This window comes from Pseudolactococcus insecticola (assembly GCF_011170065.1).
GTDB classification, from domain to species: Bacteria; Bacillota; Bacilli; order Lactobacillales; family Streptococcaceae; genus Pseudolactococcus; species Pseudolactococcus insecticola.
In genome coordinates, this window is sequence record NZ_BLLH01000003.1 from 57,672 (window position 1) to 173,014 (window position 115,343).

Below are 115,343 nucleotides of genomic sequence, written 5' to 3' on the forward strand. Positions count from 1 at the left end.
GACTTTTATTGAATATTAGGAGACAAGATGGCTGACGAAAACACAGTAGAATTAAACGACCAGATGCTCGTGCGTCGCGAAAAATTGGAAGCAATCCGCGAAGCAGGATTGGACCCTTTTGGCAAACGCTTTGAGCGTACAGCAAATTCCGCATCTTTGAATGCCAAATACGCTGACAAATCAAAAGAAGAACTCCATGAGTTAGAGGAACGTGCGACCATTGCTGGCCGTATCATGACAAAACGCGGCAAAGGTAAAGTTTCTTTTGCCCACATCCAAGACCGTGAAGGTCAAATCCAGATCTACGTCAGAAAAGACAATGTTGGCGATGAGGCTTACGACATTTTCAAACATGCTGACCTTGGTGACTTTTATGGCGTTGAAGGCGAAGTCATGCGCACTGACATGGGTGAGCTGTCGATTAAAGCTGATAAGATTACTTTCTTGTCAAAATCTCTGCGCCCATTGCCTGAAAAATACCACGGCCTGACAGATACTGAGACCAAATACCGCAAACGTTACTTGGACTTGATCTCTAACCGCGAGAGTTTTGAGCGTTTTGTGACCCGTAGCAAGATCATCTCTGAAGTCCGTCGTTACCTTGATAGCAACGATTACCTCGAAGTTGAAACGCCCGTGCTCCATAACGAAGCAGGTGGTGCTGCGGCAAAACCGTTCATTACGCATCATAATGCTCAGGACATCGACATGGTCCTGCGCATTGCGCTCGAGCTCCATTTGAAACGCCTGATTGTTGGTGGCATGGAGAAAGTCTATGAGATTGGTCGTGTTTTCCGTAACGAAGGCATGGACACGACGCACAACCCTGAGTTTACCATGCTCGAAGTCTACACGGCTTATACCGACTACAACGACGTCATGGACTTGACCGAAGGCCTGATCCAACACGTCGCAAAAACCGCCGTTGGTAAAGACATCGTGGACTATGACGGTCAAGCCATCAACCTCGCCGACAAGTTCAAACGTGTCCATATGGTGGATGCCATCAATGAAAAAACTGGCGTCAACTTCTTTGACATCACTGATTTCGAGGCTGCTAAGGCCGTTGCAAAAGAACACGACATTCACGTCGAACCGCATTTTCGTTGGGGGCATATCGTCAATGAATTCTTTGAAAAATACGTCGAAGAAACGCTAGTACAGCCAACATTTATCTACGGACATCCCGTTGATATTTCACCGCTTGCTAAGAAAAACCCTGACGATGCGCGCTTTACTGACCGCTTTGAGCTCTTTATCGTAGGCCGTGAATTTGGTAATGCCTTTACAGAGTTAAATGACCCGATTGACCAACTTGAACGCTTTGAAAAACAGGCGAGCGATGCGGCAAACGGGGACGACGAAGCGACTGGCGTTGACTATGACTTTGTCGAAGCCCTAGAATACGGCATGCCGCCAACTGGTGGTTTGGGTATCGGTATTGACCGCCTAGTCATGTTGCTGACAAATGCCAGCTCCATTCGTGATGTGCTGCTATTCCCAACTATGAAATAATAAATGACCACATAAAAAAACGTTATCCTCTACGGATAACGTTTTTTTCTTACAGATACGGCAGCAGATTATCAAGGACAATCTCATAGCCATCAGGCAACATATGTGCCCCGTCAAATGTCAAATCTGCTTTCAGATTACCCGTTTCATCGGTTAATCCTGCATTAGCATTGATAAAGGTGTATCCGTGCTTTTCTGCTAATACTGCTACTTTTTGACTGTATTGGGCGTTTATCTCATTACCTCGGTGCTCAAACAAGGACTTGTGTTCGCCTTTTTCTTCACCGAAATTCGTTGTTTCATTGATTGGATAGTAAGCCATCACATAGACCGCTGTCTTTGGTAATCGTGCCTGTATTTGCGACAAAATCTGATCATAATTTTCCAAAAAAACAGTCTCAGGGACGTTAAATCCGCCGTCGTTGTCGCACGAACGCCACGGTTGTATATCTTCAAGTCAAGTCCCAGACCAACCTGCATCTTCTCAATCGGAAATATCTCCATCAATGACGAGCCAACAAAATCAATCTGTCCTTTTTCAGCCTGCAAATTTTCCTGCGCATACTTAGCACGAATCTGATCTTGAAACTCACGTATCCTCGGATCTAGGTTGGTTAATTCTCTGGTTTGTTCCGTCATGGCATCTCCTTTACTTCGTCTACCTAACTATTTTAATACTTGCCCAGATATTTGTCAAACGATTTGCACCTGTATAAACAGCCACAACAAAAAAAACGTCCGCAGACGTTTTCAACTATTCCCGATTATTTTGCTTTACGCAGGACACCAAAGAGGATGCCTGAAATAACTGCACCGATTGCGATGGCAACGAGGTACATGAGCGGGTTTGACGTGAGCGCGATAACGAAGATACCGCCGTGAGGTGCCATGAGCTTGATGCCAATAGCGCCCACGATACCACCTGTTACGGCTGATCCAATGACAAATGACGGTATGGCACGTGCTGGGTCAGCTGCGCCAAATGGAATAGCCCCCTCAGTGATAAAGGAAAGTCCCATGACAATGTTTGTCAATCCTGAGTTCCGTTCATCTTTTGTGAATTTATCCTTGAACAGTAATGTCGCAACAAAGACTGCGAGCGGCGGCACCATACCGCCTGCCATGACTGATGCCATGACCACAGAACCACCTGTTGCAACAGTTGCTGCAAGTGTTCCTGTCCCAAAGACATAGGCTGTTTTATTGAACGGTCCACCCATGTCAATCGCCATCATACCACCCAGTAAAGCGCCTAATACAACAGCATTCGCACCAGATAGACTTTCAAGGAAGTTGCTGAGACCTGTATTGATTGCACCCATTGGAATGTTGACAAAAAGCATCAAGAAACCTGTGATAAGTACGCCAAGTACTGGATAGATCAGGATTGATACGATACCATTGAGTGACTTAGGCACATTTGCAAAGAGTTTTTTGAGGACAAGGATGATGCCACCTGCGAGAAAGCCACCGACCAAAGCCCCTAGGAAACCAGACGGTACGCCTGCAAGGGCAAGCGTTTTTTCGCCACCACTTGCAAATGGTACTTTGCCAAAAGCAAGACCGGTTGAGGCGATACTACCCGCCACAAAGCCTGCGACAAGACCCGGTTTTTCAGCGATAGAATAGGCGATATAACCTGCAAGTACTGGCAACATAAAGCCAAACGCTGCGCTACCTAGTTGTTTGAAAATGCTCGCAATCTCATGATAGCTCCCAAGATTACTCAGCTGATCTTTTGGCACACCGAGCGCATTATCAAGGAGAAAGGCGATGGCAATCGCAATCCCACCACCGATGACAAATGGCAACATAGATGAAACGCCACTCATGAGGTGCTTGTAAAATGCTTTCCCCGGCGTCAGCTTTTCTGATGACTCGCTTTGTGCCTCACCTGATGCTTGATAAGCAGGTAGTTTTCCTGACAGCGCTTCATTGATTAAGTTTTCAGGTTCTCGGATGCCCGCTGCGACTGGTTTTGAAATCAATGGTTTACCATCAAAACGATCCATCTCGACTGCTTTATCAGCTGCGATGATGACGCCTTTTGCACGCTTGATGTCGTCAGCCGAAAGCTTGTTTCCGATACCTGAGGCGCCGTTGGTCTCAACTTTTATCCCGACGCCCATTTCCCTGGCCTGCTTTTTGAGCGCTTCTTCAGCCATATAGGTGTGCGCGATACCTGTCGTGCATGCTGTAACCGCTACCAAAAAATCTTGGCCGTCGTTAAACGACGTGATGTCTTCTTTAAGTGCTTGAGTTTCAACTTCGTCAAATGTCGCAAGGACATCATCAGGCGTCGTTGCTTTGCGAAGTGTATCTGCAAAGCCGTCACGCATCAGATATTTAGAAAGCTCAGCTAAAGCTGCCAAGTGCGTATCATTGGCACCATCTGGCGCTGCAATCATAAAGAATAGATCTGTCGGTTGACCATCTAGACTGTCATAGTCCAGTCCGCCATTTTTCTTTGCAAAGAGAACAGTTGCTTCAGTCACGGCAGCATTTTTGCTGTGCGGCATCGCAATCCCGTCGCCAAGTCCTGTCGTCGTCTGTGCTTCACGCGCATCAATCCCCGCTTTAAACGTATCAAAGTCAGTCACAACACCCGTGTCAACGAGTTTTTGTACCATTTCTGAAATCGCTTCTTGCTTGTTTGTTGCTTTCAAGTCAAGAATCATGGCTTTTTTGTTAAGTAAGTCTTGTATTTTCATAATTTTTCCACTTCTACTTTCTGATAAGTTTCCTTGATAAAATCAGCGGTTGCTAGGTCGTCTGAAAATGCGGTCGCGCTCCCACATGCCACCCCCATCTTAAAGGCGGAAAGCGCATCGCCAGTCTCAGCGAATTGCCCAACAAAACCTGCAATCATCGAATCGCCCGCACCGACTGAGTTTTTGACCGTACCCTTGATGGCCTTTGCAAAATAAGTTGCGTCAGTCGTAAATAGCAAAGCACCGTCGCCCGCCATCGAGATCATGGCGTTTTGAGCACCATCTTCTAGCAACTGACGCCCGTAAGGCAGAAGCTCATCGACACTTGAAAAGCTCACACCATAAATGGCTTCAAGTTCATGATTATTTGGCTTGACGACAAGCGGCTTTTGCGCAAGTGACGTCACGAGTACGTCGCCTTCGATGTCAATGACAAACTCAGCCTGTTTGGCAACGACTTTTTTGATAATTTCTAGGTAAAACGCCTGACCAAGGCTGGCTGGCGCTGAACCAGCCAAAACAACGATGTCATCTGACGTCAGAACGTCTAATTTTTCAAGAAAATGCGCACGCGCTTCTGACGAAATATCAGGACCAGCACCGTTTATCTCGCTTTCTTCGTCAGACTTGATTTTGACATTGATCCGCGTGTCAGCGTCAATTGCTACAAAGTCAGTCGTAATCGCCTCAGTACGCAGTTTTTCTTCTATGAATTTTCCTGTAAAGCCTCCTAGAAAGCCAAGTGCAGTTGACGTCGTGTTAAGCTGCGATAAAACGCGCGAGACGTTGATGCCTTTGCCTCCTGGAAATTTATCGTCGCTTGTCATGCGGTTGACCTGACCAACTTTAAACTCAGGTAGTCTGACCAAAAAGTCAATGGATGGGTTAAGTGTTACTGTGTAAATCAATGATTTTCCTCCGTTATAATCGTTACATCGTCATATTCTGCGAATTTGGCGAAGTATATTTTATCAAATTTTGAGCTATCCGCCAGGATGAATTTTTCACGTGATTGCTTGCAAACAAGCCGTTTGATCGTGGCTTCTTCCTCATCTGGCGTTGTAATGCCGACCTCTGCTGAGATACCGTTGCAGCCGACAAATGCCTTGCTAAAGTTAAAACTCATCAGCTGCTGCACGGCGACATTGCCCGTGACAGCATCCGTTGCAGATTTGACGGCACCTCCGATGATGATTGTTTTGATCTGCTTATCTAAGAGCGCAGCCGCCGTATGCACCGAGTTTGTCACAACCGTCAGATTGCGCCTATCCCCTAGAAATGCTGTCATCATGGCAACGGTCGTGCCCGCATCCATAAAAATCACGTCGTCATCCAAGACTTTTTCTGCGGCTCTTTGTGCGATTTCTCGTTTTTCTTGAACGTTTTTGATAGATTTTTCAGCCACATTTTCTTCATGGGTCATGGTCGCTAAACTTTCTGCACCTCCATGAACACGTTTGAGTTTGTGCGCTTCATCTAACTCGGTCAAATGGCGTCTGACGGTCGACTCACTACTATCAAGCGCTTGAGATAATGTTTCTAAATCCACATAACCTTTTTGATTGACCAGGGTCAGAATTTTCTGCTTTCGCTCATTTTTTAACATCTTGTTGTCTCTTTCTGTTTTTGAAATCGCTTACAAATATTATTATACATCTAAATTTGTCATTGTCAAGCATTTTCTATCAAAAACTATCAAATATAGTTGCGGTAATTTGCCAACAAAAAAAGCTAGCCAATTTTCTTGACTAGCTTTTTTATATATTGTCATACCTATTAATCAATATGAACTTGTGGCAAGATACGGTCCAACCATTTTGGCAAATACCAGTTAGCGCGTCCGAACCACGCGATTGTTGCTGGAACCAAAATCATTCGAACGAGCAAGGCGTCAAACAACACGCCACCTGATAAGGCCAAGCCCATCGATTTAACTGTGGCGTCACTTGCAAAGACGAAACCTGAGAATACCGCAACCATGATGAAGATTGCAGCCATGATGGCTGGTCCATTGGCCTTCACACCTTCTTGAACCGCTAACTTCGTGTCGCCATGTTCCTTGTAAATTTCACGAATCCGACTCACCAGGAACACTTCGTAATCCATCGCGAGCCCGAACATAATTCCAATAACCAAGACTGGCAAAAAGTTCAACACCGCGATTTTTGTTGGAATACCAAGCAATGAAATCAAGTGGCCGTCTTGCAAAATCCAAACCAAGGCACCAAGTGTTGCGCCGAGTGATAAGGCGAACCCACCCACGGCTACTAGTGGAATCAGGAGTGAACGGAATACGGCTACCAGAAGAATAAAGGCAAAGACAACGATGATGACGGCAAATTTTGGCAAAGCTTTACCAATTGTGTCAGACAAATCGATACTGATCGCTGTTGCACCAGTTATTTCCATCTTAACGTCGCCTTTTTTAGACAAGTCGCGAATATCATGGACAAGTTTCTTAGTTTTAGGGCTGTTGGCGTCCGTTTTTGGTATCACGGTGAAGAAATAATACTTGTTATCAGCACTTGGTTGTGCTGGACTGACGCTAGAAACATCAGCAATGTGATCTGTAATTTCTTTTTGCGTATCTGCAACTGCTTCAGCGCTATCACCTTGCGCAATTACAACCAGCGTTGCTTCACTACCTTCGCCATAAGCGGCTGTTTCAAGGTCGTAAGCGCGGCGTTCGGTTAATGATGTTGACTTGCCGCCATCATTTGGCAAACCAAGGTTCATGTGACCAAATGGCACAGTAGCCATCGCTAATCCGGCAACCGTCACCAATGTCAAAATGATTTTATGTTTTGTGACGAAACGACCCCAACCACCAACAATGCGCAAATTAGCGAAAGCTGATAAGAGACGATTCCCATGTCCAGGTCGAACACGGTCACCAATCAACGTCAAGAGGGCTGGTACAAATGTTAATGACATAAACATGGCGAATACGACACCAATTGCGGCGGTAATTCCCATTGTGCCTAAGAACGAAATACCTAATGTTGTCATGGCAACCATGGCCACCACAACGGTCATGCCGGCGAAGATAACCGCCACGCCAGCAGATGCCATCGCTTTTTGCAAGGCAATTTTACGAGATGGTGCTGTGGTCAATTCTTGACGGTAGCGTGAAATGATAAACAATGCGTAATCAATCCCAACAGCCAAGCCCATCATACCAACCAATGAAGATGACACCGTTGGAATATCCAAGTAGTTCGTTAAGAAGATAATTACCATCATCGAAGAAGCCAAGCCAAGCAAGGCAGACAAGATTGGCAAACCAGCAACTAACAATGACGCAAAAGTGATAGCCAAAATCACATAGGCAATCAAGACACCAAAGCCTTCTGCTTCTTCACCTTGATCCATTGGTGAAATGGTTACTGTGCCACTCAATTCTGTTTGAATACCAGCATTTTTTGTGGTTTTGATTGCGTCGCGCACGCGACTCACCTGCTTTGCGGACACATCAGCTGCTTCTTGCTTAAAAATAACCATCGCATAAGCTGTTGTACCTTTTTTATCGTAACTGTGGATCATTTCTGGTGCAGCGACCGTCGTCACACCAGCTTGCTTTTGAATTTCAGCTAGCGTGGCATTGATCGCCTTCGTATTTGCTTCAGAAGTTAAATTCGTTTTACTGTGAAAAACGATTTTCATCTGTCCGCCTTTTGGGCTCATCGCTGGAAATTCTTTGGCCAACGTTTTCATTGCTTTAGCTGATTCTGAATCAGGCAATTCTAGTGATGCGCCAGAAAAATTGACGCCGGCATGTAAACCGATGCCAGCTACAATTGCAATGACTGCAATCACAGCAAAAATAGTGATTTTCGCGTGGTTATAAATGCCACCTGCGAGTTTGTGTAGGGCTTTTCCCATGTGATGTTCTCCTTTTGTCTGTTGACTATAAAGCTATTCTACTGAATATCCTGCTCAAAAACAATGGACGAAACGGCAGATTTTTCGCATATTTAGGCAAAAGAAAAAAAGCACAATTTGTAAAATGAAGTTAGCCACCCTAGGAAGAAATTGTCCCCAACAAAAAAACACCTCAAAGATGCTATGATGTTATTCCCAAAAACAGGCAATAGGAGCTTTGAGATGCAAACGCAGCAACTATCAAAATACACCAAGTAAATTTTTCCTCGCACTTTTCCCATTTTTTTGATATAATAAAAGAGTTAGCGGAGGTGGCGGAATGGCAGACGCGCATGCTTCAGGTGCATGTATCCGTACGGGTGTGAGGGTTCAAATCCCTTTCTCCGCATAACAAATCAAAAAAGCAACTCGTCGTGTTATATCGACGAGTTGCTTTTTCTTTTTATTTGATGTCAAAGATGAGCGCATCATCTTTTAGACCGACCAGAATAACTGAGTTCGGCATGATTTTGCCTCCTACTAATTCCTTTGCAAGCGGTGTTTCCAGATGTTTGGTGATAAAGCGTTTGATTGGGCGTGCCCCATATTCGGGTTCATACGCATTTTCAGCAATCCAATCAAGCGCCGCATCCGTAAGCTCAAGTGAGATGTCTTGATGCGCCAAGCGTGCAGACAACTGCACCACGATTTTGTCGATAATCTGTTTCACCACGTTCAAGGTCAGCGGTGTAAATAAGATCGTATCATCAATTCGGTTTAGAAACTCGGGTTTAAAATGCAGCTTCAGCTCGTCCAAAACGGCTTCTTTTGTTGTATTTTCAAGCGTACCATCATCAGAAATCCCATCAAGCAAGGTTCTTGAGCCGATATTTGACGTCATGATCATCACGGTATTTTTGAAGTCAACAACCACACCTTTCGAGTCTGTCAGACGCCCGTCGTCAAGGACTTGCAGCAGGATGTTGAAGACATCGGGATGTGCCTTTTCAATCTCATCGAGTAAGATGATGGTATAAGGATTACGACGTACGGCCTCAGTCAGCTGACCACCTTCGTCATAGCCGACATAGCCTGGAGGTGCACCGACCAGACGTGAGACACTGTGTTTTTCCATGTACTCACTCATGTCGATGCGCACCATGTGGCTCTCAGAGTCAAATAAATCCTCGGCGAGACTCTTTGCAAGCTCAGTCTTACCGACACCCGTTGGCCCTAAAAATAGGAAACTGCCCAGCGGTTTGTTAGGATCTTGCAACCCCGCACGGCTTCTGATAATGGCATCAGACACGGCATCGACCGCTTCGTCTTGACCGACGACGCGCTGATGCAAGGTATCTGCCAAATGTAGCAGTTTTTCCTTCTCACCTTCGACTAGTTTTGTCACCGGAATGCCCGTCAGACGTCCGATGACTTCAGCAATTTCGTTATCTGTGACTGATTCTTGCACCAGATGCGTCCTATCATCAGATTCTTGAGCGGCTTCTAAGTCAGCCACTTCTTTTTCCAGTTTTGGAATCGTCCCATGGCGCAAAATAGCTGCCTGTTCAAGGTTGTAGTCGCTCTCAGCCGTTTCAAGCTCAATACGTGCTTGTTCAAGCTCAGCCCGTTTGGTATGAATGGCTTCGACTGCTTCTTTTTCAGTTTCCCAGCGCATTTTGAGCGTATTTGCCTTTTCACGTGTGTTTGCCAGTTCTTCTTGCAGGCTCAGCAGACGTTTTTTAGAGGCATCATCTGTTTCTTTTTTCAGCGCTTCTTCTTCGATTTCCAGCTGCATGAGTTTACGTGTGATTTGATCTAGCTCAGTTGGAGATGAATTCATCTCCACACGAATCGTTGCACTCGCCTCATCCACTAGGTCAATCGCCTTGTCAGGTAGAAAGCGATCTGTGATATAGCGATTTGACAGCGTTGCTGCCGCAATCAAGGCATTGTCATGAATCTTGACACCATGGTGCACCTCAAACCGCTCTTTGAGACCACGCAAGATAGAAATCGTGTCTTCAACCGTTGGTTCCTTGACCAGAACTTTTTGAAAACGACGTTCCAAAGCCTTATCCTTTTCAAAATTCTGACGATATTCATCCAATGTTGTCGCACCGATTAGATGCAACTCACCACGCGCAAGCATTGGTTTGAGGAGATTTCCGGCATCCATAGCGCCTTCAGTTTTCCCGGCACCTACGATGGTGTGAATCTCATCAATAAAGAGAATAATCCGACCGTCAGACTTCTTGATTTCATTTAGCACAGCCTTCAGGCGCTCTTCAAACTCCCCGCGGAACTTGGCGCCCGCAATCAGAGAACCCATGTCCAAGCTAAAAATAGTCTTATCTTGCAGATTTGTCGGCACGTCTTTTTTGACGATCCGTTGTGCCAGTCCTTCGACAATGGCGGTTTTTCCGACACCAGGCTCACCGATCAGGACGGGGTTATTTTTCGTCTTGCGCGACAAAATCCGCACGACATCACGCACTTCCTCATCACGCCCGATGACAGGATCCATCTTGCCAGCACGCACTTTTTCGACCAGATCCTCGCCGTATTTCTTGAGCGCTTCGTATTGTTCCTCTTGATTTTGACTTGTCACACTGCTACCTCCTCGCATACTCTCGATTTTTGCGCGCACCTCATTTTCAGTCACACCATTTTTGACCAGATACTGTGCCAACGGATTGTGGCTTTGTGAAAAGAGAGCTAACAGAACCGTCTCAGTTGATAAAAACTCGTCTTTGAAGTCCCCAGCAATCTTTTCAGCCTCGTTAAATAAATTAAACAAGTTCTGACTAAAGCTCTGACCATAGGCAATGTTACTACCTGTCACGACTGAAATCTTATCTAGTTCCTTGTCAATCTCAGATTCAAAAGCCGTCAGATTGACGCCCAGATCCTGATAAAAGTCATGGGCAAACTGCCCAGGCTGAATCAAAAATTTCCAGAGATGTGCGATTTCGATAGTTTGATGTTGTCTCACCTGAGCGATTTTCTGCGCTTCAGCGAGTGATTGTTGTAAAGTTGTTGTCATTTTTTCAATTTGCATGATAGTTACTGAGCTGACTGCTATCAGTCAAACTCATTTCCTCCTTTTGTTTCTAGAAGTTTATGAGAGATTTCCTTATCTCTAAATCCTATTATAACGCTTTGGTCAGTAAAGGTCAAACTATTTGACTAAGATTTTGACCTTTAATTTGACAACAAAAAATACCTTGCCAAATTGACAAGGTATTTGATTTGAAACCTTTATTTTTTATCCAAGCCCATTGCACGCTGGATTGCTTTTACAATTTCGACAATCACAATCATAGCAACTGAGCCAATCAGCACAATCGCCCATTGGTAGCCGTCAAGATGCGACACATGGAAGATCTTGTTAAAGCCAGGCACGATAATCGTCACACCAAGCAAGATAAATGATACAAGGATTGACCAGTTAAATGTCTTAGAACTGAAAGGTCCGACCGTAAAGATTGATTGGTAGACTGATTTCACGTTAAAGGCATGGAAAAGTTGGATCAAGCCAAGCGTTGCAAAGGCCATGGTAAGGGCATCTGCGTGCATGGCATGACCTGAGTGAACAGGCCAAATCAGCGCCGCACCGTAAACACCTAGCACAAGTGCTGCTTGCAGCAGACCTTGATAGATGATAGATGACAGGACACCACCTGAGAAGAACGACGCCTTACGACCACGAGGTTTGTGGGTCATGATACCAGGCTCAGTCGGCTCAACACCCAAGGCAATCGCTGGGAATGTATCTGTCACCAGATTGATCCAGAGCAAGTGAACTGGCAGCAAAACGTCCCAACCAAACAAGGTTGCAAGGAAGATTGTCAGCACTTCAGCTGTATTTGCTGAAAGCAGGTATTGAATCGTTTTTTGGATATTTGAGAAGACCTTCCGACCTTCTTCGACTGCAACGATGATCGTCGCAAAGTTATCATCAGCAAGGACCATGTCAGACGCGCCCTTAGACACTTCTGTCCCTGTAATCCCCATACCGATCCCGATGTCAGCCGTTTTAAGCGCCGGTGCATCATTGACACCATCACCTGTCATGGCAACAACCTTGCCTTCATTTTGCCAAGCTCTGACGATACGCACCTTGTGCTCAGGCGATACACGCGCATAAACGCTGTACCGCGTAACAACTTTTTGGAATTCTTCGTCAGAGAGCTCATTTAGCTCAGCGCCTGTAAAGACGTGATCTTCCGTGTCCCCTTCGTCAATGATACCCAAGCGTTTTGCAATCGCTTCAGCAGTATCTTGGTGGTCACCTGTGATCATGATCGGACGAATGCCCGCTTCTTTTGCGACGTGGACTGCTTGCGCAGCTTCCTTACGCTCAGGGTCAATCATCCCGATCAGACCTGCGAAAATCAGGTCATTTTCAAGCGTTTCACTTTCAAGCTCAGGCACCTTGTCGTCGTATTTGTAGGCCATCATCAGCACACGCAGCGCTTGTTTGGCAAGTGATTTATTCAGTGCGAGAATCTCTTCACGGTCAGCCTCGGTCATCGCAACAACGTCATCTCCCACGACTTTTTTGCTAATGCGTTTCAAAAGCTGATCTGGTGCACCTTTGACAGCAACGAGATACTCGTTATCTGTGATTTTGTGGATGGTGCTCATGAGCTTACGATCAGAGTCAAACGGCAACTCAGCAACACGCGGCTCAGCTTTCAGCGCTTCACGCAATTCAAAGTTATGATCCAAGCCATATTGGACAAGCGCCGTTTCAGTCGGATCTCCGATTAGTTTACCATCTTGTGAAATCTTCGTGTCATTTGCAAAATTCATCACGCGCAAAGTCATATCGTCAAATGAAATATCATCTGTCGCGTCTTGCAGTGCACCATTTGTGAAGACTTTTTCAACTGTCATCTGATTCATCGTGAGCGTCCCTGTTTTATCAGAGGCGATAATCTCAGTTGACCCTAGCGTTTCAACAGCAGGTAACTTGCGGACAATAGCATTTTTCTTAGACAAAACTTGCGTACCAAGCGCAAGGACAATCGTTACAATAGCAGGTAATCCTTCAGGAATCGCCGCAACTGCAAGGGCAACTGACGTCATCAACTCTTCAAGTGGCGCATGCCCTTGAACAAAAACGCCAATTATAAAAGTCACTGCAGCAATCGCCAAAATCGCATAAGTCAGGATTTTAGACAAGTTGTTCAAGTTTTGTTTGAGCGGTGTATCCGTTTCCTCAGCATTTTGGAGCATTGAGGCGATTTTACCAACTTCTGTTGACATACCCGTTGCGACAATCACACCCAGACCGCGGCCATAGGTCACGTTTGAGTTCTGATAAGCCATATTGACACGGTCGCCAATCCCAGCATCCTCAGCAACTGTGACTGCCAAGTCTTTTTCAACTGGGACAGATTCGCCTGTGAGCGCTGCTTCTTCGATTTTAAGCGAGTTCACTTCGATCAGGCGCATGTCAGCTGGCACAACATCTCCAGCCTCAAGTGAAATGATGTCCCCAGGCACAAGCAAGTCTGACGAAATTTCCTCAACGTGACCGTCACGACGCACACGTGCTGATGGTGTTGACATTGATTTGAGGGCGTCAATTGCGGCTTCTGCTTTACCTTCTTGGTAAACTCCGAAAACAGCATTAATGATAACAACTGCCATGATGATGATGGCGTCAGAAATATCCTTACCGCCTGATGTCACAACAGACAAGATCGCAGCGATAATCAAAATAATGATCATCAAATCCTTGAATTGCTCCAAGAATTTTGCAAGTAGGGATTTTTTCTCTCCCGCATCAAGCTCGTTTTTACCGTATTTTTCAAGGCGCGCTTGCGCATCACTCGTCGTCAGACCCTTTTTAGTGGTCGACAGGCTTGACAGCACTTCGTCAGAAGACTGCGTGTAAAATTTTTCTTTCGACAATATTTTTCTCCTTTTGTCTCAGTTGATATAGAAGGAAACAGAAATAAAAAGAGACTTGTAGCACAATTGCTACAAGTCTCGCTGTTTAAGACAATACCGGAAAACTTTCGTTTCGTAATGACGATATTGCCACAAATGACCTAAGCCACTCGTCTGCTACTCCCTTGAGTTCTATTTTATTATAGCATATTTTGACTGATTATCAATAGCTAATCGTCTCAAATCTGACACGATGTCCTCATTTTGGATAGCTGACCGGTGATTAAAAGCCAACTTCGTCAGGATTATTGGCAAGTTTTGCAGCACCGTGAAGCCCGTCAATCGCTGTAATCTCATCGGCTGACAGCTCAAAGTCAAACAGGTCAGCATTTTGCACGATACGTGCTGGTGTGACTGATTTTGGCAATGGCAGATAGCCTTTTTGCAGTGACCATTTGAGGGCGACTTGCGCTGATGATTTGCCATGTTTTGCTGCGATTTCAACCAATGTTGGCAAGTCCAAAACATTCCCCGTACCAAGCGGTGAATAGGCTTCAGTCAAGATGTCATGCGCTTTATTATAGGCAACGAGTTCTTCTTGTTGATCGCTCGGGTTCACGTAGATTTGGTTAATCACTGGTTTGATTTTCGCTGTTTTCAAAAGCGCATCCAGATGATACGGGTGGAAGTTAGAAACGCCGATAGACTTGATTTTTCCTGCTTCTACGGCTTCTTCCATGGCACGCCAAACATCCGCGTTACGTTTTTCAAAACCGATTGTTTCACGAATCGGTGCTGGATTTGGCCAGTGAATGATATAGAGATCCAGATAGTCAAGACCAAGTTTTGCAATACTTTCGTCAATAGCCGCAACCGCTTCGTCATAAGTCGTGACTTTGTTCCAAAGTTTCGTCGTCACAAAAAGCTCGTCACGCGCAACGCCAGATTTCGCAATACCGCGACCGACTGACTCTTCGTTGCCGTAAGCAGCTGCGGTGTCAATGTGACGATAACCCGCTTTGATTGCTTCAATCACTGAACTTTCAGCAACGTCACCGTCAGGCGTTTGCCAAGTACCAAAGCCAACAACGGGAATTTTTTCGCCGTTTGAAAATGTGTAAGTGTCTGTTAAAGTCATGTTAGACCTCCATTTAGTAAATGTAGAGCATTTATAACAGGTGATGGCTGAACAATCATCTCTCAAGAATATTATAACCTATCTGCGGTGAATTTGTCAGTGATTTGAAACGCAGATATTAAAAATATTCTGACATAAAGCATCCCAGATACTTGTAAAAACATTCACATTACAGTATAATGAATTCAATATAAGAAAAGGAGTATCGGCGCAAAATGGCACCGAACACAGTTATTATGGCAGAAGTAGAATCTTTTCAACTCGATCACACAAAAGTTTTGGCCCCTTACGTGCGTCTGATTGGCGCTGAGTCTGGGCCTAGCGGTGATGTGATCACAAACTTTGACGTTCGTTTGGTACAGCCAAACGTCCAAGAAATCCCAACAGCTGGCTTGCATACGATTGAACATCTCATGGCGAGCTTGATTCGTGACCGGATTGACGGCATGATCGACTTTTCACCATTTGGCTGCCGGACTGGTTTTCACATGATCATGTGGGGCGAGCATACACCTGAGAGCATCGCGCGCGTTATCAAGTCTTCACTTGAAGAGATTGTAAACGTCGTTGAGTGGTCTGACGTGCCAGGTACGACCATTGAGTCTTGCGGCAACTACAAAGATCACTCACTTTGGACGGCAAAAGAATGGTCAAAACTCATTCTCGAGCGCGGCATTTCGTCAGATCCTTTCGTCAGAAAGGTTGTCTAACCAGCCATGACTAAAAGCCGAAAAAGACTGACGACACTCACAACCGCAGCGATTTTGACCGCGCTTGCCATCATCATCCCGCAAGTCATGCCCAAAATCGTCATCCCACCTGCTAGCTTCACCCTAGCAAGCCATGTGCCCATCATGATAGGCATGCTGATTTCGCCTGCCGTTGCCGTGACCGTGGCTCTCGGCTCGACGTTTGGATTTCTCATCTCAGGCCTACCGATCGAGATCACCTTTCGCGCGCTGACCCACGTCATCTTTGCCTTTTTTGGCGCAACATTTTTAGCACGCCACCGCGACTACACGCGCGGCATCAAGTTCCAACTCTTCAACCTCATCATCGCACTGATCCATACACTTTGTGAGGTGGTCATGGTTTATGGCCTTCTGACGACCGGTTTCAGCCACCTAGACGGGAGACATCTAGGCTCTCTACTTTTGATTCTAGGGTTTGGCGGATTTGTTCAGTCTCTGATTGATTTCAATATCGCCATGTTCCTTGTGCGCGCCATCCATAAAGTCCATCCATTTGAGCTTTTGAAAACGCCTGAACTGATTAATGATTGATGAAGAAATTTGATAAAACAAAAAGCACAGCCATATGACTGTGCTTTTCTCTAACTTAAAATGCTTTTGCGACTGTTTCGATTGTGTCAAGCGCTGCATCCAAAATTTCTTGTGATTTTTCAGGTGCATAGGCATGACCTTCGATGAAGACTGATTGCAAATCAGTCACGCCGATAAATGCGAGAATCCCTTCAACATATTGTGAGGCAAATTCTTCACCACCGTAAACACCACCATTTGCTTGGATATGAAGGGCTTTTTTTCCTTCAACAAGGCCAACTGGACCTTCAGCAGTGTATTTGAATGTTTTTCCGGCAACGTTGATCGTATCAATCCATGCTTTCAAGCGTGTTGGAATTTGCATGTTCCAAAGTGGATTTGCGATGACAACTTTATCAGCAGCAAGAAATTGCTCAGTCAATTCGCCGAAACGTCCAATTTTTGCTTGTTGCGCCGGTGTCAAATCGCCAAATTCTTTACCTTGACCAAACGCGTTAAAGCCTGAGATGATGTCCGCGTCAAGTTCTGGCACGTTGTCATTGAAAACGTCCAAGATTGTAAGCTCATCGCTTGGATTCGCGGCTTTATAAACCTCGATAAATTTGTCCAAACCTTTAAGCGTAAATGATTCTTCTGATGTCAAAGGATGCCCTTTGATAATAAGTACGTTAGCCATTTTAATTACCTCTTTTTTTATTAGTTACTCTTCAATTTTACTTAAAAACTGATAAATTTTCAATTTTCGAGCTTGTGAATTTTTATTCATGATAATCAACTAAAAAAACGTATCAGAATGGATAATCTGACACGTTTTTTCTGTTTAATCAAGATGATGATTATTTATCAGTTAATGCTGACAAACCTGGCAATACTTTACCTTCAAGGAGTTCCATAGAGGCACCGCCACCAGTAGAAATCCATGAGAATTTTTCAGCGTAGCCAAGGTTGATAGCTGCTGCTGCTGAATCACCACCACCGATGATTGATTTAACGCCTGGTTGTTTCACGATAGCTTCCATCAAACCAACTGTACCAGCTTGGAAGTCAGGGTTTTCAAACACGCCAACTGGGCCGTTCCAAACAACTGTTTTAGCACCTTCAAGTTGTGCATTGTAATCAGCGATTGTTTTAGGACCTACGTCAAGACCCATGAAACCAGCAGGGATGTTTTGGTCTTCAGTATCTTTTGTTTCAGTGTAGCCAGCAAATGCGTTAGCAACTTTGTGGTCTACTGGCAAAACAAGTTTACCGTTAGCTTTTTCAAGCAATTCTTTTGCCAAATCAAGTTTGTCTTCTTCGACAAGTGATGTACCGATTTCATAGCCTTGAGATTTCAAGAATGTGTAAGCCATACCGCCGCCGATGATGACTTTATCAGCTTTACCAAGCAAGTTTTCAATCACACCGATCTTGTCTGAAACTTTTGAGCCACCAAGGATGGCAACAAATGGACGTTCAGGTGCTTCAACTGCTTCTTGGATGTAAGCAATTTCATTTTCAAGGAGGAATCCAGCAACTGCTTTATCTACATTTGCAGAGATACCAACGTTTGATGCGTGCGCACGGTGAGCTGTACCGAAAGCGTCATTGACAAAGATACCTTCGCCAAGGCTAGCCCAGTATTTACCGAGTTCAGGATCGTTTTTAGATTCTTTTTTACCGTCAACATCTTCAAAACGAGTGTTTTCAACAAGCAAAATTTCGCCATTTTTCAAAGCGTCGATAGCTGCTTCAAGCTCAGCACCACGAGTTGTCCCTGTAAAGACAACTTCTTGACCGAGTTTTTCAGACAATGCTTTTGCAACTGGTGCAAGCGATTTGCCAGCTTTGTCAGCTTCTTCTTTCACACGTCCAAGGTGAGAAAAGAGGACAGCACGTCCACCTTGTTCAAGGATGTACTTGATAGTTGGGAGCGCTGCAGTGATACGGTTGTCGTTAGTGATCACGCCGTCTTTCAAAGGAACGTTGAAGTCCACACGAACGAGAACTTTCTTGCCTGTCAACTCAACGTCTTTTACAGTAAGTTTAGCCATTTTGGTTGTTGCCTCCATATTTGTTTTATTATGATAATACTAGTACATTATATCACAAAATGTAAATTTGATACAAGATTAAGTATAGGTAGCTCTAAAATTTTTTAGAGCTGATTTAAATCCGATTAACCGATTGTCTCAGTAGGCAGATTCATGCCCTTCCAGCCTTCAAGCGCGCTTGCAAGCTCGTAAGCTTCAAAGTCTGCTGACAAAAGTGTGAGCAAGGCAGCCTTGCCCAAAGTCGTCCCCGCCGTCCAGTCATATACAACATAAATCTTGTCGTGGTCTAACTCAGGTAAGTGTCCTGCCAGATCTTTAGCAGGCATGGCAATCGCACCTTTTATCTGGTCTTTTTTGACAAATGCAGGCGCATTTCGCACATCTAAAACCACATACTTTGAGTTTGGATCATCTAGGCTATCAAGTACGGTCGTGTGGTCGATATAAAGGCTCAGGTAAGTTTCGAGTAAATCAATTTTTGCTTGTTTTGTCATGTTTCTCTCTTTATTTTCTATGTTAGTTTTGATAAATGCTGATGTGTTCGCGTTCGTGGCTGCTATTTAACACAACATCACGCATGGCAGCAGCATAGTCACGCATCGAGATATAGCTGTCCCCTTTTTCATTTGTCTTGAAAATATCGCCTGCTAAGCTATAATCCCCCGTTTCTGCACCTGACGGGTCAAAAAATGACGCCGGTGAAAAGTAGGTAAAGTTGACTTGGCTGTCTTTGAGCAGGCTTGCGGCATCACTCATGTACTTCGCAACGGGGTAAAATGGTGCGGTCGGATCAACCAAGTCAATATAACGCTTGGTGCGACTGGCATCAGTATAGAGTGAACTTGTCCCGCCAACTGCGACAAGCCGTGTTTGCGTCCCTTCAAGCAGGTCAATCAGATGACGCATAGCTTTCAGATGTCCTTCTTCTTGACCGTCAGGCGCACGAAAGGCCTCGATCACCACATCAAATGGCGCCAAATCAGCCGACGTCAGATCAAAAATATCTTTTTCAATCGCAGGCACGTCCTGTTTCAGCCGACTCGCATTTCTGACGAGTGCGGTCACATCAGCTCCCGCTGCCGCAAGTTTTTCTGTGATCAAGTTGCCAGCTTGACCAGTTGCGCCAATAACTGCAATTTTCATAAGGTCACCTCTTTCGTATTTGCCTTTATTTTATCATTTTGCTGGCATTTGGACAAAGCATGTGATTATCATACTCATTTTAACACATAAATGGCAGTTCAGACTAATAAAAATCTCCCACTTAATCACAACTAAGCAGGAGATTTTAAGGAGTATTATGAAAAAATATTTTGGGAATGACTTTATTATACCGAGGTTAGCTTAAGGGAAACAAAACATTTTGACTTAGCCACAAATTGCTTAAAAATCTGCCCAATACGCCTCATCTCCATAATCTAAGTGGTTAGTGACACCTTGCCATGTGTCAAAATCAGCATTGAGCTTGTCCAGCTGATCATGGGCGCGCTGCCAAGCATTTTGTCCCGCAAGAAAATGCAGGGGCGGATTTTTTATAGTTGCAATCTTAATCATGGCGAGCGCTGCGAGTTCAGGTGAACCTGTCTGTTTACCCGAGATACTTTCCGTCAATGCTTTGTGCTTTTCAGCTGCACCGCCATCGTAATCACTGATCGTCCGCTCAGCAGAAATGTGACTGCGCCCCGCCCAGTCTGTCCGAAATGGACCAGGCTCGATATTTGTCACCTTGATACCAAGTGGAGCAACCTCTTGCGCCAGCGCTTTTGACCAGCCTTCAACGGCGTGTTTTGTCGCATTGTAATAACCAAAAGCAGGCGAGCCGACAATCCCTGCAATCGACGTGAGGTTGAGAATGTGACCACTGCGCTGCTCACGCATGACAGGTAAAACTGCTCTTGTCATATCTGAAAGTCCCCAGAAATTTGTCTCAAACATGGCACGAACTGTGGTTTCATCTGATTCCTCAATATTACCAAAATAGCCCCAACCTGCATTATTCACAAGGACGTCGATTTTGCCAAATCTATCGACCGCCTCAGCGACAACACGCAAGACATCATCATGATTGGTAACTTCTAACGTTGTTGTAAGGACATCATCATATTTGTTAAAATCTGCGATGTCTGCTAGTTTACGGGCAGTTGCAACGACTGCATAGTCGCGTGCTAGGAGTGCCTCAACGAGTTTTCGGCCAAACCCAGATGAAGTCCCTGTGACTAGCCATACTTTTTTATTTATCATCTTGATACCTTCTCTATTTTTAGGTTTGCAATCAGCCTGCATGGCTAAATTTTTGTAAAAATGCTTGTGTCCGCGCTTCTTTAGCATGGTGCATGACTGATTCGGGGGCACCTTCCTCGACAATTTTGCCATCTGCCATAAAAACGACGCGATCTGAAACCTTCTCAGCAAAAGCCATTTCATGCGTCACCATGACCATGGTCATCCCTTTTTCAGCAACACTTTGGATGACCTTGAGCACCTCTTCAACCATTTCAGGATCAAGGGCACTGGTTGGCTCATCAAGCAGTAATACCTCAGGGTTCATCGCGAGTGCACGCGCAATCGCAACACGTTGCTGCTGTCCACCTGAAAGCTGACTTGGATAGTGGTTTTGGCGATCTAACATACCGACTTGTCCAAGTAAATTAAGCGCATTTCGATTGGCTTCAATGCCTTCGAGCTTTCTAACTTTAATCTGCGGCTGGATAATGTTTTCAAGCACCGTCATTTGCGGAAAAAGATTGAAATTTTGAAAAACCATTCCGACCTCTGTCCGCATTTTAGCAATATGCTTGTCATTTGGTTTACTACCCGCTGCGACAAACGGCTCACCTTTGACTTTTATAATGCCTTTTGTTGGCGTCTCTAAATAGTTTAGCATGCGCAGGAAAGTTGATTTCCCGGAGCCTGACGGCCCGATAAATGTTACAATTTCACCTTTTTTGACACTAAAATTAAAATCGTTTAAAATTTCGGTTTTGCCGTAGCTTTTATAAACGCCCTCAGCTTCTATCATGATTTGTTTTTCCATTTATTTACCTACCTTATACCGTTTTTCGAGATGTGCGACGAGTCGTGCCAGTGGCAAACTGATAATCAGATAGGCAACTGCAAGAATCGTATATGACTCAATCATAAGAAAACTTGATGATGCGTAGTTTTGTGTGACGAGCAACATTTCGCCAACCGTGATAAAGGCAAGAAGTGACGTATCTTTGACCATCATACTCAGATAATTACCAAATACTGGCACTGACCCACGTACCGCCTGTGGTAAGATTATCCTGTGCAGTGCTTCTGTCTCTGTGTAGCCCAGCGCTAAAGCCGCTTCTCGCTGCCCTTTGGGTAGGCCGAGGATACTTGAACGCACGAGTTCACTCAGATAGGCCGAATAGTTAAGGCCTAGTCCTAAAACACCCGCGACAAATGGTGAAAAAGACAGATTAAAATTTGGCACTATCAGTTGCACAACGAGCATGATCAACAGTGGTACCACATAGTACATGTAGATGAGTTGTACCATGAGTGGTGTGCCTCTAATGATTTCTACATAAACAAGTAAAATGCCACGCAGCCATTTGTGCTTAGACAGACGACCAATTGCGATGAAAATACCAAGCACGATAGCCAGTGAAAATCCAATAGCTGATGCACCAATCGCAGTCACAAATCCGCTAGCTAGTTTGGGTAGAAGTTGTCGCGTTGCTTTTGGAAAGTTCAAGTTTTTCAAAATATTGTTAGAACTTGTCGTCTCCGTTAGTTTCACAGGTTTAGTTGGCTTAGCAAGCGCTGATGCCGGAATCCCGTAATCACCAAGAATTTTTGCCAGTGTCCCATTTTTAGCAAGTTTGTAAAGCGCTTGATTAAATTGATATAAAAATTGCTCATTTCCTTTTTGGATTAAATAGCCGCTACTTGCGATGCTATCAGGTTTGTATTCTGATGGAAATTTCACATTGAGATTTGGATTACTTTTAAGAGAATAAGGGCCAACAAAATTATCAGTGATCCCGCCGTCAACTTTCCCCGCTGATACGCCGACGAGTACGTCAGACTGAGAACCAAATAACACATAATCAGCAATCTTGCCAGATTTTTTCAACTTTTCAGCATAATCAACAAAGCTTGAACCTTTTTGAACACCGATTTTTTTACCTTTTAGGTCATCTAGTGTTCTAATCGTCGAGTTTTTCTGAACACTCAGTGCATCAGCCTCATAGTAAATGACGCTGGTAAAATCTGCAATTTTTTTGCGTTCATCTGTGATATACATGCCGTCAGCCGCTAGATTGACGGATCCTTTAGACACTTCAAGTGGCAAATTTTCAAACTTAACAAGCTTGCTCTTAACCGTTTTAACACCAAGTTCTTTTGCGACAGCTCGCACAATGTCCGCATCAACGCCTTCTAGCTTGCCAGATGACGGGTCCTTAAAAACAAATGGTGCATCCCCCGAATTGCCAAATGTCAATATATCCGCTTTTTTGATCGTCTGAAATGTATCCGCTACTACCGTGCTTGACAGACCTCCTAACATGGTAACTATCATCAGAACTGCCAATAATTTCTGGCCTATTTTCATTTTTGTGGTTTGCGCCATAAGCTCTCCTATTTTCAATCATGTCACATGCTATTTTTTAATCTTTCAGCTCAGACAAGACTGTTACGATAGCTGCCTCGTAAATCGCAAGTCCCGCATCTAGCTGCTCATCTGTCACCACTAGTGGTGATAGAAAGCGAATCACGTTATTGTAAAGTCCAGCCCCTTCAATAATCAAACCATGCTTAACCGCTTCGTTAATCACCGCTGATGAAAATTCTGGAAACGGTGTCTTTGTGCCTGGTTTGACGTATTCAACACCGATCATAGCCCCGATGCCACGGACATCTCCGATAACTGAATAGTTCGTTTTTAATTGCTCAAAAAAGGTTGTAACTTTTTCCCCAATCTCTAAAGCACGGCTTAGTAGCTGGTCTTCTTTAATAATTTCTTGGACGGCAAGACCTGCGCGAACAGCAAGCGCATTCCCACCGAATGTCCCGCCAAGCAGACCTGGTGCTACTTTTTCCATGATTGCTGCATCTGCTGTCACAGCAGAAAGCGGTAAACCACCACCGATTGACTTACCTTGTGCGATAATATCTGGTGCCGCACCAAGCTCAGCCCAGTAGTTAGAAACAAACATCTTACCAGATCTAGCATAGCCTGATTGCACCTCATCAGCAATCAGCAAAATACCATAATCATCAAGAATTTTGCGTAGTTGCACGATATAGTCAAAGGGAACTGGCAGGAATCCACCTTCTCCCTGGATGGGTTCAATGACCACTGCTGCAATATCCTGCGGTAAGGCACTATCAACCAATACTTTTTTGAACTCGTCGATATAATAAGAAATCGCTTCATCATCTGACATCGTTTCTTGCGGTTTTCGGTATAAGTTTGGAAATGGCGCGCGAATGACACCGTCTGTTGAGGCGAAGATATTGCCAAGTAAAGACTTTTTAGCTGTCATAACTGCTGCAAAATGCGTCCGTCCATGGAAAGCACCACTAAATACAACAATATTTCGTCGTCCTGTTGCTGCTTTTGCAATCTTAACGGCATTTTCAACGGCTTCCGCGCCTGAGTTTGCAAACATGGTACGCCGATTTTCGCCACGTGTTGGCACTACTTGATTGATCTCATCAGCTAACTCGGCGTAGGCTGGGTCTGTTGTGATATTGATCATCGAGTGTGTGTATTTTTCAGCCTGCTCTTGGATGGCTTTGATGATTTTAGGCTGACCATAGCCAGTATTCATAACACCGACGCCTGCAACCCAATCTAGAAAAATATTGCCATCAACATCCTGGATCATCGCGCCTTCTGCAATCTCTGGTACGATTGGATAAATTGTCGATAAGGCCTGAACTGTTGAGCGATCACGTTTTTCTAAAAATTGACTTGCTTTTTCGCCTGGAAGTGCTGTGTGAATTTCAGGTAGTGCGTTTTTTAATGCTGTCATGGTCGTTTCCTCTTTTTATTTTTGTATGAGTTATTTGAATATCGCAAATATCCAAATAACTCTATGTTAGATATTCTAACACCAAAATAGAAAAAATACAATCTTTTTTGTTAATTTTGATTTTGTGTTATAAAATATGACATAAAATTAGCGTTTTAGAAAACAAAAAAGCAAAGCCAAAATCTGACTTTGCTTTCTTTTTTCAAATCACAAGTGATTAGAATTTTTTACGTTTACGAGCTGCTTCTGATTTGCGTTTGCGTTTTACAGAAGGTTTTTCGTAGTGCTCGCGTTTACGAGCTTCTTGAAGTGTTCCAGCTTTAGTAACTGAACGTTTAAAGCGGCGAAGCGCGTCGTCAAGCGATTCGTTTTTACGTACGATTGTTTGTGACATAGGATTTCACCTCTTTTCCGTTTTGTAGTTATGCTAAAACCAAAAGCATACTAGATTAGTATACCATTTTTTCTGCCAATGTCAATGCTTTTATGACCTGAAATCGTGCTATTTAAGCCTTAATCAGAAATCTGAGACATTATGATAGACTTTTTGCACGTCTTCATCGTCTTCTAGGGCGTCGATCAGGCCTTCAAAAATTTCAAGATCTTCTGCAGAAAGTTCAACTTCACTTTGTGCAATCATCTCAAGCTCTGATACTGTGAACTCTGTCACGCCATTTTCACGGAGCGCAGCAAGCGCCTTGTGCAAGTCTTCTGGCTCAGTATAGACGATGACTTGGTCATCCTGCTGCTCAACGTCACGCACTTCGACTTCTTGGTCAAGCAAGTATTCAAAAATATCGTCAGCATTGTCACCCACAAATCCGATGACCCCAGTGTTGTCAAACAAATACGAAACGGATCCTGATGAACCAAAGTTGCCGCCGTTTTTATTGTAAGCAGCACGAACATTCGCAGCCGTGCGGTTGACGTTTGTCGTCAAGGTATCCACGATAACCATTGAGCCGCTTGGTCCAAAGCCTTCGTAGCGGCCTTCTGTAAAGGTTTCGTCGCTATTGCCTTTGGCTTTGTCGATAGCTTTATCGATAATGTGTTTTGGCACCTGCGCTTGTTTGGCGCGCTCAATCGTGAATTTCAGTTTTGAATTCGACTCAGGATCTGGATCTCCTTGTTTAGCTGCGGCGTAAATTTCCACACCAAACTTTGCATAGACCTTAGAGTTTGCACCATCTTTCGCTGTTTTTTTCGCGACAATATTCGCCCATTTACGTCCCATTTTTATACCTCGTTTTAGATTATTTTCATTCTATTTTATCATATTTTTATGCTAAATGGCAATTATTCAATGATAATCGGCCTTCTGCCATAATTTTGCTCTGATATGTCAGCATTTCCTAACTGATAAATGCTGTCAGCTCGCAAAGTTAGCGTGTCAGCATAGTCTTTACCAACTTTTGTCACAACGTCTTGCGTTCTCAGATGTTGCTGACCTTTTTTTGAAAAACCTAGCACATGCGGTTTTGGTGCGGTAAATATCGCATCTCGCTTAACGTCCATCAGCAGATGGGTCAGAAGTCGTCTGACGCGTGCCTTCGTATAGCGTTTTGTTGCAATTTCATCAACCAGTGACTCGAAGTCTTTTGCTGTTCTGATGGCTGCTGTTATTCTGACGGAAAGCTCTACATTGACCTGAAAAATGTCTGTCAGGCTGTCAGACTGCGAGAGAATCTTGTACTTGAGCAGCGGAAAATAGTCATGCCAGCTGACCTTGGGCGCAAGGGCAAATGCTGCAGCATCAGGCATGACGTCGGTGAGATTTTCAGACAGATGCGTCCTGATCGCACTCGCTGAGGCAAAGCGCTGCAAGCTGTCGTCGTGAAATCCTGCACCCTTGCGCCTGATACTCGCTAGCTTAATGCCATAAGGCGCCACAGCCTTGGTGTAGGCGAGCGCAAGGATGTGATTTGGCGTATTTTCGTCAAACTGAATCCCCGTAAACGCCTGCCACATCTTTTGCATTTTCTGTGGATAGGTCAGACTGTCTGGCAATGCGTCTAGAAAATCAGCCATCTCCTCGGATTTTTCACGGTAAATCTGAGCAAGCGATGTATAATCAATCGCATCAGCATTTTCTGAGTCTGTTCCAAAAACTAACTGCGTGATACCAAGTCCTGCAAGCATGTCAACCGCGTAAGTTGCAAAAAAATCCGCACTCTGAACGCTTGCAAAAAACGGCAACTCGACCACAAGATCGGCACCGTTTTTGAGCGCCATTTCAGCACGCGTCCACTTATCAATAATAGCTGGCTCGCCACGTTGCATCCAGTTCCCGCTCATGATAACAACTTTCAGGCCTTCAGCTGCATCAAGCAGATATTTGTGCCCATTGTGAAATGGATTGAACTCGGCGATGATGCCTGTTATCTCAGTTGTCATCACTGATTTTCTTTCTGTATTCTCATCATTTTCAGCCATTGGCAACTCACCTAACCTTTCGTGAATGCCTGTTTTGCCTGACTACTTATCCTGCCACTTGTCATAGACGGTCATCGCGATATCAATTTCTTCCTTGTGTTTGGCTTTGAGTTCTTCGTTGATGGCCTGTTTTTCGATCAATTCTGCCCGTTTTTTCTTGGCAAATTTGGCGAAAATTGCATCAAGTATCTCGGTCATCTGACGGAAAGCATTGTCACGCACATCCGCGTCAAACTGACCCGTTTCATCAGAATAGATAGCGTCCATCTTGGCCCATTCGTTCATGAAAAAGGTGTCAATCTCTTGATGACTATAGTTTTTTAGCTCGTCAGGCGTGCTCTTGAGTTCCTGCAAAGCGAGCTGACATCTATCCGTTGAGATATAGCGTGTTATCGGGCTTTTTGCTATCTTATATGCCTGTTTTTCTTGCTCTGCTGCCGCTTCAAATGCTGCATTGACTTTATTTTTTTTGACAGCACGCACGATCAGCCAGATAATCAGCACCAATGCTGCAAAACCAAGCAGCCACGGCAATATTTTGATGAAAATTGCGACAATTATCAAAAAGCCAAAGATCCCCCAACAACCACCACCGTCTGAATTTGAACCTCTACTCATGTTAGATTTCCCCGCTCACTTGATCTTATTTTTGTGCCACAAAAAACCAGCGCGCATTATCACCAGTTTCTGTTGCTGGCTCATCTGTGAAGTCCGCATAGACCTTACTTGCGACAAATCCAGCATTATCAAGCATGGTCAGGTAATTATCTATCGAATAAGTGCGCTCATCATGTACCTCATCACGTCGCTCAAACTTGCCGTCATTGTCACTATCAGCCACAAAAAATGTCAGCTCATGCGTGATGCTGTGTGGCTTATCTCCTGAAAATGAGTCCCAAATAAATGCAAAATCGTCTTCATTTTCATGGTAGCTGTAGCCTGGAAAAACATCATCAATCTGGTGAATCGAATGCACATCGAACATGAAAATTCCACTCGCATTTAAGGCGTTGTAAACGCCATCAAAAACCTGCTGAACGGCCTCCTGATCAGGCATGTAGCAAACGCTATCGCTATAACACGTCACGGCGTCATAACTGCCGACGTCACTCAAATCGCGCATGTCCCCCTCGATAAAGCCAATACCAGTCGCCTCGTCAAGTTCATCAAGCGCACGGTTGTAGGCAATAGTCAGCATCTCCTCAGACAAATCAAGGCCTGTCACATCATAACCATCACGCGCAAACTGCACAGAGAGCTTACCCGTCCCACAAGCCAACTCCAAAATCGTCTGAGTTTTTGGCTTATCAGGCGTGCCAAGCGAAAAATGCCTACGCGAAAAATCGTGCCAAGCCGTATAAAGCGTGTCGTCCATCACCGTATCATAAACGCGCGCAAACTCATGGTATTGGTAGTTATCTGTCATTTTTACTCAGCGATCCACGCATCAATTGCGACTTCTGGCGCATCGTGCCAGAGTTTTTCAAGACCGTAAGTCAGGCGCATATCATGCGTCATGACATTGATGACGGTGTCAATCAGGTCAATCAGTACCCAACCGTCTGCACCAGCGCCTTCGACGCCATGAATACTGTCACCATTTTTCTTGACGGCTTCTGTGATATTATCAACAATGGCATCAATCTGACGCGCATTCATCGCTTCCATCACAACAAGGTTATCCATCACGCCGCTTACTTCGCGCATATCAAGCGCAATGATATTCAGTGCTTTTTTATCGTCAGCAGCCGTAACGACTGTTTGTAGTGTCTTTTGTGTTGTTGTCATATTTTTATCTTTCTATGTTACCGTTTTTATCAAATTTCCACATGGCAACGCCGTGGTAGACAAAGGGGGTGCGTGCTGAAAATAGCCAAGGGTCACTCAAAATCTCAGCGCCTGTGCCATTTCCAGCAAAATTACCCATGCTATCTTTGCGATGGCGAAAATTTCTAATGTCTCGTGTTTGAGGGATATCACTCAGTAATTGAGCGGGATCAGGGGCGTTAAAAACCGTGGCAGTTCGTGCGGTCAAACACGCTACGTATAAAGCTAGAAAGCCACCCAGAGAATGCCCTGTCAGTGTAATGTTGCAGGTCGGATTTTCAGCCTTGATAACTTTGAAAAATGCGAGTGCCTTGAGATGTTGCTGCGGATTGTCACGACGGGGTAAATTTTTCTTTACGACGATCGTTGTCACATCCGTCAGAACGTCACGTTTATCAAGTGGATTTGTTCCTGCATACGCAATGACAATCTGACTGCTACTTGCTTTGACAGCCATGGCTTGCAGACCTGTGGCTGTATCATCTATCGTTTTGATGACTTGAAAACATTTATCAAGCCTGTTGCCATTGATGAACACGGAAAAGCTGTCACCCGCACTAATCGGCGCAAACTTGTCATGAAGCGCCATCTTTTTATCAACGTAATAGGCGAAATCGCTCAAAAAGTTGTTGTCAAAGTCCGTCAGAGCGACCTTGTCTGAGGTCAGCGTCATGTGATCGAGCTGCTTGCGATGGATGATTCTTGATGCGTCAGAAAGCTTTTGTACCGCAAAGTAATGGTCGTCAGAACTCCTCACGTGTTTGTAACCGTAAACTGACGCACGATGAAACTGCCCGAAAGTCCGTGTCTTGCCGTCTGCGAGTAAGTTTTGGAACATGCGTTTGCAGCGACGCGCAAGCACTTCATGATAGCCTTTTTCTACGACATGGATCAGGGCGATTCCTGCGGCAAATCCTGTTATAAGTCGCTTTTTAGTTTGCTTTGATGGCATGGATAAAGGCATTATAAGTCGCTAAGGTCTGCGGATAAATCCGCTCACGTTTAGCAGATAGGAAGTTGACAGTCTGTGCAGTTTCATAGGCAACAGCGGCATCAAGGCTTTTTTTATAGGCAAGCTCGCGTGCAAGCTCAACCCCCTCAAAACTACGACCACTTTCGACATAGTCTGCCACATAAACAATCTTATCCAGCAAAGTCATCTTCGCATCGCCTACTGTATGAATCTCGATTGCCCGCAAAATCTCAGGGTCTGTCAGGCCTAAATCTTCCTGAATCTTGTAAATGCCGACCATACCGTGCCAGACGTTATTCCCCCAGTTAAGTAACTCCGGCTCGAGTTGATATTTTGCAATCAGTGACTTGAACGTCGCTTCGCTTTCTTCCTTGGCATAATCGTGTAAAAGTCCCGCCAGTTCTGCTTTTTGGACGTTTTCATAGCCCCAGCGTTCAGCGAGTTCAGCCGCAGCTTTACCGACATTTTGCACATGGCGAAAGCGCTTTTCAGACATGTTATTAGCTAGCTTTTCGAGTAAGGCATCACGCGTCATCAAAACCTCAGGATAGTAGTCAAAGGCCATAAAGTCCCCTTTCTTTTATAAAGTCAAGCACTGCATCTGGCACTAAGAACTTGGGTTCATTGCCCCGTCGCATCATATCCCTGAGAGCTTTTGAGGACAAATCCATCTGTGGCACGTCAATCCAGAGAATCGGCAATGAGGTCCCCGTCCTAAATCTCGGACGTTGCACCCCAACGAGCTGGACTAATTTTACAAGTTCTGCTGCATTTTCAAGCGCCGAAAGTCCGCCAATCACATCACTCCCTGCGATAAAGTAAAAATCCGTCTCGGGATTACTTTTCACCAATGTTTGCAGCGTTTCAAAAAGCGTCTCAGGCGAGTTGAGTCGTGCAGTTTCAATGCCAAAACCTGTTTGACCATGAAGCGCACGCGCTAACATCTCAACAATCGTCCCCTCCTCATCATCAAACTCAGGCATAAACAAAACCCGCTCAAGATTTAATTCCTTAGCAACCTGATCGGCAATCGCCAAATGCGCCATGTGAATCGGTGCAAACCGACCAGAAAAAAGCCCAATCTGCCTACGATTACGCGTTTTTTGAATCTCAAGTTCAACTTTAGTATATGGTGTGAGAAGTTCAATTCCCATGGCTACTCCTTTAGTGAAGAACGACGAAGTCGTGATGAACTTAGGGAAGTAGCTATGCACAACGTGGCTTTGCGATTTATCGCTTAGCCGTTGGGTTGGCTACTCCTTTAGTTAGCATTGGCACTTTGCGCTTTAGCACATTACGTGCCACGCTATGTACAGTAGACTGTATTTCTGATAAGAAATACTAGTCACTGGACTAGGAACGAAGAGACGAACTCATAGAAATAGCTATGTCACAGCTTGATTCACTTCCCTAGCACTCAAAACAATCGCAAACTTAGCAAACTCACACAATCACAAGCTCACAGCTCCTTAACTTTCAACGAAATCTTCCGATTATCCCGTTTTTCTGCCACTTTGAAAACGACTAAAATGCGACCGATTTTTTGCACCACATCAAAAGACATTTCTTCGATTTCTTCTGCGACGTCGTTTATATCTGCGTCAGAATTTTGCAAAATGGCAACTTTGATGAGTTCCCGCGCGTCAAGTGCGTTTCGGATGCTTGTTTTGATTTCATTTGTCAAGCCACTTTTCCCAATCTGCACGATTGGTGTCAGATGGTGCGCTTCAGCGCGTAGATAGCGTTTTTGTTTTCCTGTTAAGTCCATGTTAATCTTTCTTTTTGGCGTCTTGCACCATTATTTATTGCGTCAAATCAACGCTTTCCGAATCAAAACGTCAACACCCTCAGGCACCCATGCGGCGATAACGGCGTCTTCTACGACGCGAATCCAGCCAAGGCCTGAGAAGACAACATCGGTTTTTTCCTTGAGTGAAAACTCTTTTCTGACGAGTTTTGGAAAGCTTTCCAGTTCGTCCTCGTAAGGGGGCACTAGCAGTCCACCCGCATGTTTCGCGTAAAATTCATCGGCGCCTGCCAGTTTCGTGCGGTGAATGTTCAAGTTATTATCAAAAAATCCTGTAAATCCTTGTTTGTCGCCCTTGATATAATCAAATCGTGCTAAACCACCCATAAATAAAGTCTGACCGCTATTAAGCTGATACGTTTTGGGCTTGATTTCTTTTTTCGGACTGACGAGTTTGAGGTCATTTTTCCCAACAAAATGCGCCATCTGATGCCTATGAATAATACCCGGTGTGTCAATGATAAAACTACCATCATCAAGTGGAATCTCAATCTTGTCAAGCGTCGTCCCAGGAAAACGGCTCGTCGTGATGACATCCGAATCGCCAGTGGCATTTTTGATAATGGCATTAATCAGCGTTGATTTGCCGACATTTGTCACGCCAACCACATAAACGTCGCGTCCCGCGCGATAGTGCTCTATCTCATCCATCAGATCAGCAATATCGTCTTTGTTATAAGCGCTTGCAAGCACGACGTCTACTGGCCGTAGACCTTCTTCATGTGCCCGCTCGCGTAGCCAATTTCTGACCTTACTTTCCTTGACAGACTTTGGCAAAATATCGCGCTTATTGCCTACTAAAAGCACATCGTTATCAGCAACAAACCTGTGCAGGCCTGGGATAACAGACCCGTTGAAATCAAATATATCGATGACATTGACAACAAGCGAGTTGGTATTTCCGACTTCCGTGAGCAGTTTCAAAAAGGCATCATCGCTGATATTGACGTCTGCGATTTCATTATAATGGCGCAAACGAAAACAGCGCTGGCAGTACAGTTCCCCTGTTTCAAGCCCTTTTTCGAGTGCAGATTTTGGCGTATAGCCAAGCACCGTTTTATCTAGCGTCTGAATCTCAGCGCCACAGCCGATACACCGCAAATCCGTCAACGTTTCTAAATCGTGTTCTGCCACTTGGGTTCTCCATATTTTTCTATCAACTTGCGCCACACACGGCGTTCCCGCGCGCGATTGATCTTCGTGTTCCAAGCGTCCGACTCAACTAACGGCTTCACAAGCACGCTACGCACACCCGCACGCTTTGCCGCCCGAATATCCGTCATCAGCTGGTCCCCCACCATGATTACATGCTCCGGCGAGACGCCGTCAAGCTGCGCCAAAGCTTTTTTGATGCCAATGTCAAAAGGCTTCATAGCACGGCTGACAAAGTCAATATCAAAGCGTTCTACAGCTCGTTTGACACGGTCGTGATTATTATTTGAGACAACGATAACTTTGATATGTGTTGCTTTCATCTCTTCTAACCAGGCACGCATTTCAGGCGTGCCATCAGGATTATTCCAGGCAGTTAAGGTGTTATCTAAATCCACAAAAACCGCAGAAATCTCATGTCGTCTCAAGCTCTCCGCCGTCAGCTGATAAGCAGCCTCAAGCAAAAAATCTGGCTTATAATTTTCAATGCTCATATTTTATATTATAACATAAAAGCCCGTCAGAATCTGACGAGCCATTACGAAAAGGGAGTTTTATGAAAAAATATTTTAGGAATGACTTTATTATACTGTCAGAAGCTTAAGCCAACCTTACTTTTTCGTCAGAAATACAGCTGGCAGAAAAATCAGGGCTAGGACGATAGCTGAGGCTAGAAAACCCGCGTGAAAACCAGCTATCATACCTTTTCCAATCGTTGTTGCAGCAACAATTGTTGCAAGTAACGCCGTTCCAAAACTCGCACCTAGATTTTCAATGATATTAACTCCAACGCCAGCTTGCGGCAGCTCCTTGTCATCAAGACCTGTATAGGCATCGCTCGATAAGGGAATGTTGACACCACCAAAACTCGCACCACGAATGAAAAGCACGATTGACAGCCAGATGAGGCTGGTATGAGCCGTGATGAAAATCAACGGCACAGAACCAATCAAACAGACAACCAGACTAACTAACACGACTTGTTTTGCACCGATTCGGTCAATCATCTTGCCGATATAAGGCCGCGTGACAAGCATGCCAAGACCTTGTGGAATCAAGGCAAGTGCCGCACCGATTGTCGTCAGATGTAACACATTTTGGAAAAATAGTGGCAAGATGAGCATAGGACCCATGATGGCAATATTCGCTAGAAATAGACCGATACTTGTTGCTTTGAAAGTTCTGTGACGAAATAGTGCCAGCGGCAGGATACTGCGACCGTGATTTTTCTTGTCGTAGATTACGTAAGCACCTGCAAATATGAGTCCTAATAGAAGCCAGATGAGCGTGTTAGCATTTGCAAAACTTGCCTGGTCAGCAGCCTTTGAAACGCCAAATATCAGCGCGACACTCATGAGTGACAAAAGCGAGATACCAGGAATATCAAGCCTAGACGTCTTATCAAATGCAGGAAAATCTGGCAAATTTTTACGCATCATCACAAGTGAGATCACAACCACAGCAACATTGATGTAGAAAATCCAGCGCCATGAGGCAAACTCGACGATGAATCCGCCAAGTACAGGACCAAAGATCGGACCAAAAATCATGGGCGTCGTCACAATCGAGATGATTTTTCCGATATTTTCAGGACCAGCCGTTTTGACAAGGAGCGTTGACATTAGCGGTGTAATAATGCCTGCGCTGAAACCTTGCAGGAGTCGAAAAGCGATAAATGTCTCAATCGTCCAGCTAAATCCCGCTAAAACGGAAGTCAGGCCGAAAGCCAAAGTGGCTGCCATGAGCACCTTCTTGCCGTCAAATCGGTTCATCAGCCAGCCTGAAACAGGCACCGCGACTGCAAGTGCAAGGACGTATCCCGTAATCCCCCACTGGATAACGCCTAGCGTCGTTGCAAAATCATGCGTCAGCTCTTTGACTGCGATATTGACCATGGTTGAGTCAAGCATGGGGGCGATTGCAGCAAGCATGATTGTCCACGCTGCAAGCATTGTTTTATGTGGAATTTTTTGAGTTGTTGTCATAAAATAAGTTACCTTTCTTATGTTGACTCCTTTATTGTTTCCTTGTCAACATAATTAGTTTAACTTATTTTTGTTTCTTTGTCAACATAAAAAAGAAAAAAATAAAGCAACTCGCTTTATTCATTTTTTTGGCAACATTTCTTGGTCTAAATGCTGATTATAAGCTGTTACAAAGGCGATGACAGTGTCCAGCGCTTCTGACGAAAACTGCTCAAAAACAGCCTTATCTGATGTGATAAATTTGTCATGCAAATCATTATGAATAGCGTCTATTCGGCGTCCTTCATCCGTCAGCGTGAAATAAATCTCTTTTTTATTGTCTGGTTTTTGATAACTTGCGACAATGCCTTTTTGCTGTAACTTTTTAGTGATCTTACTAATGGCACCGCGCGTCATATAGAGCGCATTTGCAAGCCTTGTCACATTGGCATCCTGATGCGTCGCAATATACTCGATATAAGAAATCTCAGATAAACTAAAACCCGCCATCGCGCGCTCCATGATTGGCTTTCTGATTAGTAGTAGCTTGTTATTGAGATCTGTGATGCCTGACATGATTGCTTGTGACTTTTCCATAGTTATATTATAGCACACTGTTTCCAACTAAACAAAATCAAAAAAGCTCGCCATTTACTGACAAGCTCTTTCGAAAAAGGGAGTTATTTATGAAAAATATTTTAGGAATAACTAAAGTATACCCAATTTTCCCTAAACAAACCTTAAACTCAAAATTTATCTTTCAACTTGTCGAAAAAGCCTTCGGATTTTTGAGCTGAGACACTCTGACCACTTGCTTTTGCAAAGGCTGCGAGCGCTTCTTTTTGGGCGTCATTGAGTTTTTTAGGCGTCACAAGGTTGACAATCACGTGCTGATCGCCATTTCCCGTTCCCCGAAGTTTTGGTGCCCCTTTACCGCGCAAACGGAAGGTTTGACCTGTTTGTGTGCCAGCTGGGATTTTAAGCTTAACCGCACCATGAACTGTTGGAATTTCAATCTCATCGCCAAGCGCTGCCTGCACAAATTCTAGCGGCATTTCGTAGAAAATCTCAGCACCATCACGCTCAAACTTATCAGACGGCGCAACGTTGAACGTCACATAAAGATCACCATAGGGGCCGTTGTTGACCCCCGCATCACCGCCACCAGTCATGCGCATTTGTTGACCTGTTTCAACACCAGCTGGCACTGTGACTTTGACTTTGTGCAATTCTTTTTCATGTCCTGAACCGTGACAAGTTGGACATTTTTCTTTGATCTCCTTACCTGTGCCGTGACAAACATCACAGGTCGCCGTCGTCATCACGCGGCCAAGCGGTGTATCGCGCGCCACTTGAACTTGGCCACGGCCACCACACTTGCTACAAGTAATCGGCTGCGTGCCAGGTTTTGCACCATTGCCATGACAGGTATGGCATTCAGTCTCACGATTGTAGCTGACTTCTTTTTCGACACCGAAAATCGCCTCTTCAAACTTGAGATTGATGCGGTATTCTAAGTCATCCCCTTGCCTAGGGGCAGTTGGATTGCTACGCGCACCGCCACCACCGCCACCGAAAAACGATGAAAAGATGTCATCAAATCCGCCGAAGCCTCCTGAGAAGCCTCCGCCGTCAAATCCACCAAATCCGCCGCCACCGCCGAAACCGCCATTGGCTCCTGCAGCACCGTACTGATCATATGCAGCACGTTTTTGCTCGTCACCTAGCGTTTCATAGGCTTCTTGGATTTCCTTATATTTATCCTCTGCACCCGCGTCTTTATTGATGTCTGGGTGGTATTGCTTAGACATTTTCCGGTAAGCTTTTTTGATCTCATCTTGGCTAGCAGACTGACTGACGCCCAACCGTTCGTAAAATTCTGTGTTATTCATGTATCTAAAACCTCTTTAACATTTTTATAGTAATTCTATTTTACCATTTTATGCAGCTTTTGACAAAAAAATTAGCACTCTTTTTTTAGAGTGCTAATTTTCTCAAGCAGAAACTAGATTAAATAATAGATAGATCAGATAAATCACGATAAACAAACTTCCTTCTAGCCTTGTCAGTTCTCGTTTTTTTGTATTATATATGGCAACTATCATATAGGTAACTATGCCGATTGCAAGGGGCAAAATCACTTGTAAAAACGACATTGGAACCTGTATAGCGGTTTTTGAAAATGTAATGGTCGTGCCTAGGACAAGAAAAATATTCATCAGACTGGCACCCAAAAGATTGCCAAAGGCAAGGCCGCCGTAACCTTTTTTGACAGATACAATGACCGTTGAAAGTTCAGGTAAACTGGTGCCAAGAGCTACAATAGTCGCAGAAATCACAGCTTCTGACATACCCAGGCGTTTTGCTGCCACCTGAACCGTGGCAACCAAGACCGCAGAACTTACTGCAACAAGTAGTGCCGATCCAAGAAGTCCTGCAATCATCACCATCACAACCTTTTTCGGCGTTCTGACACCATCATCACCATCTTTAGCGACAAGGTTTGTGGGCTCGTCAGAGCGCTTGAGATAGCTATAAAGATAAATCGGCACCGCAATCAAGAAAATGATGCCTAGAAACCGTGGAATGTCAGCCTTTCCAGAAATGGTCCGCTTTACCAAAACGGTCGTAAAAAGGGCGGTCAGACTGCCTAAAATCAGCCAGACATTTAACGCGGACTTTTTCTTAACCGCAATCGTGCCGTAAAGCGCACCGACGCCCAAAATCAGCGTGGTATTCGTGATGACGGAGCCTAGTGCATTCAAGGGCGTTTGATCCCGTCAGAACCGCGCTGATGCTCGTTGCAAGCTCAGGCAATGTCGTGCCAATCGAGACAATCGTCGCACCGACAACCATCTCAGGAATGCGCAAAATCTGCGATACGCCAATCGCCGTATCCGTCAGATAATCCGCGGATTTTGACAAGATAAACAAGGCAGCAAGAAAGATAACCGCGATAATCCCCAAATGCAATGAATCAAATAATGTTGTCATAAAATGCTCCGTTTTCTTTTTTCGTAAAATAAAAGAGCCTAGACGCCAAGTCACTATCCTTCCTGCCCTAAGAAGAATCTGCCTTGAAGCCTAAGCCCAACCGTTTGTTATTTAGTTTTAGTTTTTTTGAAAAGACGTGCAAGCGGTGCCGCAATCAAGGTAAACAATACCGTGAAAAGTGTCAGCAAAAGCACTGGAATCAACAGGATGATCCGCGGAATATAACCTAGCGGACTCGCTTTTTTGACACCACGAATTTTTTCAGACTCGGCGTCCAAGCGATCGAACTCCTGCTCAATCCGACGCGCCACCTCAGCAATCCCAGCATCATCCATTTTTTTAATGTCTGATATGTCGATAGGATTGCCAAAGTTCATATCAATCTGCTCACGACGTGCTAGCCCCGAAAAGCCACGTGGTCCTTCATAAACTGCCGGCATGATGCGGACTTTCGCCATTTTCGCAATGACCGCAACACCACCTTTGACATCGCTCGAATGTCTGGAGCCACTTGGAAACATAATCAACGACTTGTTAGAATTTTTGAGCACCTTGACCGGATGTTTGATCGTGCTAGGACCAGGATGGTCGCGATCAATCGGAAAAGCGCCACACATTTCAATCCACCAACCAAAGAAGACATTTTTGAATAACTCTTTTTTAGCCATAAAAATGAACTGCTTGGGTGCTGTCGCAAAAGCCAGATAAACCGGATCCCACCAAGTTCTATGCGGCGCAACTAGGATATAATTCTCATCAAGCGCAGGGATCTTGTCCTTGTTGTGATAGTGCACATTGCCATTTAGCATCCAAAGCAAAATCGCAACGAAATTTCTAAGATAAGTATAAAACATGATTTTTCCTTTTTAATGTCAAATAAAAATAGCCTTTCGACTATTTTAACATATTTTGGCTTATCTGACCAATTTACTTTCAGTTTCGTGAATCTCATCCACTTCAAAACCTGCAGCTGTAAAGGCCGTTTCAATCTCTTTGACACCAAGTTTTCCTGTCAACTGAACTTCAATCGTCGTTTTGCGATTGTCGCCATTGATCTGCACGATACTTCTGACGTCAAGATCGTTCGCCGCAAGCACGTCTGACAGCTTTTCCAAAGAGCCTACGGCATCTGGAACTAGCACGCGAACGCGCACGCCAGCTTCACCATAGCCCGCAATTTTCAAGAAGGCACCAAAAACATCTTTGTCAGTGATGACGCCGCTCACACGATCATTGTCAACGACTGGCAAAACGCCGACATTGTTCTGACGCATCTTGTAAACTGCATCCTCAAGCGACGCATATTTTGAAATCGTAAGTACGTCTTTGAGCATGACCTCCCCAACCGTCGTTTTATTGAGCAAATAGTTCATCTCATAAACCGATAGGCTCGTCGCAACTGACGGACTTGCTTTCTCGATTGTCCCCGCCGTTACAAGTCCCACTAGCTGATCATTTTCAATGACGGGTAGTCTGTGAATGCCCTGTTCTTTCATGATGTCTGCAGCTTTTGCAATCTTTGTTGCAGGTGACACGTAGATCACCTTTTTTGTCATAAAATCTTTTACTGCCATAGCGTCCGTCTCCCTTATCTAATCATCTTCTAACTTTATTTTACCTGATATTAACAAAAAAAGCACGCAAAAATGCGTACTTTAAACACGTTTATCCGCCGAGATAAGCCTTGCGCACTTCATCAGAAGCTAGCAACTCTTTACCTGTACCCGACAGAACAACTTTCCCTGTTTCCAAAACGTAGCCACGATCTGCGATAGAAAGCGCCATATTGGCATTTTGCTCAATCAAAAGCACGGTTGTGCCTTGCTTTTGAATGTCTTTGATAATCTCAAAAATTTCTTGAATAAAAATCGGCGCAAGCCCCATTGACGGCTCATCCAAAAGCAAAAGTTTTGGCTGGCTCATCAACGCGCGACCCATGGCAAGCATTTGCTGCTCACCACCGGAAAGTGTTGCGGCGTCTTGCGATTTACGTTCTTCCAAACGTGGAAAACGTGCAAAGATTTGCTTGAGATTTTGTGCATTTTCTTCTCGATTTTTGCGGAGGAATGCCCCCATCTCAAGATTTTCCATTACCGTCAAACCTGGAAAGACGTGACGTCCTTCTGGAACTTGTGACAAACCACTCGCCACAATTTTTTGAGCAGGAACCTTTTGGATTTCATGCCCTTCAAATGTAATCGTCCCGTTTGATGGCCGCACGAGACCTGAAATCGTCCGCAAAATCGACGTTTTCCCAGCACCATTGGCACCAATCAATGACACAACTTCACCTTCATTGACCTCAAAAGAGACATCACGAACACCTTGGATGACGCCATAATGGACGTCAAGATTTTTCACTTCTAACATAGCCATTACGCTTCACCTCCTAGGTAAGATTCGATTACACGTTTATTTGTCTTAATCTCATCAGGCGTACCTTGCGCAATCAAGCGCCCGTATTCGAGCACGTAGATGCGCTCAGTCACGTTCATTACCAAACTCATATCATGTTCAATCAAGAGAATGGTAATGTTAAACTGTTGCTGAATTTGTTTGATCAAGGTTGTTAATTCGGCTGTTTCTTGCGGATTCATCCCTGCTGCCGGTTCATCTAGAAAGAGAATTTTCGGATTTGTGGCAAGAGCGCGCACGATTTCCAGACGACGTTGCTCACCATAAGGCAAGTTTTTAGCAAGATTGTCAGACTTGACATCCAGATCAAAAATAGCAAGCAATTCCATCGCTTCTTTTTTCATCGTTTCTTCTTGCTTGTAGTAGCCAGGCAGACGGAAAAGTGACTCAAAAAGTTTTGATTTCTTGCGTGTTCCCATGGCAATGAGGACATTGTCCAAAACTGTTAAATCCTTAAACAGACGGATATTTTGGAATGTACGTGATAAACCTGCTGCTGCAATTTTGTAAGTCGGCATGCCGTTTAGGATCTTGCCATCAAGCGTTACAGTGCCTTCAGTCGGCTCATAAACACCCGTCAACAAGTTGAACAATGTCGTTTTACCAGCACCATTTGGCCCGATCAGACCGACAAGCTCTGACTCACCCAGTTCGATATTAACATCGCCAACGGCCGTCAGCCCGCCGAAATTTTTTGTGAGATTTTTAACTTCAAGAAGTGCCATTATTTAGCCTCCTTATTTTCTTTTTTATTGAAAAAGCGAGAAAGTTTGAATTCCCATGTGCCCAAAAGACCACCTGGACGGAAAATCATAACTAAAATCAAGACGAGTGAGTAGATAATCATGCGAATAGCACCGAAATCTTGCAAGACCATGTTCAAAAGTCCTAAGATAACAGCTGCAATGATTGTCCCAGTCACTGAACCAAGACCACCTAACACAACGATGATCAAAGCGTCGACTGACTTCATCCATGTGAAGTCTTTTGGTGTAACCGTCCCGATAAATCCAGCATACAGACTCCCTGCAACCGCAGTCACCATGGCACCGATTGTAAAAGCGATAACCTTGACACGTGTGACATTAACACCCATAGACTCGGCTGCAATCTCATCTTCACGCACTGACAATGTCGCGCGACCAGAAGGCGAGTTGATAAAGTTCAAGATAAGAACGATAACGACGATGGCAAAAATAAATACCATGCCCCAGCTTGTATAAAGTAAGATGCCAGACAGACCAGCCGCACCATTTGTCAAATCACCACCATTCATGATGAGGATACGGATGATTTCAGAAACACCAAGCGTTGCAATCGCAAGATAGTCCCCTTTTAGGCGCAAAGTTGGATAGCCTACAATAACCGCCACAATCCCAGCAATAATGGCGCCAATCGCCATTGACAAGAAAATGGTTCCCCATGTTGCTGCCATGTGTGCTGTCACGATGGCTGAAGTATAGGCACCAATTGCCATGAAACCAGCCGAGCCAAACGAGAACTGACCTGTAAAACCAATGACCAAGTTCAGACCAACTGCAATAATCAGGTTGATGCCAATCTGCGTGATGATTTGTGCGACGAAAGCATTGATGACACCCGCGTTAATCAGAGCTGTCAGGATTGCATAAATCACGACAATGATGGCGAGCCAGATGATGTTTGTTTTAAGATTTTTTTTCATCTACTTACACCTTCTCTTTCACGTTTTTGCCAAGGATACCAGCAGGACGAATCAACAAGATGATGATCAGAACCGCATAGACAACCGCATCCTTGTAGCCTGCCACCCATGAAAGTTTTCCAGGGAGTGACTGAGCAAGTGTTTCCAAAAGGCCGATAACGATACCGCCCAGGGCCGCACCAGGAATAATCCCAATACCGCCCAGAACAGCTGCAACAAAGGCCTTAAGACCAGGCGCCATTCCCATCAGAGGATCGATAGATCCGTAGTAGAGACCAATCAGAACACCGGCCGCGCCAGCTAAGGCAGAACCAATGGCAAAAGTGAAACTGATCGTTCTGTCCACATTGATGCCCATCAGACGCGCAGCATCAGCTTCAACAGAAACGGCACGCATGGCTTTACCCATTTTTGTCTTTTTAACAACAAGTTGGAGCAAAATCATAAGAATGACAGCTGTCACCAAAATCATCAGCTGAACATTTGTAATCGTAATGCTGCCCAGCGTGTATTTTTCAACTGCGATGGCATTTGGAAATTGACGTGAAGCTGAACCAACAAAGTAAATCATGACATTTTCAAGTAAAAATGACACGCCGATAGCTGTGATCAAGGCCGCAACTTTTGTCGACTTACGTAAAGGACGGTAGGCCAGAAACTCGATAACCACGCCTAAAATCGCACACCCAATCATGGATAAGATAAGCGCTAAGAAAAAGTTCATGTGCAGGCCGTTAATCAGGTAGTAGCCCATGAAAGCCCCCATCATATACACGTCACCGTGCGCAAAGTTGATGAGCTTGATAATCCCGTAAACCATGGTGTAACCAAGCGCAATCAGCGCATAGACACTCCCGAGAATCAAGCCATTTACAATAATTTGCATTGCTTTTCTCCATTTTTCAATAATATTTTTTGTCTAAGTAGACATTTTATTGTATTATTTTACCATAATTTTCAGAAAATTCAAGCGTCCTGACTCATTTTATTTTCCAATTCGAAGGCACGTCAATCATTACTTTTTACCGTAAATAAGTCAAATCTCCTATATCATTTTTAGTCAGAATAATACAATGTTAAAATTAAATGAGAACTCATTATTACACAAAAAAGGAGAAATGAACTATGGGTAAGCACGATCCAATCATCACACGAAAATCAAATCAAACAGCTCTTAAACTCGCACTCGGTGCAGGGACATTTGCTGGAGCTCTCGCACTCGCAAACACAGCTGACGCTGACACCTACACGGTCAAATCTGGCGATAGTTTATGGGCTATTGCGCAAAAATATCACACAACTGTCGCCAATCTGGCGACTATTAATAAATTGTCAAATGCCTCCATGATTTTTGTAGGGCAAAAAATTGAAACATCAAACGTGACAACAACTCCCTCGACACCAGTTACCCCTACCCCGGCAGCACCATCAGCGCCCGCTGCGACAGCAACAACTTATATCGTTAAATCAGGCGATACACTTGGAGCTATTGCGCAGCGTCACGGCGTTTCAGTTGCGTCAATTGTCCAGAACTCTGGTCTTAGCAATCCTAACCTGATTTTCGTCGGGCAAAAACTGATCATCAAGGCTGGCTCCGCGACTCCCACAACACCTAGTCCAAGTCCTGCTGCACCCGCTCCAGTAGCGCCAAGTCAGACTGCTGCTGTCTATCACACGGTCAAGTCTGGTGAGACGCTCGGTGCCATTGCACAAAAATACGGCGTCAGCGTTGCTGTCATTGTCAAAAACACCGGTCTTAGCAACCCTAACCTGATCTTCGTCGGGCAAAAACTGACGATAAAGGCTGCTGCTAATGTTGAAAATACAGGTGGTGGCTCAACTGCCTCTGATAATAGTAGTGTCGGTGTGCCTCTCGATGTCTACTCGGGCCCTTACACCACTAGAAACACCTATGCTGCTGGCAACTGTACTTGGTATGTCAAAGACGTCTTCAAGACTCGCATGGGCGACTACTGGGGCAATGCAAAAGACTGGGCAGCAAGTGCTAAGCGTGAAGGCGTGCCAGTTGATGGCAATCCTGTCGCAAACCTGACTATTGCAGTCTTCCCACCAGGTAGCGCTGGGGCTGATAAAACCTATGGGCACGTTGCTGTAGTCATCGCAGTCAATGGTGACTATGTTACAATCAAAGAAATGAACGCAGTCGGCTATAACAAGGTCAGCACACGTGTTGTTGCAAAAAGCGCCGCTTCTTATATACATATGAATTATTGATTGTTTATCTCAGATAATGGCTAAACACCAGGTTAAACCTGGTGTTTTTTATATCATTCTTATATTAATTAACATTCTCACATTATTAGCACTGGAAATATTTTGCTTATTTGTCAAAAATATGATAATATTGAGTATAAGTAGAATTATATTCAAATTTAAAGGAACATAAACTCAATGGGTAAACATGAACAACCAAATTTAATTAATACCTCAAAAAATATCACGAAAGTCGCAATTGGTGTTGGAACAGTCGGTGGTGTCTTGACACTGACTCATCAGGCATCTGCTGAAACTTATACTGTCAAAGCAGGTGATACGCTCTCAACGATTGCGCAAACTTACAAAACAACGGCAGATGAGCTGCTGAAAATCAACAATAGTCAATCCTCAGATTTGGCAGTTGGTCAAACGCTTGAAACATCAGCTCCTGCTCCAAAACGTGTGACAACCTCTGTTCCTCCAGTCACTTATACTGTCAAAGCAGGCGACACACTTTGGGACATTGCACAGGCACATAATACAACTGTTGACGCACTTGCCAATAACAGCAAAATTACTGATCCTCAAAACCTTGTGATTGGTCAAGAAATCACCATCACGCCTGCGAGCGAAAAAGTTGACTATATTCAGCCAACTGTCACACCTGCCGTGCTTTATACAGTACAATCAGGTGATACACTTGAAAGTATCGCTGCAAGTCAGCAGGTTTCGGTAGATACGATCCTAAAAAATTCTGGCATCACAGATCCTAACACGATTTATGTCGGACAATTTTTAATCATCAAACAAGAAAGCGTTAGCTATGGCGATACAGCAAGTACAGGGGCTATCTCTGCTACGGCTAAAACCATTGCTACAAAGGCAAATATCTCAGAGCAAAATGCCCAAAATGCCCTTGATATTGCCAAATATCTGACAAGTCAAGAAGGCTTCACATTGCAAGGTGCTGCTGGTGCACTTGCAGTTGCTGAGCGCGAGTCTGGTTTCAATCCTGAAGCTGTCAACACGTCTGGCGGTGTAGCAGGTATCTTCCAATGGTCGGGCTGGTCAAATACGATCAACGGTAATCGCTGGGCACGCGCTGAAGCGAAAAAATTGACTTTAGACGTTCAGCTCAAACTTGTGTCAACTGAGCTAAACAGCAACTTCAAAAACGTCAAAACACTGATGTCAAGTGCCACTGACGCCAAGCAAGCAAGCTTGGACTGGTCACAGTACTACGAAGGCGTTGCTCTCACTGATTCCCAAACCCAATCTAACGATTTGCAAGCGAATGCACAAAAATGGTTCGAAATACTATCTGACGGCGCCGTTACAACAACAACGCCAGCTGTCTACTACGTCGTTCAATCTGGCGATACACTTGGTGCAATCGCTCAAAAATACAATGTCAGCATCTCTGATATCGTTACAAACTCTGGTATCAGCAACGCTAATGCCATCGCTGTTGGTCAAAAACTGACTATCAAGGCAGCCGTTACAAGCCTTGAAAATACAGTTTCTGACGCTAGCAGTGCCAATGTGCCACTAGATGTTAATAACGGTCCTTACACCAGCAACAACACCTACGCTGCCGGCAACTGTACTTGGTACGTCAAAGACGTCTTCAAGACACGTATGGGCGATTACTGGGGCAACGCAAAGGACTGGGCTGCTAGTGCCAGCCGTGAAGGATTGCTAGTTGACGGCAATCCTGTTGCCAACAAGACAATTGCTGTCTTTGCACCAGGAAGTGCAGGCGCAGATGCCACATACGGTCACGTCGCTGTAGTTATTGGCGTCTCTGGTGACACAGTAACTATCTCTGAGATGAACGCTGTAGGCTTAGGTAAAATCAGCACACGTGAAATACCGAAAAGTGCTGCAACCTATATCCACATGGATTATTAATCCTGATGATTCTTGTTGTCATTCAAAACACTTGTCAGATCTGACGAGTGTTTTTTTGAATCAAAAAAAGCATTCTGACGACTTCAATCTGTGGTCAGAATGCTTTGATACCATTTTATGATGGATTGACAATCTCTGCTGAGACTTCTTTTCCTTTTTCGAGTTTAACAAGGTAGGCTGACTTGACTGGATCGTGGTATTTATTGATATTGATCGTGCCTGTCACACCTTGGAAGTTCTTGATTTTTGCAAGGCCATCTGCAACGTCTACTGACGTTTTCGCTTTTTCTGATGTTGCTGCCTTATTAACCATCATCACTGCGTCATAGGCGCAGGCAGCGTAAGCTGAAGGTTCTTCGCCGTATTTGGCTTTGTAGTTTTTGATGAAAGTTTCTGTGTTACTGTTGGCTGGTTTTAGGCTTGAAAATCCTGAGACGAAGTAGATATTACTAGCAGCTTCAGGACCTGCTAGTTTGGCAAATGTCGGGTCAGCAAGGACGTCACCGCCAATGACTGGCACGTCGATACCGATCTCACGTGCTTGTTTGACAAGGATACCTGCTTCTTGGTAGTAACCGAGGACGAGCATGGCACCAAATTTTTCTTTAGACAGTTTTGAGAGTTGGGCTTGGAAGTCCTTGTCGCCTGCTTGATAAGTCGCGACGTCAACAATCTTGCCTTTGTAGTTGTCTTTGAAGTTTTGGAAAAGCCCTTTTGAATAGTCTGATGAGTTGTCGTAGTAAACAGCAACTGTGTCAGATTTCAATGTGCCTGTCACAAAGTCAGAGATGACTTTCCCTTGGAATGAGTCTGGGAAGATTGCACGAAAGACGTACTTTTCAACCTTGCTGCCTTTGTGAGTCAACTCATCGTTTGTTGACGTTGGTGCAACGATTGGCACGGCAAATTTATTGGCATTTGGAATCATAGCCTTTGTTTGAGACGAGGCATTGGTTCCAATAACAGCGTCGACCTTGTCGTTTGACATGAGGTTGGCTGCTACCGTTGCTGACTCTGCGTTATCGGACTTGTTGTCCTTTTTGATGACTTGAACTTTTTTCCCGTCAATGCCGCCTGCTTTATTGAGCTCAGCAACAGCCATATCTGCACCGCGTTCGCTTGACTTACCGTAAGCTGCAACTGCACCCGTCATTTCTAAGTCATAGCCGATTTTGAAGGTTTTCCCGATTTCATTTCCTTTAGAAGCAGTGGTTGCACCCGGCGCTGAGCTACACGCTGCAAGCGTCAAGGCAGCTGCTGCCGCCGTCAGACCAAGAAAAACTTTAGACATTTTTTTCATAAAAGACTCCTAAATTATGTTTTTTATTATTGTATCAATTTTCAGAAAATTGTCAAGCGCTTTTCAAAAAATAATCAAAAAACATCCTGATTTTTATCAGAATGTTCGGATTTAGCAGATTATTTGACGATTTCGGCTGAAGCTTCTTTACCGTCTGTCAGTTTGACCATGACCGCTGACTTGACAGGGTTGTGATCCTTGTCGATACTGATCGTGCCTGTTGCACCGACAAGGCCTTTGACCTTGGCAAGCGCTTCGGCGAGTTCTACCGAGTTCTTAGCCTTTCCGTCTTCTGCTGCTTGCTTGATCATGTAAACAGCGTCATAGGCGCAGGCTGAGAAGGCTGATGGCTCTTGGTTATACGCCTTTTTATAGGCATTGATAAATGTCGTTGTATTTTTGTTAAATGGTGCTTTGGTTGAAAATCCAGCAACATAGTAGACATTGGTCGCAGACGCACCTGCAAGCTCTGTATAAGTCGGATCCGAGATACCATCACCTCCTACAATCGGCTGTGTAATGCCCATCTCGCGTGCTTGTTTGGTGATGAGCCCTCCTTCAGCATAGTAGCCGATGAGTGCAATCGCATCAAAGTCTTTATTTTTGACCTTGGTCAGAGCCGCTTGGAAGTCCTTGTCACCACCTTGGAACGACAGTGTATCCACGATCTTACCATCGTAGTTTTTCTTAAACGTCTTCAAAATACCACGCGCATAATCTGACGAATTATCATAATAGACCAAGACTTTTTTAGCTTTCAGCGTGTCAGACGTATAGTTTGCGATGATCTTCCCTTGGAATGAATCTGGGAAAATGGTTCTGAAGATATACTTTTGAACCTTACCATTTTTAACCGTCAGACTGTCATTTGTCCCAGTCGGTGTGATCAATGGCACTTCTGCTTTTGTCACGTTTGGTGTGGCTGCAAGCGTCCCACCAGATGACATTGGCCCAATGATTGCTGCAACCTTATCATTATTAGTCAAGTTTGAAGCGACCGTTGCGACTTCGCTGTTATCAGTTTTGTTGTCTTTGACAATCAACTGAATTTTTTTACCATTGATACCGCCAGCTGCATTAATCTCGTCAGCCGCAAGTTTGATGGCGTCTTTTTCAGCGTTGCCTGGCGCCGCATAGGCCCCTGACAGTTCCATGTCTAGACCTATTTTAAAAGTCTTTCCGATGGCATTTCCTTTTGACGCACTGCTTTTGCTAGTTCCTGGTGCACTGCTACAAGCTGCAAGCGTCAATAACGATGCAGCTGCAATGCCTAAAATTGCTAATTTTTTCATTCGTCTAAATATCCTTTGTTTTGTCTACTTACTCTATTTTAGCATAAAAGTCACAAAGTCAGCGCGACTTTATGACTTCTCTTTGTTATTTTATGCTGATTTAGCTTAGTTTGGTTTAACGATTGTTGCTGATGCTTCTTTACCGTCAGTCAATTTGACAACAACTGCATCTTTGATTGGGTTGTGATTTTTATCGACAGTGATCTCACCAGTTGCACCTTCGAGGTCCTTGATTTTTGCAAGACCTTTGGCAACATCTGCTGACGTTTTAGCTTTCTCATCTGTTGCTGCGGTTTTGACCATGTATACAGCATCATAAGAAAGAGCATCAAACATTGACGGTTCAGCTTTATATTTTGCTTTGTAGGCTGCGATGAATTTCGTCGTTGTTTTTGTTGCGGGTGCTTTTGATGAATACCCTGAAACGTAGTAAACGTTTGTAGCACCTGCGTTACCTGCGAGTTGGATGAAGGTTGGATCGGCAAATCCGTCACCACCAAGGATTGGTTGATTCAAGCCAAGTTCACGCGCTTGTTTTGTAATCAAACCTGTTTCGTTGTAGTAACCTGGCATTATGATAGCGTCAAAGTCTTCTTTTTGAAGTTTTGCCAAGGTTGCTTGGAAGTCTTTATCGCCTGATTGGAATGACACTTTGTCAACAATCTTGCCTTTGAAGTTCTTTTCAAATGCTTTTGCGATCCCTTTGGCGTAGTCTGATGAGTTATCAAAGTAGACAACGACTTTTTTAGCTTTCAGGTTATTTGTCGCATAGTCTGACAAAACTTTACCTTGGTAGCTATCTTGGAAAGTTGAGCGGAAGATATATTGGTTGACCTTGCCATTGCTGACAGTCAATGTATCATCAGTTCCTGAAGGTGACACGAGTGGCACAGCAGCTTTGGTAACATTTGGTGTCATTGATTTCACGGCACCTGACGTCATTGAGCCAATGATGGCGTCAACTTTGTCGTTGTTGACCAAGTTTGATGCAACAGTGCTTGCTTCGGCATTATCAGATTTGTTATCTTTTGAGATGACTTTGATTTGTTTGCCTTCGATACCGCCTGCTTTGTTGATTTCTTCAACGGCAAGGTTAGCACCTTTTTCGCCGGCTGTACCGTACGCCGCAACAGCTCCTGACAATTCCAAGTCATAGCCCAGTTTGAACTCTTTACCGATTGTGTTACCTTTTGAGGCAGATGAGCTGCCTCCAGGTGCTGAGCTACATGCTGCGAGTGAGAACGCTGCAAGACCTGCTGCTGCGATAATTCCTAAAGATTTAAATTTCATATTGATCCTTCTCCTTATGTTCCAATTTTCTGAAAATTCAGTTCTTAAACAGTATACAAAATTATCTGAAAATTGTCAATAATTTTGTTTAAAAAACAGCAAAAAAATAAGCACACGGTCTCAAACCCACGGCTCATCTATTTTTCGTATCTAGGATAATGGTGACAGGACCATCATTGACAGCCTCTATTTGCATGTCAGCAGCAAACTGACCTGTTTGAGTCGGGATTTCTTGAGCAAGTGCTTGATTGAACTGATCATAGATGCGGTGTGCAAAATCAGGATGACCAGCCGCATCAAAGCTAGGCCGATTGCCTTTTTTCGTTGCCGCAAATAGCGTAAACTGAGAGATCGACAAGATCTGTCCGTCAGAAATAGCTTTGACTGATAGATTCATCTTATCGTTTTCGTCAGAAAACAGACGCATGTTTGCAAGTTTTCTGACGGCGTATGCGATATCGTCGTCCCCATCCTCATCGACAACACCGACAAATACCAAAAGGCCTTGCTTGATCTGTGCAATCATCTGACCCTCAACAACACAAGAAGCGCGTTTGACGCGCTGAATAACAAGTTTCATAGCTCTTATTTTACCATTTTTTCTGGCAAATCAAAACACCCTGATGCGTCCATCAGAGCGTTTTATGGGAAAAAGGGTAAATTCGGTGAGTCATCAAAAGGGGTAAAGAATTCTCACCGTTCGTAACGAGCTCGTTACTACATTTTTAATTATATCTTACTTTGTTCACATCTCAAAACCATATAGGAGATTAACCATTTGTTCGTTTAACACTGTAAACGTCAGGCACCATCTTGATCTTATCGACAACTGTTGTCAGTTCTGACAAGTTTTTGATACCAAGTTGGACGTGAATATTTGCCATTTTCAAGTCTTTCGTCGGCTGCGCATTGATCGAAATCAATTTTTTAGTCGTATTTGACAACACTTGCATGACGTCATTTGCGATACCTGTTCGGTTAAAGCCGAAAATATCAATATTAGCCACATATTCCTTGTTGCCAACTTCTTCTTCCCACTCGACTGCAATCAGACGATTCTCGTAGTCTTCCTGATTTTTGACGTTCTGACAGTCGGTTCTGTGGATCGAAACGCCACGACCCTTGGTGATATAGCCGACAATCGCATCGCCAGGAACAGGGTTACAGCACTTACTCATGCGGATCAAAAGACTATCAATCCCAGCCACATTGACCCCGCCGTCATGGCGAATCTTCATGATATCGCCCTTGGTTTTGACCTCACCGTTCATCAGCTCTTCGGCCTCTTTGCGCGCTTTTTCCCGCTCAATCTCACGGCGCTCATCCTCGGTTAATTTGTTAAAAACGGTAATAACACCCGTTTCACCAAAACCGATAGACGCAAAGAGAGACTCCGGATCTCTAAAATTCAGACGATCACAGACTGGCTCTAGGTGTTTTTTATCTAGGTATTGGTTGGGGACAAACCCATGTTCTTGCAGATATTCCTGTAAAAGTTCACGGCCCTTGTTAATCGAGAGTTCTTTATCTTGATTTTTAAAAAACTGCTTGATTTTATTACGTGCTTTGTTTGTTTTGACCAGCTTTATCCAGTCACGGCTAGGCCCAAATGATGTTTTATTGGTCACAATTTCTACCACATCACCTGTTTTTAGCACCTGTGTCAATGGTGTCATCCGCCCATTAACCTTGGCACCAACGGCCTTATCGCCGACCTGCGTGTGAATGGCATAGGCAAAATCAATCGGCCCAGACCCTGCAGGAAGCTCCTGAACAGCACCGTCTGGCGTAAAAATGTAGATCTTTTCTGACAAGATGTCCTCTTGCACCGCCTTGACAAAGTCCTGCGCGTCATGACTCTCATCTTGGAGCTCGACTAATTCATTGATCCAGTTCAGATTTTGCGAGATTTCATCTGTTGAAACCTTGCCCTTGCGACCTTCTTTGTATGCCCAATGCGCAGCAACCCCGAACTCTGCGATTTCATGCATTTCACGAGTCCGAATTTGAAATTCCATTGGGCCCTTGGGCCCGTAAACCGTCGTATGGACAGACTGATAGCCATTGGCCTTAGGATTTGCAATGTAGTCTTTGAAACGTCCAGGCATAGGCTTCCAGAGGTCATGGATATAGCCCAAAGTCGTATAGACATCGCTTGTCGTGTCCAAAATACAGCGCACGGCAATCAAGTCATAAAGCTCATCAAAACGTTTTTTCTTGTCGTGCATCTTGCGATAAATGCTATAGATATGCTTAGGCCTGCCGTAAATTTCACCGACAACACCAACTTTTTCTGTATATTCTTTAAGTTTACTGATTACTTCATCTACCAACTTTTCACGGTCGGCACGCTTTTCTTTCATCAAGCCTCGAATGCGGTAAAATTCGATTTCGTCCAGATAACGAAACGACAAATCTTCTAGTTCCCACTTGATACGTGAAATACCCAGACGATGCGCTAGTGGCGCATAGATTGCCATCGTTTCTCTGGAAATCCGCTTTTGTTTGTCAGGACGCAAATGTTTGAGTGTGCGCATATTGTGCAGTCGGTCGGCTAGCTTGACTAGGATCACGCGCATATCCTTAGACATGGCCATGAGCATCTTGCGGTGGTTTTCGGCCAGTTGCTCTTCGTGACTCTTGTACTCAACCTTGCCGAGCTTTGTCACGCCATCCGTGATGAGTCGAACTTCCTCGCCAAACTCGCGTTCCAAGTCATCCAGTGTCGCCTCTGTGTCCTCGACCACATCATGCAAAAAACCGCTCGCCACAGTCACGGCGTCAAGTTTTAGTTTGGCTAATATCCCAGCTACCTGTATGGGATGGATGATATACGGCTCACCCGACTGACGATACTGCTCCTTATGTGCCTCTGTCGCGTATTTTAGCGCTTTTTTGACCAAAATCACGTCGCGCTCGTTCATGTAACTTTCTGTTAATTTGACGACTTCTGCGCCAGTTAAATTCGGTTCTGATGCCATAGATTTACTAAGTTCCTTTTCAGAGATTATACTTATTTTAACATTTTCAGGTGAAAAGAAAAAGGAGCAAGCTCCTATTTCAATAATTCCTGATAAAACGACACAGCACTCAGCACATATAACGGTGCTGTTTCTGCACGCATGATGCGAGGACCAAGGCCAATCAGGCTTGCGCCTTCTGCGGTAAAGGCTACGATTTCGTCAGGTGAGATGCCACCTTCAGGCCCAAAGATAACAAGGAGCTTCTGTCCGACTTCGGCCGTCTTGAGGCTTTGGGCAAATGCTGCAAGTTCGCCCGACTTGGCTGACTCTTCGTAGGCGACTAGGACTTGATCATACTGGCTAAATAACGTAAGCAAGTTCTTGCGACTTGGCAAGATCGTAACGTCAGGAATCATCAGGCGTTTTGACTGCTCTGCTGCACCTTTTGCAATCTTGTTTAGGCGCTCTGTTTTTTTGACAATTTTTTTGGCGTCAAGTTTTGTGACTGACCACTCAGCAGGATAGGCTAAAATCTCATGTGCACCAAGCTCAGTTGCTTTTTGTGTGATAAACTCAAGTTTATCGCTCTTTGGTAAACCAACCGCTATCGTGACGTCCAGAGGTAACTCTATCTGACGTTCAAGTGTATGCAGCACGCGCAAGCTTTTTAAGTCTGCATTGACCGCAGAAAGGGTCAGCTTTTTATCTGCAAAAACGACCTGAACTTGTTCGTTTTCCTGTGCGCGCATAACGGTAAATAGGTGGTAACTGTCAGCTGCGTCTAGCGTGAAATCTGTGTTTTCAGCTGGCTGCGCTTGTTTGGAAAAATACTGTTGCATCTGCTACCCTCCAACAACACTTGTGTCTTCATCGGCTTTTTGAAAAATCAAGCAGTGCCACTCACCCTGCTGCATGCGTGTCAGAAGTGCAAACCCCGCTTCGTGTGCCTTGTCCAAAATCATCTGTGACTTGCTGTCGATAATGCCACTCATAATCAGAAAACCGCCGTCATTTAAGAGTTTATAGGCATCATCTACCACGTTCATGAGGATATCTGCTAGGATATTTGCCACAATCACATCGGCTTTGATGTCGACATTTTTCAGCAGATCACCTGCTGCAACGCTGATATTTGTCATATCGGCATTGAGCTGGATATTTTCCTCAGCGACTTTAACTGCGACGTCATCCAGATCGTAAGCGTGAATCTCACACGCGCCAAGTAGGCTAGCTGCGATAGAAAGCACGCCAGAGCCGGTTCCTACATCAAGCAATGTTTCACCACCACGTAGCGTCTGCTCAAGCGCAAAAAGTGAGAGCTTAGTCGTCGGATGTGTTCCTGTCCCAAAGGCCATACCGGGATCCAGACGGATGATTTTTTCGTCAGAAGACGTAGGCGTATAGTCCGTCCATGACGGCACAATGGTCAAGTTATGAGAGATTCGTGCGGGCAGAAAATACTGTTTCCAACTATCTGACCAATCGTTTTCAGCCAAACTCTGTACATCAACACTAAAGTCCGAACCAGGATCCAGACCAAAGACAGTAAGTCCAGTAATCTGTGCCTTGACGCTTGACGCAATCTCAATAATCGACAGATTTTCAGGATAGTACGCCTTGATGATAACTGTCTCAAGCTGCGTGATGTCAGGCAAAATCTCGCCAAACTTATCCTCATTATCCAGATAGTCCTGCGTGTCCTCAATCGCTACACCCTGCGCTCCTGCATCAATCAAGATATTACTCACGGTCTCCTCGGTTTCACGTGAAACCTTAACTGATAATTCATTCCAGTTATTCATATTTTTTGTATCCTCTCGTTTGGTTGGGTTAGCTTTATTATAGCAAAAAAAGCGATTGCTCGCTTTTGGGTTTGTGATCTATTTTCAATCCAGCACGTACAATCGATAGTTTTTGATGACCGTGATTAGTTTTTCAGCATAGGTAGGTGATGTTGCGTAGCCATCTTTTTGGAGATTTTTTGCAGCTGTGATATAGTCATCTGCTTGATCTCTAAAGACGTTAGCATATCTAAGACTATTGCCGTTTAGCGTTGTTTTTAGCTTATCTGCGTAGCCTTGTAGACCATTTGAGACACTGCTATATTTTCTAAAGTTTGCCATCACAGTAATGTAGGTGCCATCAACGTACTCCTGTGTATTGATTGTATAATAGGGTTTCCCAGCACCTAACCAGGTTTGATCTGCCTTGATACCAAAAAAATTCATCGCATTTTGTGCGAGTTCACTTTGCCCCCAACCAGACTCTAGAATGGCTTGCGCGACCATGATAGATGGATAGAGGTTGTTACGATTTGCTACTGAAATCGCAGGGCTTTCTATCGTTTTGTACCAAGAGGTTTGCGCCTGTGGAACACCAGTTAGATCAACATCGAGGCCATACCAGCCGATACCTTCATTACGCCAGCCTTTTGTCACAAGCATTTGTTGCTCTTGACTATTCTTTGTATAGTTGTGACTACCCGCTTTTGCATTGGCGTTGTAGGCACGAAATATTGGTGTTGCATCTGCCTCAGCAGAGTACCAGCCGATACCTTCATTACGCCAGCCAAGTTTAACTAAGTTATTTTTTTCGGCAAGACTTGTCGTGTAGTGGTGATCACCAGAGTTTTTGTTATAGACACGGTAGACTGGCGTAGCAGATGTCGCAGGTGCAGTCCAGCCGATACCTTCATCGTGCCAACCTAGCTTGACTAACTTTGTCTGCTCTGCTTTATTTTGCGTATAAAAATGCTCGCCGCTGTTAGGGTTATAGAGTCTCTCCATTGTGACGGTCCCATTTTCTGCTGCATAGGATTTCGTACTCACTAGCGCAACACCAGCAAGGATACCTGCTAATATGACACGCTTAATTTCCTGTACCAAGGGCATACCATCCTATTCCTTCGTTTCTCCAACCTAATTTGATCAAGTTTTGCTGTTCAGCGAGATTGACCGTATAGTTATGGCTTCCTGCCTTGGCATTTTTGTTATAGGCGCGGTAGACTGGAACCGTTTTTTTATCATCACTGTACCAGCCGATGCCTTCATATTTCCAGCCCGCCTTAACGAGACTATTTTTTTCGTTAACGTTCGTGGTATAGTGATGATCGCCTGCATTTTTATTATAAACGCGGTAGACTGGAACCGTTGACTTTTCAGGTGCAAGCCATCCGATACCTTCATAGTGCCATCCATTTGTGACGACTAGACTTCTAAGCTCTGGCAATGAAGCCGTGTAAAAGTGCTCTCCGCTATTTTGATTATAGATACGATACATTCGATTTTGTCCATTAGGCAAAGCTTGTAAACTGATGGCATAATCATTTGAGATTGTCACTCCGGCAGTGTTATTACCTGCATAAGCATAAGCTGCAATCGAGTAATTTCCGCTCTCATATCCGTGAAGGGCTAATGAAACCGTCGCAAGGAACTCGCCTGTGCCTACTTTTTTTGCATCATACCAAACGATGTCATCTTGACCGTTTTGATTTGACCAGACCGGAACCTTGACAGTTGTCGTTGCCGCATTTGTCTTCACACGAACTTTAAATGTCCCTGTGGCTGGATTACCTTCGATGGCTGTACTTTTGATTTCTGGTGTGTAGTTGATTTTATTAATATTGTAGTAGTAGGTGACAAGTTCGGTAAATTGATTGGCATCATAGCCAAACCTTGCCCAGTACTCATCCGGATCCGTGTGGTCTGTTCCGCCCCACTTGTAAGAAATCATTTTATGCGTGGCGATATTCCCATCAAGTGGTGAGCTTGGGTTGGGACTGACAGTATTCGGTGATGTCATGAGTTTTGGAGCGCCCATGTTATATTTTAGTAACTGGATTGACGTCCAATTTGCAAGTGTTGCGATTTGTTTATAAAAGGCATCACGTGACCCCACTCGCATTTGTTCAATCTGAATACCATAGCGATTACCATATATGCCAGCTCCCCATGCTTTTTTTGCTGTATCGGCAATCGTTATCAACTGGCTACCATCCACAAAGGCATGAACAAAGGCGTTTTCTTGCGTTCGTATCATGTAGCTAATGGAATTCTGGATACTACCACCATCTACACCAACATCATGGATAATGACAAGTTGCGGCTTACCTGCAGCATACGACATGTTGATACCGCCATTTTTTGCTGAATTTTGACTGTAGATGCCACCCAACTGCATTTTTTCCTGCACCGGCTGAATTTTTTGTGAGATGATTGCCTGATTAACCACACTTGCATGTGCCGTCATGACTGTTAAAATCAGCGCAAATTGAAAAATAATGACTGTTATGATTTTTTTGTTTATGGACTTCATTTTTACCCCGTGACTTGTTTTATTTCAAACAATGTTATTTTCATCTTCATGAGATTAAATTGCTTGAACTATTCTTTAGTATAACTGATATTGTAACACAAAAAGTATCGTAAGCATACAGTAGTTTATGATACTTTGTTTCTATTTTAATCCGGGCAGCACTTGCTCAGCCATATATGTTTTGAAATCTTTGCCATCTTTTTGCGCTGCCAATATATAACTGTTGATGTCTGCGTTTGAAAAATCACTGTCATCAATCTTGATTTCCCGAAGCACAAGACGTGCTTCGGAAACAGTCATCACTTTTGCTGCCTCACTTGACTGTTCTGACCATTTACTTTCTTCTGCTGAACCGTGCTCAACGACTTCTGACGAAGACACCGCAGACGAACTCGCAATCACAGATTCACTCGACCCAACTTCTGACGCAGCGCTTACTGAACTCACTGTGCTTGTTGAAGAACTTGTCGTTTCCTGAGTGGCTGATGAAGATAGAGATGACTTTGTTTTTTTGACAGAGTGCGTTGTTTTCGACGATGCCTTCTTTGTATTCTCATTTTTGTGCGTTGCAAATAGTGCGACCGTTGTAATAATAAGCACGGCGATAACACCTAAAATAATTCCTATTTTTTTCTTCATGGTGATCTTTATTCCCTTTTATTTCCCTTTCAATCAATATCTAGGATAAGCAAAAAACTCTGTTTCAACCAGCTTTTTCACACCTTCATCAAAGGCTTCTTGATCAAATGTGCCCGTAAATTCACTTTCGTCAGAAGCTAAAAAGTCCATCAGAGCGTCAAGTTCATTATCCGCTGTTTCTTGCAAAAAGGCGACAACATACTGGATATATTCTTTTGACAAGCCTTTTTTGGGCGCATATGGAAAGCTTGCCAAGTAATCGTCTGCTTGGATTTTTGATTTTTCAGGGTTATAAAAGACAACCGCATCTTCAAACGAGATGTTCTCGCTCGACGCCTCATCGTCATTTTCAGTGTCAGTGACTGCAACACCTGGGTTTTCAACATCTATCAGATAAAAAACTTCTACGGCGTGGTTTTTCTTATCCCAATTTATCTCATAATCATAACTAAACTGCTGCGTCAAGGCCTCATCCAAAACATCTAAAAAGCCGAATTTTGACATAATTTCTCCTTTGGTAAAAAATGTTATAATATAAGTATAGCATTTTTTTAAGGAGTATGAAAATGAAAGAAAATTTGGCGCGGCGATTGCGGCCGCAAACGATTGATGACATCATCGGCCAGCGCCATTTGGTCGGTGAGGGCAAGATTATTCGGCGCATGGTTGAGACAAAACTCCTGAGCTCAATGATTCTCTACGGCCCACCAGGAATAGGCAAAACGTCGATTGCATCAGCAATTGCAGGCACTGCTGACATGGCCTTTCGGACATTTAACGCAACATCTGACAAGAAAACAAAACTCCAAGAAATTGCAGAAGAAGCAAAGTTTTCAGGTCAGCTCGTCTTGCTACTTGACGAGATTCACCGGCTTGACAAACCTAAGCAAGATTTTCTTTTACCCTTGCTTGAAAATGGTGAAATCATCTTGATTGGGGCGACGACTGAAAATCCTTACTTTAGCGTTGTGCCCGCCATCAGAAGTCGGGTTCAGATTTTTGAGCTGAAACCCCTGACGCCTGACGACATTGCGGTGGCGGCTGAACGCGCCATTTCTGACCATAAAAATGGCTTTGACTTTGACGTGATTTTAGATGAGGATGCCAAACAATTTCTCATCCACTCGACAAATGGTGATGTGCGTGCAGCGCTAAACTCGCTCGAACTCGCAGTTTTATCAAGCTCTGAGCACCATGTAACACTCTCTGATATGGAAAATTCGCTACAAAAATCTGCTGCGACATTTGACAAGGATGGCGATGCCCACTACGACTTGCTCTCGGCACTACAAAAGTCCATCCGTGGCTCTGACGTCAACGCCGCCTTACACTATGCGGCGCGCTTGATTGAAGGTGGCGACTTGCAGAGTCTTGCGAGACGCCTGATCGTCATTTCTTATGAGGACATCGGCCTTGCAAACCCTGATGCCAGCGCACGAACCGTGACTGCTGTCTCTGCTGCCGAGCGGATCGGTTTTCCAGAGGCGCGGATTCCTTTGGCAAATGTTGTGGTCGACCTTGCACTTTCGCCCAAGTCAAATGCTGCCTATGCCGCTATGGACGATGCTATTTCTGATCTCCATCAGCACGGCGCACTTGATATGCCCGCACATTTGCAAGATGGTCACTATGCCGGCGCACAAAAACTCGGCCGCGCTGTGAATTACCAGTATCCGCACAACTTTCCAGGTCACTGGGTCGACCAACAATATCTGCCTGATAAGCTAAAAAATGTTCAGTATTTTCACTCTGATGGCTTGGGCAAATACGAACGCGCCCTGCAAATGCGACTCGACGAAATCAATAAATATAAAAAAGGTTAATCTATGACTGATAAATTATTAGACGCCAAAACGCGTCTCGAAGCTGCCAATCAAGAAATGTCGAAAGCCTCATCCGAAATCAAAGTCGCCTTGGACGTCCTCAACGAATCTGAAAAAAATAAAGCTGCAGCAAAACGCGACTTTGAAGCCAAAACGCAAGCCTATTCTCTCGCCATTCAGGCGGCGGATAAGATTCGTGCGCAGGATGTCATCACTGAAACAGAAATCATCGCCGCAGATAACACGCTAAGCCATGCAAAAACAGCCTATGACGCCGCAAAACAACTATTAGACAACGAAAATGCTACTGGCCAATATGCCTTTCGCAAGGTCATCATGGCACAAGCCGCTTATGACCTCGCCAAACTAGACTTTGACTCAGCTGAGTATGACTATCACCGAGTTTTGCGGGAGCGAAAAATGCCGATTATGGGTCAGGAGGCGCTTGATTTTATTGCAACTGCTGACGTCCCTAAAACACCGACACAAGCGACAACTGATGAACCATCTCTTGACTTTCTCATGTCTTTCATAAAGCAGAATCCTCTGCCAGACTATGCTGAAGATGATGACCATGACGAAGTTGCTACTACTCCGTTTGAAAAATCAGATGAAACACCGACAAGACTGCAAGTCATTGACCCTGTCTCAGGTCTTTCCTATGACCCTTCAACGCCATTTGAGGATCGTCCTGCTGTTGAGGTAGAACCACCCAAAAAAGGGCATATCACCTGGGATTTTATCCCCAAACAAAAAGAAAGTGAGCAAAAATGACAAGAGAAGAAATGGAAAAACGCATCCGAACAGAGCTCAATCTACCACATTTTAAGGCGCAGATTGACGACAGTCTCAACTATACCGAGGACGACTATCAAGAATTCAAACGCAACCTTGTCAACTACTATAAAGACTACGTCCAAGATATCGACACCGACTTTCAAGGCGGACTTGACAATCGTTAATCTAACAACAAAATAGCCTGACTTTTCGAAAAGTCAGGCTATTATTTTATGCAATTTTTTGGCTGATATAGTCAGAAACCTGACCAATCGTCAAAATGTGTTCTGCGTCTTCATCAGAGATTTCAATGCCAAACTCATCTTCAAGCGCCAGCGTGAACTCCATGATGCTGATCGAGTCAGCTTGCAAATCATCAACGATATTAGTTGACTCCGTAATCGTCTCTGGATCAACATCCAGGCTCTCGACCAGTGTTGCTTTGATTTTGTTGAAAATTTCTGATTTAGTCATTTGCTACCCCATTTTCTGCGTTATAATGCTGGACTAACTTCCCAACAACGTCTGTTTCAAGCATTTTGTGTGTTTGTTTGATTGTCGCAAAGATCGCATCTGCATTAGATGAGCCATGACTTTTGACAACTGGCGCCTTGAGTCCGAAAAGTACCGCACCGCCTGCTTTTTCATAGTCAAGCGAGTCTTTAAGACTGTAAAGCGATTTTTTCATCAAAAGTGCGCCTAGTTTCGCACGCAGCCCGCCTTGATTGATGGCCGTCATCAGTTGTTTCATCAGATTTGATGCGGTGCCCTCGATAGATTTCAGGACAGCATTTCCAGTGAAACCGTCAGTGACTACAACGTCAGCGACACCACTCAGCAAATCACGCGCCTCAACGTTCCCAATGAAGTTAATGCTCGTATCTGCCGATAAAAGGTCGTAAGCTTCTTTTTGCAAAGGAGCACCTTTGCTGGCTTCTGAACCATTGTTCAAAAGTCCGATGCGTGGTGACTTGATGCCTCTGACGTTTGAGGCATAGAAAGAGCCTAAAACAGCAAAGTTATGCAGGTGGCGTGCCGTATTTTCAGCGTTAGCCCCGAGATCCAGCATATCAAAACCAGCACCGTCAGCCGTGGGCATAGTGGACATGAGGCCTGGTCGATCAACCTGCTTAATCCGCCCGACAACAAAGATACCACTCGCTAAAAGCGCACCCGTATTGCCTGCAGAGATGAGTGCGTCGGCTTCGCCATTTTTGACAGCAGTGGCTGCCATGACCATGCTGGCTGACTTTTTCTTGCGGATGGCCTTGACCGGATCTGCCTCGCCAGAGTCAATCTTATCAGGCGTGTGCACAATCGTGATATTGGTCTCATCGCTTAGGTAGGCGCGGATTTTTTCCTCGTCACCAAACAAGATAAACTCAGTATCCGAAAAAGCAGCCTGTGCCTGCTTGACCCCTTCGACAACGGATTTGGGTGCAAAATCGCCACCCATCGCATCAATTGCTAGTTTCTTTTTCATTCTAATAATATACCATATTTTTCGGTTTTTTTCAATTTCATGACAAATAGATAACGATTTTTACTATATGAGATGCGTTTCCAGATAACTCAGAACGGCAGCATCTTTATGATGACCGATGATATCGTCAGAAATGGCTTTAATCTCATCGCGTGCGTTAGCTGTTGCGATAGCGTGTCCAGCATAGTCCAGCATCTCAAGGTCATTGAGATTGTCGCCAAAAGCCGTGATGTCAGAAGGCGTAAGCGTAAACTTTTCAGCGATATGCCTAAGCCCCGTCGCCTTGCTGATTCCTTCAGGAATGATGTCAATCGACTCAAACCCAGTCGTCACCGCACGAACACCAGCGACTTGCGCGTTGACCCAGGCTTCTCCCTCGAGTACTTTTTCAGCCGAAAAATTCACGGTCAGCTTGAGGATATCGTCGGTCACGCCAGAAAAGTCAGGTAGCTCCTGAACATTTTCATAGTAAAAATTCGCCTTTTTCTTATAATAGTCGCTTGCTGTCTCAAAGATATAAGACCCCTGCGCACCGCTCAGCAAAACCGCGTCACCCTTGATGTAGTCTGAGTTTCTAACCACATCTACGATCTCTAAAACCTTGTCAAATGGCATCTGTTCCTCAAACAAGACCTTACCTTGATACTTAACGATACCACCATTTTCCGCCACAAACACGATCCGATCAGAAAAGTCGGCAAACATAGCCTCTAGCGCCAAAAGCTGACGCCCAGACGCGGCCGCAAACAAAGTATCCTGCTCTGCCAATCGATCAAGCAATCGCGCAAAACGCACCTTGTCATAATCACCCTTATCATCTAAAAAAGTCCCGTCCATGTCCGTCGCTACTAATTTTTTTATCATGGTTTTATTATAACACCTTTGGCGTGAGTTTGGCTGAAAATGAGGTTTTTTGGGGAAACAATGATAGCCTAATTAACTGATAACAAAAAAAAGCAAACTCACTGTGGCGTTTACTTTTTCTGTTATTGTCCAACTTAATAATAATCAATCAATGCTGGAGTAGAGATTGTTGCGTAAGTTATTTTCGCATTTGCTTTTTTGACTGCATCTGTCGTACCTACGATACCACTACCGCCAACTAGCTTAGAAGCACTGGATTCAAAACGAATAATAATAGGTACATAACCAGCGGGACAATCAACCTTTTCAAGCGTGACAATGCTCGTGTTAAGATCTATTGTTGCGCCATTTGATAATTTGGCCGTTATTTGGCCATTTGGTAATTTTGTCAAGCCGCTATTTGCCAAAACAGGATTAATTAAAGTGACCGACTTTACAGGTAATCCAAGTAATTTCTCAGCTTGTGCAAGCGTTGCACCACCTTTGTTTACATAGTTACCATTTGGAGATTTCAGACCTGTGTTACCGCTATTATTCAAAATTTTCGTAAGAACGATATTCCATTTTTGTGTTGCAGTATTTGGTATCATTGCATACCAGGCAACGTTTTCGTTTTTCCAGCCCGCTTTAACGAGTGACGCTTGTTCTGCTGGATTGAGCGTATAGTTGTGACTACCTGCTTTAGCATTTGGATTATATGCACGGTAGACGGCTAATTCTTTTTTGGATTTACTGTTCTGTTGTGCGTACTCTGATGAGTACCAGCCGATGCCTTCGTATTTCCAGCCGGCTTTGATGAGGCTATTTTTTTCAGCCGCATTCATCGTGTAGTGGTGATCGCCAGCGTTTTTGTTGTACATACGATAGACCGGTGCGTCTGATTTTCCAGGTGCTATCCAGCCAAGGCCTTCGTATTTCCAACCAGCTTTCACTAAGCCATCACGCTCAGCAGTTGATGCTGTGTAAAAATGCTCACCCGAGTTAGGATTGTAAACACGATACATGTTCACCCAGTTTGCGCTGTCCTGAGCATGTGCAACCGTCGTTGCGCCTGCCGCACCAAACAGCAGCGCCAATGCAATAAGTAGTTTCTTCATAATTTTCCCTCTTATGAATTCTAAAATATTTAGCTTATAGTAAGCTATACTTTATTATAGATAGATAGATAGATAGATTTTGTCAATAAAAAACTCGAAAAAATTCGAGTTTTTCTTATATTTGTATTCATTAGTCTAACGCGTTTGTGTTTGTTTCAGTCGGAACAAGTGTCAAGAATTTTTCAAAAATTTGACCGTCTTTTGCATCATCTGGTAGATCCCCTTGTTTGCCTGTCTCTAGATCGATAGAGGCGTCATAAGAGTAAGTTGTCAAGATAACCGAGTTTGTGCCAACCGTCCCTATCGTCGCTTTTGAGATCAAGACATGGTAATTTCTGTTATTTGTAAAGACGCTTGAGCCCGTTGCTGCAAGTTCTTGGCCGATTGCTTTAGAGGCTTCGTCTAGGGTCGGTCCGCCAATCGTGTAACCATCTGCATTTTTAACAAAGCTTGTTGCGACTTTGTTAAAAGTGATAACGGTACTAAGTGGTGTCGCTGCATACCAACCAATGCCCTCATTGCGCCAGCCCAGACCAACTAAAACGCTTTGTTCCCCACCGTTTAGTGTATAGTTGTGGCTACCTGCTTTTTTAGCATTTGCGTTATAGGCACGGTAAACGGGGGCAGTTTTCGTGTCTGAGCTATACCAGCCTATGCCTTCATAGCGCCAGCCAGCTTTTACAAGCATATCACGCTCCGCAGCAAGTGTTGTATAATGATGGTCACCAGCATTTTTATTGTACATCCGATAAACGGGTGTACTAGATTTTTGCGGTGCAACCCAGCCAATGCCTTCATAACGCCAGCCAAGTTTGACTAGGTTATTTCTCTCTGCAGTTGCACTTGTATAAAAGTGTTCTCCAGAGTTGGGATTGTAGACACGGTACATGATGTTAGTTGTTGGCGCACCTTTTGCGTCAACAGAGTCACTTGCATGTGCAATACTGCCTGCACCAGTCGCAAGTAATACTGCTAAAGTTAATAGGATTTTCTTCATATTATCTCCTCCTTGAGACCATTATATCAGAAAATCAGGCACTTCAACCATCTCTTGTGCTTTTATTAACAAAAAAACGTCCAAAGACGTTTTCAAAATCATGTTAATCAGCCCACAGTGCTTTGACTTTTGCTTGGACTTCTTCGTTATCCAGAAATTCGTCGTAGCTTTCGCCGATTCGGTCGATCACACCATTTTTTGAGATGACAACGATGTGATTTGAGATGGTTTGGATGAACTCGTGGTCATGACTGGCAAACATGAGGCTGCCTTGGTAGTTGGTCAAGCCTTCATTGAGTGATGAGATTGACTCCAAGTCCAAGTGATTGGTTGGATCGTCAAGGACGAGTACATTTGACTTGAGGAGCATGAGTTTGCTAAGCATGACGCGGACTTTTTCGCCACCAGACAGGACGCTGACGGACTTGTTGACCTCGTCGCCACTAAAGAGCATGCGACCTAAGAAACCGCGCAAAAAAGTATTATCATCTTCTTCTTTGCTTGCAAATTGGCGCAGCCAGTCAAGGATTGACTCGCCACCTGCAAAGTCCCGCGAGTTATCTTTTGGCAGGTAGGCCTGGCTTGTCGTTACGCCCCATTTCACCTCGCCCGTATAGTCAATATCGCCCATGATTGCACGGATTAGCGCCGTTGTTTGGATGTCATTTTGACCGATGAAGGCTGTCTTGTCGCCAGGATTCAGGATAAAGCTAATCTTGTCAATGATTACTTCGCCGTCAATCTCAACTGAAAGATTGTCAACTTTGAGAAGGTCATTTCCGATCTCACGATCAGGTTTGAAGTTGATAAATGGATATTTACGAGAAGATGGCACAATTTCGTCCAACTCGATTTTATCCAGCATTTTCTTACGCGATGTGGCTTGCTTAGATTTTGACGCATTGGCAGAAAAGCGTGCGATGAAATCTTGCAATTCTTTGATTTTTTCCTCAGACTTGCGGTTGGCGTCACCTTGGAGCTTGAGTGCGAGTTCTGACGATTCTTTCCAGAAGTCGTAGTTACCGACAAAAAGCTTGATTTTGCCAAAGTCGAGATCTGCCATGTGTGTACACACTTTGTTTAGAAAATGACGGTCATGGGAAACGACAATGACGGTATTTTCAAAGTTGATCAGAAACTCTTCAAGCCAGTTGATAGCCTGAATGTCGAGACCATTTGTCGGTTCATCAAGCAAAAGCACGTCAGGTTTACCAAACAGTGCCTTTGCGAGCAGGACTTTGACGTGTTCACCTGCTGTCAGATTGGCCATTTGTGTCGTTTGTTGATCTACCGTGATGCCTAGATTTTGCAGCAACGATGCGGCTTCCGAGTCAGCTTCGTACCCTCCCATCTCACCAAACTGCGCTTCAAGTTCTGCCGCACGCATGAAATCATCATCCGTCGAGTCTGGATTCATGTAGATGGCGTCTTTTTCCTTGGCAATCTTCGCAAGACTGTCATTACCTGACATGACGACGTCAAGTGGTGTTTGATCTTCATAGTCAAAGTGGTTCTGACGCAAGATACTCATCCGCTCATCAGGACCCATTGATGCGTGGCCCGTTGTCGGTTCAATATCTCCTGCTAAAATTTTCAGAAAAGTTGATTTTCCTGCACCGTTTGCCCCGATTAACCCATAACAGTTACCTGGCAAAAACTTAATATTTACATCATCAAACAGTTTTCGATCTGAAAACTGCAAACTAATATCACTTACTTGTAGCATTATTTTCCTCTTATTATCTTCAATTTTACGTGTTATTTCTATTTTAGCACAATTTTAAGTGAAATAAAACCGCCTTTAAGCTAAATAAAGACGATTTATCGTGACTAACTATGATCTCAAACTGCCAAAAATCCGATTGATTTTTGATTCTTTTCTTAGCAAATAACCGCCGACTATCCCACTGAAATTCAAGAAAATATCGCCTAAATCAAAAATACCTAGATGGAAAAAATACTGACAACCTTCAATCAAAAATAGACTCCCAACTGCTATCATAACCACCTTAATAGAAAAGCGTTTAATCAATAGACCGATTGGCAAAAAGTAGATGACATTGAACAGGACTTCTATACCATTTCCTGTCAATAGCTGGCTGATCCAAGAAAACGGATTCAGATTTAACCCTTGACTACCAACGCTTTTGAAAAATAAGAAAAATACCAATGTCACAAAATAGCTGATCGCTAACACGCCAAACGAGATTTTCGGAATTTCTGAATGAATCAAAGCATAAATGACTGTCGCCATCAGAAATGTTAATAGCAAAATGATCGCAAGCGACACCCAGAAATCGCCATTTTCAGGATTGTAAATGACAAAGAGATACTCTGACACCCTCATCATGAGAAAATTTTGATAAATAAATTGGCAAACAAAGAATGACGGAATGGAAAAAATGAGATATTGAAACACAACTAAACTTTTTTTCTTCATGCAATTTCTCCTAGTAGGTGACTGACTTTAATCTAACGCTTTTACACAAGTATATCACTAAATGGTTGCTATGTCATTTTTGAGTTATCTCCATAAACAGCCATCCAACCGCGCCACTCTTGACAAGTACGTAAAATAATCGTAAAATAATACCACAGAGTAGTAATTCGCTATGTTTTTTTCAGAAACTTGTCGGTCGTTGCGAGACAAGAAATCACGCGAATGAATGGACTGTGACAGGCTTTAATAATCGACTTTTAGTCACGTGGTGCGCGTTAAACACATCCCTTATTTTACTTGATATAAATGAGGGGATAAGCGACGGAAAATCTTCCGTAATTAAGGTGGCACCGCGTGTTAGACGTCCTTTAGCAAATTTATTTTTGCTGAGGATTTTTTTGTTGTAAACAACTTTACTTTGCTAAGGAGAATAGATCATGACAAGTAAACCAATTATCTTAACGGGTGACCGCCCAACAGGTCAGCTTCACATCGGCCACTATGTTGGCTCGCTCAAAAATCGTGTCTTACTACAAAATGAAGACAAGTACAATTTATTTGTTTTTTTGGCTGACCAGCAAGCCCTGACTGACCATGCCAAAGAACCTGAAAAAATCATCCAGTCTGTTGGCGAGGTTGCACTCGACTATCTGGCAGTCGGTCTCGATCCTGCAAAATCAACTATTTTCATCCAGTCGCAGATTCCTGAACTGGCTGAGCTTTCGATGTATTACATGAATCTCGTGAGTTTGGCACGTCTTGAGCGCAATCCGACGGTCAAAACGGAGATTGCACAAAAAGGTTTTGGCGAGTCTATTCCTGCTGGCTTTCTCGTTTATCCGGTGTCGCAAGCCGCTGACATCACGGCATTCAAGGCCAATCTCGTTCCCGTCGGAAATGACCAAAAACCGATGATTGAGCAGACACGCGAGCTTGTCCGTAGTTTTAACAATGCCTACAAAACTGACGTTTTAGTTGAGCCTGAGGGCATTTATCCTGAAAATGAAAGCGCTGGCCGCCTACCCGGACTTGACGGCAATGCCAAGATGTCAAAATCGCTTAATAACGGCATTTTCATCGCAGATGACGCAGATACCGTCCAAAAGAAAGTCATGAGCATGTACACTGACCCAGGTCATATACGCGTGCAAGATCCAGGCAAGATTGAAGGCAACATGGTCTTTGAATATCTGGATATTTTCGGCAAAGCTGATGACGCTGCGACCATCGCTGAGATGAAGGCGCAGTACCAAGCAGGCGGACTTGGTGATGTCAAAACAAAGCGTTATCTGCTAGAGGTGCTAGACCGCGAATTTGCACCTATCCGTAAACGCCGCCTCGAGTTTGCAAAAGACATGGGACAGGTTTATGACATGCTAAAAGCAGGTTCTAAAAAAGCGCAGGCAGTCGCTGCACAGACCTTGGACGAAGTCAAGTCAGCCATGGGCATCAACTATTTCAAATGATGACTGATATCATGGCTTTTGCCAAAAAGAGCCACGCTGATAATCACGACGGACACGGATACGACCATGTTTTCCGGGTTTATCATCTGGCTGAGAAGATTCTGATGGATTTTCCTGAGGATGCGTTTTCTGACGTCAATCATGAACTAGTCCTTGCAGCAGCGCTTTTGCATGATACATATGATGAAAAATTAGTGACTGATGTCGCTGCTGCTAAGGCCAATGTTGCAGATTTTCTGACGAAGATTAACTTTGACGAGACGCTGCAAAAACAGTTGTTTGACATCATTGATCACCTGTCCTTTTCTGACGGACTTTCAGGTGAGGTTTATCCGCTTGATATAAATGGTCAGATTGTTCAGGATGCTGATCGCCTGGATGCGATTGGTGCCTTTGGCATCGCGCGGACTTTGCAATATGGGTTTGCACGGAATCGTGAGCTTTATAATCCCGATAGCTTGCCTCAGACTTTCCACTCGAAGGCTGATTACCATGGCGCCAAGGGCACGACGATCAATCATTTTTATGAAAAGTTGTTCTTGATTTCAGCAACATTGCACACAAAAAAAGCGCAAGAAATGGCGGTTTCACGCGATAAAATCATGCTGGACTTTGTTTCGGCGATCAAAGAGGAGTATGCCGATGTTTACGGGGATTAAAAAATGGTACCGCAGGACGTGGGAGGCGCGCAAGTCTAGGCGTGCAAAGCTACAGGCGAAAATCTCGCCACGCTTGCAAAAAATGTTTGCTACACCGACAGAGACGTTGATTTTTGCCCACCGTGGTAGCAAGTCAAATCGACCTGAAAATACGCTTGCGTCATTTGCCGAGGCTGTTCGGGTGGGGACGGATGGCATCGAGCTTGATGTGCACCTGACACACGACCAAAAGCTCGTTGTCATCCACGATGAGACGCTTGAGCGCACGACAAATGGCAGTGGGCTCGTGCGGGAGCTGACTTTTGAAAAAATCCGCAGTTATTCTGCGGGAGCATGGTTTAGTGATCGCTATAAACGTGAAAAAATCCCTTTACTTTCAGAAGTGCTTGAGCTACTTTGCGAGCTGGATTTTAAGGGCGTGCTCAATATCGAGATCAAAACTGACAAATATCCCTACCCTAATATCGAGCAGATCACGTCAGAGCTCATGACGTCACAAAATTGGCCTTTTTCGCATATCTACTGCTCATTTAATATCCAGTCGCTGCAAACCCTGTCACAGCTTGAACCTGAGGTCGAGCTGTGCTTGCTCATGTCGACTTCTGACAAGAAAATCCAGCAAGGTTTGGCCGCTGACTTCATCACACATTTGCATCCTAGACTTGACTGGGCACAAAAAAATGCCAAGAAACTGCCCCAAATCCCTAAGCCACTGCGCCCTTGGACGCCCAATAATGACGCAGATATTCACTTTGCTTTTGATCATCACTTGGCAGGCTTCATGACAGACTATCCTGAGCTCGCTGTGCGAATCAAGCAGATGTATAATCAAAAATAAGCCTTACTCGGCTTATTTTTTTAGTTTGGCAATCTTGACTGCAACTGGCGTGTCAAGTCCTGCTTTTTTGATCAGCGCTTCATCATCAAAAATACGTTCTCGCGTATCGTCAGCGAGTATTTCCCCTTCATTCATGACAATGACGCGCGGAAAATTATCATAGACAAACTCCATATCATGCAAGATTGAGATGACGATTTTTCCCTGTTCTGACAGTAATTTGATTGCTTTTGACAGCGCTTTTTTGCCTCGTAAATCCTGCGCAATCGTAGGCTCATCAAAGATGATAATCTTTGGATCCATGGCCATGACACTTGCCACGGTGATCAGCTTTCGTGTTGATAACGACAGATCATAGGGGTTCTTATCCAGCACGTCATTTAGGCTAAAAAGCTCAGCAACAAAAGCGACATTCTCACGGATTTTCATCTTGTCAAATCCTAGGTTTTTCATGCCAAATTCAAGCTCAGCTGAGACGGTATTTTTAAAAATCTGATCATTTGGATTTTGAAAAACCATGCCGATCTGACGGGCAATTTCAGCAACGCTTTGAGTCGAAATTGCTTGGTTATCCTGCAATATCTGACCTTGATCAGGCTTAATCAAGCCTTTTAGAAGCTTGACGAGGGTTGATTTTCCTGCACCATTTTGCCCGATGATTGCTGTAGGCAGAGAAGTTTGATCATCTGAACCATTTTGAAAACTCACACTAACGTTATGCAAGATCTGCTGATTTTTCTCATAAGAAAAACTCAGATTTTTTATCTCGAGTTGCATCATAATAGCGCCTCCAACTCTTCTAAGGTTACAGGAAAATACCCGTTGGCTTTTTTCTTGTTCATTTTTTTTGCAAGGATTGTGACAGGCGGGCTGTCAACGCCAAGTGCCTCCAAGTCATCACGAGAAAAAATCACTTCTGCAGTGTTGAAATCAATGATTTTGCCGTTATCTATCAGCATCATCTTGTCTACAAAACGTGCGATTTTATCCATTTTCTGCCCCAACATGATGATGGTCATGCCCTGTGCTTGCAAGCGTTCGCAGGCTTCAAAAACCTGCTCAGAACCTTCCGGATCTAGCTGACTTGTCGGCTCATCGAGTATTAAAACTTCAGGATTCATGGCAATGACACTTGCGATTGCCATACGCTGCATTTGCCCACCAGAAAGCTCAAACGGATTTTTATCGCGAAACTCCCATATACCCAGCGTTTTGAGCGCCGTTTCCACCTGTCCAAAAATCTCAGCACGTGGCAGGCCAAGATTTTCAAGGCCAAAAGCGACCTCGTCAAACACCGTCGTCTTAGCGCCAGTCACTTGGGTGAATGGATTTTGAAAGACCATCCCAACGTGCTCAGAAATCTCAGCAACGCTTGCAGACAGGACGTTTATGCCATTGACCGTGACCTCACCTGCATAGGTTCCTTTGTAAAAATGCGGCACCAGACCGATCAAAGCCTGTCCAAGTGTCGACTTGCCAGCCGAATTGGCTCCGATAATCCCGATAAACTCCCCTTTTTCAACCGAAAAAGTCAGATTATCGAGCACGATTTTATCCGTTTTGGGATAGCGATATTTGAGATTTTTTACGTCAATAATCCGACTCATACTAGCCTCCCCACAATCACTGCGACAAGCGCAAGTACTAAAACAACTCTAATGACGAGGTTAAAGCGATATTTGGGCTCATCATAGAGATACGTTTTCTTCTTTTTCGAGTTAAAAGCGCGCACTTCAAGCGCGAGTGAGCGTTCACGCGTGCTCGTCAGACTGTCCATAACGACAGGCACCATGAGCGGGATAAAGGCCCGCACCCGCGTCAAAAAGTTACCATCAAGCTCAAGCGCACGTGATTTTTGTGCATCCATAATCCGTGACAATGTCGCTGACATCTGTGGAATAATCTGTAAAACTGACAACACAACATAGCCAAAACGTGGTGACAAGCCTGATTTTTCTAGCTCTGCGACTAATGTCGCAGGATTTGTCGTCAAGATAAAAACTGAGAATGCTGTGATAATGACAAGGATTCTCAAGCAGATTCTGACTGCGTACAACAAACCTTCACGATAAAAATGTAGAAACCCTAGCTTAATCAACAGCGTTTCATTACCCTGAAAAAACAAGCCCTGTATCAGTAAAATCGTCAGCATGACAAAGGCTGACACGAGCACAATCGGTAGCGCCCGTCGCAAGATTTTTCCAATCAATAGTAAAATGATGCATAACGCCAAAACGCCTAGAATCACAGAGAAACTAGACGATATATAAACGGTCAAAACAGCCGTCAAAACGAAAAATAGCTTCGTCAGAACGTCGATTTTGTGGACAACTGTCGTGCCAGGCTGATATAAACTGAGCGTTTTCATCAGAACGTTTCAATCTCCTCATCTTCGTACATGGCCTTGAGTGTCTCTGGTAATGCCTTGAAAATCAAGAAAGCAATTACCGCAACGACGACTTTATCAGGAAAATCAACGACAATTTCGTCTAAAAGCGACGCAAACCAGACAGGGCGATTGGCTGAAATGAGTGCTGCAAAGACACCGTCGCCCCAAGCATTGCCAGTTTGTCCACCCCAAAAGAGAATGTTCAGTGGTGTTGAGACGATAATCGCAATACCACCCAACGCAAAGCCGCTGATGATGGCATCTGGCAGCTTTTTGAAAGCCCCCAGATGCGCTAAAATCCCCGCTAAAAGGCCAATTCCAATCTGCGTAAGAGCATAGACAAACATGATCGGATTTTGCGTCAAACCATAAATGATATTGTTGAGGGCGCCGACTAAGGCACCAACGATTGGTCCAGCCAAAACCCCCGTCAGAATCGTCCCAATCGAATCCAACCACAAAGGTAATTTTAATAGTTGCGCAAAAGTTGCCCCAACATAGTTAATCCCAACGCCAACAGGAATCAGCACGAGCGACGCCGTTGAAAGCTTGAGTGAAAAAAGTTTTCTATTATTTGCCATTAGTTCTCTTTCTCTTTTCCGTTATCTTGTTTTAATTATAACAAAAATAAGACGTTTAGCCAATGATTTCAAGTTTTTATTTCATAATATCTGCCCAGTCGCCCAAACCATCTATAAATTTTTTGGCTTTGACGTGAACGCCGATATAGTGGTCATAAAGTGCATCTATAAAACTGCGAATCTGCTTTTTCAGATCATCAGAAAGGTTGATACTTGGTAACGTCTCCAGATTTACCGCCATAAAAGAATGGCACAAAAAGATGACGTTGGGCGCTATATGCTCCCGTTTCATATCTTGATCAAAATGGTTTCGGCACAGGCAACCATTGAACTTATAAGAAAAATCCATAGGCAAATCCGTGCGGTGACAAAAGACACACTGGCTAAAATCAAGCTGTGCGCCAAAGCGACTCATGAGCTGTAACTCAAAGATATTGGTCACAACTTCCATGTCAACCCTGTTTTCAATCAGCTCAAGTGCCTTGATCAGAAAGCCATAGAGCGCGGCGTCATACTGGTTATCGGCAATCGCAACATCAGCCAGACTGATGATATAACTGGCATACGCCTGCGCAAAAATGTCCGCGTTGATGTACTTGTAACTTACCGCCTCAGAAATATCTGAAATAAAACTCAGCCCTTCTTCGTTAATAGCCGCAAGCAAATCAAGCTGCGTGAAGTTCTGTAAACTGCTCGAAAACTTCGACTTGCCAGCATTTTTGACAAAAAACATCCGCTTGCCAAAACTTTCTGTGAAAATCTTGACCAATTTATCTTGTTCGCGGTAATTTCTACTGAACAAAACCAAACCACGCGTCTCTACGTTTTGCATGCTGCTCCTTTCTGATGACTGATATTACTTTGATTATATCAAAAAAAATGCGCCATCTTTGTGATTCTGACGACGCATTTTTTGACCAATTTTCAATCACCCACGTTTTTCAGCCACAAAATCACTCAAACGTGCCATGGCTTCACGGATCACGTCCATACTTGCTGCGTAGCTAAGACGCACATACCCTTCACCATATTTTCCAAAAGCTGAGCCGGGGATAAAGGCGACTTGTTTGGCATTTGCAAACTCGATCAAAAAGTCAAAGGAATTTTGATTCAAATCAGCTGGGATTTTTGCAAAAATGTAGAATGCACCATCAGGTTTGATGATGTCAAATCCGAGCGGTGTCATTTGTGAGATGATGTAGTCGCGGCGCACAACATATTCAGCTTTCATAGTTGCTGCGTCATCACGACCATTTTCCAGCGCCTCAATCGCCGCAAATTGCGACACGGTCGTTGCTGCTGTCACAAAATACTGGTGCGTTTTGATAATCTGACTTGTAAGTGTTTTATCTGCTAAGATAAACCCAACACGATAACCTGTCATGGCGTGTGATTTTGATAAACCGTTTAAAACAATGGTCTGATCACGCGCAAACTCCGCAATAGAGATGTGTTTTTCGTCTGTATAGTTGAGCTCCGAGTAAATCTCGTCAGAGATGACAAATACTGGATATTTTTTGATAACAGCCGCAAGCGCCTCAATCTGCGCACGATTATAGGTCACACCTGTCGGATTTGACGGGTAGTTGAGGATGACAGCCTTGGTCTCAGGATTTGCGATTAGCGCCGCTTCAAGCATCTCAGGCGTCAGAACAAAGGCATTTTGCGTCGTATCAATCTCCACCATTTCAGCGCCAGCAAGCTGGATGAGCGGTTCATAGCCTGGGTACAATGGTGCAGGCGTCAGAACCTTGTCGCCTTCGACGAGGATAGACATGAGGCTAGCTGAGATTGCCTCAGTGGCACCAACCGTGACCAATATCTCAGACTCAGCATCAAACGAAATGCCGTACTTGTCAGCAAAAAATGAACTTGCAACACGACGCAGCTCAAGTAAACCAGCCATACCCGTATAGTGACTTTCATGTGCATTTACAGCCGCAACAGCCGCAGCCTCGACATGCTCAGGTGTATTAAAATCAGGCTCCCCCAAAGTCAGCTTGAGCATCCCAGGAATCTTTGACACTTCCTGATCAAAACGACGAATCGCCGAAATTTGGATTTTATCGAGATTGGGATTGAAAAGATTTGAAATGTCCATGTTGGTCTCCTAGTTAGATGCTGCAGTATTGTTTGCAAAATTTAGATTTTCTTATATTTTATCACTTTTTGCGGGAAATTGGGGGATTTTTTGAAAAAATTATGGGTTGTTACAAATATAACTTAGTTGCTTTAAAAAACAGAATTTCGTATAATTCCATTATGACTATATGAATGGAGAACCATATGAAAATGAAGCATAAAGAAACATTACCAATCGTTTTCGACTTATATGGTACGATTGTTTTTGATGGCAAAAATATCCCAGAAGATATTAAACATCTTCTAAAATATAAGCTTTCTAACCACGAGATTATCTTCGCTTCTGCTCGTCCTATACGAGATATGACAGGGATATTGACAGACTTTCTTGATCATACTTGGATTGGTGGCAATGGTAGTATTGTTAAACAAAATCATAAAATTCATGTTGAAAATGTTATCAAAACTAAAGATTTTTCAACGATAAAAACAGTAATTGAGAAAAATAACTTAGACTATTTAATTGATGATGAGTGGGATTATGCTTACAAAATTAGTGGCGATCGAAACATATTAGAAAAAGTAGATCAAGAAAAAATTGCTAAAAGAATCCGATTAAGATTTTACTTCTTAATTTGGACAGCATGGCCGAAATTTACACTATATTAACCAAGTTAGAGCTTTCCTTAGTTGTTCATTCTAAGGAAAATACCATTGATATTTCAGCCAAAGACATCAACAAATATACGATAGTATCAAAACGACTCTCCGGACGAGACTACATCGCTTTTGGTAATGATCAAAATGATATCGCATTATTAAGCCATGCAAAGAAAGGATATATTATTGGTAATGAGTTGAAATTAGATCAAAGTTTACCTATCACAACTATATCAAAAAAAGATGTCGCAGAAAGCCTTAAAAATATCGCTAGTATCAATCTTGACACTGATTAATATGGGAAAATCATAAAACAAAAGGTTCTACACCAACGTGTAGAACCTTTTTATAATGCCCCCTGCAGGGCTTGAACCTGCGACCCATGGATTAAGAGTCCACTGCTCTACCAACTGAGCTAAGGAGGCGACTTCATTACCTTATAATTATACCAAATAATCGAAAAATTGCAAGAAAAAACTGTCATTTTTTCGCATCAAAAAAACACTGATTGAATGCCGGATACTCACTCGTGTATTGAACCCGCTGTTACAAAAACAGGTGGGCGTCGCGCTCTTACTGAAGCAGCTTCCATCTAAAATGGCTTGCACGCTGTAAGATGTCTCAAAGACTCCCGAGGTAATACGATTTAGTCGGTCAAAAATGTGAGTAAGTTCGCACATTCCAGTGCTTTTCTTATATCTCTATCATAACATGGTTTTATTTTTTTTGCAAGTCTCAGGAAGAAACCGCTTTCTTTTTCACACAAAAAACAGAAACCTCACGATTTCTGTTCTTATTTTTTCTTATTTATTTACTCAAAATAGACAATGTTTCAGCCAGATCATCCACATTGACCTCAAGTGTGTCACCTGTGGCGCGAATTTTCACTTCAACGATGCGATCTGCTGCTTTTTTGCCGACCGTCACGCGAACGGGAAGACCAATCAAGTCGCTATCTGCAAACTTGACGCCAGCGCGTTCATTGCGGTCATCTTCGAGCACTTGCAATCCTTTTGATGTCAGGGTTGCTACGATTTCTGATGATAGGGCTGTAGCCACTTCATCTTTGACGTTTACAGGGATGACGTGCACGTCATAAGGCGCAAGGCCTTTTGGAAAGTTCATCGACCATGAAAACTTGTAGTCACCTTTAAATGTTTTCTCAACATTGATACGTGCGAACTGCTCCAAAATTGCAGATAACATACGGCTTACGCCAATGCCGTAAGAGCCCATGATGATTGGTTTTGCTTTGCCATTCTCATCAAGCACGTTTGCCCCCATGCTCTCAGAGTAACGTGTGCCGAGTTTGAAAATATGCCCAATCTCGATACCACGCGCAAACTTGAGCTTGCCACCGCCGTCTGGCGCTGTTTCACCCTCTTTTGCCGTGCGCAAATCAACAAATTCTGCAACCTGATAATCACGTGCAAGATTGGCGTTTTGATAGTGAAAACCATCTTCATTTGCGCCGACCGTTGCATTGGTAACTGTCTCAACCAGGCGGTCTGCGATAATTTTGACTGTATCTAGCAAGCCAACAGGGCCAAGTGAGCCAAATGTCGCACCGAAAATCTTGAGTGCGTCAGCTTCACTGGCAGGTTCTAAAAAGTCAGCACCCAGATGGTTAGTCAGCTTGACTTCATTTAGCTCATCATCTCCACGTAGCAAGATGACAACTGGCTCCCCATCAGCGATATAAAGCAGTGTCTTAATAGTCTGCTCTGCTGGAACATCAAGAAAAGCTGACACTTCATCAATCGTTTTCGCATTAGGCGTTGCAACTTTTGTAAGCTCAATCTGTTCCGTGTAGACAGTTGGTTTGACAAACTCAGTCGACGCCATTTCTAAGTTAGCGGCATAGTCTGAGCCGTCAGAGTAGGCAATCGTATCCTCACCTGCAATCAGCCAGTTTTTTAGCTCGTTTTGAATATCTGAGATAACAGATGCTGGGATTTCAGAAATATCAGCGATTGATTTATCTAAAATCAACCATTTTTCCAAGTCCGTCCGATCCGGCGTAATCGCCATAAACTCTTGCGAATCCTTGCCGCCCATCGCACCGCCGTCACCGATGATGCCTTTAAACTCAAGACCTGCGCGCGTGAAAATCGCCTCATAGGCATGCTTGTAGTCGAGATAAGTCTCATCAAGCGACTCATAGTTGGCGTGGAAGCTATAGCCATCCTTCATGATGAACTCGCGGCCACGAAGCAAGCCGTAGCGCGGACGTTTTTCATCACGATACTTGGGTTGGATTTGGTAAATGTTGAGTGGCAACTTTTTGTATGACGTGATTTCATTTCTGACGAGGGCAGTCATTGTTTCCTCATGCGTCGGACCAAGGATGAAGTCTGACGAATCACGGTTTTTGAGCTTGTAAAGGTCAGCCCCATAAGTATCATAGCGACCACTTTCTTTCCAGAGATCCGCCGTCAGAAGTGCTGGTGCGAGAAGCTCTACAGCACCGATAGCATCAAACTCTTCGCGCATGATTGATTTAAATTTTTCAATCACGCGATTGGCAAGCGGCAGGTAGGCATAGATACCAGCCGAGACCTGACGCACATAACCCGCACGGACAAGCAGCGCATGGCTGATAACTTGCGCATCGGAAGGCATCTCGCGTAATGTTGGAATTAGCATTTTAGATTGTTTCATAGTGATAGTTGGGCAACCCTATCAAGCACCCCGCTTGGAGATTGCCCTTTCCTTTCATATAGTGCTTTAATTATATCAAAAAAAACACTGGAATACAGTGTTTTTTGATAATTTTGGAGAAATCAATGAAACAAGCGTAATATATCATTCCAAGTCACTGCAATCATGAGGATGACCATGACGCCGACGCCGATGAGGGTGATGATGCTTTCATTTTCTTGTTTCATTGGCTTACGGCGGATGGCTTCGATGATGTTCATGAGAATTTTCCCGCCATCTAATGCTGGGATCGGGATCAGGTTGAAAATACCTAGATTAATCGATAGTAGTGCCATAAAGCTGATAATAGTAGTGATACCTTCACGCGCCACTTTGCCTGACATCTGATACATGGCGACGGGGCCACCAAGTTTGTTGATATTTGGGTGAAGTACTAAGTCTTTCAGGGCATTTACGATTGCAAAGGCTGACGATGCGGCATTTTTTAAGCCACCTAGTAGCTTGTCAAAAAAGCCTGTTTTTAGCAAGGGTGTCACGCCAATGATATAGCTTTTATCTTCTTTTTTAGGTGTGATGGTAAGCGTTTTGTCAGAGGTCGTCACGCTGATTTTTTTGCCGTCAGACTTGCTAATAGCGGCTGAGAGTTCTGACCAGTCGGATACTTTCGTACCATTGATGGCTTTAATCGTATCACCCGTTCGCAAGCCTGCCTGGTAAGCAGGATAAGATTTGTCGGAAATTGTTACTTGATTACTTGACAAATCCTGAACGCCACCTTGCATGAAGGCAACGAGAACAAAAGCGACAGCACCTAAAATAAAGTTATTCAGCGGTCCTGCAAAGTTCGTCAGCATGCGGCCAGGCAAACTTGCGCTCTGATACTGCACATCAAGCGGTGCAATCCGAATCTCTGTCCCGTCTTCCTCGACGACAGTCGCATCGTGGTCAATCTGATAGGTGACATTTTCACCGTTCACCTCACCTGTGATGCTCAAGTCTTTTTCAAAGTCGTAAGCTGTGACAAGCATTGGGAGCGCTTGCCCAAACTGAGATTTGGCGCTCAGGTTGACGCGGGTGACGATGTTTGTCGCAGGCTCAAGCGTCAAGCTCGCAGGTGCACCAGTCTTAATCTCAGTCGTATCCTCACCCCAGCCTGCCATGCGGACATAACCACCCAGCGGCAAGATGCGAATGGTATAAAGTGTGCCATCTTTTGCTTGATGAGCAAAGATTTTCGGCCCCATGCCAATCGAAAACTCGCGCACCAAAATGCCCGCTTTTTTTGCAAAAAAGAGATGACCATACTCGTGGACACAAACGATGACGCCAAAAACGATGATAAATGTCACTAAACTTTGAATCATAAGTTATTTTCCTCTATTTATTATGAGTTGGCTTTTTCTGATGATAGCGTGTCAATCCAGGTGGCAACTTTCTTTCGTGTCTTAGCATCGGTCGCAAGAATCTGTTGCAAGCTTTGACCATCAAACTCCATGTGCCCAAAAACGGCACGTGTTATCAGCTGCTCAATTGCTAAAAAACTGATTTTCCCGTCACGAAAAGCACGATTTGCAACTTCGTTTGCAGCATTGTAAACTGCAGGATAGCCGCCACCAAGTTTACCGACACGATAAGCCAAATCTAACATGGGAAATCTGACCAAGTCCATTTTTTCAAAATGCAGACTGGCAAGTTCTGTCAGATCAAAGTCTTTTTCATTTTGCATGGTGATATGGCGTGGATAGGCGAGCGCATACTGGATTGGTTCTCGCATGTCTGACGCGCCAAGCTGCGCCAGAACCGCGCCATCATTAAGCGTGATCATCGAGTGCACGACTGACTCCCGGTGCATGACGACGTGGATGTCGTCGTAAGGCATGTCAAACAAGTGATGCGCTTCGATAACCTCAAGGCCTTTGTTGACCATGGTGGCAGAGTCTAGCGTGATTTTTGCACCCATTGACCAGTTAGGATGCGCTAGCGCACTTTCAAGCGTCACATCTACTAATTCTTCGCGTTTTTTATCCCGAAATGAGCCACCAGATGCAGTTATTGTCAGACTTCTGACGTCTTTTCGTTTGACACCTTGTAAAACTTGAAAAATCGCTGCGTGTTCACTGTCAACAGGTAATATCTTGCTGCCAGTTCTTGCGGCTTCAGCAATGATGGTATCTCCTGCCACAACAAGCGTTTCTTTATTGGCAAGTGCGATGTCATGACCGAGTTTGATGGCTTCGAGTGTTGGTAATAGACCAACTGAACCTACTATTGCGTTCAGTAAAATATCATAGTCAGAAACACTAACAAGTTCTATCAACCCATCAGAACCTGACAGGCTCTCAATCTCTGGGAATGCCTGTGCTAACTCGACTTGATTGGCGTCAGAAGCTGATACGACGATTTTTGGTGAAAATTTTTCGATGATTTCACGCGCTTTTGCGATATTGTCGCCATAGGCAAATCCTACAAGCTCAAACAAGTCTGGATGCGCAGCTATCACGTCTAAAGCCTGAGTGCCGACACTACCCGTTGCACCCATCAGCATGATTTTTTTAAGTGTCATAACATTAGAATAGTCCTAAAAGGTGCATAATCGGGAAAACAAAAATCATGCTGTCAAATCGGTCCAAAATCCCGCCATGACCTGGTAAAATCTTGCCTGAATCTTTGACACCAAAATGACGTTTGAGGCTTGACTCGACGAGATCACCGAGCTGCCCAACAACTGAGAAAATCGCCACTAAAAGAATCATCTTGAAAATGTTTGTGTTAGGCGCAAGCTTTGGATACAAAAATATCATGATCAGCGCCACAACAATGGCAGAAATAACACCGCCAAGCGAGCCTTCAACTGTTTTATTTGGCGAGACACTAGGAATGAGCTTAGTTTTGCCGAGTTTTCGCCCGACAAAGTAAGCACCTGAATCCGTCGCCCACACGATAAATAATGCCATGAAAAAGATAAATAGGCTGCTAGCACGCGCCGCAAGGAGATTTTGAAAGCCGATGCCGATGTAAAACGCAGATAAAAACGGAAAACCGATGTCCTCAAACGTGTACTTGCCATTGGTAAAGACCATGATACCCATCATGATGAACAAAACTAGCGTAAACAAAGTCAAGTTGCTGTCCGTGCCTAGTTTTGGAAAATACTGTGTTGTTGGTAGGGAAAGTGCAAGCGCCGCAAGCGTTGCAAGAATTCCCTCAAATGACAAGATGTCAAGCTTGCGCATCTTGAACAGCTCACTCATCGCGATGATAACAAGCAGACCAACTAAAATCTGAAAAGGTGCGCCACCAAGGATGGCTAAGCCTAAAAATACTGCGCCTGCAACGACGCCTGTGATGATTCTCTGAGTCATTTTTTGATTCCTCCATATCTGCGGTCTCTTTTTTCAAATGCTGCAAACGCCAAGTCTAGCGCAGCATCATCAAAGTCTGGCCACAATGTTTCTGTAAAATATAATTCGCTATAAGCTGTCTGCCAAGGTAAAAAATTACTGAGACGGTGCTCACCAGATGTTCTGATAACAAAGTCAGGATTGCGGTATTCTGACGGCAAGTTAGCAGTCGTCAGATAGTCTTCAAAAACCTCTTTTGTAATCTCACTAGACATGAGCTGCCCTGTTTTTATCGCATCAGCAATCGCCTTTGTCGCGTCCAAAATCTCATCTTGACCACCGTAGTTCAGAGCTATATTTAGGATCATACCTGTATTATCAGCTGTATCAACCATGGCTTTATCAATTGATTTTAGTGTGGCTTTTGGCACGCCGTCACGTTTTCCAATCATTGATACACGGATATTTTCACGTTTGAGTGTTGGCACAAATTTTTCGTAAAAATCTATCGGCAAACTCATGATGAACTTAACCTCAGCTGCAGGTCGCGTCCAGTTTTCAGTCGAAAAAGCGTAGACTGTTAAGACTTTGACGCCACGATTTTGCGCGTGAATGGCGATATTTTGCAGTGCATCCAAGCCTGCTCTATGACCAAATACACGTGGTTTTCCTTGATTTTGTGCCCAACGGCCATTGCCATCCATGATGACAGCGACGTGTTTGGGAATATTTTTTTCTTGATTGGTCATGTTTCAGACTACCTCGTTAGTTTTAATGTAGCAAGTCGCCCTTTAATTTTACCATATTTTCACAACATTTTCACAAAAAAAATAAGCCACTAAGCTTATTTTATCTCAAACTTATTCAAAGGGTGAGTCTGCTTTGTCAGCAGTTTCAACAGCTGAGGCTGCGTCAGTTTTGGCATCAGCAATCACATCATCAACTCCTGAATCAGCAGCAGCGGGCGTTTTAACTGTTTTTACTGCAGCACGATCAAATGTCAAAATCACGCCTTCTGCGTCAAGTTCAACTGTTCCTTTAGCAGTGTCAACACTTGACAAAATACCGTGTAATCCGCCGATTGTCACGATTTCTGAGCCAGGTTGCATCGTATCAAGCTGTTCTTGACGTTTTGCAGCAGCTTTCTTTTGGTTACGTTGCATGAACCACATCATACCACCGAAAAGAACGATTAGAATTACAAATTGCATGTTTTTACCTCATTTATTTTTAGCTTAACTCATTATATCAAAATTTTTGAAATAAAAAAAGTACTACCCCTAGTACTTTTTTTCTGAAAGTTATGTGACGCGCACACACCCTCATTTGGGCTCACCAAATTTACCTTATGAATTTATTTTAGCTCACTTTTTTTGAGAATGCAAGAAAAGTGACTTTGTTTATTCTTTTTAATTAAACGTCTGAATCTTGCTTATTTTTAATAGAAATGTTATCATTTTAATAGAAAATATTTTATAAAAAAGGGAGTCTTTATGACCAGCTCAGAACTTAAAACCGCTGCACGGCGTGCCTTAAAGGACAATTTTGTCCAAAAAATGTTACTGATAATTTTACCTATCGCAATTACCGTTATCTCAAATCTATTTGTCAAAACAACTGGTAACTACCTGTCAGACCAGGTCACAGAGAAGGTCAAAGACAATGCAAGTTTGTCTGACGTCTTTAATATCCTGACAGATTCTTGGCAGATTTTACTTGGTGATCAGTTACTAAGCATTCTGATGTCGATTATCATTGCCATTTTCACTGCCTCAGCGATTTTCAACTATATCGAGATTTTCCGCGGTGAAAAAACGGAGATTAACTTGCTTTCTGATATATTACGCCCGTTTAGAGATGGCTCTTTTATCAAGATTGTACTCATTACGGTTATCATACAAGTTGTTTTGAAAATTTTATCATTTATTTTAGTTATCGGCTGGATTCCTGCGATTTTACTTGGATTTGGCTGGTCACAGGCCATCATGGTTCTGCATGACAAGCTTGAAACTGACAGCTACACAGGGGTTTGGAACGTACTTAGCACCTCTTACGATATGATGCGCGGCTACAAGTTTAAATATTTCTTGTTTAACTTGACTTTCATTGGTTGGATGATTTTGGCAGTATTTGCCTGGGGGCTCCCAAACATTTGGATCATGCCGTTTATGAACATGGCAATGGTTGCTTTCTACGAAGCACGAAAACAAGACCGCCTATAATCGCACAAAACAGCTTCGGCTGTTTTTTTCTGCCCATTTCGTGATAAAATTAAAGTTATGGATATGGAAATCAAAATTGGAAATGAAACCATCAAAAAATTGCAACTGTCAAGCATTGTCAAAAACCCCTACCAACCTAGGCTTAGTTTTGACCCAGAAAAGTTACAAGAATTAAGCGACTCTATCAAAGAAAATGGCGTTTTACAACCAATTATTGTCAGAAAGTCTAGTATTATCGGCTATGAGATTTTGGCGGGTGAACGCAGATTTCGTGCGTCAGAACTTGCAGGACTCTCTGAAATCCCAGCTATCATCAGAAATCTGACTGACGATGAGATGATGCTACTATCAATCCTAGAAAATCTTCAACGTGATGATTTGAGCCTACTTGACGAAGCGCGTAGTTTACAAAATCTATCTGAAAAGGGGGGTATGACGCATGCTGCTATTGCAAAAAAACTTGGTAAATCACGTCCTTACGTGACAAATCTGATCAGACTTTTGAGCCTGCCTGATTTAGTGTTACAGATGCTTGACGATCACAAGCTATCGCAAGCTCACGCGCGCCTTTTGATTACTTTAGACAATGAACAAGAGCAGATCAGTCTAGCTAAACGCATTTTTAATGAAAATATGTCCGTCAGAACACTTGAAAAATTGATAAATGCCTCTAAAACAAATCAAAATAATAAAAAAACGCCTGATATCTTTATCAAAGCAGCTGAGAAAAATTTAGCACAAACTCTTGGCAACCCTGTTACAATAACAGGTAAAAAAATTGAAATCAGCTATGATAACTTAGATGAACTCAATCGACTTATCCAGACAATCCTCCACAAATAATCCACAAATTATTTCACAAGGCCTTGGCAGGCTTTTTATTTTTCCATTGTTTTTTCCACAGATTTTCATCAATTCACATCTTGTGTATAAGTTATCCCCATCTGTGAACAAGTTGTTCTAATTACCTTTAAATAACACTTTTTTTTTGGATTCACCTGTGAAAAAGATAAAAATAAACTATTTTTATCCCCATTTTCCACAATCATGTGAATAACTTAATCACAGATTGTTGATTTTGGTTATTTTTTTACAAAAATTGTGGAAAACTTTCAATTAACATGATATAATTTTCTTATCCACAAGACTGTAGAAAGGAGTAAAATGACTTTAACACAAAATGAGCTCAAGTTCTGGGAACGGGTCAAAGAATTGGCGCAAAATAACCTTGGTCAATCACCTTATGACTATTTTATTGAACCTGCAAAATTACTCGAAATTACTGAAAATGATGCTAAAATTTACCTAGAGAGCGACTTGCACCGTGATTTTTGGAAAAAACAGGAAGATCTAATCAAAACTGCAGGTTTTGAAGTCTTAGGAGCGCCAATCAGTTTTTCACTTTATACAGCTGATGACATTGATCCAACTTTATATGATCGGGTTGAAGCAGCATCTATTGCCAGCGCTGAAGTGTCTGAAACCGCAACTTTTATCACAAAATCTGATGTCAAACTAAAAAATAGCCTCAACGACAAATATACCTTTAGCAACTTTGTCCAAGGTGACGGCAACCGCATGACCTTAGGCGCTGCTATTGCTGTTGCAAATGATCCAGGCGGCATGTACAATCCTCTCTTTATCTATGGGGGACCTGGCCTTGGTAAGACCCACTTGATGAACGCCATTGGCAATGAAATCTTGAGTACCAATCCAAATGCCCGTGTCAAATACGTCTCATCAGAAAATTTTGTCAATGACTACGTACAAAGTTCCCGAAAAAATCAGATGCAGGAATTCACAGATGAATATCGTACGCTTGACTTGCTTTTACTAGATGATATTCAGTTTTTTGCCAACAAAGAAGGTACGATCAATGAGTTCTTCCAGACTTTCAATACCTTGCATGATAAAGGGGCACAGATTGTCATCTCAAGTGACCGACCGCCGCTTGAGCTTAATGAATTTCAAGAGCGTCTCACATCTCGATTTGGCTGGGGGCTAACAACCGACATCACAGCGCCAAATTACGAAGACCGCATGGCAATTTTGCTCAATAAAGTTGACGAGATGGCAATCAAAGTGCCGTCAGAAACCCTATCTTATATTGCTAGCCGGATTGATTCTAATGTGCGCGATCTTGAAGGCGCACTGAAAAATCTCAAGTTCTATGCTGACACTTATCATGTTGAGACAATCAATGTTGACACAGCGGCAAAGGCACTAAATATGCTTGAGTCCGATAAACTCATGCACGACAGCGACATCTCATCAAGTAAGATTCAAGAGGAGGTCGCAAATTTTTACAAGATTTCTGTCGCAGATATGATTAGTAAAAAACGTCCCAAAGAAATCGCCTATCCGAGGCAAATTGCCATGTATCTGATCCGTGAGCTCACAAACAAGAGTCTTCCTGCTATTGGCAAGGAATTTGGCGGACGCGATCATACCACTGTCATGTATGCCCAGTCACAAATCTCTAAAAAAATGAAGACAGATACTCAACTTCAGAAAGAAATGGATACAATCAAATCAAATCTTCGTTGATTTTGTCTATTTTGTATTGTGGAGAATAGCTCGGCTTGTTCACAGCTTATTCAAACTTATCCACACATATTTTTATCTCGCATGACTTACTTATCCTGACTTATCCACACTATCCACAGCACCTATTACTATTACTATCTATATTTATTTAACTAATAAAAGAAAGAGCTCTCACAAATGATCAATTTTTCAATCAACAAAACGGCATTTCTCAATAACTTGAGAATTACAAAGCAAGCTATTTCTAGTAAAGTGGCAATTCCAACCCTGTCAAAAATCAAAATTGATGTCACAGAAGCAGGTATTACATTGACTGGATCAAATGGTCAAATCTCAATCGAAAATCATTTGTCAAAAGATGATGAAAATGCAGGTATGATCATCACAGAAGCAGGTAGTATCTTACTTGAAGCAGGATTTTTTGAAAGCGTCGTGACAAATTTACCTGAAATTTCTTTTGATTTTAAAGAAATTGAGCAAAATCAAGTGGTTCTGACGTCTGGTCAGTCTGAAATCACGCTCAAAGGCTTGGATGTTGAGATGTATCCGCGATTGCAAGACATGCCGACTGAAAATCCTTTAAAAATCAAGGCGGGTGTCTTAAAAGATATTTTCTCTGAAACAGCATTTGCCGTGTCAACACAGGAATCTCGTCCGATTTTGACGGGATTGCACTTGATTTTGAGCGACAACAAAGTACTCAAATCAGTCGCAACAGACTCACACAGGATGAGTCAGCGCGTGATTACGCTTGATAAATTGAGTGAAAATTTTGATCTGGTTTTACCAAATAAATCTGTTAATAGCTTCAAATCAGTTTTTACTGACGATGATAACGAGCTTGACATCTTCTTTTCAAGCAATCAAATCCTCTTTCGAAATGACACGGTTTCATTTTACACGCGTCTTGTTGAAGGAAATTATCCTGATACAGACCGCTTGATTCCCTCAACCGACGATTATACGCTTGATTTGACCTTTGACGTTGCAAATCTTCGTCACACCATGGACCGCGCTAAATTGCTCTCTAGTGCGACGACAAACGGTACTGTTAAATTGACCGTGACTTCTGACAAGGTGATTGCGACGGTTAATTCACCAGAGGTCGGATCAGTTCATGAAGAAATCACCCCCCTTGCTAAATCTGGTGACGATCTTGTGATTTCCTTTAATCCACAGTATATGATTGATGCTTTAAAAGTCATCAACGAGCCTGAAGTTCGGATTCGCTTTATCTCAGGTGTGCGGCCATTTACCTTGGTCCCTAAGAGCGATACGCTTGATTTTGTGCAACTGGTCACACCGGTTCGTACCAACTAATGTTATAATAGACCGAGAGGTCTATTTTTTTATGAAAATTATCCACACTGATATTTATGGCGATTTGACGTCTTTTTTGGTTGATGAGGCGCGTGAACACCTGTCTCATGGTCGCAAAATTTTCTACATCGTACCATCATCTCTATCTTTTGAAAAGGAAAAAGAGATATTGACGCGTTTCAATGCGGGCAAGGACACTGCTCTGTTTGACTTGACAGTGACACGTCTCAAACAGCTTCCCTGGTATTTTGATAAGGGAGTAGAAAGTGTGCGACCTAGTCTATCAAACGTCGGCATCGCCATGCTCATGCGTCAGACCTTGAAACATTTGTCTGATGCGGCTATTCCAACTTACAGGTTTATGCGAGATAAACAAGGCTTTATCGACCAATTAGTGGCACTTTATACAGAATTAACGCAGTCAAATTTGACTTCTGAAGACTTGCTTTTGGCGCAAAATACACCTAAGAATAAAGAAATAAAAACCATTTTTGATGCCTTTGAAGCAGAACTTGGTGCATTTTCAAATGATAATAAACTGCAACAATTCATTGACAAGGTTGTTGACGATAGGTTTACAAGTGATTTACAGGATTATGTTTTGGTGATTGATGGTTATTCCCGTTTTTCAGCTGAGGAGATGACCTTGATTGATGTCTTGTCAACGCGCGTATCAGAGATTGTCATCGGTGTATATACGTCTAATAAAGCGTTATCTGCTACTTTTTTAGAGGGAAATGTCTATCAACAATCAGTCGAGTTGATTAGAAACTTACAAGAAAATTATCTAGTTGATTTGATTGACAAGACTGTCAATCAAGTTGACACAACATTTACAAACCTATCACGATTGATGGAAAAGGAGTCTGATTTTACGATTTCTGATGATGATAAACTAAGTACACATGAGGGTCTTGAAATCTGGCAAGTTGTCAACCATAAAGAAGAAATTGAGCATGTGGCAAAGCAAATCCGTCAGTTACTCGAACAAGGTATCAAATATCAGGAGATTTTGGTTTTACTAGGAGATGTTGCTGGTGATGCCATTTTACTGCCGGAGATTTTCAAGACTTATCAGATTCCATTTTTCTATGCCAAAGAAAAGGCGATGAAGGATCATCCGCTGATTGTTTTGATTGAATCTTTACTCAAAATTAAGACCAATCATTTTCAGTTGAGTGATGTGCTAAACTTGCTTAAAACGCAGTTATATACCTCTGATGAGATAAGTTTACAGGATATTTACAGCTTTGAGTATTATAGTTTACAGCACAATATTCGTGGTCGCCGTCAATTTGAGCAGACTTTTGAAGGCAAAAATGCTGAAAAAGTACGCAGTTTACTTGTGGGAAAAGGTTCACCTTTACAAGTACTTTTGACAAGCAAAGCGCAAAAAGGTCAAAAGTGGTTAGAAAAAATCCAAACTTTTTTGGAAAATGGCCAAGTCAAATCACAAATCGAACAGCTTTATTTTCGAGATGAGGCGACAAATAACTTTGAAAAGTCGTCAGAACATCTGGAAGTTTGGAAACATCTGATGAATGTACTGGAAGAATTCACAGCTGTTTTTGGACTGGAAACACTTTCTAGTACAGACTTTTTAGAAATCATAAGTGCTGGGATTAAAAATGCTGCTTATCGCCTTGTGCCTTCAAATGTTGACGTTGTGCAGGTTAAATCTTACGAATTGGTCGAGCCGCGTTCAGCCAGATATGTTTTTGCAATTGGTTTGACGCAGTCAAATTTTCCCAAACAGACGCAAAATCTCAGCCTTTTATCAGACGAAGAACGTGCTTCTATCAATGAGAAGTTAGCAGAGTCTGACCAAGTTAAGTTTATAGACGAACCTGCTTTTATCAATCACAAGAAAAATAGCTTTACAGCGCTGCAACTTTTTAACGCAGCCACGGAAAAGCTAGTTTTATCTACACCACAGATTTATGAGAATGAACAAAGTGAGCTGTCACAATATCTGCAGTTTCTAGTTGACTACGGTGTCAAGCCGACTGTCAAGTATGGTGTCAATTTGGTTGACAGTGTGTCACAGATTGGTAACTATGCAGGATTGTTATCAAATCTAGGTGCAATTGAGCGGCAGCTGACCTTGCCAGACCAACCTGAAACCAATCGGTCATTTTGGCTGAGTTTATTTAGGATCATGTCTAAACAAGAAGATTATCGAGGGGTATTTAGCGCAGCTAATGCCGATCACTTACAAGTGCGACAGCTTGATGAACAGGTTATTTCAGCACTTTATCCAAGTCATCTAAATGCGTCGGTGTCAAGTTTTGAGAATTTCTATAACTGTGAATATCAATATTTTCTAAACAACACTTTACATGTCCATGAGTTTGAAAAAATTGATTTGGATGCTAGAATTTCTGGTTCTTATTTTCATGAAGTTTTTGAAAAAGTCATGCGGGATACGTTGACGAGCAAAGCTGATTTTCAATATGTGTTGACACGAAGTTTACAAGAGGTTGACAGTAAGTATCAAGCCTTTTTCACACGAGATGCGACAAGTGCCTATACTTGGAAAAAATTACAAGAAATCATTAGGCAAACGGCGACTATGCTTGAAAAAACAGTTGGCAATGCAGGTGTCAATTCACTTGCTTTTGAGCAGGGGTTTGGCTTTGAAGGCTCGACCCTTGACACCTATCAAGTTGTTTTACAGGATAAAAAAACGCTGAACATCCGTGGTATGATTGACCGTGTCGACCAGATTTTCGGGACGCTTGGCGCTGTTGACTATAAATCTGGTGATAAGCGGTTCGACTTGCAGGCAGCTTACGATGGGACGAGTTTGCAGTTTTTGACCTATCTGGATATTTTACGTCAAAATACGCGCAAATTTGAAAATAGCGAGAACATTTGGGGGGCACTATATCTGCATCTCCAGAACCCGACGCACGCACTCAAAGACTTGAAAACACTAGATGAACTACCAACTGCTTTGAAAAATGAGATGAAATATACCGGATTTTTCACTGATACGCTGGCGAGCCATCTAAAAGATAATTTTGATGATTTATTTGATCTGGGGCAGTTCAAAAAAGATGGAGAACCGTATGCAAGTAACCAGAATTTCTATACGGGGTCAGAAATTTCAGGCATGATTGCGCATAATGAGACTTTGTATAAAAATGCAGGTGAAAAATTACTTGCGGGTACTATCAATATCAACCCAACTGTTGTCAAGCACGACGTCAGAGGATGTCAATTTTGTAAGTTTAAGTCTATCTGCGGTTTTGAGTCAGATGTGCATATGGGATATGGCCGTCAGATTCAGCTGAAAACAAAGGATGAGATCAAAGAGGCGTTACAAGCTGAGCTAGTAGAAATAAAGAAAGGGGATGAGTAGCAAGATGCAAGATAAAACAGAACTTGAAATTGCAACATTGCAGCAAGCTGAAGCTGGTAAAGCACTACCGAAAACACCTGAACAGATTGAAGCAATTTACAGAACAGATACTAATATCCTCGTTTCAGCATCTGCTGGATCGGGTAAGACATTTGTCATGACAGAACGGATTATTTACCTGATTTTAAGCGGCGTCAGGCTCAAAAATCTCTTTATTTCGACCTTTACAAACAAGGCAGCTGCCGAGTTAAAAACAAGATTGGACAAGAAAATTCGTGAAAGGCGTATTGAGACAAGTGACTTTGAACAGAAGCGTCTGTTGACAACCGCTTTACAAGATCTGTCAACTGCTGACATTGGAACAATGGATAAGTTTACACTGAAATTTTTGAAGGAAAATTTCTATCTTAAGAAATTGGATCCAACATTTAGGCTTTTAGTTGATAAAACTGAGCAGGATTTGATAAAACGAAGCATTTTTGATGCACTCGTCGAACGTCATTTGTCTTCTGATGGACTGACTGAAGATGACTCAGAAAATTCATTGCTATTAAGTAAATCTCGCTTCATTGCTGTCATGAAAAATTTCTCGTCAGACCGAAAAATTGACGGATTTTATACCGTTTTAGATAAAATCAATACATTTGCAGACAGTCTTGAAAATCCCGTAGATTGGCTGGGAAATGGCTTTCTAACAGGATTTGCGACGTTTGCAACTTTTTCTGACTTACCTGATAGGTTTACAGCAGGTTTACAGGAAAGTTTACACACAATTTATCAGGCTGTTATGGATAATCTGGCGTCAGGCTTGATCACTGGTAAGGCAAAGATAGAAAACGCTGAAAATTTTCTGGGAAATTTTGAGTTTCTGATAGACTGTCTTACAAGTAAAGACTATCAAAAGTTTGCGATGCTTTACAAGGACATGAAGTTTCAGTTTGTCCCAAATGCGAATAATAAGGAAAATCGAGATGAGGCATTAGAAGCTCAAAAAGCTGCGCTTAAAAGCCTAGTCACTGAAAATAAAAACACGCTTGATCAGTTTATAGACGCCGTTCGTCATCAGGATATCATCGAAAAATATCATGCGGCAGCACACGAGTTGACAGCAGATTTACAGATCATTGCGCAGGCATTTTACGCGGCCTATCATGCGTATAAGCTCAAAAATGCGAGCTTGGAGTATGCAGATGTGACACATCTGACCATCGAGATTTTGCAAGAAAATGAGGTTTTGAGAAAGGTTTATCAAAGCCAGTATTTTGAGGTCATGGTGGATGAGTATCAGGATACCAACCACTTGCAAGAGGCAATGCTAACGCTGTTATCAAACGGAAAAAATCGGTTTATGGTGGGGGATGTTAAGCAGTCAATCTATGGGTTTAGGCTTGCAGACCCGTCAATTTTTATGGCAAAATATGAAGGTTATCAAACAGAAAATGCTGATGGTAAACTCATCAGACTCAAGGAAAACTTCCGTTCGCGTCCAGAGGTGATTGATTTTACCAATCAGATTTTCAAGCATCTCATGGATAAATCAATCGGTGAGATGACTTATGGTGCTGAAGAAGCACTTGTTGTCGGTAACAAATCGCTCGCTGAAACGGATGAAAAAATTGATCTGACGGCGGAGCTTTTGATTTACAAAGATGAGAAAGAAAGGTCGTCAGATTCTGACGAAAATCTTTCATCAGGTGAGCTTATGATGACTGCAAAAGCAATCAGGGAGCTCGCAGATCAGGGCGCAAGCTATGAAGACATGGTGATTCTCGTCAGAAGTAAGACTAATAACGCTGAGATTGAGCGCGTTTTGCAGTCTTTTGACATCCCTGTCGTGCTTGACGAAGGCAAGATGAACTACTTGCAATCGCTGGAAGTCCTTGTCATGTTAGACGTTTTGCGCGCCATTGACAATCCGCTTTTTGATAAGTCGTTTGTGGCCCTGCTCAAGTCGCCTTTGTTTTACTTTACGGAAAATGAGCTAGCAATTATCAGTTTGCAGGCATCAAATGACCTGACTTTTTATGAAAAATATCAACAAACACTTCAAAAAACAGGTCTTAACTCTGACTTGGTTGACAGCACTCTAAGCGCTAAGTTAGTACATTTAGACAATATTTTGATAGAATGGTGTCAACTAGCGCGTCAAGATAGTTTACACAGTTTGATCTGGCAGATTTACCGTGAGACGCACTATTATGACTATATTGGTGGTATGAAAAATGGTCAGCAGCGTCAAGCTAATCTTGCAGCGCTTGCTGAACGTGCTGCAAGCTATGAATCATCAGGCTACAAAGGTCTTTACCAGTTTATTCAGATGATTGACAGCTTCATGTCAACTCAAAATGATCTAGTTTCTGTCAATGTTGCCCTACCATCAAACGCCGTGCGGGTCATGACGATTCACAAGTCTAAAGGACTGGAATTTCCCTACGTCTTTATCTTAAATGTCAACAAAAAATTCAACACCAAAGACTTGTCATCACCTCTTATTTTATCTCGGGAAAATGGTGCAGGCATCCAGTTTACAGCAGATTTTAAATCAGAAATAGAGACTGAATTTCCTTACGCACTTGTCAAAATGACAACGCTGCCGCACATGGCAAACGCACTTGAAAAGGAATACCAAGCGCTAGCTGAGGAGATGCGAATGCTCTACGTCGCTCTAACACGTGCTGTCAAAAAGATTTACATTATCGGTAAAATTGATGCCAAAAAACTTGACGAAGACAATCTCTTGCTGGATTATCAAACAGCTACTTTTGATAAAAATGGCATCTTAGATAACCATTTCAGGCAGTCTCATCAAGGCTATCAGAACTGGATTTTAGGGATTTATCACGCGCTTACAATCAAGTCAGAGCTAGGGATGACACTCAAAGTCGTCTCGCAAGATTCTCTGCAAGATATGATCCCGTCAGATTTTAAAAAAGCTAAAAGTTTTGAAGAACTGCTGATAGAGTCACAAAAATTTGATGACATCATGGAGACGATTGATGACGTCAAAACTGCTAAGAAAATACTTGATTCAACAGATGTTTTAAACCAAAAGTATGCTGCTGGCATTAACTTGCCGACAATCCAGACACCTAGTCAGATCAAAAAGCGCTATGAGCAGTTGCTGCCAGAGTCAGAGGTTAGCGTTCAAACGCACCAAAAATATTCACAGTTTGAGTTCATTAAGACGGATAAAAAAGTGTCACCGACTGAGCTCGGCTCCGCAGTCCATGAGTTCATGCAAATCTTGAATTTTTCTGATGTTTCACGTGAAACACTTGAAGCGACACGTCAGAAACTCTCCGTCAGAGATGAGGTCAAGACGAAGATTGATTTGAAGCAGATTTTGAGTTTATTTGACACTGAATTTGGTCAGATGATGGTTGAAAATGCTGCTGATATGACACGTGAGGCACCTTTTTCGATGCTGAAAACAGATGAGGTATCAGGTGAACAGTACGTTATCCGCGGGATTATCGATGGCTACCTCAAAAGAGATGACAAACTCATCCTTTTTGACTATAAGACAGACCACTTTACAGATCTCACTGCCATTTCTGAGATAAAAGTGCGCTACGAGACGCAGATGGCGCTTTATGCTGAGAGTCTGAGCAAGGCTTTTTCGACGGACACTGTCGATAAATACTTGATTTTGCTGGGCGGACCAGACAAGGTTTATATCGAGAGATTATAAAAAGAGCCTTGGCTCTTTTTATTTTATAGTAACTCTCGGATGTTTTTCATCCTGAAAATGCTGAAAAATGTTGCAGCACCGGCTGCTGTCAAAAGTAAGAGTTCAATGAGTTGCAGGACGCGATGCTCAGAAACATCAAATAGCTTTTTTCCAAGTAAAACAACTGCGGACATGACTAAAATTGCTAACCAAAATCGCAAGTTTAGGACTTGTTTTGGTAAACGACGCCTGTAACTTTGATAAGCAACTAAGACGATGAGCAAGCTAATCAGACTTGAAATGGACGCACCAGCAAGGCCAAATGTAACTGTCAGCGGATAGACAAGCAGTAATTTGAAAAGGAGGCCAACTAATAAAATAGCGCCAGATATTTTATGATGACCGCGCAGAAATAACTCATGATGTGCGAGTTGAATCATGGAAATAATCGGAATTTGCATGATAAAAAGCTGTAAACTCAGCGCTTGCGTATGACTTTTGAACAACACGTCATTCATCTCAGGCAGCACTAAAACTAACCCGACAGTCAGGGCGATAGACAAGTAAGTAACAGCATCGACAATCTGTTTTGAAATGTGACCTCCTTGAGTCATTTTTGGTAAGGCATCTGTCAAAATAGCTGTCGTAATGACAAGCCCCAGCTGTAAAAATGGCTGTCCGCGATCATAAATGCCTTTCAAAATTTCAGCATGGCTAGATGAAATGCCAGAGTGAACGAGTGCATTTTTGACGAAAAAGACGTCAACCATTTGAAAAATCAGCATGTAAATCATGAAAAAAGTAAAAATCAGTGAAGCGAGTCCAAATTTACGGATAATCTCTTTTTTCATCTGCCAGTCTGTCAAGTCTGTAAACAAACCTTTGAACTTGAAATTTGTTGATCTGATCAGATAGATAAGGGCAGCAAGCCCACCGATAAATGAACCAAGCATGGCTAAAAAAGAAATGGTGTAAACATCATCTGTCAACCGTGTAAACATAAATGCTGCTAGAATAATCAAAACAACGCGTACCACCTGTTCAACCATCTGTGAAATCGCGCTTTTAGTCATGTCGTTTTTTGACTGAGCAAGCCCACGATAGAGCGATAGAAAAGGCACAAGGATAATCGGTGAAATTGCCATCAATAGTGGCAGTGCTAACTTTGGCTGCCCCATCAACTGTGCCAAAGGTTGACACAAGATTGACAGGAGGATCACACTTGCGAGTGAAAATAAGAAAGAAGTCTGGAAAAATTGTTGTGTCTCCCTTTTTTTTATCATCTCGTCAGCTTCTTGCGATGTATGCCGTAAACTTGAGAGAAAGTTTGGCAAAGCGACCAACGACAAAGTTGTGATGATTGAATAAAACGGATAAACTTGTTGGAAGGCGTAGAAGCCTTTGTCACCCACCATATTTTGATATGGGAAACGATAAAGTGCAGCCAGAATTTTTGATAAAAATCCGACTAATGTCAGTACCCCTGCGCCACTAATCAGCGTTTTTTTCATGTGTCTTCTCATCTCTTATTTGACTTAGGCGTTCAGTAAATGACATGATTTCTGACAAAATAGTTGCTTCTGATACGCGTCTGACGTCAAAACGGATAGTCATTGTGCCACGTTCTTCACCTATTTTTGCTTTCAGGCTAGTTTTTGACAGTGCATCAAAATAGTCCTGAGGCATGAATATGTTTACAGCTGCTTTACTCATCGTGTAAACAACGTTGACAGGTATCTTGTCAACACTGTCAACTAAAGCATTATCAGCAAAGTATTTGAGTAGACCGATTTCCAGCAAATAAGCAACCGTATCAGGATATTCACCAAATCGGTCAATCAACTCATCTTGTAAATCTTGGTAATAAACACGGCTTTCAATTTCACGGATTCGTTTGTAGATTTCGATTTTTTGGCGTTGATCAGAAATGTAATCTGACGGCAGGAATGCATCAATTCCCAGATTGATTTCAGTGTTACTTTTATGACTTTTCTTGGATTTGCCAAGGCGTTTATTAACCGCTTCTTCCAGTAGCTGTGTGTAAAGATCAAAGCCAATCGAGTCTATAAAACCTGATTGTTCGGCGCCAAGCAGATTTCCCGCGCCACGAATAGACAAGTCGCGCATGGCAATCTTGAAGCCAGAGCCTAATTCTGTAAAGCCTTTAATCGCATCAAGGCGTTTTTCGGAAACGTCAGACAGGGATTTCTCAGGTTGGTACATAAAGTAGGCGTAAGCCACACGGTTTGACCTGCCAACACGACCACGCAGCTGATAGAGCTGAGATAACCCCATACGATCAGCATTTTCGACAAATAGGGTATTGGCGTTTGGAATATCAACCCCTGTCTCAATAATCGTCGTTGATACAAGCACGTCGTAGTCACCGTTGATAAAATCAAGCAGCGTATTCTCCAGCTGCACCTCGCTCATCTGACCGTGGATATAGCTCACCCTAGCTTCTGGAATCATCTCAGAAATCTGCGAAACTTTCTGCTCAATGGTGTCAACACGGTTGTAAACGTAGAAAACCTGACCGCCACGAGAAATCTCACGTAGCACAGCGTCACGTAAAACACCATAGTTTGTCTCCATGACATAAGTTTGCACAGGATAACGGTTGGTCGGCGGTGTTTCAATAACAGACAAATCACGAATCCCCATCATGGACATGTGTAAGGTCCGAGGGATTGGCGTCGCAGTCAGCGTCAAAACGTCCACCTGTGTTTTCAGCGCTTTGAGCCGTTCCTTATGCTTAACACCAAATCGCTGTTCTTCATCGATGATCATCAGGCCAAGGTCGAAAAATTCAATGTCTTTTGACAGCAAACGGTGGGTACCAATGATCAGGTCAATCCGATCTTTTTTGAGTTTATCGATAATGTCAGACTGTTCTTTTTTCGTCTGAAAACGTGACATGACAGCGACATTTACACCAAAATCGTTAAAACGCTCCAGAAAATTATTGTAATGCTGCTCAGCAAGGACAGTCGTTGGCACTAATATAGCGACTTGTTTATGGTCATTGATAGCCTTAAAAGCTGCGCGCATGGCAACTTCGGTCTTTCCAAAGCCAACGTCACCGACCAGCAAGCGATCCATCGGCCGCGGCCGTTCCATGTCTTTTTTGATCTCAACAATAGAGCGCAGTTGATCGTCAGTCTCTGTGTAGGCAAATGCCTGATCAAACTCAAGTTGATTGTCATCATCATATGAGAACGCGTAGCCTTTTTGACTCTCACGCGCGGCATAGAGTTTGATGAGATCCTCAGAAATGTCCTCAATTTGCTTGCTGACACTTGCGACAGTCCGACGCCATCTGCCATCGTTTAACTTATTAACTTTCGGCGGTTTTCCTTCACCTGCTGAATACTTGGTTAGCAGCTCAACCTGATCAACAGGAATCGAAATGGTGTCGTTATTTTGATATTGAATGGTTAGATAATCACGATGAATCCCAGATATTTCTATCGTTTCAAGACCCAGATATTTCCCGATACCGTGCGTCTGATGGACGACATAGTCACCTATTTCAAGCTCATTGTAGTCTTTTAAGCGTTCGGCATTTGTGATATTTAGCCGCTTCGTTCGGCGTTTTTTTGTCTTGCCAAAGATTTCGTTTTCTGTGATAATAGCGATCTTCTCGTTAAGAAGATTAAAGCCATTCGTTAGATTGAGGTTGACAATGTTGACTGCATTTACTTGAATCTCAGTAAGAGTTGACAGTGTAAACGTCATGTCAAGCTCCTGTAAAGCAGTTGACAGCTTATCTTGCTTTTCTTTTGAGACTGCGAGAATGACCGTGTAGTCTGACTTCGCAAATCTTTCAAGTTCTGCTTGAAGTAAAGGCAGCTGACCAAAAAATCCCTGCATACTATGCTGATTAAAATTCTGCAATTGATCAAACTTGAGATTTCCAAGTCCTTTTTGAAAATTTGAGAAAAATGTCGCAGGTTTATAATTTCTTAGTTTGTGGCTATTGTCAGCAATGTAGCTCATGTTATCAATTGAGCGGTCGAGCAACTTTTCTGACAAGATAAATTCGCCAGTTTCCTGTGTGATTCGATGTGTCATTTCAGTGATTTTTTGAAAATCATCGATGAAAATTGGCACATTTTTAGGTAAATAATCAAACAATGTCCACTGCTTTTCATAGAAAAACTCGCTGAATTTTCTCAGATCAGGATGGTAGTTATGATGCTTAGCTGCTGCAATGATTTCAGCAAAATAAGACGATGCCTTGTCAGTTAAACCTGTCTGATTTGACAAAAATAAAGCACCACGTTCAAAGTCATCAGGCGTCAAAATAAAGTCTGATGACGGTTTAATCGAAATCGTTTCAAGCTGTTCAAGCGAAAGCTGACTTTCTGCAGAAAAATACCTGATGCCATCAATCTCATCACCAAAAAACTCAATTCTGACAGGATTTTCAGCATCAAGAGGGTATATATCTAAAATATCCCCACGTTTTGAAAATTCACCAGGACTCATGACGCGTTGCGTTTTCTCAAAACCAATAGTTGACAGCTGGTTGACAAGACTGTCAACGTCGAAGTCTTGTCCCACCGTAAAGGTCAGATTAAAGGCTTGAAAATTTTTAGGATTTGGCAGTAATTGGCGTAAAGCAAAAATAGGGATGATCAGAAAACCATCCGCATTTTTATCTTGTAAAAAACTTAGCGCATCCAGTCGATAAGCCAGGCGTTCTTTACTTGCAATCGCATACTCAGCAAAAATATTGTCATCAGAAAAGTATTGAAACACTTTTTCCTCTGATACAAACTCAGCCAAATCGCTGTAAAGCTCACTTGCATGGTACTGGCTATCCGTGACGATAATATATTTATCCGGCTGATTGACATAGGCTGCAGCCATTAGCATGGCTTTAAAAGTGCCCTGAACGCCTGTAAAAAGTGTTCGGGATAGATTGTTAAAATCACGCTGCCAACTTGCAAGCGCACGGTTACCATCAAGTAAATCTGTTAGTTTCATATGTTTTATCCGTTAAATTCATTTCCAGTTTTGTTAAAATCATCTGTCTCAAGATAGTAGCGTACAGCATCACAAGCTCGTGCAATACCGACTTCAGCTAATTCTTTATCTTCTTTATCAAATCGACCAAGGACATGGTTGACAACAGACATGCCATGTTTTGGCCGGCCAATCCCCACCTTGATACGGTTAAATTCCTGCGTGCCAAGGTGTGAAAAAATAGATTTCATCCCGTTGTGTCCACCAGCTGATCCTTTCTGACGTAGACGCAGTTTTCCCACAGCCATGTCCAGATCATCATAAATCACAGTCAAATCAGAAGCGTCTAGCCCATTGTAAGCTAAAAGTGGTTTGACCGACTTACCTGAGTCATTCATAAAAGTCACAGGTTTAACTAAGATCACTTTTTGACCTGCTACCATGGTTGATGCTACATCTGCGATAAATGTCTTATCACGTTTGAAATTGATATTTAGATCATTTGCTAGTACATCAAGCACGTCAAATCCGACATTGTGCTTGGTATGTTCGTATTTATCACCTGGATTTCCTAACCCAACAATCATTTTAGTCATATTGACACTTCCTTTACACTTGGTTTACAGAATGTTTACACAATGATTTACAACCTTGTAAACGTCAAAAAAGACTGAAATCAACATTTCAGCACTTTTTCAATCTAATTAAACGTTAAATCTAAATTCCATGATATCGCCATCTTGAACGACATATTCTTTACCTTCTTCTCGTAGACGTCCAGCTTCTTTGACCGCTTTTTCAGAGCCATATTTGATGAGATCATCATAGGACATAGTCACCGCACGGATGAAGCCTTTTTCAAAGTCTGAGTGAATGATGCCGGCGGCGCCTGGTGCTTTGATGCCACGCTTGAACGTCCATGCGCGAACTTCCTTTTCGCCCGCTGTAAAGTAAGTACCAAGCCCAAGCAAGTGATAAGCGACTTGTGTCAACTTGTCAACGCCAGATTCGCTTAAGCCGATGGCTTCTAGAAACTCAGCTTTTTCGTCTGTTTCGAGTTCAGCGATTTCTTCTTCCACACGTGCTGAGATGACCACGGTGTCAGCGTTCTCAGTGGCTGCAAAGTCACGGATTTGTTTGACGTAGTCGATAGACTCAGGATCGCCAACCTCATCTTCTGAAACATTTGCCACGTACAAAACGGGTTTCGTTGTCAACAAGAACAAAGATTTGACTACCTTTAACTCATCATCTTCAAAGTCGACTGTCCGGGCTGATTTTCCTGCTTCAAGCACAGGTTTGATCTTTTCGAGGACTTTGAACTCAAGTACCGCGTCTTTATCTTTTTGTGTGCGTGCGATTTTTTCAACACGGGCGTAACGTTTATTGACAGACTCAAGATCGGCTAAAATCAGCTCAAGATTGATCGTATCGATGTCAGCGAGCGGATCAACAAAGGCATCCTCACGTCCTTGTTCGCGCATGACATTTTCATCATCAAAAGCACGAACCACATGGACAATGGCATCAACTTCGCGGATATTTGCGAGGAACTTATTGCCGAGGCCTTCACCTTTTGAGGCACCTTTAACAATCCCCGCAATATCTGTAAACTCAAAGGTTGTCGGGATCGTCTTTTTAGGTTTGATGAGTTCGGTGATTTTTGTGAGACGCGCGTCTGGCACTTCGACCGTACCTACGTTTGGGTCGATGGTCGCAAAGGGATAATTTGCAGCCTCCGCGCCAGCTTGTGTGATTGCGTTAAATAATGTAGATTTTCCGACGTTGGGCAAGCCCACGATTCCTGCTGTTAAAGCCATAAGTTAGATATGAGCTGAGAAAAATTCTGAGCTCAATCTCCTTTCTTTTTTCAATTTTTTGTTAATTGAGTATTGTTTTCATTTTTTGATTAAAATCATGTCGAGACATCATGACCACGTGATCGCAATTGGTGCAGCGAATTTTGATATCTGCACCGAGGCGCAGAATTTCCCAACGATTCGCTTTTTTACCTGTTGATTTGACGACACAGGCGTGCGGTTTTTTCATTTCAACAAAATCACCTAAAACGTACATAAAACCCTCCGTCTCAATAATTCTTTTTCACTACATTTTAACAAAAAGTGTCTAAAAAAACAACCGTAGGCGATTGTTTGTCATGATTTCCGTTGTCTATCTGATGCGCTATTTATTACAAGATGATTTACGATTGATGAGCCAGAGCTGTACGCCAATACCAAGGGCAAGCAAGGTAACAAGTCCTGAAATTGCGCGTAGAAACCACGCGTTTCGGCCAGTATCAGGAAGTTTTTTAAGGCCGTTTAGCTTGTCCACTTGTGTCTGTGTGAGCACAAAGTTAGCCTTAAAATGCCAGCTCTTATCTGCTGTTTTAGCTGTAATATCTGTCAAATAACGGCCGACCTGAAAACTTTTACCCAAAGGTAGCAGGATTTCAATTTTACTATTAGGCGCGATCTTGCTAAAGTCATGATTTTCTGTTTTACCGCCGTCCATGCCAAGCGTCTTACTGGTAATTTTGACATCTTTGAGCCAGGCGTTGCTAGCATTTTTCAGGGTGATTCGTACTGCACGCTTTCCGTCAATGTTTGTGGGCTCTGATTTGACCAGCTGCAGTTTTTCGGTAGCCTTATTATCATTTTTACGGACATTGATCATATACTCAAAATAATAGCCGATGTCGTCTTGAATAAATAAAATGGCGTTTGAAATCTCACCGTCAAAATCGCTTTTGAACGTATCAGCATCAAAAGTGATGGTGATTTTTTTACTTTGCTTGGCGGCAAGAGCCACTGTTTTAGGCGCCTTCAAGAAGCTTTCACTACTAGAAAAAGTTTGGTTGCCATGCGTATCAAGCCCAGGATAGCTTGTTTTGATGAGAATGTTGATGGGCTCATCAGACTCGTTTTTTAGTTCAAATGTCAGTACTTTTCCTGTTTCGTACTTGCTTGAAATCGTTGATTCTGACAAGGTTTGACCACTATCAAGAATCGGTTTTACAGTAAAATCCATCTCATTTGCATAGACGTGAGCGACTGCAAAACTTGCGATTAAAATGAGAATACTGATTATTTTTTTCATATTTACCCCTAATTTTTCGACTTGTTATGGGTTTAATTATAACATAGCCTGTCACCAGGTAAAAATGTTATAGGTAATGTCGTCAGAAACAGTTGCGTGTGGCTATGCAAGACGCTTGAAAATATGATATAATCTAGGATATGAGATTAGATAAATATTTGAAAGTTTCGCGGGTGATTAAGCGGCGTACAGTGGCTAAAGAAGTTGCTGATAAGGGCCGTATTAAACTCAACGGCATTCTGGCTAAAAGTTCGTCAGATGTTAAGTTTAATGACGTTCTGACGATTACATTTGGTAATAAAATCTTGGAAATTCGTGTGCTTGAAACAAAAGACTCGACAAAAAAAGAAGATGCCGAAAAAATGTACGAAATTATCTCGGAAACTCGAGTCAATCAAGGAGAATAATCGCATGGCAGAAAAGAAAATTGTCCGCCTAAATAACGAGTTTACCAATCAACGCTTAAATGATATCCAAACTTCCTACAAAAAGGCACCAAAACGTAAGCATTTGGGGCTGATTTTGGTTGCTGTGATTTTGGTTATGGCGTTGCCTGCAATCAATCTGGTCAAATCCTATGAAACCTTGCAAAGTCGTGAGGCACTTAAAACAAAATACGAAGCTAAGTCTGCTAGTTTAGATAAAAAAATTGCGACCAAAAAAGCTGACATTGTCAAGCTGAAAAATCCTATTTTTATCGAAAAGTATGCGCGCGCCAAGTACTACTACTCTAAAGACGGCGAAAAAGTCTTCTCGATTCCAGACTTGTCTGACGGTGGCGTTGTTAAAACAAGCAAATGATTGGTAAAGTTCAAAACATCACACGTTTCGGCGTTTTCGTGACATTTAAAGTAAATGAAGATGAAAAAACAGGTTTACTGCGCTGGTCATCACTGCCTAAGCACGCTAAGAGTGAAAAATTTTTCAAAGATGAGCGAGTCGAGGTTGACATTATCAAACGACATCCAGACGGAAAAGTTGATCTGGCGCTGACCGAACTTGATTTTCGTGAAAAATACGCAACTATACTAACGAAGACAGCTGATACATTGCAAAGCTTACATGAAAAAAATCAGAGGATAAGAGATCTATGACGACTGCAAATGGACAACTAAACGACGGCCGTGAGGTGTATCTAAATGGCGAACGCGTGGCAGATATGGCAAGTGAGCCAGTTTTTTCACGGACGTTAAAGGTCATCCAACGCTATTATGAGCTACAAAAAGAAAATAAAAACCATACGTTTTTTAACAATGGCATCGAAAGCTCTATCATGTTTTTAGCGCCGAAAACGACCAAAGATCTGGAGAAAAAACGTCGTATCTACGAAGAAGTTGCGCGTGAGTCTTACGGTATGCTTGGTCGGACACCGGATTTTATCAATACTGGCGTTGCGATTTTGGCGAATTATGCAGATGTTTTAGGCGTTGACCAAGTCAATCCGGCACTTGATTATGCACAAAATGCGAAAAATTGGGCGAAGCATGTCAAGTTTGATGATGTTTTTGTCAGTCACGCCATTCAAAATCCGCAGATTGACCGTCAGAAAACGTTGACAGAGCTGCTAAATGCAGGCAATGAGTTTGCTGGCGTCTGGATAAAAGAGCGTCGTGAGGATGGCGTGATCGTCAGAGGAGCTAAGCAAGTCAATACGCTTGCACCACTTGCTGATGAACTCCTGATTTTTAACTTACCGGGCCTATCGTCAGAGGATAAAAACTTTGCGCTTGCTTTTGCGCTACCTATCGCAACGCCAGGCGTCAAGATCATTTGCCGCAAAACGACTATGCACTTGGACCACTCACTTGCTGACTATCCACTGTCAAACGCCTTTGACGAGATGGATGCTTTTATCGTATTTGACGATGTTTTTGTGCCAAATGATGCACTTCTTGTCTGTGGCGATGTCGACAAATCAAATGCCTTTTTTGAAAAGAGTGGCCTGTTTAACCACACGGCGCACCAAGATGAAGTTCGCGGGTTTGTCAAGCTAGAGTTTGTGACGGGAATCGCGGTTAGATTAGCTGAGAAGCTCGGTCTATCAGGATTTCAGCGGGTAGAAGAGATGCTTGGCCAGCTGTCTGTCAATCTCGAGATGATTCGCTCAAGTATCATCGCAAGCGAAGTCACAGGCAAGATGGAAAATGGTGTTTTTACACCAAATATGCAGACATTGCTCGCTGTGCGTGCGACTTTGACTGGTTACTATGATGAAGCATTGCGCGTGATTGCTGAATTTTCAGCAGGATCAGCAGTTGGTGTTCCTGATTTTCGTCAATTTAGCAATGTCGAGATTTCAACGATGCTAAAAGATGCCTTGACAAGTGAGCAGATTACCGCTGAGGAACGGACCCTTCTGCTTAATCTTGCTTGGGATATTACGAGTGAAAGTTTTGGACAACGTCAACGTGTCTACGAGTTTCTACACGGTGGTAATCCGATGTTTATCCGCATGCAACATCTAGCGAAAACAGATTTGACACAGGCAAATGCTATGATTGATAAGGTTTTAGAAAATGCAAGAAACGATCAAAATTAACAAAATAAATATTTTGCAATGGCTGGTTCTAGTGACAATGGTTGCGCCAGCTTTTTTTACATGGCCACCAAAAACAGAAGTTGTGAGTTCACAAACACGCGCAAAGGCTGATGCAAGTCAAAAACCCCCGAGTGAAATACCGCCGAAAAGTCAAACATGGCAAGCCATTCCAAAACGCGCTGTCACCTTGACTACTGTCAAAAGTTATGCAGATGCCCATCTGACGAAAGTTTCAAAACAAATACCTGCACGGACGCATTTGTCTATCAAGACGATTAGTGCTTCTGGTAAGGCTTTTGAGCTGACTGATGGCACATTTATTAAAAATGACAAAGTACAAGTTGCTTCTGATGTGATACTATCTACACAAGATATTAACCAAATCATATATATCACAAAGCCATCAGACGTACTTTACACACCATTTACAACTTACGACAATCAAGTTTACAGTAAGTTGACAAGTGGACAAAAATTAGTAGCTGATAAGATAGCGAAAACAAACTGGGGGACATACTATCAAGTTAGTTTTGATGGTGGGAAAACTGGCTGGATAAGCAAGGATAGCTTGACTGAGAAAAATCCGAAGCTAGATAAAGTTCAAGCGCTACTCAATCAAAAATACAATAAATCTGCCTACTCAATCTATGTCAAGCAACTTGACAGCACATTTACAGCAGGTGTCAATCAAACAGAAAAAATGTATTCAGCCAGTCTCAGTAAATTACCAATTCTGTACTGGACACAAGAGCAGATCAATAAAGGCAACGCAAGTTTATCTGATCAGCTCACCTACAATGATCTAGTAAATTCCTGGGCTGGCGCTTTTAAGCCGGCTGGGACAGGATTCTTGCCTAAAACAGCCAATAATCAAAAGTACAGTCTATTAGACCTGATCAACCGCACGGCAAAGGACTCTGACAATGTCGGTAGCAATATGCTCGCCTATTATGAAACAGGGAAGTTTTCTGACACGTATCAGGCAGCTATCGCTGAAATTGCAGGTCAGGCTTGGGATCCAGACACCCGACTTGCCTCATCAGAAATGGTCGGACGCGTGCTGGAATCCTTGTATCAGGCTGGCGGTGCAGGTTTTAACGCGCTCATTGGCACAGACTATGACAATGAGCGCATCCCAGCACAACTGCCTAAAACACTCAAGGTCGCACATAAGATTGGAACAGCAGACGAATTTAACCACGATGCTGCAATCGTCTTTACATCAGAACCTTATATTCTAGTGATTGAGACCAACGACAACTCAAATAACGACGTACTTGCGAACATCTCCAAAGACATTTACGAGGTAATGAAATGAAACCCTATGAAAAATTTTTGAAAATCGCTCAGGAAAAAGGCTATTTTGAAAAGCACGAGACGGTTTTGATTGCCTTATCTGGTGGTCTTGACTCCATGACTCTCTTTAACTGGCTTTATCGTGCCAAAGAAACGCTTGACATCAGACTTTCGGTTGCGCATGTCAATCATAAACAACGCGACGCTTCTGATAATGAAGAGAAAGCTTTACGCGCAAAAATGCTAGAGCTCAAAATCCCTTTTTATACAGCCAGTTTTACAGGAACTTTTTCTGAAGAAAAGGCACGGCATTTTCGCTATGATTTTTTTGAAACGATCATGGAGGAAAATAGTATCACCGCCCTTGTCACTGCGCATCACAAGAACGATCTGACGGAAAATTTCTTGATTCGTCAGATTCGTGGCTCGCGTTTGCGCTATCTGACGGGTATGGAAGAGGTTCAGGATTTTGGTGATTCTCGTCAGAAGCTTGAGCTGATTAGGCCGCTCCTGTCGTTTGAAAAATCTGAGTTTAATGCCTCAGATTATTTTGAGGATGCGTCAAATGCTGGCAATGATTTTCTGAGAAATCGCGTCAGAAATACTTACTTACCCGCGTTTGAAAAGGAAAATCCACGGTTTGAGGAAAATCTGACCAGCCTAACAGACGAAATCAAACGTGCCATGGCCATTGTGACCTACAGTGGTCGTGCTTTTGCTGCAGCAAGTAAGATTGATCTGATCGAATTTTCAAGAGAAATTGACGATTTGCAATATTTTATTTTACAAGAATATATCGCAAAATTCCCTGAACTTGAAGTTTCAAAAGCACAATTTGATGAGTTACTACACATCATCAAACGTGATGGTCAGTACTTCCACGCCATTTCAAGTGATTATAATTTCGTCAAAGACCGTTATTATTTTTATATAGAAGAGCGTTCAAAAGCAACAGAGTTTGAAACGTCTCTGACGCCATTTGCGACTGGAGATTTTGCAGAAATTACCTTACCTGAACATGGTCAAATCGTCATCAGAAAGCGTGAAGCTGGGGACCGCATTACTGTTAATGGTATTGATAAAAAACTACGTCGTTATTTTATTGATCAAAAAATTTCACTCAAAAAACGTGGGAATCCGCTGATTGTTGTAGAGAATCAGATTTATGGGGTGCTTGATGTCATCGATACAGATTTGAGTAAATCTTTAAAACATGATAAAATGGGACGAACGCTTTATTATAGAGAAAAGAGATAAACTAACAAATGTTAAAAGATGCAATCAAGAAAATTTTAGTAACAGAAGACGAGATTATCACAAAATCGCGTGAGCTCGGAGAAATTTTGACGACGGAATATCAAGGTAAAAATCCACTCATGGTCGCAATTCTGAAAGGATCAGTACCGTTTTTTGCAGAGTTGACCAAGCGAATCGACACGCATATCGAGATGGATTTTATGGTCGTCTCAAGTTACCACGGTGGCACGTCATCGTCTGGCGAAGTCAAGATGATCAAGGATCTCGATACATCTGTTGAAGGTCGCGACATTGTCATTGTTGAAGATATTATTGACACAGGTCGTACACTTTTGTATCTGAAAGAGCTGCTGCTCCATCGCAAGGCGAATTCAGTCAAAATCGTAACACTTGTTGATAAGCCTGAAGGACGTGTTGTTTCTATCGATGCTGATTACGTTGGTTTTAGCTTGCCTAATGAGTTTTTAGTCGGATTTGGTCTGGACTACGATGAAAATTATCGTAATCTGCCCTACATTGGCGTGCTCAAGGAAGAAATTTATCAGTCTTAAGACCGATATTGACTAAAACTGACCTTTATCATGGACAATTCGCCTAAAATTTGTCATAATATCTGAATAAAACAAAATTAGATAAGGAATCTATGAACAATAACAAAAAAAATAACGGCTTCATAAAGAATTCTTTCTTGTATGTGATACTCGTCATCGTCGCAGTTGTTGGCTTCCAGTACTTCTTTAGAGGTACAAATAGCGAAACTGTTGATAAGATTAACTACACAACATTGGTCAAAAAGCTCAAAGCTGGCGACATCAAGGAACTCTCATATCAACCGTCATCATCACTGATTTCAGTCAGTGGTGACTACAAAAAAGCTAAGACTGTTAAAGCTAAAACAAACTTCTCGCTGATTGCAAACAAACCAAGCAAGGTTAAAAAGTTTACAACGCTTGTTTTGCCAACTGACACGACAATCACCGACCTGCAAAAAATTGCGGACAAGGAAAATGTCAAGGTTTCGGTCAAACAAGAGGCTTCAAACGGCATCTGGCTATCCTTACTCGGTAGCTGGTTGCCACTTCTTCTCATGATTGGTTTCCTTTACATGATGATGGGCGGCATGCGTGGCGGCGGTACAAATGGCGGCGGCAATCCGATGAGTTTCGGAAAATCTCGCGCCAAAGAACAAGACAAAAAAACAACCAAAGTGCGTTTTGCTGACGTCGCTGGTTCTGACGAAGAAAAACAAGAACTTGTCGAAGTCGTTGATTTCTTGAAAAATCCGAAAAAATACCATGATTTAGGTGCCCGCATTCCAGCAGGTGTGCTGTTAGAAGGCCCTCCAGGGACAGGTAAAACATTACTTGCTAAGGCAGTTGCTGGTGAAGCAGGCGTACCGTTCTTTTCTATTTCAGGTTCTGATTTTGTTGAGATGTTTGTCGGTGTTGGTGCTTCTCGTGTCCGCGATCTCTTTGAGAAAGCTAAAAAAGAAGCTCCTGCCATCGTCTTTATCGATGAAATCGATGCTGTCGGACGTCAACGTGGTGCAGGTATGGGCGGCGGAAATGATGAGCGCGAGCAAACATTGAATCAACTCCTAGTTGAGATGGATGGCTTTAACGAAAGCAAAGAGGCCGTCATCGTGATTGCAGCGACTAACCGCTCTGACGTGCTCGATCCTGCACTTTTGCGCCCAGGTCGTTTCGATCGGAAAGTTTTGGTTGGCGCGCCTGACGTCAAGGGTCGTGAGGCGGTTCTCAGAGTTCACGCCAAAAATAAACCACTTGCAGATGATGTCGATCTCAAAGTGGTTGCTCAGCAAACACCAGGTTTTGTCGGTGCTGACTTGGAAAATGTTCTCAATGAAGCAGCACTCGTTGCGGCACGTCGTAATAAAAAAGTGATTGATGCCTCTGATATTGATGAGGCTGAAGACCGCGTGATTGCTGGTCCAGCCAAGAAAGATAAGCGCATCTCTGAGCACGAGCGTGAGATGGTGGCTTATCACGAAGCAGGTCATACGATTGTCGGACTTGTCCTGTCAAATGCAAGCTTTGTCCACAAAGTTACGATTGTTCCTCGGGGGCGTGCTGGCGGTTATATGATTTCGCTGCCAAAAGAAGATCAGTTCCTACTTTCCAAAGAAGATATGCAGGAACGCTTGGCAGGCCTTATGGGTGGTCGTACAGCTGAAGAGATTATCTTCAACGCTATCACCACAGGCGCTTCAAACGACTTTGAGCAAGCAACTCAGCTTGCCCGTGGCATGGTGACACAGTACGGTATGTCAGAAAAACTTGGCACTGTCACACTTGAAGGTAATTCGCAAGCTGTCTTTATCGGACGCGATTATGGTCAAACGAAAGGCTACAGCGAGTACACTGCTCAAGCTATTGACGAAGAAGTGCGCACCATCATTAACGATGCACATGAGACAGCCCGTCGTATCATTGAAGAACATCGTGAACAGCACAAGGCAATTGCCCTTGCTTTGCTGGAGCATGAGACTTTGGACGCACGGCAAATCAAGTCATTGTTTGAAACTGGTAAAATGCCAGTAGACACAGAAAAAGAAACAGAAACAACAGAACCAGCAGGTTTTGAAGAAGTTTTGGACGCTGTCAATGCAAGCCAACCAGAAAATACAAACGAAGACGATTAAAACAATGAAATGTCAAGCGATATCGCTTGATTTTTTGTGATCTGTGATATAATTTAAATGATATACTTTCAATAATCAATAGAAAATGGCTGATAAAGTGACACAAACATTCAAGGAAAAGTTGGCAGAACTTGAAGAAAAACGGCGGTCAGAACAGGAAAAATTAAGCCAGTTCGACCTTGAAAATCCAGAATTTCAAGATCATTTAGCATCAGGTGTGATGGATTTTGTTGCTGATTCTGATGTAACATTGAAAAGTTCTGACCAGTCTAAACCGGCTGAAAAACAGGCGAATAAAAGGACTAAAAACCAGATCAAACCGATGACGCTAGCAATATTTGTTAGCCTTTTCGTCATTATTTTAGCCAGACTTTACGCACTTGACTATATCGGCCTCAAAAAAGAAGTCACGCAAAAATCCCTTGACAATAGTTTCACCTACAAAGGTGGTCTCGCACAAGGAAATTTTTCAGGTGCAGCAACCATTACTGATAAAAAAGGTAACACGCTAAAAGGCACTTTTAAAGCGGGAAAACTCGCTGGTAATGCACTTTACACACAAAACGGTGGCTATGTTGTTAAGCAAAAAAATGATCAATCAAGCGTAATCAGTCTGGCAGATAAAACAGTCGTGACACTTGATAAGGATAAATACAGCACCAAGGCACAGAATTTTTCCTACACTGGTACTTGGCGGTTTGCGGGGAGTTGGCAGGGTCAGATGACATTTGCCAACCAAGCAAGCTACATGGGCGCATGGAAAAACGGACTTCCTGACGGTCAGGGCACCTATACCACAATCGACGGCACGCCAATCAAGGCGACATTCAAATTTGGAGTTCCCAAACAATGAAGATAAAATGGTTTTCACTTGTCAGAGTTACCGGCCTTGTTACTGTCCTAGGCTATCACTTTTTTGCAAAAGTCTTCCCAGGCGGCTTTATCGGAGTTGACATCTTTTTCGTCTTTTCGGGTTATCTGATTACGTCGCTATTTTTCGTCGAACTCGAAAAATCAGAAACATTTGATCTGCTAAAATATTATCAACGCCGGTTTTTACGGATTTTTCCACCGCTTATCATCATGGTGGTAACAACTTTACCATTCACGCTACTTCTGCCCTCAGATTTCCGTGCCAATCTTGCGAAACAAGTCACGGCAGCGATTAGTTTTGCGACCAATAAGTTTGAGATTATCTCAGGCGCCTCTTATGAAGCGCAGCAAACACCGCAACTTTATATCCACACCTGGACATTATCGCTCGAATTTCTCTTTTATCTGAGTTGGGGGCTGCTTTTATTCGCGCTGATTTTTGTGCTCAAAAAAATGCGATTTAGCGGACGCAACCTGCTGATTCAGACACGTATTTTTGTGCTGATACTTGCAGGATTACTCAGCATCATCTCAATCGCACACTTAGAAACCAGCTTCAACCCAGCCTATCTGAGCTACAGCTATTTCGCCTTCACGACCCATATGTACCCATTTTTTATTGGCGCGATCGTATCCGTCTTTGCGGGTATTCGTATCAATGGTAAACAGCAGACGAGTTTTGCAAATTATCCCATGAAAAAGTGGTGGATTTGGACGCTCGTACCGCTAGTTTTACTTGTGATTCTGACTTTTTTTGGCAGATTTGAAAGTATCTGGACCGTCAGAACCAATTTGATTTTGACGAGCATCTTAGCTGCGATTTTAATTGTCCAATTTCGGATTCTGCATGAACGAACGACTGCCCAAGAACCAAAAATTTTGACCATTCTTGCAGATACGTCCTACAGTATTTACCTGTTTCACTGGCCTGTTTGGCTGATCATATCACATCTCATTCACCACGTGGTAATTTCGGGAGTTCTGAGTTTTATCGTGTCATTTGCAGCGTCAGCTGGTGTCTATTACGGGATTGAACCTTATTTTCACGGAAAATCACGACCAAAATGGTTGATGGGGAAGGTATTTTATGGCGGACTCGCAGCACTTGCGCTAGCGGGAATCGCAATCACAATCACCGCACCCAAGATTTCAAAAATCGAGCGCAGTATCAACGAAGCGCAAATTAGCGAAACAATGGTCGCGCTAGATAAACAGGGTATGCTCAGTAAAAATCTGGTCGACACAGGTAATGGCATTTTTCAAAATACGAGCTGGTACAACTCAGACGCAGGTTTTAGCACGAGTGCAGACCTTCAGATGAAACAAACCGTCCTAAAAGACGTGACATCCGTCTCAAATGCTGTGCTCAATAGTTCGCAGACTGTACTTGGCGACTCGGTTCTAGTCGGTGTCGTACCTTATTTGTCAAACATCCTGCCAGATGCGGATGTGGATGCGAAAGTCGGCCGTAACTACGATGACATCTACCAGCTCTATACGCAAAAGCTACAGGCGAAAAAACTCGGTAAGTATATCGTGATTTCGGCGGGTGCCAATGTAACTAGCGACATGAAAAAAGATGTTGCAACTATCGTAAAAAATGCACCTAAGGGGACACATTTAGTGTTAGTAACGGCTTATGATGGCAAAAACCAGGCTGTTTTAGACGATTTTAATACCTACCTAAAAACCTTCTCGAAAAAATATGATTGGGTTAAAATTGCTGACTGGGCAGCATTTATCGCACCGCAGGACAGTTTGCTATGGTCTGACCAGATTCATTTTGGTGGCAAACAAGATGTTTCAGTCGACTATCTAAATATTATCGTAAAAAGTCTCAATCAAGCGGCCGAAACTGCTGGCAAACCCTAAGATTACAACCATATAACAAAAATGAAGAGTCTGTAACAAGGCTCTTTTTGCCAAATTTTATGGTAGAATTAAGGTATATGTACAAACACGCTAAAAAAAGCGATTTTAAGACATCGCATAAGATAATTTTTTCGATTTTGAGTCTAGTTGGGATGCTAGGACTTGCTTTTGGTATCTCTGTTTTTCTAGTTCTTGGCGGTGAAGATAAGTCAAAGGCAGACACGCAACCGAGCCATAAAAAACAAGCAATAGTTGAAGCGAAATCTGATGAACCAGTTAAAACAATTAGTGCGTCATCGGAACAACCATCCGCGTCATCTGTGCCATCGTCAGAAGTTCAGTCAGAATCAGAGGTTGATCTTACCCAAGATAACGTCAGCTATACGGTGAAATCAGGAGATTCTTTATCGCTGATTGCTGACAAGTACCAAGTCAGCCCTGAATCAATTGTGCAGCAAAATAATTTATCATCACAAGACGCAATCTATGCTGGACAAGTACTCGCATTCACACGTTCTTACATCGTCAAAGCAGTATCAGAAACGGAATCTGAAACAACGACAGAACAAGCGACGGACACACAAAGCTCAACACCAGTTTCTATTAACAACGGCAACAAAGTAGCGGCAGGCGGACTCAGTGATGCAGAACGTGCAAATGTATTATCACAACTTGAGTCCCGCACAGGCGTACCAGCAAGTCAATGGGACTATATCATCTCACGTGAAAGTGGCTGGATTCCAAGCGTAAAAAATTCGATTGGCTATTATGGTCTATTCCAATTGGCGCCAGGTTATCAAGGGTATGGTGGTGATGTTCAGTCACAGATTGAAGGTGCTATGTATCTGTTTAACAATGGCGGGATGGCTCACTGGTCACTGTAAAGTGGCATAAACAGTGGTATTTCCGGATGTTTCAAAAAAAGATAAAGTTTTTTTATAAAAACGCTTGACGTAAGTCGGATAATACGATATAATTATTTTTGTTGCTGATTGAGAAAGAAAGTCAGCTACAAACCCTGGTCCGTTGGTCAAGGGGTTAAGACACCGCCTTTTCACGGCGGTAACACGGGTTCGAATCCCGTACGGACTATTTATTATTTTGGAGGATTACCCAAGTCTGGCTGAAGGGAACGGTCTTGAAAACCGTCAGACGTGTAAAAGCGTGCTAGGGTTCGAATCCCTAATCCTCCTTTAGGAAAAACTTCCTATTCATATATTATCGCGGGATGGAGCAGCTCGGTAGCTCGTCGGGCTCATAACCCGAAGGTCGTAGGTTCAAATCCTGCTCCCGCAATTGAAAAAACAGTTGGACCCGTAGTGTAGCGGTTATCACGTCGCCCTGTCACGGCGAAGATCGCGGGTTCAATTCCCGTCGGGACCGTTGAGATAATTATCAACTATTTCAAGTAATAAATTTGGCTCGGTAGCTCAGTTGGTAGAGCAATGGATTGAAGCTCCATGTGTCGGCGGTTCGATTCCGTCTCGCGCCATTTATGAATAAACATATTCATAAAGAACCTTTGCGGGTGTAGTTTAATGGTAGAACCTTAGCCTTCCAAGCTAACTACGCGAGTTCGATTCTCGTCACCCGCTTCACCATTTTTTTATTATAAGAAATGGACCTTAATCGAAAAGATTAGGGCGCATAGCTCAGCTGGTTAGAGCGCACGCCTGATAAGCGTGAGGTCGGTGGTTCGAGTCCACTTGTGCCCATTTTGAAAAATAATTTCAAAACTATCACTGATAAATTAGTTTGGTGCTAATTGCATGAGAGATACACCTGTTCCCATGTCGAACACAGTAGTTAAGTCTCATTACGCCGGAAGTAGTTGGGGGTTGCCCCCTGTGAGATATGGTCGGTGC

At 43.2% G+C, this 115,343-nt stretch carries 106 protein-coding genes, 9 tRNA genes, 1 rRNA gene, 1 other RNA gene and 1 other annotated feature (1 of these 118 only partly in view); of the genes, 39 read left to right on the forward strand and 78 right to left on the reverse strand.

Annotation, left to right across the window (positions count from 1 at the left end):
* The first annotated feature begins 27 nt into the window (after positions 1-27).
* Positions 28-1,515 (forward strand): lysine--tRNA ligase, encoded by a 1,488-nt coding sequence (lysS, locus tag Hs20B_RS04120; RefSeq protein WP_172355921.1) that lies wholly within the window; start codon positions 28-30, stop codon positions 1,513-1,515.
* Positions 1,516-1,564: 49 nt separating this feature from the next.
* Here the strand turns inward: lysS and Hs20B_RS09855 are convergent, their stop codons facing one another.
* The 6 genes from Hs20B_RS09855 to Hs20B_RS04145 all read right to left on the reverse strand — a co-directional run bounded on the left by Hs20B_RS09855 (position 1,565) and on the right by Hs20B_RS04145 (position 8,108).
* Complete coding sequence (locus Hs20B_RS09855; protein ID WP_308780234.1) at positions 1,565-1,903, reverse strand: GDSL-type esterase/lipase family protein; 339 nt, start codon at positions 1,901-1,903, stop codon at positions 1,565-1,567.
* The gene (locus Hs20B_RS09860; protein WP_308780236.1) at positions 1,837-2,154 is read right to left on the reverse strand and encodes an SGNH/GDSL hydrolase family protein; all 318 of its coding nucleotides are present in this window, start codon (positions 2,152-2,154) and stop codon (positions 1,837-1,839) included. The genes Hs20B_RS09855 and Hs20B_RS09860 overlap by 67 nt, the downstream gene beginning before the upstream one ends.
* 125 nt (positions 2,155-2,279) lie before the next feature.
* Entirely contained in the window at positions 2,280-4,226 is a 1,947-nt protein-coding gene (locus tag Hs20B_RS04130) for a PTS fructose transporter subunit IIABC (protein ID WP_172355923.1), read from the reverse strand.
* On the reverse strand, positions 4,223-5,134 hold the full coding sequence (pfkB, locus tag Hs20B_RS04135) for a 1-phosphofructokinase (RefSeq protein WP_172355925.1): 912 nt from the start codon (positions 5,132-5,134) through the stop codon (positions 4,223-4,225). Before pfkB ends, Hs20B_RS04130 begins: the two co-directional genes overlap by 4 nt.
* Complete coding sequence (locus Hs20B_RS04140; RefSeq protein ID WP_172355926.1) at positions 5,131-5,832, reverse strand: DeoR/GlpR family DNA-binding transcription regulator; 702 nt, start codon at positions 5,830-5,832, stop codon at positions 5,131-5,133. The genes pfkB and Hs20B_RS04140 overlap by 4 nt, the downstream gene beginning before the upstream one ends.
* A gap of 170 nt (positions 5,833-6,002) precedes the next feature.
* Complete coding sequence (locus Hs20B_RS04145; RefSeq protein WP_172355928.1) at positions 6,003-8,108, reverse strand: MMPL family transporter; 2,106 nt, start codon at positions 8,106-8,108, stop codon at positions 6,003-6,005.
* A 305-nt stretch (positions 8,109-8,413) separates the two neighbouring features.
* On the opposite strand from Hs20B_RS04145, the gene Hs20B_RS04150 reads away from it, so the two are divergent.
* Positions 8,414-8,496: transfer RNA gene (locus tag Hs20B_RS04150), tRNA-Leu, on the forward strand.
* 54 nt (positions 8,497-8,550) lie between these two features.
* Here the strand turns inward: Hs20B_RS04150 and clpB are convergent.
* From clpB to Hs20B_RS04165, 3 genes are all read right to left on the reverse strand, one after another.
* Positions 8,551-11,145 carry an ATP-dependent chaperone ClpB gene (gene clpB / locus Hs20B_RS04155; RefSeq protein ID WP_172355930.1) on the reverse strand — a complete coding sequence of 865 codons (2,595 nt, stop codon included), beginning with the start codon at positions 11,143-11,145 and terminating at the stop codon, positions 8,551-8,553.
* 200 nt (positions 11,146-11,345) lie between these two features.
* Positions 11,346-14,009, reverse strand: a complete 2,664-nt coding sequence (locus tag Hs20B_RS04160) for a cation-translocating P-type ATPase (protein ID WP_172355932.1) — start codon at positions 14,007-14,009, stop codon at positions 11,346-11,348.
* A 262-nt stretch (positions 14,010-14,271) separates the two neighbouring features.
* Positions 14,272-15,126 carry an aldo/keto reductase gene (locus Hs20B_RS04165; RefSeq protein ID WP_172355934.1) on the reverse strand — a complete coding sequence of 285 codons (855 nt, stop codon included), beginning with the start codon at positions 15,124-15,126 and terminating at the stop codon, positions 14,272-14,274.
* Positions 15,127-15,362: 236 nt separating this feature from the next.
* On the opposite strand from Hs20B_RS04165, the gene Hs20B_RS04170 reads away from it, so the two are divergent.
* Both Hs20B_RS04170 and Hs20B_RS04175 read left to right on the forward strand, forming a co-directional pair.
* The gene (locus Hs20B_RS04170; RefSeq protein WP_172356104.1) at positions 15,363-15,836 is read left to right on the forward strand and encodes an S-ribosylhomocysteine lyase; all 474 of its coding nucleotides are present in this window, start codon (positions 15,363-15,365) and stop codon (positions 15,834-15,836) included.
* A gap of 6 nt (positions 15,837-15,842) precedes the next feature.
* Positions 15,843-16,409, forward strand: a complete 567-nt coding sequence (locus Hs20B_RS04175) for an ECF transporter S component (RefSeq protein ID WP_172355936.1) — start codon at positions 15,843-15,845, stop codon at positions 16,407-16,409.
* A gap of 55 nt (positions 16,410-16,464) precedes the next feature.
* Here the strand turns inward: Hs20B_RS04175 and Hs20B_RS04180 are convergent, their stop codons facing one another.
* The 31 genes from Hs20B_RS04180 to Hs20B_RS04330 all read right to left on the reverse strand — a co-directional run bounded on the left by Hs20B_RS04180 (position 16,465) and on the right by Hs20B_RS04330 (position 42,588).
* On the reverse strand, positions 16,465-17,085 hold the full coding sequence (locus tag Hs20B_RS04180) for an NAD(P)H-dependent oxidoreductase (protein ID WP_172355938.1): 621 nt from the start codon (positions 17,083-17,085) through the stop codon (positions 16,465-16,467).
* Between the two features lie 160 nt (positions 17,086-17,245).
* Complete coding sequence (locus Hs20B_RS04185; protein WP_172355940.1) at positions 17,246-18,442, reverse strand: phosphoglycerate kinase; 1,197 nt, start codon at positions 18,440-18,442, stop codon at positions 17,246-17,248.
* Positions 18,443-18,567: 125 nt separating this feature from the next.
* On the reverse strand, positions 18,568-18,936 hold the full coding sequence (locus Hs20B_RS04190; protein WP_172355942.1) for a rhodanese-like domain-containing protein: 369 nt from the start codon (positions 18,934-18,936) through the stop codon (positions 18,568-18,570).
* A gap of 22 nt (positions 18,937-18,958) precedes the next feature.
* Positions 18,959-19,585 (reverse strand): NAD(P)H-binding protein, encoded by a 627-nt coding sequence (locus tag Hs20B_RS04195; RefSeq protein ID WP_172355944.1) that lies wholly within the window; start codon positions 19,583-19,585, stop codon positions 18,959-18,961.
* A gap of 240 nt (positions 19,586-19,825) precedes the next feature.
* Complete coding sequence (locus tag Hs20B_RS04200; protein ID WP_172356106.1) at positions 19,826-20,680, reverse strand: oxidoreductase; 855 nt, start codon at positions 20,678-20,680, stop codon at positions 19,826-19,828.
* Between the two features lie 34 nt (positions 20,681-20,714).
* Positions 20,715-21,476, reverse strand: a complete 762-nt coding sequence (locus tag Hs20B_RS04205; RefSeq protein WP_308780238.1) for an amino acid ABC transporter ATP-binding protein — start codon at positions 21,474-21,476, stop codon at positions 20,715-20,717.
* A complete protein-coding gene (locus Hs20B_RS04210) occupies positions 21,477-23,045 on the reverse strand; it encodes an ABC transporter permease subunit (protein WP_172355946.1) in 1,569 nt (522 codons plus the stop codon). It lies immediately after the preceding gene.
* 37 nt (positions 23,046-23,082) lie between these two features.
* A complete protein-coding gene (locus Hs20B_RS04215; protein ID WP_172355947.1) occupies positions 23,083-24,453 on the reverse strand; it encodes an aspartate aminotransferase family protein in 1,371 nt (456 codons plus the stop codon).
* Positions 24,454-24,670: 217 nt separating this feature from the next.
* Positions 24,671-24,847: a 30S ribosomal protein S21 gene (gene rpsU / locus Hs20B_RS04220; RefSeq protein WP_003137442.1), complete on the reverse strand. Its 177-nt coding sequence runs from the start codon at positions 24,845-24,847 to the stop codon at positions 24,671-24,673.
* A gap of 123 nt (positions 24,848-24,970) precedes the next feature.
* Entirely contained in the window at positions 24,971-25,687 is a 717-nt protein-coding gene (locus Hs20B_RS04225; protein ID WP_172355949.1) for a YebC/PmpR family DNA-binding transcriptional regulator, read from the reverse strand.
* Positions 25,688-25,749: 62 nt separating this feature from the next.
* Positions 25,750-26,886, reverse strand: a complete 1,137-nt coding sequence (locus Hs20B_RS04230) for a nucleotidyltransferase (protein ID WP_228407476.1) — start codon at positions 26,884-26,886, stop codon at positions 25,750-25,752.
* A 42-nt stretch (positions 26,887-26,928) separates the two neighbouring features.
* Positions 26,929-27,504, reverse strand: coding sequence for a hypothetical protein (locus Hs20B_RS04235; protein ID WP_172355951.1), 576 nt, complete (start codon positions 27,502-27,504; stop codon positions 26,929-26,931).
* Positions 27,505-27,529: 25 nt separating this feature from the next.
* Positions 27,530-28,312, reverse strand: coding sequence for a class I SAM-dependent DNA methyltransferase (locus Hs20B_RS04240; RefSeq protein ID WP_172355953.1), 783 nt, complete (start codon positions 28,310-28,312; stop codon positions 27,530-27,532).
* 2 nt (positions 28,313-28,314) lie between these two features.
* Positions 28,315-28,674: a ribosome silencing factor gene (gene rsfS / locus Hs20B_RS04245; protein WP_172355955.1), complete on the reverse strand. Its 360-nt coding sequence runs from the start codon at positions 28,672-28,674 to the stop codon at positions 28,315-28,317.
* Positions 28,675-28,678: 4 nt separating this feature from the next.
* Positions 28,679-29,665 carry a Tle-like phospholipase domain-containing protein gene (locus Hs20B_RS04250; RefSeq protein WP_172355957.1) on the reverse strand — a complete coding sequence of 329 codons (987 nt, stop codon included), beginning with the start codon at positions 29,663-29,665 and terminating at the stop codon, positions 28,679-28,681.
* Positions 29,646-30,251 (reverse strand): bis(5'-nucleosyl)-tetraphosphatase (symmetrical) YqeK, encoded by a 606-nt coding sequence (gene yqeK / locus Hs20B_RS04255; RefSeq protein ID WP_172355959.1) that lies wholly within the window; start codon positions 30,249-30,251, stop codon positions 29,646-29,648. The genes Hs20B_RS04250 and yqeK overlap by 20 nt, the downstream gene beginning before the upstream one ends.
* The gene (locus Hs20B_RS04260; RefSeq protein ID WP_172355960.1) at positions 30,241-30,840 is read right to left on the reverse strand and encodes a nicotinate-nucleotide adenylyltransferase; all 600 of its coding nucleotides are present in this window, start codon (positions 30,838-30,840) and stop codon (positions 30,241-30,243) included. The genes yqeK and Hs20B_RS04260 overlap by 11 nt, the downstream gene beginning before the upstream one ends.
* Before the next feature lie 305 nt (positions 30,841-31,145).
* Complete coding sequence (yhbY, locus tag Hs20B_RS04265; protein WP_172355962.1) at positions 31,146-31,454, reverse strand: ribosome assembly RNA-binding protein YhbY; 309 nt, start codon at positions 31,452-31,454, stop codon at positions 31,146-31,148.
* A 42-nt stretch (positions 31,455-31,496) separates the two neighbouring features.
* A complete protein-coding gene (gene yqeH, locus Hs20B_RS04270; RefSeq protein WP_172356111.1) occupies positions 31,497-32,603 on the reverse strand; it encodes a ribosome biogenesis GTPase YqeH in 1,107 nt (368 codons plus the stop codon).
* Between the two features lie 5 nt (positions 32,604-32,608).
* On the reverse strand, positions 32,609-33,139 hold the full coding sequence (locus tag Hs20B_RS04275; protein WP_172355964.1) for a YqeG family HAD IIIA-type phosphatase: 531 nt from the start codon (positions 33,137-33,139) through the stop codon (positions 32,609-32,611).
* A gap of 117 nt (positions 33,140-33,256) precedes the next feature.
* Positions 33,257-34,630, reverse strand: coding sequence for an MDR family MFS transporter (locus Hs20B_RS04280; RefSeq protein WP_172355966.1), 1,374 nt, complete (start codon positions 34,628-34,630; stop codon positions 33,257-33,259).
* Positions 34,631-34,750: 120 nt separating this feature from the next.
* Complete coding sequence (locus tag Hs20B_RS04285) at positions 34,751-35,206, reverse strand: MarR family transcriptional regulator (RefSeq protein ID WP_172355968.1); 456 nt, start codon at positions 35,204-35,206, stop codon at positions 34,751-34,753.
* A 149-nt stretch (positions 35,207-35,355) separates the two neighbouring features.
* A complete protein-coding gene (dnaJ, locus tag Hs20B_RS04290; RefSeq protein WP_172355970.1) occupies positions 35,356-36,501 on the reverse strand; it encodes a molecular chaperone DnaJ in 1,146 nt (381 codons plus the stop codon).
* Positions 36,502-36,603: 102 nt separating this feature from the next.
* Positions 36,604-37,374 carry a sodium:calcium antiporter gene (locus Hs20B_RS09800; RefSeq protein ID WP_172355972.1) on the reverse strand — a complete coding sequence of 257 codons (771 nt, stop codon included), beginning with the start codon at positions 37,372-37,374 and terminating at the stop codon, positions 36,604-36,606.
* Positions 37,295-37,603: a hypothetical protein gene (locus Hs20B_RS04300; protein WP_172355974.1), complete on the reverse strand. Its 309-nt coding sequence runs from the start codon at positions 37,601-37,603 to the stop codon at positions 37,295-37,297. Before Hs20B_RS04300 ends, Hs20B_RS09800 begins: the two co-directional genes overlap by 80 nt.
* 107 nt (positions 37,604-37,710) lie before the next feature.
* Positions 37,711-38,457, reverse strand: coding sequence for a lysophospholipid acyltransferase family protein (locus tag Hs20B_RS04305; RefSeq protein WP_172355976.1), 747 nt, complete (start codon positions 38,455-38,457; stop codon positions 37,711-37,713).
* Positions 38,458-38,517: 60 nt separating this feature from the next.
* Positions 38,518-39,177, reverse strand: a complete 660-nt coding sequence (locus tag Hs20B_RS04310) for a CBS and ACT domain-containing protein (protein ID WP_172355978.1) — start codon at positions 39,175-39,177, stop codon at positions 38,518-38,520.
* Positions 39,178-39,268: 91 nt separating this feature from the next.
* Positions 39,269-39,979, reverse strand: coding sequence for an ABC transporter ATP-binding protein (locus Hs20B_RS04315; RefSeq protein WP_172355980.1), 711 nt, complete (start codon positions 39,977-39,979; stop codon positions 39,269-39,271).
* Positions 39,979-40,743 (reverse strand): ABC transporter ATP-binding protein, encoded by a 765-nt coding sequence (locus Hs20B_RS04320; RefSeq protein ID WP_172355982.1) that lies wholly within the window; start codon positions 40,741-40,743, stop codon positions 39,979-39,981. Before Hs20B_RS04320 ends, Hs20B_RS04315 begins: the two co-directional genes overlap by 1 nt.
* Positions 40,743-41,702, reverse strand: a complete 960-nt coding sequence (locus Hs20B_RS04325; protein ID WP_172355985.1) for a branched-chain amino acid ABC transporter permease — start codon at positions 41,700-41,702, stop codon at positions 40,743-40,745. Before Hs20B_RS04325 ends, Hs20B_RS04320 begins: the two co-directional genes overlap by 1 nt.
* Before the next feature lie 4 nt (positions 41,703-41,706).
* On the reverse strand, positions 41,707-42,588 hold the full coding sequence (locus Hs20B_RS04330; protein ID WP_172355987.1) for a branched-chain amino acid ABC transporter permease: 882 nt from the start codon (positions 42,586-42,588) through the stop codon (positions 41,707-41,709).
* 239 nt (positions 42,589-42,827) lie between these two features.
* Here Hs20B_RS04330 and Hs20B_RS04335 point away from each other — a divergent pair, with 239 nt between their 5' ends.
* Together Hs20B_RS04335 and Hs20B_RS04340 are read left to right on the forward strand one after the other, a co-directional pair.
* Positions 42,828-43,937 (forward strand): LysM peptidoglycan-binding domain-containing protein, encoded by a 1,110-nt coding sequence (locus Hs20B_RS04335; RefSeq protein ID WP_172355989.1) that lies wholly within the window; start codon positions 42,828-42,830, stop codon positions 43,935-43,937.
* A 177-nt stretch (positions 43,938-44,114) separates the two neighbouring features.
* The gene (locus tag Hs20B_RS04340) at positions 44,115-45,830 is read left to right on the forward strand and encodes a phage tail tip lysozyme (protein ID WP_172355991.1); all 1,716 of its coding nucleotides are present in this window, start codon (positions 44,115-44,117) and stop codon (positions 45,828-45,830) included.
* Between the two features lie 115 nt (positions 45,831-45,945).
* Here the strand turns inward: Hs20B_RS04340 and Hs20B_RS04345 are convergent, their stop codons facing one another.
* The 11 genes from Hs20B_RS04345 to Hs20B_RS04395 all read right to left on the reverse strand — a co-directional run bounded on the left by Hs20B_RS04345 (position 45,946) and on the right by Hs20B_RS04395 (position 58,132).
* Positions 45,946-47,130: an ABC transporter substrate-binding protein gene (locus tag Hs20B_RS04345; RefSeq protein WP_172355993.1), complete on the reverse strand. Its 1,185-nt coding sequence runs from the start codon at positions 47,128-47,130 to the stop codon at positions 45,946-45,948.
* Between the two features lie 119 nt (positions 47,131-47,249).
* Positions 47,250-48,422 (reverse strand): ABC transporter substrate-binding protein, encoded by a 1,173-nt coding sequence (locus tag Hs20B_RS04350; protein ID WP_172355995.1) that lies wholly within the window; start codon positions 48,420-48,422, stop codon positions 47,250-47,252.
* Positions 48,423-48,527: 105 nt separating this feature from the next.
* Positions 48,528-49,712, reverse strand: coding sequence for an ABC transporter substrate-binding protein (locus Hs20B_RS04355; protein ID WP_172355997.1), 1,185 nt, complete (start codon positions 49,710-49,712; stop codon positions 48,528-48,530).
* A 133-nt stretch (positions 49,713-49,845) separates the two neighbouring features.
* Complete coding sequence (gene dtd / locus Hs20B_RS04360) at positions 49,846-50,292, reverse strand: D-aminoacyl-tRNA deacylase (RefSeq protein ID WP_172355999.1); 447 nt, start codon at positions 50,290-50,292, stop codon at positions 49,846-49,848.
* Between the two features lie 190 nt (positions 50,293-50,482).
* Positions 50,483-52,693, reverse strand: a complete 2,211-nt coding sequence (locus Hs20B_RS04365; protein WP_172356000.1) for a RelA/SpoT family protein — start codon at positions 52,691-52,693, stop codon at positions 50,483-50,485.
* 74 nt (positions 52,694-52,767) lie between these two features.
* Positions 52,768-53,514, reverse strand: coding sequence for a 16S rRNA (uracil(1498)-N(3))-methyltransferase (locus Hs20B_RS04370; protein ID WP_172356002.1), 747 nt, complete (start codon positions 53,512-53,514; stop codon positions 52,768-52,770).
* Between the two features lie 3 nt (positions 53,515-53,517).
* The gene (prmA, locus tag Hs20B_RS04375) at positions 53,518-54,477 is read right to left on the reverse strand and encodes a 50S ribosomal protein L11 methyltransferase (protein WP_172356004.1); all 960 of its coding nucleotides are present in this window, start codon (positions 54,475-54,477) and stop codon (positions 53,518-53,520) included.
* An 84-nt stretch (positions 54,478-54,561) separates the two neighbouring features.
* Positions 54,562-55,566 carry a glucosaminidase domain-containing protein gene (locus Hs20B_RS04380; RefSeq protein ID WP_172356006.1) on the reverse strand — a complete coding sequence of 335 codons (1,005 nt, stop codon included), beginning with the start codon at positions 55,564-55,566 and terminating at the stop codon, positions 54,562-54,564.
* Positions 55,544-56,989: a GBS Bsp-like repeat-containing protein gene (locus Hs20B_RS04385; protein ID WP_172356007.1), complete on the reverse strand. Its 1,446-nt coding sequence runs from the start codon at positions 56,987-56,989 to the stop codon at positions 55,544-55,546. Before Hs20B_RS04385 ends, Hs20B_RS04380 begins: the two co-directional genes overlap by 23 nt.
* Before the next feature lie 141 nt (positions 56,990-57,130).
* The gene (locus Hs20B_RS04390; RefSeq protein WP_172356009.1) at positions 57,131-57,628 is read right to left on the reverse strand and encodes a hypothetical protein; all 498 of its coding nucleotides are present in this window, start codon (positions 57,626-57,628) and stop codon (positions 57,131-57,133) included.
* A 33-nt stretch (positions 57,629-57,661) separates the two neighbouring features.
* Positions 57,662-58,132 carry a DUF3013 family protein gene (locus Hs20B_RS04395; protein ID WP_172356011.1) on the reverse strand — a complete coding sequence of 157 codons (471 nt, stop codon included), beginning with the start codon at positions 58,130-58,132 and terminating at the stop codon, positions 57,662-57,664.
* 62 nt (positions 58,133-58,194) lie between these two features.
* Between Hs20B_RS04395 and Hs20B_RS04400 the strand changes: the two genes are divergently transcribed.
* From Hs20B_RS04400 to Hs20B_RS04410, 3 genes are read left to right on the forward strand one after another with little or no spacing between them, the layout of a single operon-like run.
* The gene (locus Hs20B_RS04400) at positions 58,195-59,451 is read left to right on the forward strand and encodes a replication-associated recombination protein A (RefSeq protein ID WP_172356013.1); all 1,257 of its coding nucleotides are present in this window, start codon (positions 58,195-58,197) and stop codon (positions 59,449-59,451) included.
* A gap of 3 nt (positions 59,452-59,454) precedes the next feature.
* Positions 59,455-60,225 carry a hypothetical protein gene (locus Hs20B_RS04405; RefSeq protein ID WP_172356015.1) on the forward strand — a complete coding sequence of 257 codons (771 nt, stop codon included), beginning with the start codon at positions 59,455-59,457 and terminating at the stop codon, positions 60,223-60,225.
* A complete protein-coding gene (locus Hs20B_RS04410) occupies positions 60,222-60,413 on the forward strand; it encodes a hypothetical protein (protein WP_172356017.1) in 192 nt (63 codons plus the stop codon). The genes Hs20B_RS04405 and Hs20B_RS04410 overlap by 4 nt, the downstream gene beginning before the upstream one ends.
* Before the next feature lie 46 nt (positions 60,414-60,459).
* Here the strand turns inward: Hs20B_RS04410 and acpP are convergent, their stop codons facing one another.
* From acpP to Hs20B_RS04445, 7 genes are all read right to left on the reverse strand, one after another.
* On the reverse strand, positions 60,460-60,702 hold the full coding sequence (gene acpP, locus Hs20B_RS04415; RefSeq protein WP_172356019.1) for an acyl carrier protein: 243 nt from the start codon (positions 60,700-60,702) through the stop codon (positions 60,460-60,462).
* Positions 60,695-61,711 carry a phosphate acyltransferase PlsX gene (gene plsX, locus Hs20B_RS04420; RefSeq protein WP_172356021.1) on the reverse strand — a complete coding sequence of 339 codons (1,017 nt, stop codon included), beginning with the start codon at positions 61,709-61,711 and terminating at the stop codon, positions 60,695-60,697. The genes acpP and plsX overlap by 8 nt, the downstream gene beginning before the upstream one ends.
* Positions 61,712-61,774: 63 nt before the next feature.
* Complete coding sequence (locus tag Hs20B_RS04425; protein ID WP_172356023.1) at positions 61,775-62,575, reverse strand: Cof-type HAD-IIB family hydrolase; 801 nt, start codon at positions 62,573-62,575, stop codon at positions 61,775-61,777.
* A gap of 134 nt (positions 62,576-62,709) precedes the next feature.
* Positions 62,710-63,672, reverse strand: coding sequence for a hypothetical protein (locus Hs20B_RS09740; RefSeq protein WP_228407478.1), 963 nt, complete (start codon positions 63,670-63,672; stop codon positions 62,710-62,712).
* Positions 63,673-63,802: 130 nt separating this feature from the next.
* Entirely contained in the window at positions 63,803-64,669 is an 867-nt protein-coding gene (locus Hs20B_RS09640) for a hypothetical protein (RefSeq protein ID WP_191088434.1), read from the reverse strand.
* A 103-nt stretch (positions 64,670-64,772) separates the two neighbouring features.
* A complete protein-coding gene (locus tag Hs20B_RS04440) occupies positions 64,773-66,395 on the reverse strand; it encodes an ABC-F family ATP-binding cassette domain-containing protein (protein WP_172356025.1) in 1,623 nt (540 codons plus the stop codon).
* Between the two features lie 108 nt (positions 66,396-66,503).
* On the reverse strand, positions 66,504-67,109 hold the full coding sequence (locus tag Hs20B_RS04445) for a VanZ family protein (protein ID WP_172356027.1): 606 nt from the start codon (positions 67,107-67,109) through the stop codon (positions 66,504-66,506).
* 146 nt (positions 67,110-67,255) lie between these two features.
* Positions 67,256-67,481 (forward strand) — a binding site (T-box leader).
* Between the two features lie 65 nt (positions 67,482-67,546).
* Here Hs20B_RS04445 and trpS point away from each other — a divergent pair.
* Genes trpS through Hs20B_RS04460 form a run of 3 tightly spaced genes read left to right on the forward strand, consistent with a single transcriptional unit; the run spans position 67,547 to position 70,072 of the window.
* Positions 67,547-68,575: a tryptophan--tRNA ligase gene (trpS, locus tag Hs20B_RS04450; RefSeq protein WP_172356029.1), complete on the forward strand. Its 1,029-nt coding sequence runs from the start codon at positions 67,547-67,549 to the stop codon at positions 68,573-68,575.
* Positions 68,575-69,234, forward strand: a complete 660-nt coding sequence (locus tag Hs20B_RS04455; protein WP_371863843.1) for an HD domain-containing protein — start codon at positions 68,575-68,577, stop codon at positions 69,232-69,234. The genes trpS and Hs20B_RS04455 overlap by 1 nt, the downstream gene beginning before the upstream one ends.
* Complete coding sequence (locus Hs20B_RS04460; RefSeq protein WP_172356113.1) at positions 69,218-70,072, forward strand: glycerophosphodiester phosphodiesterase; 855 nt, start codon at positions 69,218-69,220, stop codon at positions 70,070-70,072. Before Hs20B_RS04455 ends, Hs20B_RS04460 begins: the two co-directional genes overlap by 17 nt.
* Positions 70,073-70,084: 12 nt before the next feature.
* On the opposite strand, the gene Hs20B_RS04465 is transcribed toward Hs20B_RS04460, so the two are convergent.
* The 6 genes from Hs20B_RS04465 to Hs20B_RS04490 form a co-directional block, all read right to left on the reverse strand.
* Positions 70,085-70,852, reverse strand: a complete 768-nt coding sequence (locus tag Hs20B_RS04465; protein ID WP_172356033.1) for an energy-coupling factor ABC transporter ATP-binding protein — start codon at positions 70,850-70,852, stop codon at positions 70,085-70,087.
* A complete protein-coding gene (locus Hs20B_RS04470) occupies positions 70,849-71,679 on the reverse strand; it encodes an energy-coupling factor ABC transporter ATP-binding protein (RefSeq protein WP_172356035.1) in 831 nt (276 codons plus the stop codon). The genes Hs20B_RS04465 and Hs20B_RS04470 overlap by 4 nt, the downstream gene beginning before the upstream one ends.
* The gene (locus Hs20B_RS04475; protein WP_172356037.1) at positions 71,676-72,440 is read right to left on the reverse strand and encodes an energy-coupling factor transporter transmembrane component T family protein; all 765 of its coding nucleotides are present in this window, start codon (positions 72,438-72,440) and stop codon (positions 71,676-71,678) included. Before Hs20B_RS04475 ends, Hs20B_RS04470 begins: the two co-directional genes overlap by 4 nt.
* Complete coding sequence (locus Hs20B_RS04480; RefSeq protein ID WP_172356039.1) at positions 72,440-73,042, reverse strand: ECF transporter S component; 603 nt, start codon at positions 73,040-73,042, stop codon at positions 72,440-72,442. The genes Hs20B_RS04475 and Hs20B_RS04480 overlap by 1 nt, the downstream gene beginning before the upstream one ends.
* Before the next feature lie 76 nt (positions 73,043-73,118).
* On the reverse strand, positions 73,119-73,874 hold the full coding sequence (gene recO, locus Hs20B_RS04485) for a DNA repair protein RecO (RefSeq protein WP_172356041.1): 756 nt from the start codon (positions 73,872-73,874) through the stop codon (positions 73,119-73,121).
* 96 nt (positions 73,875-73,970) lie between these two features.
* The gene (locus Hs20B_RS04490; RefSeq protein WP_172356043.1) at positions 73,971-75,143 is read right to left on the reverse strand and encodes a pyridoxal phosphate-dependent aminotransferase; all 1,173 of its coding nucleotides are present in this window, start codon (positions 75,141-75,143) and stop codon (positions 73,971-73,973) included.
* Between the two features lie 185 nt (positions 75,144-75,328).
* Between Hs20B_RS04490 and Hs20B_RS09805 the strand changes: the two genes are divergently transcribed.
* Both Hs20B_RS09805 and Hs20B_RS09810 read left to right on the forward strand, forming a co-directional pair.
* Positions 75,329-75,793 carry an HAD hydrolase family protein gene (locus tag Hs20B_RS09805; protein ID WP_172356045.1) on the forward strand — a complete coding sequence of 155 codons (465 nt, stop codon included), beginning with the start codon at positions 75,329-75,331 and terminating at the stop codon, positions 75,791-75,793.
* Complete coding sequence (locus tag Hs20B_RS09810) at positions 75,769-76,080, forward strand: HAD hydrolase family protein (RefSeq protein ID WP_172356047.1); 312 nt, start codon at positions 75,769-75,771, stop codon at positions 76,078-76,080. The genes Hs20B_RS09805 and Hs20B_RS09810 overlap by 25 nt, the downstream gene beginning before the upstream one ends.
* 56 nt (positions 76,081-76,136) lie before the next feature.
* Here Hs20B_RS09810 and Hs20B_RS04505 read toward each other — a convergent pair.
* The 8 genes from Hs20B_RS04505 to yajC form a co-directional block, all read right to left on the reverse strand.
* Positions 76,137-76,209 (reverse strand) — tRNA-Lys (locus tag Hs20B_RS04505).
* Between the two features lie 72 nt (positions 76,210-76,281).
* Positions 76,282-76,475: non-coding RNA, 6S RNA (gene ssrS, locus Hs20B_RS04510), on the reverse strand.
* A gap of 116 nt (positions 76,476-76,591) precedes the next feature.
* The gene (locus tag Hs20B_RS04515; RefSeq protein WP_172356048.1) at positions 76,592-78,445 is read right to left on the reverse strand and encodes a proline--tRNA ligase; all 1,854 of its coding nucleotides are present in this window, start codon (positions 78,443-78,445) and stop codon (positions 76,592-76,594) included.
* Between the two features lie 122 nt (positions 78,446-78,567).
* Positions 78,568-79,806, reverse strand: a complete 1,239-nt coding sequence (gene rseP, locus Hs20B_RS04520) for an RIP metalloprotease RseP (protein ID WP_172356115.1) — start codon at positions 79,804-79,806, stop codon at positions 78,568-78,570.
* A 23-nt stretch (positions 79,807-79,829) separates the two neighbouring features.
* Positions 79,830-81,008, reverse strand: a complete 1,179-nt coding sequence (gene dxr / locus Hs20B_RS04525) for a 1-deoxy-D-xylulose-5-phosphate reductoisomerase (RefSeq protein ID WP_172356050.1) — start codon at positions 81,006-81,008, stop codon at positions 79,830-79,832.
* Between the two features lie 4 nt (positions 81,009-81,012).
* Entirely contained in the window at positions 81,013-81,807 is a 795-nt protein-coding gene (locus Hs20B_RS04530; protein ID WP_172356052.1) for a phosphatidate cytidylyltransferase, read from the reverse strand.
* Positions 81,804-82,535 carry an undecaprenyl pyrophosphate synthase gene (gene uppS, locus Hs20B_RS04535; RefSeq protein ID WP_172356054.1) on the reverse strand — a complete coding sequence of 244 codons (732 nt, stop codon included), beginning with the start codon at positions 82,533-82,535 and terminating at the stop codon, positions 81,804-81,806. Before uppS ends, Hs20B_RS04530 begins: the two co-directional genes overlap by 4 nt.
* A 111-nt stretch (positions 82,536-82,646) precedes the next feature.
* Complete coding sequence (yajC, locus tag Hs20B_RS04540) at positions 82,647-82,997, reverse strand: preprotein translocase subunit YajC (RefSeq protein WP_172356056.1); 351 nt, start codon at positions 82,995-82,997, stop codon at positions 82,647-82,649.
* A gap of 282 nt (positions 82,998-83,279) precedes the next feature.
* Here yajC and Hs20B_RS04545 point away from each other — a divergent pair, with 282 nt between their 5' ends.
* The 6 genes from Hs20B_RS04545 to addA all read left to right on the forward strand — a co-directional run bounded on the left by Hs20B_RS04545 (position 83,280) and on the right by addA (position 94,930).
* A complete protein-coding gene (locus Hs20B_RS04545) occupies positions 83,280-84,008 on the forward strand; it encodes a DUF975 family protein (protein WP_172356058.1) in 729 nt (242 codons plus the stop codon).
* Between the two features lie 57 nt (positions 84,009-84,065).
* Positions 84,066-84,851, forward strand: coding sequence for a ParB/RepB/Spo0J family partition protein (locus tag Hs20B_RS04550; RefSeq protein ID WP_371863842.1), 786 nt, complete (start codon positions 84,066-84,068; stop codon positions 84,849-84,851).
* A 321-nt stretch (positions 84,852-85,172) separates the two neighbouring features.
* Positions 85,173-86,555 (forward strand): chromosomal replication initiator protein DnaA, encoded by a 1,383-nt coding sequence (gene dnaA, locus Hs20B_RS04555; protein ID WP_172356060.1) that lies wholly within the window; start codon positions 85,173-85,175, stop codon positions 86,553-86,555.
* A 177-nt stretch (positions 86,556-86,732) separates the two neighbouring features.
* Positions 86,733-87,875, forward strand: coding sequence for a DNA polymerase III subunit beta (gene dnaN / locus Hs20B_RS04560; protein WP_172356062.1), 1,143 nt, complete (start codon positions 86,733-86,735; stop codon positions 87,873-87,875).
* A gap of 31 nt (positions 87,876-87,906) precedes the next feature.
* Entirely contained in the window at positions 87,907-91,239 is a 3,333-nt protein-coding gene (gene rexB / locus Hs20B_RS04565; protein WP_172356064.1) for an ATP-dependent nuclease subunit B, read from the forward strand.
* 4 nt (positions 91,240-91,243) lie between these two features.
* Positions 91,244-94,930 carry a helicase-exonuclease AddAB subunit AddA gene (gene addA, locus Hs20B_RS04570; RefSeq protein ID WP_172356066.1) on the forward strand — a complete coding sequence of 1,229 codons (3,687 nt, stop codon included), beginning with the start codon at positions 91,244-91,246 and terminating at the stop codon, positions 94,928-94,930.
* Positions 94,931-94,953: 23 nt separating this feature from the next.
* Here the strand turns inward: addA and Hs20B_RS04575 are convergent, their stop codons facing one another.
* The 6 genes from Hs20B_RS04575 to Hs20B_RS04600 all read right to left on the reverse strand — a co-directional run bounded on the left by Hs20B_RS04575 (position 94,954) and on the right by Hs20B_RS04600 (position 102,979).
* On the reverse strand, positions 94,954-96,420 hold the full coding sequence (locus Hs20B_RS04575) for an oligosaccharide flippase family protein (RefSeq protein WP_172356068.1): 1,467 nt from the start codon (positions 96,418-96,420) through the stop codon (positions 94,954-94,956).
* Positions 96,401-99,901: a transcription-repair coupling factor gene (mfd, locus tag Hs20B_RS04580; RefSeq protein ID WP_172356070.1), complete on the reverse strand. Its 3,501-nt coding sequence runs from the start codon at positions 99,899-99,901 to the stop codon at positions 96,401-96,403. Before mfd ends, Hs20B_RS04575 begins: the two co-directional genes overlap by 20 nt.
* A 5-nt stretch (positions 99,902-99,906) precedes the next feature.
* Positions 99,907-100,476: an aminoacyl-tRNA hydrolase gene (pth, locus tag Hs20B_RS04585; protein WP_172356072.1), complete on the reverse strand. Its 570-nt coding sequence runs from the start codon at positions 100,474-100,476 to the stop codon at positions 99,907-99,909.
* 108 nt (positions 100,477-100,584) lie between these two features.
* Complete coding sequence (gene ychF / locus Hs20B_RS04590; protein ID WP_172356074.1) at positions 100,585-101,700, reverse strand: redox-regulated ATPase YchF; 1,116 nt, start codon at positions 101,698-101,700, stop codon at positions 100,585-100,587.
* Positions 101,701-101,761: 61 nt separating this feature from the next.
* Entirely contained in the window at positions 101,762-101,956 is a 195-nt protein-coding gene (locus tag Hs20B_RS04595) for a DUF951 domain-containing protein (protein ID WP_172356076.1), read from the reverse strand.
* 108 nt (positions 101,957-102,064) lie between these two features.
* Positions 102,065-102,979, reverse strand: a complete 915-nt coding sequence (locus tag Hs20B_RS04600) for a WxL protein host-binding domain-containing protein (RefSeq protein WP_172356078.1) — start codon at positions 102,977-102,979, stop codon at positions 102,065-102,067.
* Positions 102,980-103,119: 140 nt separating this feature from the next.
* On the opposite strand from Hs20B_RS04600, the gene Hs20B_RS04605 reads away from it, so the two are divergent.
* The 19 genes from Hs20B_RS04605 to rrf all read left to right on the forward strand — a co-directional run.
* Positions 103,120-103,386, forward strand: coding sequence for an RNA-binding S4 domain-containing protein (locus tag Hs20B_RS04605; protein ID WP_172356080.1), 267 nt, complete (start codon positions 103,120-103,122; stop codon positions 103,384-103,386).
* Positions 103,387-103,390: 4 nt separating this feature from the next.
* Complete coding sequence (locus Hs20B_RS04610; protein ID WP_172356082.1) at positions 103,391-103,780, forward strand: FtsB family cell division protein; 390 nt, start codon at positions 103,391-103,393, stop codon at positions 103,778-103,780.
* A complete protein-coding gene (locus tag Hs20B_RS04615; protein ID WP_172356084.1) occupies positions 103,777-104,073 on the forward strand; it encodes a S1 RNA-binding domain-containing protein in 297 nt (98 codons plus the stop codon). The genes Hs20B_RS04610 and Hs20B_RS04615 overlap by 4 nt, the downstream gene beginning before the upstream one ends.
* Positions 104,070-105,518 carry a 4-hydroxyphenylacetate 3-hydroxylase N-terminal domain-containing protein gene (locus Hs20B_RS04620; protein WP_172356085.1) on the forward strand — a complete coding sequence of 483 codons (1,449 nt, stop codon included), beginning with the start codon at positions 104,070-104,072 and terminating at the stop codon, positions 105,516-105,518. Before Hs20B_RS04615 ends, Hs20B_RS04620 begins: the two co-directional genes overlap by 4 nt.
* Entirely contained in the window at positions 105,496-106,836 is a 1,341-nt protein-coding gene (locus tag Hs20B_RS04625) for a serine hydrolase (protein ID WP_172356087.1), read from the forward strand. Before Hs20B_RS04620 ends, Hs20B_RS04625 begins: the two co-directional genes overlap by 23 nt.
* Entirely contained in the window at positions 106,833-108,071 is a 1,239-nt protein-coding gene (tilS, locus tag Hs20B_RS04630; protein WP_172356089.1) for a tRNA lysidine(34) synthetase TilS, read from the forward strand. Before Hs20B_RS04625 ends, tilS begins: the two co-directional genes overlap by 4 nt.
* An 8-nt stretch (positions 108,072-108,079) precedes the next feature.
* Complete coding sequence (gene hpt, locus Hs20B_RS04635; RefSeq protein WP_172356091.1) at positions 108,080-108,622, forward strand: hypoxanthine phosphoribosyltransferase; 543 nt, start codon at positions 108,080-108,082, stop codon at positions 108,620-108,622.
* A 92-nt stretch (positions 108,623-108,714) separates the two neighbouring features.
* Positions 108,715-110,733 carry an ATP-dependent zinc metalloprotease FtsH gene (gene ftsH, locus Hs20B_RS04640; protein WP_172356092.1) on the forward strand — a complete coding sequence of 673 codons (2,019 nt, stop codon included), beginning with the start codon at positions 108,715-108,717 and terminating at the stop codon, positions 110,731-110,733.
* Positions 110,734-110,818: 85 nt separating this feature from the next.
* Positions 110,819-111,586 (forward strand): MORN repeat-containing protein, encoded by a 768-nt coding sequence (locus Hs20B_RS04645; protein ID WP_172356094.1) that lies wholly within the window; start codon positions 110,819-110,821, stop codon positions 111,584-111,586.
* Positions 111,583-113,478 carry an acyltransferase family protein gene (locus Hs20B_RS04650; RefSeq protein WP_172356096.1) on the forward strand — a complete coding sequence of 632 codons (1,896 nt, stop codon included), beginning with the start codon at positions 111,583-111,585 and terminating at the stop codon, positions 113,476-113,478. The genes Hs20B_RS04645 and Hs20B_RS04650 overlap by 4 nt, the downstream gene beginning before the upstream one ends.
* A gap of 77 nt (positions 113,479-113,555) precedes the next feature.
* On the forward strand, positions 113,556-114,362 hold the full coding sequence (locus Hs20B_RS04655; protein ID WP_172356098.1) for a LysM peptidoglycan-binding domain-containing protein: 807 nt from the start codon (positions 113,556-113,558) through the stop codon (positions 114,360-114,362).
* Positions 114,363-114,498: 136 nt separating this feature from the next.
* Positions 114,499-114,570: transfer RNA gene (locus tag Hs20B_RS04660), tRNA-Glu, on the forward strand.
* Between the two features lie 11 nt (positions 114,571-114,581).
* Positions 114,582-114,671 (forward strand) — tRNA-Ser (locus Hs20B_RS04665).
* Between the two features lie 29 nt (positions 114,672-114,700).
* Positions 114,701-114,774: transfer RNA gene (locus Hs20B_RS04670), tRNA-Met, on the forward strand.
* Positions 114,775-114,788: 14 nt separating this feature from the next.
* Positions 114,789-114,861: transfer RNA gene (locus tag Hs20B_RS04675), tRNA-Asp, on the forward strand.
* A gap of 36 nt (positions 114,862-114,897) precedes the next feature.
* Positions 114,898-114,970, forward strand: a tRNA-Phe gene (locus tag Hs20B_RS04680).
* Between the two features lie 32 nt (positions 114,971-115,002).
* Positions 115,003-115,073 (forward strand) — tRNA-Gly (locus Hs20B_RS04685).
* A gap of 46 nt (positions 115,074-115,119) precedes the next feature.
* Positions 115,120-115,193: transfer RNA gene (locus Hs20B_RS04690), tRNA-Ile, on the forward strand.
* A gap of 39 nt (positions 115,194-115,232) precedes the next feature.
* Positions 115,233-115,343: ribosomal RNA gene (gene rrf / locus Hs20B_RS04695) — 5S ribosomal RNA — on the forward strand (it continues 5 nt past the right edge of the window).

What these genes read in the sequence shown, in the direction of transcription:
- Hs20B_RS04645 (WP_172356094.1), top strand. Translation starts at nt 110,819, where the DNA reads ATGGCTGATAAAGTGACACAAACATTCAAGGAAAAGTTGGCAGAACTT.
- Hs20B_RS04215 (WP_172355947.1), bottom strand. Translation starts at nt 24,453, where the DNA reads ATGACAGCATTAAAAAACGCACTACCTGAAATTCACACAGCACTTCCA.
- Hs20B_RS04515 (WP_172356048.1), bottom strand. Translation starts at nt 78,445, where the DNA reads ATGAAACAATCTAAAATGCTAATTCCAACATTACGCGAGATGCCTTCC.
- Hs20B_RS04470 (WP_172356035.1), bottom strand. Translation starts at nt 71,679, where the DNA reads ATGAGTCGGATTATTGACGTAAAAAATCTCAAATATCGCTATCCCAAA.
- Hs20B_RS04465 (WP_172356033.1), bottom strand. Translation starts at nt 70,852, where the DNA reads ATGATGCAACTCGAGATAAAAAATCTGAGTTTTTCTTATGAGAAAAAT.
- yqeK (WP_172355959.1), bottom strand. Translation starts at nt 30,251, where the DNA reads ATGGCCTTTGACTACTATCCTGAGGTTTTGATGACGCGTGATGCCTTA.
- Hs20B_RS04380 (WP_172356006.1), bottom strand. Translation starts at nt 55,566, where the DNA reads ATGCCCTTGGTACAGGAAATTAAGCGTGTCATATTAGCAGGTATCCTT.
- mfd (WP_172356070.1), bottom strand. Translation starts at nt 99,901, where the DNA reads ATGAAACTAACAGATTTACTTGATGGTAACCGTGCGCTTGCAAGTTGG.
- Hs20B_RS04625 (WP_172356087.1), top strand. Translation starts at nt 105,496, where the DNA reads ATGCAAGAAACGATCAAAATTAACAAAATAAATATTTTGCAATGGCTG.
- Hs20B_RS04340 (WP_172355991.1), top strand. Translation starts at nt 44,115, where the DNA reads ATGGGTAAACATGAACAACCAAATTTAATTAATACCTCAAAAAATATC.
- Hs20B_RS04390 (WP_172356009.1), bottom strand. Translation starts at nt 57,628, where the DNA reads ATGAAGAAAAAAATAGGAATTATTTTAGGTGTTATCGCCGTGCTTATT.
- clpB (WP_172355930.1), bottom strand. Translation starts at nt 11,145, where the DNA reads ATGCAAATTGAAAAAATGACAACAACTTTACAACAATCACTCGCTGAA.
- Hs20B_RS04425 (WP_172356023.1), bottom strand. Translation starts at nt 62,575, where the DNA reads ATGATAAAAAAATTAGTAGCGACGGACATGGACGGGACTTTTTTAGAT.
- dnaN (WP_172356062.1), top strand. Translation starts at nt 86,733, where the DNA reads ATGATCAATTTTTCAATCAACAAAACGGCATTTCTCAATAACTTGAGA.
- Hs20B_RS04170 (WP_172356104.1), top strand. Translation starts at nt 15,363, where the DNA reads ATGGCAGAAGTAGAATCTTTTCAACTCGATCACACAAAAGTTTTGGCC.
- hpt (WP_172356091.1), top strand. Translation starts at nt 108,080, where the DNA reads ATGTTAAAAGATGCAATCAAGAAAATTTTAGTAACAGAAGACGAGATT.
- Hs20B_RS04345 (WP_172355993.1), bottom strand. Translation starts at nt 47,130, where the DNA reads ATGAAAAAAATGTCTAAAGTTTTTCTTGGTCTGACGGCGGCAGCAGCT.
- Hs20B_RS04400 (WP_172356013.1), top strand. Translation starts at nt 58,195, where the DNA reads ATGAAAGAAAATTTGGCGCGGCGATTGCGGCCGCAAACGATTGATGAC.
- Hs20B_RS04545 (WP_172356058.1), top strand. Translation starts at nt 83,280, where the DNA reads ATGACCAGCTCAGAACTTAAAACCGCTGCACGGCGTGCCTTAAAGGAC.
- rsfS (WP_172355955.1), bottom strand. Translation starts at nt 28,674, where the DNA reads ATGACAACAACACAAAAGACACTACAAACAGTCGTTACGGCTGCTGAC.
- Hs20B_RS04595 (WP_172356076.1), bottom strand. Translation starts at nt 101,956, where the DNA reads ATGTACGTTTTAGGTGATTTTGTTGAAATGAAAAAACCGCACGCCTGT.
- dnaJ (WP_172355970.1), bottom strand. Translation starts at nt 36,501, where the DNA reads ATGAATAACACAGAATTTTACGAACGGTTGGGCGTCAGTCAGTCTGCT.
- Hs20B_RS04190 (WP_172355942.1), bottom strand. Translation starts at nt 18,936, where the DNA reads ATGACAAAACAAGCAAAAATTGATTTACTCGAAACTTACCTGAGCCTT.
- dxr (WP_172356050.1), bottom strand. Translation starts at nt 81,008, where the DNA reads ATGACACTTAAAAAAATCATGCTGATGGGTGCAACGGGTAGTGTCGGC.
- Hs20B_RS04605 (WP_172356080.1), top strand. Translation starts at nt 103,120, where the DNA reads ATGAGATTAGATAAATATTTGAAAGTTTCGCGGGTGATTAAGCGGCGT.
- dtd (WP_172355999.1), bottom strand. Translation starts at nt 50,292, where the DNA reads ATGAAACTTGTTATTCAGCGCGTCAAACGCGCTTCTTGTGTTGTTGAG.
- Hs20B_RS04405 (WP_172356015.1), top strand. Translation starts at nt 59,455, where the DNA reads ATGACTGATAAATTATTAGACGCCAAAACGCGTCTCGAAGCTGCCAAT.
- Hs20B_RS04300 (WP_172355974.1), bottom strand. Translation starts at nt 37,603, where the DNA reads ATGACAACATTATTTGATTCATTGCATTTGGGGATTATCGCGGTTATC.
- lysS (WP_172355921.1), top strand. Translation starts at nt 28, where the DNA reads ATGGCTGACGAAAACACAGTAGAATTAAACGACCAGATGCTCGTGCGT.
- Hs20B_RS04175 (WP_172355936.1), top strand. Translation starts at nt 15,843, where the DNA reads ATGACTAAAAGCCGAAAAAGACTGACGACACTCACAACCGCAGCGATT.
- Hs20B_RS04620 (WP_172356085.1), top strand. Translation starts at nt 104,070, where the DNA reads ATGACGACTGCAAATGGACAACTAAACGACGGCCGTGAGGTGTATCTA.
- Hs20B_RS04145 (WP_172355928.1), bottom strand. Translation starts at nt 8,108, where the DNA reads ATGGGAAAAGCCCTACACAAACTCGCAGGTGGCATTTATAACCACGCG.
- Hs20B_RS04185 (WP_172355940.1), bottom strand. Translation starts at nt 18,442, where the DNA reads ATGGCTAAACTTACTGTAAAAGACGTTGAGTTGACAGGCAAGAAAGTT.
- Hs20B_RS04275 (WP_172355964.1), bottom strand. Translation starts at nt 33,139, where the DNA reads ATGAGCATTGAAAATTATAAGCCAGATTTTTTGCTTGAGGCTGCTTAT.
- Hs20B_RS04225 (WP_172355949.1), bottom strand. Translation starts at nt 25,687, where the DNA reads ATGGGACGTAAATGGGCGAATATTGTCGCGAAAAAAACAGCGAAAGAT.
- Hs20B_RS04165 (WP_172355934.1), bottom strand. Translation starts at nt 15,126, where the DNA reads ATGACTTTAACAGACACTTACACATTTTCAAACGGCGAAAAAATTCCC.
- Hs20B_RS04550 (WP_371863842.1), top strand. Translation starts at nt 84,066, where the DNA reads ATGGATATGGAAATCAAAATTGGAAATGAAACCATCAAAAAATTGCAA.
- Hs20B_RS04365 (WP_172356000.1), bottom strand. Translation starts at nt 52,693, where the DNA reads ATGGCATCAGAACCGAATTTAACTGGCGCAGAAGTCGTCAAATTAACA.
- Hs20B_RS04315 (WP_172355980.1), bottom strand. Translation starts at nt 39,979, where the DNA reads ATGGCTATGTTAGAAGTGAAAAATCTTGACGTCCATTATGGCGTCATC.
- Hs20B_RS04410 (WP_172356017.1), top strand. Translation starts at nt 60,222, where the DNA reads ATGACAAGAGAAGAAATGGAAAAACGCATCCGAACAGAGCTCAATCTA.
- Hs20B_RS04320 (WP_172355982.1), bottom strand. Translation starts at nt 40,743, where the DNA reads ATGGCACTTCTTGAAGTTAAAAATCTCACAAAAAATTTCGGCGGGCTG.
- Hs20B_RS04460 (WP_172356113.1), top strand. Translation starts at nt 69,218, where the DNA reads ATGTTTACGGGGATTAAAAAATGGTACCGCAGGACGTGGGAGGCGCGC.
- uppS (WP_172356054.1), bottom strand. Translation starts at nt 82,535, where the DNA reads ATGACCAATCAAGAAAAAAATATTCCCAAACACGTCGCTGTCATCATG.
- Hs20B_RS04180 (WP_172355938.1), bottom strand. Translation starts at nt 17,085, where the DNA reads ATGGCTAACGTACTTATTATCAAAGGGCATCCTTTGACATCAGAAGAA.
- Hs20B_RS04280 (WP_172355966.1), bottom strand. Translation starts at nt 34,630, where the DNA reads ATGACAACAACTCAAAAAATTCCACATAAAACAATGCTTGCAGCGTGG.
- Hs20B_RS04650 (WP_172356096.1), top strand. Translation starts at nt 111,583, where the DNA reads ATGAAGATAAAATGGTTTTCACTTGTCAGAGTTACCGGCCTTGTTACT.
- Hs20B_RS04615 (WP_172356084.1), top strand. Translation starts at nt 103,777, where the DNA reads ATGATTGGTAAAGTTCAAAACATCACACGTTTCGGCGTTTTCGTGACA.
- rexB (WP_172356064.1), top strand. Translation starts at nt 87,907, where the DNA reads ATGAAAATTATCCACACTGATATTTATGGCGATTTGACGTCTTTTTTG.
- prmA (WP_172356004.1), bottom strand. Translation starts at nt 54,477, where the DNA reads ATGAATAACTGGAATGAATTATCAGTTAAGGTTTCACGTGAAACCGAG.
- Hs20B_RS04240 (WP_172355953.1), bottom strand. Translation starts at nt 28,312, where the DNA reads ATGACAGATAACTACCAATACCATGAGTTTGCGCGCGTTTATGATACG.
- rpsU (WP_003137442.1), bottom strand. Translation starts at nt 24,847, where the DNA reads ATGTCACAAACAATCGTACGTAAAAACGAATCGCTTGACGACGCGCTT.
- yajC (WP_172356056.1), bottom strand. Translation starts at nt 82,997, where the DNA reads ATGCAATTTGTAATTCTAATCGTTCTTTTCGGTGGTATGATGTGGTTC.
- tilS (WP_172356089.1), top strand. Translation starts at nt 106,833, where the DNA reads ATGAAACCCTATGAAAAATTTTTGAAAATCGCTCAGGAAAAAGGCTAT.
- Hs20B_RS09640 (WP_191088434.1), bottom strand. Translation starts at nt 64,669, where the DNA reads ATGAAGAAAATCCTATTAACTTTAGCAGTATTACTTGCGACTGGTGCA.
- Hs20B_RS04655 (WP_172356098.1), top strand. Translation starts at nt 113,556, where the DNA reads ATGTACAAACACGCTAAAAAAAGCGATTTTAAGACATCGCATAAGATA.
- Hs20B_RS04210 (WP_172355946.1), bottom strand. Translation starts at nt 23,045, where the DNA reads ATGGCGCAAACCACAAAAATGAAAATAGGCCAGAAATTATTGGCAGTT.
- addA (WP_172356066.1), top strand. Translation starts at nt 91,244, where the DNA reads ATGCAAGATAAAACAGAACTTGAAATTGCAACATTGCAGCAAGCTGAA.
- Hs20B_RS04305 (WP_172355976.1), bottom strand. Translation starts at nt 38,457, where the DNA reads ATGTTTTATACTTATCTTAGAAATTTCGTTGCGATTTTGCTTTGGATG.
- Hs20B_RS04480 (WP_172356039.1), bottom strand. Translation starts at nt 73,042, where the DNA reads ATGGCAAATAATAGAAAACTTTTTTCACTCAAGCTTTCAACGGCGTCG.
- Hs20B_RS04445 (WP_172356027.1), bottom strand. Translation starts at nt 67,109, where the DNA reads ATGAAGAAAAAAAGTTTAGTTGTGTTTCAATATCTCATTTTTTCCATT.
- Hs20B_RS04455 (WP_371863843.1), top strand. Translation starts at nt 68,575, where the DNA reads ATGACTGATATCATGGCTTTTGCCAAAAAGAGCCACGCTGATAATCAC.
- Hs20B_RS09805 (WP_172356045.1), top strand. Translation starts at nt 75,329, where the DNA reads ATGAAAATGAAGCATAAAGAAACATTACCAATCGTTTTCGACTTATAT.
- Hs20B_RS04285 (WP_172355968.1), bottom strand. Translation starts at nt 35,206, where the DNA reads ATGGAAAAGTCACAAGCAATCATGTCAGGCATCACAGATCTCAATAAC.
- Hs20B_RS04325 (WP_172355985.1), bottom strand. Translation starts at nt 41,702, where the DNA reads ATGAAAAAAAATCTTAAAACAAACATCATCTGGCTCGCCATCATTGTC.
- Hs20B_RS04130 (WP_172355923.1), bottom strand. Translation starts at nt 4,226, where the DNA reads ATGAAAATACAAGACTTACTTAACAAAAAAGCCATGATTCTTGACTTG.
- Hs20B_RS09810 (WP_172356047.1), top strand. Translation starts at nt 75,769, where the DNA reads ATGGCCGAAATTTACACTATATTAACCAAGTTAGAGCTTTCCTTAGTT.
- trpS (WP_172356029.1), top strand. Translation starts at nt 67,547, where the DNA reads ATGACAAGTAAACCAATTATCTTAACGGGTGACCGCCCAACAGGTCAG.
- Hs20B_RS04530 (WP_172356052.1), bottom strand. Translation starts at nt 81,807, where the DNA reads ATGACTCAGAGAATCATCACAGGCGTCGTTGCAGGCGCAGTATTTTTA.
- ychF (WP_172356074.1), bottom strand. Translation starts at nt 101,700, where the DNA reads ATGGCTTTAACAGCAGGAATCGTGGGCTTGCCCAACGTCGGAAAATCT.
- Hs20B_RS04440 (WP_172356025.1), bottom strand. Translation starts at nt 66,395, where the DNA reads ATGCTACAAGTAAGTGATATTAGTTTGCAGTTTTCAGATCGAAAACTG.
- Hs20B_RS04385 (WP_172356007.1), bottom strand. Translation starts at nt 56,989, where the DNA reads ATGAAGTCCATAAACAAAAAAATCATAACAGTCATTATTTTTCAATTT.
- ftsH (WP_172356092.1), top strand. Translation starts at nt 108,715, where the DNA reads ATGAACAATAACAAAAAAAATAACGGCTTCATAAAGAATTCTTTCTTG.
- acpP (WP_172356019.1), bottom strand. Translation starts at nt 60,702, where the DNA reads ATGACTAAATCAGAAATTTTCAACAAAATCAAAGCAACACTGGTCGAG.
- Hs20B_RS04140 (WP_172355926.1), bottom strand. Translation starts at nt 5,832, where the DNA reads ATGTTAAAAAATGAGCGAAAGCAGAAAATTCTGACCCTGGTCAATCAA.
- Hs20B_RS04370 (WP_172356002.1), bottom strand. Translation starts at nt 53,514, where the DNA reads ATGCAACAGTATTTTTCCAAACAAGCGCAGCCAGCTGAAAACACAGAT.
- yhbY (WP_172355962.1), bottom strand. Translation starts at nt 31,454, where the DNA reads ATGGACTTAACAGGAAAACAAAAACGCTATCTACGCGCTGAAGCGCAC.
- Hs20B_RS04475 (WP_172356037.1), bottom strand. Translation starts at nt 72,440, where the DNA reads ATGAAAACGCTCAGTTTATATCAGCCTGGCACGACAGTTGTCCACAAA.
- Hs20B_RS09740 (WP_228407478.1), bottom strand. Translation starts at nt 63,672, where the DNA reads ATGAAGAAACTACTTATTGCATTGGCGCTGCTGTTTGGTGCGGCAGGC.
- Hs20B_RS04205 (WP_308780238.1), bottom strand. Translation starts at nt 21,476, where the DNA reads ATGGAAAAACAAATCATGATAGAAGCTGAGGGCGTTTATAAAAGCTAC.
- Hs20B_RS04330 (WP_172355987.1), bottom strand. Translation starts at nt 42,588, where the DNA reads ATGCAAATTATTGTAAATGGCTTGATTCTCGGGAGTGTCTATGCGCTG.
- Hs20B_RS04600 (WP_172356078.1), bottom strand. Translation starts at nt 102,979, where the DNA reads ATGAAAAAAATAATCAGTATTCTCATTTTAATCGCAAGTTTTGCAGTC.
- Hs20B_RS04335 (WP_172355989.1), top strand. Translation starts at nt 42,828, where the DNA reads ATGGGTAAGCACGATCCAATCATCACACGAAAATCAAATCAAACAGCT.
- Hs20B_RS04610 (WP_172356082.1), top strand. Translation starts at nt 103,391, where the DNA reads ATGGCAGAAAAGAAAATTGTCCGCCTAAATAACGAGTTTACCAATCAA.
- Hs20B_RS04350 (WP_172355995.1), bottom strand. Translation starts at nt 48,422, where the DNA reads ATGAAAAAATTAGCAATTTTAGGCATTGCAGCTGCATCGTTATTGACG.
- plsX (WP_172356021.1), bottom strand. Translation starts at nt 61,711, where the DNA reads ATGAAAAAGAAACTAGCAATTGATGCGATGGGTGGCGATTTTGCACCC.
- Hs20B_RS04195 (WP_172355944.1), bottom strand. Translation starts at nt 19,585, where the DNA reads ATGAAAATTGCAGTTATTGGCGCAACTGGTCAAGCTGGCAACTTGATC.
- Hs20B_RS04230 (WP_228407476.1), bottom strand. Translation starts at nt 26,886, where the DNA reads ATGGCTGAAAATGATGAGAATACAGAAAGAAAATCAGTGATGACAACT.
- recO (WP_172356041.1), bottom strand. Translation starts at nt 73,874, where the DNA reads ATGCAAAACGTAGAGACGCGTGGTTTGGTTTTGTTCAGTAGAAATTAC.
- Hs20B_RS04310 (WP_172355978.1), bottom strand. Translation starts at nt 39,177, where the DNA reads ATGGCAGTAAAAGATTTTATGACAAAAAAGGTGATCTACGTGTCACCT.
- Hs20B_RS04355 (WP_172355997.1), bottom strand. Translation starts at nt 49,712, where the DNA reads ATGAAATTTAAATCTTTAGGAATTATCGCAGCAGCAGGTCTTGCAGCG.
- Hs20B_RS09860 (WP_308780236.1), bottom strand. Translation starts at nt 2,154, where the DNA reads ATGACGGAACAAACCAGAGAATTAACCAACCTAGATCCGAGGATACGT.
- dnaA (WP_172356060.1), top strand. Translation starts at nt 85,173, where the DNA reads ATGACTTTAACACAAAATGAGCTCAAGTTCTGGGAACGGGTCAAAGAA.
- Hs20B_RS04395 (WP_172356011.1), bottom strand. Translation starts at nt 58,132, where the DNA reads ATGTCAAAATTCGGCTTTTTAGATGTTTTGGATGAGGCCTTGACGCAG.
- pth (WP_172356072.1), bottom strand. Translation starts at nt 100,476, where the DNA reads ATGACTAAAATGATTGTTGGGTTAGGAAATCCAGGTGATAAATACGAA.
- Hs20B_RS04490 (WP_172356043.1), bottom strand. Translation starts at nt 75,143, where the DNA reads ATGGACATTTCAAATCTTTTCAATCCCAATCTCGATAAAATCCAAATT.
- Hs20B_RS04235 (WP_172355951.1), bottom strand. Translation starts at nt 27,504, where the DNA reads ATGAGTAGAGGTTCAAATTCAGACGGTGGTGGTTGTTGGGGGATCTTT.
- Hs20B_RS04260 (WP_172355960.1), bottom strand. Translation starts at nt 30,840, where the DNA reads ATGGGAATTGAACTTCTCACACCATATACTAAAGTTGAACTTGAGATT.
- Hs20B_RS04250 (WP_172355957.1), bottom strand. Translation starts at nt 29,665, where the DNA reads ATGCCATCAAAGCAAACTAAAAAGCGACTTATAACAGGATTTGCCGCA.
- Hs20B_RS04575 (WP_172356068.1), bottom strand. Translation starts at nt 96,420, where the DNA reads ATGAAAAAAACGCTGATTAGTGGCGCAGGGGTACTGACATTAGTCGGA.